102 protein-coding genes, 1 tRNA gene and 4 pseudogenes (1 of these 107 running past the window's edge) are annotated in these 113699 nt (G+C 70.2%); 41 read left to right on the top strand and 66 right to left on the bottom strand.

Annotation, left to right across the window (positions count from 1 at the left end; all coding sequences use genetic code 11):
- From ACWCQS_RS34095 to ACWCQS_RS34085, 3 genes are all read right to left on the bottom strand, one after another.
- A protein-coding gene (locus ACWCQS_RS34095) for a hypothetical protein (protein WP_451008040.1) crosses the window boundary here: on the bottom strand, positions 1-50 show its beginning. Its footprint begins 967 nt before the window's first position; the window shows 50 of its 1017 coding nt (coding positions 1-50); its start codon is at positions 48-50; its stop codon lies off the left edge, out of view.
- An 85-nt stretch (positions 51-135) separates the two neighbouring features.
- Positions 136-855, bottom strand: a complete 720-nt coding sequence (locus ACWCQS_RS34090) for a TIGR03943 family putative permease subunit (RefSeq protein WP_451008039.1) — start codon at positions 853-855, stop codon at positions 136-138.
- The gene (locus ACWCQS_RS34085; RefSeq protein WP_451008038.1) at positions 852-1862 is read right to left on the bottom strand and encodes a permease; all 1011 of its coding nucleotides are present in this window, start codon (positions 1860-1862) and stop codon (positions 852-854) included. The genes ACWCQS_RS34090 and ACWCQS_RS34085 overlap by 4 nt, the downstream gene beginning before the upstream one ends.
- A gap of 162 nt (positions 1863-2024) precedes the next feature.
- On the opposite strand from ACWCQS_RS34085, the gene ACWCQS_RS34080 reads away from it, so the two are divergent.
- Positions 2025-3956: an NAD-binding protein gene (locus tag ACWCQS_RS34080; RefSeq protein ID WP_451008037.1), complete on the top strand. Its 1932-nt coding sequence runs from the start codon at positions 2025-2027 to the stop codon at positions 3954-3956.
- Between the two features lie 7 nt (positions 3957-3963).
- Here the strand turns inward: ACWCQS_RS34080 and ACWCQS_RS34075 are convergent, their stop codons facing one another.
- Positions 3964-5781, bottom strand: a complete 1818-nt coding sequence (locus tag ACWCQS_RS34075; protein ID WP_451008036.1) for a prolyl oligopeptidase family serine peptidase — start codon at positions 5779-5781, stop codon at positions 3964-3966.
- Positions 5782-5864: 83 nt separating this feature from the next.
- On the opposite strand from ACWCQS_RS34075, the gene ACWCQS_RS34070 reads away from it, so the two are divergent.
- Together ACWCQS_RS34070 and ACWCQS_RS34065 are read left to right on the top strand one after the other, a co-directional pair.
- Positions 5865-6704 carry a class I SAM-dependent methyltransferase gene (locus ACWCQS_RS34070; protein WP_451008035.1) on the top strand — a complete coding sequence of 280 codons (840 nt, stop codon included), beginning with the start codon at positions 5865-5867 and terminating at the stop codon, positions 6702-6704.
- A gap of 43 nt (positions 6705-6747) precedes the next feature.
- Positions 6748-7542, top strand: a complete 795-nt coding sequence (locus tag ACWCQS_RS34065; RefSeq protein ID WP_451008034.1) for an SURF1 family protein — start codon at positions 6748-6750, stop codon at positions 7540-7542.
- A gap of 134 nt (positions 7543-7676) precedes the next feature.
- On the opposite strand, the gene ACWCQS_RS34060 is transcribed toward ACWCQS_RS34065, so the two are convergent.
- The 4 genes from ACWCQS_RS34060 to ACWCQS_RS34045 all read right to left on the bottom strand — a co-directional run bounded on the left by ACWCQS_RS34060 (position 7677) and on the right by ACWCQS_RS34045 (position 12309).
- Positions 7677-8819, bottom strand: a complete 1143-nt coding sequence (locus ACWCQS_RS34060) for a hypothetical protein (protein WP_451008033.1) — start codon at positions 8817-8819, stop codon at positions 7677-7679.
- Between the two features lie 128 nt (positions 8820-8947).
- Positions 8948-9631 carry a SigE family RNA polymerase sigma factor gene (locus ACWCQS_RS34055; protein WP_451008032.1) on the bottom strand — a complete coding sequence of 228 codons (684 nt, stop codon included), beginning with the start codon at positions 9629-9631 and terminating at the stop codon, positions 8948-8950.
- A 316-nt stretch (positions 9632-9947) separates the two neighbouring features.
- Positions 9948-11006, bottom strand: a complete 1059-nt coding sequence (locus ACWCQS_RS34050) for an aspartate-semialdehyde dehydrogenase (protein ID WP_388623479.1) — start codon at positions 11004-11006, stop codon at positions 9948-9950.
- 31 nt (positions 11007-11037) lie between these two features.
- Positions 11038-12309: an aspartate kinase gene (locus ACWCQS_RS34045; protein ID WP_451008031.1), complete on the bottom strand. Its 1272-nt coding sequence runs from the start codon at positions 12307-12309 to the stop codon at positions 11038-11040.
- A gap of 203 nt (positions 12310-12512) precedes the next feature.
- Here ACWCQS_RS34045 and ACWCQS_RS34040 point away from each other — a divergent pair.
- Positions 12513-13241, top strand: a pseudogene (locus ACWCQS_RS34040) (sulfite exporter TauE/SafE family protein).
- On the opposite strand, the gene ACWCQS_RS34035 reads toward ACWCQS_RS34040, so the two are convergent.
- The 4 genes from ACWCQS_RS34035 to ACWCQS_RS34020 all read right to left on the bottom strand — a co-directional run bounded on the left by ACWCQS_RS34035 (position 13231) and on the right by ACWCQS_RS34020 (position 16131).
- A complete protein-coding gene (locus ACWCQS_RS34035) occupies positions 13231-13809 on the bottom strand; it encodes a Uma2 family endonuclease (protein ID WP_451008030.1) in 579 nt (192 codons plus the stop codon). The pseudogene ACWCQS_RS34040 and the gene ACWCQS_RS34035 sit on opposite strands and share 11 nt — an antisense overlap.
- A 47-nt stretch (positions 13810-13856) precedes the next feature.
- Positions 13857-14831: a hypothetical protein gene (locus tag ACWCQS_RS34030; RefSeq protein WP_451008029.1), complete on the bottom strand. Its 975-nt coding sequence runs from the start codon at positions 14829-14831 to the stop codon at positions 13857-13859.
- Positions 14832-15106: 275 nt separating this feature from the next.
- A complete protein-coding gene (locus tag ACWCQS_RS34025; RefSeq protein WP_451008028.1) occupies positions 15107-15289 on the bottom strand; it encodes a DUF397 domain-containing protein in 183 nt (60 codons plus the stop codon).
- A complete protein-coding gene (locus ACWCQS_RS34020; RefSeq protein WP_451008027.1) occupies positions 15286-16131 on the bottom strand; it encodes a helix-turn-helix domain-containing protein in 846 nt (281 codons plus the stop codon). Before ACWCQS_RS34020 ends, ACWCQS_RS34025 begins: the two co-directional genes overlap by 4 nt.
- Positions 16132-16161: 30 nt before the next feature.
- Here ACWCQS_RS34020 and ACWCQS_RS34015 point away from each other — a divergent pair, with 30 nt between their 5' ends.
- The gene (locus tag ACWCQS_RS34015; protein ID WP_451008026.1) at positions 16162-16566 is read left to right on the top strand and encodes a hypothetical protein; all 405 of its coding nucleotides are present in this window, start codon (positions 16162-16164) and stop codon (positions 16564-16566) included.
- Between the two features lie 4 nt (positions 16567-16570).
- Here the strand turns inward: ACWCQS_RS34015 and ACWCQS_RS34010 are convergent, their stop codons facing one another.
- From ACWCQS_RS34010 to ACWCQS_RS33990, 5 genes are all read right to left on the bottom strand, one after another.
- On the bottom strand, positions 16571-16903 hold the full coding sequence (locus tag ACWCQS_RS34010; protein WP_451008025.1) for a helix-turn-helix domain-containing protein: 333 nt from the start codon (positions 16901-16903) through the stop codon (positions 16571-16573).
- A complete protein-coding gene (locus tag ACWCQS_RS34005) occupies positions 16900-17286 on the bottom strand; it encodes a type II toxin-antitoxin system RelE/ParE family toxin (protein ID WP_451008024.1) in 387 nt (128 codons plus the stop codon). Before ACWCQS_RS34005 ends, ACWCQS_RS34010 begins: the two co-directional genes overlap by 4 nt.
- Positions 17287-17373: 87 nt before the next feature.
- Positions 17374-18036, bottom strand: a complete 663-nt coding sequence (locus tag ACWCQS_RS34000; RefSeq protein WP_451008023.1) for a DUF5063 domain-containing protein — start codon at positions 18034-18036, stop codon at positions 17374-17376.
- The gene (gene recR, locus ACWCQS_RS33995) at positions 18029-18628 is read right to left on the bottom strand and encodes a recombination mediator RecR (protein WP_199211360.1); all 600 of its coding nucleotides are present in this window, start codon (positions 18626-18628) and stop codon (positions 18029-18031) included. Before recR ends, ACWCQS_RS34000 begins: the two co-directional genes overlap by 8 nt.
- A gap of 51 nt (positions 18629-18679) precedes the next feature.
- Entirely contained in the window at positions 18680-19024 is a 345-nt protein-coding gene (locus ACWCQS_RS33990; RefSeq protein WP_055705749.1) for a YbaB/EbfC family nucleoid-associated protein, read from the bottom strand.
- Between the two features lie 264 nt (positions 19025-19288).
- Between ACWCQS_RS33990 and ACWCQS_RS33985 the strand changes: the two genes are divergently transcribed.
- Positions 19289-20038 (top strand): SLATT domain-containing protein, encoded by a 750-nt coding sequence (locus ACWCQS_RS33985; protein WP_388623457.1) that lies wholly within the window; start codon positions 19289-19291, stop codon positions 20036-20038.
- 7 nt (positions 20039-20045) lie between these two features.
- On the opposite strand, the gene ACWCQS_RS33980 is transcribed toward ACWCQS_RS33985, so the two are convergent.
- Positions 20046-21974: a serine/threonine-protein kinase gene (locus ACWCQS_RS33980; RefSeq protein ID WP_451008022.1), complete on the bottom strand. Its 1929-nt coding sequence runs from the start codon at positions 21972-21974 to the stop codon at positions 20046-20048.
- Positions 21975-22226: 252 nt separating this feature from the next.
- Here ACWCQS_RS33980 and ACWCQS_RS33975 point away from each other — a divergent pair, with 252 nt between their 5' ends.
- The 5 genes from ACWCQS_RS33975 to ACWCQS_RS33955 all read left to right on the top strand — a co-directional run bounded on the left by ACWCQS_RS33975 (position 22227) and on the right by ACWCQS_RS33955 (position 25639).
- Positions 22227-23582: an aminotransferase class III-fold pyridoxal phosphate-dependent enzyme gene (locus ACWCQS_RS33975; protein ID WP_451008021.1), complete on the top strand. Its 1356-nt coding sequence runs from the start codon at positions 22227-22229 to the stop codon at positions 23580-23582.
- Between the two features lie 151 nt (positions 23583-23733).
- Positions 23734-24429 (top strand): GntR family transcriptional regulator, encoded by a 696-nt coding sequence (locus tag ACWCQS_RS33970; RefSeq protein ID WP_451008020.1) that lies wholly within the window; start codon positions 23734-23736, stop codon positions 24427-24429.
- A 62-nt stretch (positions 24430-24491) separates the two neighbouring features.
- Complete coding sequence (locus ACWCQS_RS33965; RefSeq protein ID WP_451008019.1) at positions 24492-25142, top strand: hypothetical protein; 651 nt, start codon at positions 24492-24494, stop codon at positions 25140-25142.
- A 79-nt stretch (positions 25143-25221) separates the two neighbouring features.
- Positions 25222-25461, top strand: coding sequence for a DUF6400 family protein (locus tag ACWCQS_RS33960; protein ID WP_388623443.1), 240 nt, complete (start codon positions 25222-25224; stop codon positions 25459-25461).
- Positions 25448-25639 (top strand): hypothetical protein, encoded by a 192-nt coding sequence (locus ACWCQS_RS33955; protein WP_450983749.1) that lies wholly within the window; start codon positions 25448-25450, stop codon positions 25637-25639. Before ACWCQS_RS33960 ends, ACWCQS_RS33955 begins: the two co-directional genes overlap by 14 nt.
- Before the next feature lie 3 nt (positions 25640-25642).
- Here ACWCQS_RS33955 and ACWCQS_RS33950 read toward each other — a convergent pair whose 3' ends face one another.
- The 3 genes from ACWCQS_RS33950 to ACWCQS_RS33940 all read right to left on the bottom strand — a co-directional run bounded on the left by ACWCQS_RS33950 (position 25643) and on the right by ACWCQS_RS33940 (position 29246).
- Positions 25643-27460 carry a bifunctional metallophosphatase/5'-nucleotidase gene (locus tag ACWCQS_RS33950; protein WP_451008018.1) on the bottom strand — a complete coding sequence of 606 codons (1818 nt, stop codon included), beginning with the start codon at positions 27458-27460 and terminating at the stop codon, positions 25643-25645.
- A gap of 199 nt (positions 27461-27659) precedes the next feature.
- Entirely contained in the window at positions 27660-27872 is a 213-nt protein-coding gene (locus ACWCQS_RS33945) for a hypothetical protein (RefSeq protein ID WP_451008017.1), read from the bottom strand.
- A gap of 90 nt (positions 27873-27962) precedes the next feature.
- A complete protein-coding gene (locus ACWCQS_RS33940) occupies positions 27963-29246 on the bottom strand; it encodes an adenylosuccinate synthase (protein WP_388623436.1) in 1284 nt (427 codons plus the stop codon).
- Positions 29247-29442: 196 nt separating this feature from the next.
- Between ACWCQS_RS33940 and ACWCQS_RS33935 the strand changes: the two genes are divergently transcribed.
- On the top strand, positions 29443-30285 hold the full coding sequence (locus tag ACWCQS_RS33935; RefSeq protein WP_451008016.1) for a diacylglycerol kinase: 843 nt from the start codon (positions 29443-29445) through the stop codon (positions 30283-30285).
- A gap of 1 nt (position 30286) precedes the next feature.
- On the opposite strand, the gene ACWCQS_RS33930 is transcribed toward ACWCQS_RS33935, so the two are convergent.
- Positions 30287-30898, bottom strand: coding sequence for a Uma2 family endonuclease (locus ACWCQS_RS33930; RefSeq protein WP_451008015.1), 612 nt, complete (start codon positions 30896-30898; stop codon positions 30287-30289).
- A 211-nt stretch (positions 30899-31109) separates the two neighbouring features.
- Between ACWCQS_RS33930 and ACWCQS_RS33925 the strand changes: the two genes are divergently transcribed.
- On the top strand, positions 31110-32621 hold the full coding sequence (locus ACWCQS_RS33925; protein ID WP_451008014.1) for an APC family permease: 1512 nt from the start codon (positions 31110-31112) through the stop codon (positions 32619-32621).
- A 6-nt stretch (positions 32622-32627) separates the two neighbouring features.
- On the opposite strand, the gene ACWCQS_RS33920 is transcribed toward ACWCQS_RS33925, so the two are convergent.
- A complete protein-coding gene (locus tag ACWCQS_RS33920) occupies positions 32628-33128 on the bottom strand; it encodes a GbsR/MarR family transcriptional regulator (protein ID WP_451008013.1) in 501 nt (166 codons plus the stop codon).
- Positions 33129-33201: 73 nt separating this feature from the next.
- Here ACWCQS_RS33920 and ACWCQS_RS33915 point away from each other — a divergent pair, with 73 nt between their 5' ends.
- Positions 33202-34104 carry an ABC transporter ATP-binding protein gene (locus tag ACWCQS_RS33915; protein ID WP_451008012.1) on the top strand — a complete coding sequence of 301 codons (903 nt, stop codon included), beginning with the start codon at positions 33202-33204 and terminating at the stop codon, positions 34102-34104.
- Positions 34101-35672: an ABC transporter permease gene (locus tag ACWCQS_RS33910; protein WP_451008011.1), complete on the top strand. Its 1572-nt coding sequence runs from the start codon at positions 34101-34103 to the stop codon at positions 35670-35672. The genes ACWCQS_RS33915 and ACWCQS_RS33910 overlap by 4 nt, the downstream gene beginning before the upstream one ends.
- A 3-nt stretch (positions 35673-35675) precedes the next feature.
- Here ACWCQS_RS33910 and ACWCQS_RS33905 read toward each other — a convergent pair whose 3' ends face one another.
- From ACWCQS_RS33905 to ACWCQS_RS33810, 20 genes are all read right to left on the bottom strand, one after another.
- Positions 35676-36272, bottom strand: coding sequence for a Uma2 family endonuclease (locus ACWCQS_RS33905; RefSeq protein WP_451008010.1), 597 nt, complete (start codon positions 36270-36272; stop codon positions 35676-35678).
- A gap of 87 nt (positions 36273-36359) precedes the next feature.
- Positions 36360-37583, bottom strand: a complete 1224-nt coding sequence (locus ACWCQS_RS33900) for a cytochrome P450 (protein WP_451008009.1) — start codon at positions 37581-37583, stop codon at positions 36360-36362.
- A gap of 106 nt (positions 37584-37689) precedes the next feature.
- Entirely contained in the window at positions 37690-38355 is a 666-nt protein-coding gene (locus ACWCQS_RS33895; protein ID WP_450983740.1) for a response regulator, read from the bottom strand.
- Complete coding sequence (locus ACWCQS_RS33890; RefSeq protein WP_451008008.1) at positions 38352-39692, bottom strand: sensor histidine kinase; 1341 nt, start codon at positions 39690-39692, stop codon at positions 38352-38354. The genes ACWCQS_RS33895 and ACWCQS_RS33890 overlap by 4 nt, the downstream gene beginning before the upstream one ends.
- Positions 39693-39789: 97 nt before the next feature.
- Positions 39790-40470 carry a response regulator gene (locus ACWCQS_RS33885; RefSeq protein ID WP_451008007.1) on the bottom strand — a complete coding sequence of 227 codons (681 nt, stop codon included), beginning with the start codon at positions 40468-40470 and terminating at the stop codon, positions 39790-39792.
- On the bottom strand, positions 40467-41981 hold the full coding sequence (locus ACWCQS_RS33880; protein ID WP_451008006.1) for a sensor histidine kinase: 1515 nt from the start codon (positions 41979-41981) through the stop codon (positions 40467-40469). Before ACWCQS_RS33880 ends, ACWCQS_RS33885 begins: the two co-directional genes overlap by 4 nt.
- Positions 41974-43260 (bottom strand): acyltransferase family protein, encoded by a 1287-nt coding sequence (locus ACWCQS_RS33875; protein ID WP_451008005.1) that lies wholly within the window; start codon positions 43258-43260, stop codon positions 41974-41976. The genes ACWCQS_RS33880 and ACWCQS_RS33875 overlap by 8 nt, the downstream gene beginning before the upstream one ends.
- Positions 43253-44464, bottom strand: coding sequence for an alpha/beta hydrolase (locus tag ACWCQS_RS33870; protein ID WP_451008004.1), 1212 nt, complete (start codon positions 44462-44464; stop codon positions 43253-43255). The genes ACWCQS_RS33875 and ACWCQS_RS33870 overlap by 8 nt, the downstream gene beginning before the upstream one ends.
- 170 nt (positions 44465-44634) lie before the next feature.
- On the bottom strand, positions 44635-45534 hold the full coding sequence (locus tag ACWCQS_RS33865) for an alpha/beta hydrolase (RefSeq protein WP_451008003.1): 900 nt from the start codon (positions 45532-45534) through the stop codon (positions 44635-44637).
- A gap of 223 nt (positions 45535-45757) precedes the next feature.
- A complete protein-coding gene (kynU, locus tag ACWCQS_RS33860; RefSeq protein ID WP_451008002.1) occupies positions 45758-46942 on the bottom strand; it encodes a kynureninase in 1185 nt (394 codons plus the stop codon).
- Positions 46935-47783 carry a tryptophan 2,3-dioxygenase family protein gene (locus ACWCQS_RS33855; protein WP_388623392.1) on the bottom strand — a complete coding sequence of 283 codons (849 nt, stop codon included), beginning with the start codon at positions 47781-47783 and terminating at the stop codon, positions 46935-46937. The genes kynU and ACWCQS_RS33855 overlap by 8 nt, the downstream gene beginning before the upstream one ends.
- 148 nt (positions 47784-47931) lie before the next feature.
- Positions 47932-48345, bottom strand: a complete 414-nt coding sequence (locus tag ACWCQS_RS33850) for a DUF3151 domain-containing protein (RefSeq protein WP_451008001.1) — start codon at positions 48343-48345, stop codon at positions 47932-47934.
- Between the two features lie 70 nt (positions 48346-48415).
- A complete protein-coding gene (locus tag ACWCQS_RS33845; RefSeq protein ID WP_451008000.1) occupies positions 48416-49870 on the bottom strand; it encodes an MFS transporter in 1455 nt (484 codons plus the stop codon).
- 71 nt (positions 49871-49941) lie between these two features.
- Positions 49942-50964, bottom strand: a complete 1023-nt coding sequence (gene fbaA / locus ACWCQS_RS33840; RefSeq protein WP_451007999.1) for a class II fructose-bisphosphate aldolase — start codon at positions 50962-50964, stop codon at positions 49942-49944.
- 144 nt (positions 50965-51108) lie between these two features.
- A complete protein-coding gene (pyrE, locus tag ACWCQS_RS33835) occupies positions 51109-51657 on the bottom strand; it encodes an orotate phosphoribosyltransferase (protein ID WP_451007998.1) in 549 nt (182 codons plus the stop codon).
- 10 nt (positions 51658-51667) lie between these two features.
- Positions 51668-52456 carry an aldose epimerase family protein gene (locus ACWCQS_RS33830; RefSeq protein WP_451007997.1) on the bottom strand — a complete coding sequence of 263 codons (789 nt, stop codon included), beginning with the start codon at positions 52454-52456 and terminating at the stop codon, positions 51668-51670.
- Between the two features lie 39 nt (positions 52457-52495).
- Positions 52496-53269, bottom strand: a complete 774-nt coding sequence (locus ACWCQS_RS33825; RefSeq protein ID WP_451007996.1) for an SRPBCC domain-containing protein — start codon at positions 53267-53269, stop codon at positions 52496-52498.
- Between the two features lie 54 nt (positions 53270-53323).
- Complete coding sequence (locus ACWCQS_RS33820; protein ID WP_451007995.1) at positions 53324-54961, bottom strand: polyamine aminopropyltransferase; 1638 nt, start codon at positions 54959-54961, stop codon at positions 53324-53326.
- A gap of 99 nt (positions 54962-55060) precedes the next feature.
- The gene (locus ACWCQS_RS33815; RefSeq protein WP_451007994.1) at positions 55061-55585 is read right to left on the bottom strand and encodes a DUF2617 family protein; all 525 of its coding nucleotides are present in this window, start codon (positions 55583-55585) and stop codon (positions 55061-55063) included.
- Between the two features lie 913 nt (positions 55586-56498).
- Complete coding sequence (locus ACWCQS_RS33810; RefSeq protein WP_451007993.1) at positions 56499-56831, bottom strand: hypothetical protein; 333 nt, start codon at positions 56829-56831, stop codon at positions 56499-56501.
- Between the two features lie 622 nt (positions 56832-57453).
- On the opposite strand from ACWCQS_RS33810, the gene ACWCQS_RS33805 reads away from it, so the two are divergent.
- Positions 57454-58722 (top strand): S53 family peptidase, encoded by a 1269-nt coding sequence (locus ACWCQS_RS33805; protein WP_451007992.1) that lies wholly within the window; start codon positions 57454-57456, stop codon positions 58720-58722.
- Positions 58723-59297: 575 nt separating this feature from the next.
- On the opposite strand, the gene ACWCQS_RS33800 is transcribed toward ACWCQS_RS33805, so the two are convergent.
- Positions 59298-59516, bottom strand: a complete 219-nt coding sequence (locus ACWCQS_RS33800) for a hypothetical protein (RefSeq protein ID WP_451007991.1) — start codon at positions 59514-59516, stop codon at positions 59298-59300.
- Positions 59517-59787: 271 nt separating this feature from the next.
- Between ACWCQS_RS33800 and ACWCQS_RS33795 the strand changes: the two genes are divergently transcribed.
- Positions 59788-60990, top strand: a complete 1203-nt coding sequence (locus ACWCQS_RS33795) for a pyridoxal phosphate-dependent aminotransferase (RefSeq protein WP_451007990.1) — start codon at positions 59788-59790, stop codon at positions 60988-60990.
- Positions 60991-61708: 718 nt separating this feature from the next.
- The gene (locus tag ACWCQS_RS33790; RefSeq protein WP_451007989.1) at positions 61709-62902 is read left to right on the top strand and encodes a hypothetical protein; all 1194 of its coding nucleotides are present in this window, start codon (positions 61709-61711) and stop codon (positions 62900-62902) included.
- A 15-nt stretch (positions 62903-62917) separates the two neighbouring features.
- On the opposite strand, the gene ACWCQS_RS33785 is transcribed toward ACWCQS_RS33790, so the two are convergent.
- Entirely contained in the window at positions 62918-63457 is a 540-nt protein-coding gene (locus ACWCQS_RS33785; RefSeq protein WP_365723782.1) for a type III secretion system chaperone family protein, read from the bottom strand.
- A 225-nt stretch (positions 63458-63682) separates the two neighbouring features.
- Here ACWCQS_RS33785 and ACWCQS_RS33780 point away from each other — a divergent pair, with 225 nt between their 5' ends.
- Positions 63683-64066, top strand: a complete 384-nt coding sequence (locus ACWCQS_RS33780; protein ID WP_451007988.1) for a hypothetical protein — start codon at positions 63683-63685, stop codon at positions 64064-64066.
- A 3-nt stretch (positions 64067-64069) separates the two neighbouring features.
- Here the strand turns inward: ACWCQS_RS33780 and clpB are convergent, their stop codons facing one another.
- The gene (gene clpB, locus ACWCQS_RS33775) at positions 64070-66667 is read right to left on the bottom strand and encodes an ATP-dependent chaperone ClpB (protein ID WP_451007987.1); all 2598 of its coding nucleotides are present in this window, start codon (positions 66665-66667) and stop codon (positions 64070-64072) included.
- A 117-nt stretch (positions 66668-66784) separates the two neighbouring features.
- Between clpB and ACWCQS_RS33770 the strand changes: the two genes are divergently transcribed.
- Positions 66785-67177, top strand: a complete 393-nt coding sequence (locus ACWCQS_RS33770) for a pyridoxamine 5'-phosphate oxidase family protein (protein WP_451007986.1) — start codon at positions 66785-66787, stop codon at positions 67175-67177.
- A gap of 158 nt (positions 67178-67335) precedes the next feature.
- On the opposite strand, the gene ACWCQS_RS33765 is transcribed toward ACWCQS_RS33770, so the two are convergent.
- Both ACWCQS_RS33765 and ACWCQS_RS33760 read right to left on the bottom strand, forming a co-directional pair.
- Positions 67336-67671: a hypothetical protein gene (locus ACWCQS_RS33765; RefSeq protein WP_450981342.1), complete on the bottom strand. Its 336-nt coding sequence runs from the start codon at positions 67669-67671 to the stop codon at positions 67336-67338.
- Positions 67668-67886: a hypothetical protein gene (locus tag ACWCQS_RS33760; RefSeq protein ID WP_451007985.1), complete on the bottom strand. Its 219-nt coding sequence runs from the start codon at positions 67884-67886 to the stop codon at positions 67668-67670. Before ACWCQS_RS33760 ends, ACWCQS_RS33765 begins: the two co-directional genes overlap by 4 nt.
- A 154-nt stretch (positions 67887-68040) precedes the next feature.
- Here ACWCQS_RS33760 and ACWCQS_RS33755 point away from each other — a divergent pair, with 154 nt between their 5' ends.
- Genes ACWCQS_RS33755 through ACWCQS_RS33745 form a run of 3 tightly spaced genes read left to right on the top strand, consistent with a single transcriptional unit; the run spans position 68041 to position 71038 of the window.
- Positions 68041-69024, top strand: a complete 984-nt coding sequence (locus tag ACWCQS_RS33755; protein WP_388623315.1) for a helix-turn-helix transcriptional regulator — start codon at positions 68041-68043, stop codon at positions 69022-69024.
- Between the two features lie 29 nt (positions 69025-69053).
- Positions 69054-70052 (top strand): helix-turn-helix transcriptional regulator, encoded by a 999-nt coding sequence (locus ACWCQS_RS33750; RefSeq protein WP_451008099.1) that lies wholly within the window; start codon positions 69054-69056, stop codon positions 70050-70052.
- Positions 70049-71038, top strand: a complete 990-nt coding sequence (locus tag ACWCQS_RS33745) for a helix-turn-helix transcriptional regulator (protein WP_451007984.1) — start codon at positions 70049-70051, stop codon at positions 71036-71038. Before ACWCQS_RS33750 ends, ACWCQS_RS33745 begins: the two co-directional genes overlap by 4 nt.
- On the opposite strand, the gene ACWCQS_RS33740 is transcribed toward ACWCQS_RS33745, so the two are convergent.
- Together ACWCQS_RS33740 and ACWCQS_RS33735 are read right to left on the bottom strand one after the other, a co-directional pair.
- Positions 71001-72047 (bottom strand): LuxR C-terminal-related transcriptional regulator, encoded by a 1047-nt coding sequence (locus tag ACWCQS_RS33740; protein ID WP_451007983.1) that lies wholly within the window; start codon positions 72045-72047, stop codon positions 71001-71003. The two genes, ACWCQS_RS33745 and ACWCQS_RS33740, sit on opposite strands and share 38 nt — an antisense overlap.
- Positions 72048-72397: 350 nt before the next feature.
- Positions 72398-73504 (bottom strand): sugar ABC transporter substrate-binding protein, encoded by a 1107-nt coding sequence (locus tag ACWCQS_RS33735; RefSeq protein WP_451007982.1) that lies wholly within the window; start codon positions 73502-73504, stop codon positions 72398-72400.
- A gap of 295 nt (positions 73505-73799) precedes the next feature.
- Between ACWCQS_RS33735 and ACWCQS_RS33730 the strand changes: the two genes are divergently transcribed.
- On the top strand, positions 73800-75830 hold the full coding sequence (locus tag ACWCQS_RS33730) for a fibronectin type III domain-containing protein (RefSeq protein ID WP_451007981.1): 2031 nt from the start codon (positions 73800-73802) through the stop codon (positions 75828-75830).
- A gap of 51 nt (positions 75831-75881) precedes the next feature.
- Here ACWCQS_RS33730 and ACWCQS_RS33725 read toward each other — a convergent pair whose 3' ends face one another.
- The 5 genes from ACWCQS_RS33725 to ACWCQS_RS33705 all read right to left on the bottom strand — a co-directional run bounded on the left by ACWCQS_RS33725 (position 75882) and on the right by ACWCQS_RS33705 (position 81175).
- Positions 75882-76331, bottom strand: coding sequence for a heat shock protein transcriptional repressor HspR (locus tag ACWCQS_RS33725; protein WP_388623301.1), 450 nt, complete (start codon positions 76329-76331; stop codon positions 75882-75884).
- 5 nt (positions 76332-76336) lie between these two features.
- Positions 76337-77506 (bottom strand): molecular chaperone DnaJ, encoded by a 1170-nt coding sequence (gene dnaJ, locus ACWCQS_RS33720; protein ID WP_451007980.1) that lies wholly within the window; start codon positions 77504-77506, stop codon positions 76337-76339.
- A gap of 36 nt (positions 77507-77542) precedes the next feature.
- Positions 77543-78217 carry a nucleotide exchange factor GrpE gene (grpE, locus tag ACWCQS_RS33715; protein WP_451007979.1) on the bottom strand — a complete coding sequence of 225 codons (675 nt, stop codon included), beginning with the start codon at positions 78215-78217 and terminating at the stop codon, positions 77543-77545.
- A complete protein-coding gene (gene dnaK / locus ACWCQS_RS33710) occupies positions 78214-80061 on the bottom strand; it encodes a molecular chaperone DnaK (RefSeq protein ID WP_451007978.1) in 1848 nt (615 codons plus the stop codon). The genes grpE and dnaK overlap by 4 nt, the downstream gene beginning before the upstream one ends.
- A 94-nt stretch (positions 80062-80155) precedes the next feature.
- Positions 80156-81175: an MraY family glycosyltransferase gene (locus ACWCQS_RS33705; protein ID WP_451007977.1), complete on the bottom strand. Its 1020-nt coding sequence runs from the start codon at positions 81173-81175 to the stop codon at positions 80156-80158.
- A 187-nt stretch (positions 81176-81362) separates the two neighbouring features.
- Between ACWCQS_RS33705 and ACWCQS_RS33700 the strand changes: the two genes are divergently transcribed.
- Together ACWCQS_RS33700 and ACWCQS_RS33695 are read left to right on the top strand one after the other, a co-directional pair.
- Positions 81363-83630 (top strand): (Fe-S)-binding protein, encoded by a 2268-nt coding sequence (locus ACWCQS_RS33700; protein ID WP_451007976.1) that lies wholly within the window; start codon positions 81363-81365, stop codon positions 83628-83630.
- 148 nt (positions 83631-83778) lie between these two features.
- Positions 83779-84516, top strand: coding sequence for an SDR family oxidoreductase (locus ACWCQS_RS33695; protein WP_451007975.1), 738 nt, complete (start codon positions 83779-83781; stop codon positions 84514-84516).
- 121 nt (positions 84517-84637) lie between these two features.
- Here the strand turns inward: ACWCQS_RS33695 and ACWCQS_RS33690 are convergent, their stop codons facing one another.
- The gene (locus tag ACWCQS_RS33690; protein ID WP_451007974.1) at positions 84638-84964 is read right to left on the bottom strand and encodes an antibiotic biosynthesis monooxygenase family protein; all 327 of its coding nucleotides are present in this window, start codon (positions 84962-84964) and stop codon (positions 84638-84640) included.
- On the opposite strand from ACWCQS_RS33690, the gene ACWCQS_RS33685 reads away from it, so the two are divergent.
- The 3 genes from ACWCQS_RS33685 (at position 84965) to ACWCQS_RS33675 (ending at position 89811) form a co-directional block, all read left to right on the top strand.
- Positions 84965-86647, top strand: coding sequence for a recombinase family protein (locus ACWCQS_RS33685; protein WP_451007973.1), 1683 nt, complete (start codon positions 84965-84967; stop codon positions 86645-86647). It abuts the gene before it with no gap.
- A gap of 634 nt (positions 86648-87281) precedes the next feature.
- Positions 87282-87860: a recombinase family protein gene (locus ACWCQS_RS33680; protein ID WP_451007972.1), complete on the top strand. Its 579-nt coding sequence runs from the start codon at positions 87282-87284 to the stop codon at positions 87858-87860.
- Positions 87861-88740: 880 nt separating this feature from the next.
- A complete protein-coding gene (locus ACWCQS_RS33675) occupies positions 88741-89811 on the top strand; it encodes a YIP1 family protein (protein ID WP_451007971.1) in 1071 nt (356 codons plus the stop codon).
- On the opposite strand, the pseudogene ACWCQS_RS33670 reads toward ACWCQS_RS33675, so the two are convergent.
- Both ACWCQS_RS33670 and ACWCQS_RS33665 read right to left on the bottom strand, forming a co-directional pair.
- A pseudogene (locus ACWCQS_RS33670) lies at positions 89808-90266 on the bottom strand (IS30 family transposase); the annotation flags it as partial. The gene ACWCQS_RS33675 and the pseudogene ACWCQS_RS33670 sit on opposite strands and share 4 nt — an antisense overlap.
- A 526-nt stretch (positions 90267-90792) precedes the next feature.
- Positions 90793-91332 (bottom strand): hypothetical protein, encoded by a 540-nt coding sequence (locus tag ACWCQS_RS33665; RefSeq protein ID WP_451007970.1) that lies wholly within the window; start codon positions 91330-91332, stop codon positions 90793-90795.
- Positions 91333-91737: 405 nt separating this feature from the next.
- On the opposite strand from ACWCQS_RS33665, the gene ACWCQS_RS33660 reads away from it, so the two are divergent.
- Positions 91738-94329 (top strand): ATP-binding protein, encoded by a 2592-nt coding sequence (locus ACWCQS_RS33660; RefSeq protein WP_451007969.1) that lies wholly within the window; start codon positions 91738-91740, stop codon positions 94327-94329.
- 20 nt (positions 94330-94349) lie between these two features.
- Positions 94350-94682, top strand: coding sequence for a hypothetical protein (locus ACWCQS_RS33655; RefSeq protein WP_451007968.1), 333 nt, complete (start codon positions 94350-94352; stop codon positions 94680-94682).
- 7 nt (positions 94683-94689) lie between these two features.
- Here the strand turns inward: ACWCQS_RS33655 and ACWCQS_RS33650 are convergent, their stop codons facing one another.
- From ACWCQS_RS33650 to ACWCQS_RS33640, 3 genes are all read right to left on the bottom strand, one after another.
- On the bottom strand, positions 94690-95187 hold the full coding sequence (locus ACWCQS_RS33650; RefSeq protein WP_451007967.1) for a phosphoribosyltransferase: 498 nt from the start codon (positions 95185-95187) through the stop codon (positions 94690-94692).
- Positions 95188-95200: 13 nt separating this feature from the next.
- A complete protein-coding gene (gene dcd / locus ACWCQS_RS33645; protein ID WP_055705140.1) occupies positions 95201-95776 on the bottom strand; it encodes a dCTP deaminase in 576 nt (191 codons plus the stop codon).
- Between the two features lie 133 nt (positions 95777-95909).
- A complete protein-coding gene (locus tag ACWCQS_RS33640) occupies positions 95910-96068 on the bottom strand; it encodes a hypothetical protein (protein WP_351812453.1) in 159 nt (52 codons plus the stop codon).
- A 280-nt stretch (positions 96069-96348) separates the two neighbouring features.
- Between ACWCQS_RS33640 and ACWCQS_RS33635 the strand changes: the two genes are divergently transcribed.
- Positions 96349-96422, top strand: a tRNA-Gly gene (locus ACWCQS_RS33635).
- 605 nt (positions 96423-97027) lie between these two features.
- On the opposite strand, the pseudogene ACWCQS_RS33630 reads toward ACWCQS_RS33635, so the two are convergent.
- Positions 97028-97425, bottom strand: a pseudogene (locus ACWCQS_RS33630) (DNA-binding protein).
- 26 nt (positions 97426-97451) lie between these two features.
- On the opposite strand from ACWCQS_RS33630, the pseudogene ACWCQS_RS33625 reads away from it, so the two are divergent.
- Together ACWCQS_RS33625 and ACWCQS_RS33620 are read left to right on the top strand one after the other, a co-directional pair.
- Positions 97452-97769, top strand: a pseudogene (locus ACWCQS_RS33625) (ATP-binding protein); the annotation flags it as partial.
- 366 nt (positions 97770-98135) lie between these two features.
- Positions 98136-99854, top strand: a complete 1719-nt coding sequence (locus ACWCQS_RS33620; RefSeq protein ID WP_451007966.1) for an RICIN domain-containing protein — start codon at positions 98136-98138, stop codon at positions 99852-99854.
- Between the two features lie 349 nt (positions 99855-100203).
- Here the strand turns inward: ACWCQS_RS33620 and ACWCQS_RS33615 are convergent, their stop codons facing one another.
- Positions 100204-100395 (bottom strand): hypothetical protein, encoded by a 192-nt coding sequence (locus ACWCQS_RS33615; RefSeq protein WP_451008101.1) that lies wholly within the window; start codon positions 100393-100395, stop codon positions 100204-100206.
- 349 nt (positions 100396-100744) lie between these two features.
- Between ACWCQS_RS33615 and ACWCQS_RS33610 the strand changes: the two genes are divergently transcribed.
- From ACWCQS_RS33610 to ACWCQS_RS33600, 3 genes are all read left to right on the top strand, one after another.
- Positions 100745-102154, top strand: coding sequence for an alginate lyase family protein (locus ACWCQS_RS33610; RefSeq protein ID WP_451007965.1), 1410 nt, complete (start codon positions 100745-100747; stop codon positions 102152-102154).
- Positions 102155-103032: 878 nt separating this feature from the next.
- Positions 103033-104967, top strand: a complete 1935-nt coding sequence (locus tag ACWCQS_RS33605; protein WP_451007964.1) for an autotransporter — start codon at positions 103033-103035, stop codon at positions 104965-104967.
- A gap of 174 nt (positions 104968-105141) precedes the next feature.
- Positions 105142-106908 carry a sigma-70 family RNA polymerase sigma factor gene (locus ACWCQS_RS33600; protein ID WP_451007963.1) on the top strand — a complete coding sequence of 589 codons (1767 nt, stop codon included), beginning with the start codon at positions 105142-105144 and terminating at the stop codon, positions 106906-106908.
- An 835-nt stretch (positions 106909-107743) separates the two neighbouring features.
- Here ACWCQS_RS33600 and ACWCQS_RS33595 read toward each other — a convergent pair.
- Together ACWCQS_RS33595 and ACWCQS_RS33590 are read right to left on the bottom strand one after the other, a co-directional pair.
- Positions 107744-108187 carry a PIN domain-containing protein gene (locus ACWCQS_RS33595; protein WP_451007962.1) on the bottom strand — a complete coding sequence of 148 codons (444 nt, stop codon included), beginning with the start codon at positions 108185-108187 and terminating at the stop codon, positions 107744-107746.
- Entirely contained in the window at positions 108184-108444 is a 261-nt protein-coding gene (locus tag ACWCQS_RS33590) for a ribbon-helix-helix domain-containing protein (protein WP_451007961.1), read from the bottom strand. The genes ACWCQS_RS33595 and ACWCQS_RS33590 overlap by 4 nt, the downstream gene beginning before the upstream one ends.
- Positions 108445-108496: 52 nt before the next feature.
- Here ACWCQS_RS33590 and ACWCQS_RS33585 point away from each other — a divergent pair, with 52 nt between their 5' ends.
- Positions 108497-108760 carry a hypothetical protein gene (locus ACWCQS_RS33585; protein WP_451007960.1) on the top strand — a complete coding sequence of 88 codons (264 nt, stop codon included), beginning with the start codon at positions 108497-108499 and terminating at the stop codon, positions 108758-108760.
- A gap of 402 nt (positions 108761-109162) precedes the next feature.
- Positions 109163-110410 carry a S53 family peptidase gene (locus ACWCQS_RS33580; RefSeq protein WP_451007959.1) on the top strand — a complete coding sequence of 416 codons (1248 nt, stop codon included), beginning with the start codon at positions 109163-109165 and terminating at the stop codon, positions 110408-110410.
- Positions 110411-110590: 180 nt separating this feature from the next.
- Here ACWCQS_RS33580 and ACWCQS_RS33575 read toward each other — a convergent pair whose 3' ends face one another.
- Entirely contained in the window at positions 110591-111817 is a 1227-nt protein-coding gene (locus tag ACWCQS_RS33575; RefSeq protein WP_451008098.1) for a serine/threonine-protein kinase, read from the bottom strand.
- 678 nt (positions 111818-112495) lie between these two features.
- Here ACWCQS_RS33575 and ACWCQS_RS33570 point away from each other — a divergent pair.
- The gene (locus tag ACWCQS_RS33570) at positions 112496-112849 is read left to right on the top strand and encodes a hypothetical protein (protein WP_451007958.1); all 354 of its coding nucleotides are present in this window, start codon (positions 112496-112498) and stop codon (positions 112847-112849) included.
- A gap of 381 nt (positions 112850-113230) precedes the next feature.
- Positions 113231-113413, top strand: a complete 183-nt coding sequence (locus ACWCQS_RS33565) for an SCO2400 family protein (RefSeq protein ID WP_451007957.1) — start codon at positions 113231-113233, stop codon at positions 113411-113413.
- The last annotated feature ends 286 nt before the right edge of the window (positions 113414-113699 follow it).

Genomic DNA, 113699 nt, shown 5'->3' with positions numbered 1-113699 from the left:
CACACCAGCAGCAGCGCGCAGACCACGAGTTGACCGACCTTGCTGTTCATGTCTCGGATTGTGACCGCGCCGGGCCGAACGGTCTTGTACCGGATCCGGCAACGAGGAGACGGCCGGCACTGCCGTGATCTCGCGTCAGGTGTTCCACGTCTCGTCGTACGGATCGTGCGGCACCGGGACCGGCTTCGCCGAGGTGACCTTCAGGTAGGGGATGGGGCCGTTGTTGACGGGGTCCCGCATGAGCCTGGGCGTGTACGTGCCGGTCGCCTCCAGCCAGGCGTCCGGGCGCAGGACCGGGGGCAGGTTGCCGGTGAGGGCGATCTTGATCGGCTGGGCGTCCGCGGCACAGCAGTTGAGGGCCATGCGGACCAGGTACGGCGCGCCCGAGTGGTCGAGGGCGAGGAATCCGGTGACGCGGACCGTACGGCCCTGCAGGGAACGGCCGTGGCCGTAGGCCGCGCGGGAGGCGTAGTCGATCACGGACAGCGGGGCCGGGTCGGCGGCGGGCAGCCTGCCGTAGGTGAACGGCTTCTGCAGGGCCGTACCGGAGCGCAGGGCGCTGTAGGAGCCGAGGGCGGGCGGGGCGATGAGGATGAGGGCGAGGAGGGGGAGCAACAGGAGCCAGGAGACCCGGGGTTCGGGGTGGTGGTCGTGGGTCTCGGCGGCGGCAGCCCTGGCGCGTCGGCGTTCGTACCAGACCGTTGCCAGCGCCGCCGCGATCAGTACCGCGCCCGAGGCCAGCAGCAGTGGGCGCAGGCCCTCCTTGACGTACCGGAGGTAGAGGTCGGTGCTGCCCGCGTGGAGGAGGGCGGCGCCGAGCAGGAACATGACGGCGGCCTGGGACTGGCGGTTCACAGGAGCACCGTCCCCGTGACGAGCGCGCCCGTGATCGCCAGCGCGAAGGTGGCGGGCGCGAAGCGGAGGGCGAAGGTACGGCCGAAGGTGCCGGCCTGCATCGCGAACAGCTTGAGGTCGATCATCGGGCCCACCACCAGGAACACCAGCTTGGCCGTCAGGGAGAACTGGGTGAGGGAGGCCGCGACGAACGCGTCCGCCTCCGAGCAGATGGACAGGAGTACGGCGAGGACGGCCAGGGCCAGCACGGAAAAGACGGGGTTTCCGGCCGCCGTGCGCAGCCAGTCCGCCGGGGTCGCCGCCTTCAGCGTGGCCGCGGCCATCGCCCCGAGCACCAGGAAGCCGCCCGCGTGCATGGTGTCGTGCCGTACCGAGTTCCAGAACGCCTCCCCCTTGGTCGCGCCCTCGTGCGCGCCGTGGGCCGGCGGGCGCAGCCAGTCGGTGCGGCCCAGCCGCTGCCACAGCCAGCCCATCGCGCACGCCACCAGCAGGCTCGCCAGGAACCGGGCCAGCACCATCTCGGGGTTGCGCGGGAAGGCGACGGCGGTGGCGGTCAGCACGATCGGGTTGATCGCGGGGGCGGAGAGGAGGAAGGCGAGCGCGGCGGCCGGGGTGACTCCCCTGCGGACGAGGGCGCCCGCCACCGGCACCGAGGCGCACTCGCAGCCCGGCAGCACCGCGCCCGCGATCCCGGCGACCGGGACGGCCAGGGCGGGGCGGCGCGGGAGGGCGCGGGCGAAGAAGGACGGCGGCACGAACACCGCGATCGCCGCCGACAGCAGCACGCCGAGGACGAGGAAGGGCAGGGCCTGGACCGTCACCGCGACGAACACCGTCATCCAGCTCTGCATCAGCGGGGTGCCGAGCAGCCCGCGGATCGGGGACTGGGCGAGCACCGCGAGGAGCAGAGTCAGCGTCAGTACGAGGGGGGAGCTGAGCCGGCGGCCCTCCGGACCGGGCGGGGGGCTGACCTCCGCGCTGGGCGGGGCGTCTTCCGTGATGGCCACGTGCGGTTACCTCCGGCTGGCTGTCCTCATTCGCTCCCTCCCCTTCGGTACGCGAGTCGTCCCCGGGGTGTTCACACCGTTGCTGGAACCACTCCTCTCCTTGGGGCAGTCTTTTCCCTCGTGGGGAGCGTTCCGTATCAAGGTGGGCCCAGGGCCCCGCACATGGTGGTGTGCGGCGACGACGGACTCGCGCACCGGCTGGCCGCCGAGTTGCGCGGAGTCTACGGCGAGCAGGTCACCCTTGTGGTACCGCCGAACGAGCGCACCGCCAGACCTCCGGTGGTCGGACGGGCCCGGTCCGCTTCGGCCGCGCTGTTCGACCGCGTGGTCAGCGCCACGGTCGGCCGCGGCGGCACCGGATCAGGGTCCGGGTCCGGATCAGGGTCCGGATCGGGTTCCGGGTCCGGATCGGGTTCCGGGTCCGGATCGGGTTCCGGGTCCAGGTCCGGCTCCGGGTCCAGGTCCGGCTCCGGATCGACCGCTACGGCCGCCGGCACCGGCAGCACCGGTAGCACGGGCAGCACCGCCGGCGGCGGCAACGGCGGTGAGGCCGCACGAGTGCTGGAAGCCGCCGAGATCACCGAGTCCGTGCTGGCCCAGGCCGAAGTGGAACGGGCCGCCGCGCTCGCCCTCGTCTTCGACGACGACGAGACCAACATCCGGGCCGCGCTGACCGCCCGCCGGCTCAACCCCCGGCTGCGGCTCGTCCTCCGGCTCTACAACCGGCGGTTGGGCCAGCACATCGAGGAACTCCTCGACCAGGCCGCCGCGTTGGCCGCCGGCAACGGCGAGGGCGGCTCGGACGCGTCCACCACCGTGCTGTCCGACGCCGACACCGCCGCACCCGCACTGGCCGCCACCGCCGTCGCCGGCACCAGCAAGGTCGTGCAGACCGAGGGGCTGCTGCTGCGGGCCGTCGAACGGCCGTCGGCCGACACCGGACTGTGCACCCTCGCCCTGCTCTCCCCGCCGGGCACGGATCCCCAGGCCGTGGACCAGGAGCCCCGGCTGCTGCCGGACGACGACGAGGTACGGCAGGCCGCGGGGCGGGCGGCCGTGGTGCTGGAGCAGGTGTCCTCGGCGAACGGCGGGGAGCCGGCCGCGCCCGGCCGTGGCGGGGTGCCACCGCTCGCCTCGCTGTTCTCCCGGCGGCTGCGCTGGTCGCTGGCCGGCATGGTGGCCTGCGTGGTCGCGCTCGCCGTCGCGCTGTGGGTGGTCACCGGGATGCATCCGCTCAGCGCCTTCTATCTGACCCTGCTGGACCTCTTCGCGATCGACAACCCGGCCATCGGCGCGCCGTTGGGCCGGCAGATCCTGCAACTCCTTTCCGGACTGGTCGGTCTGCTGCTGCTTCCGGTGCTGCTGGCGGCCGTGCTGGAGGCGCTGGGCACCTTCCGCACGGCCTCCGCCCTGCGCAAACCGCCGCGCGGGCTCGGCGGGCATGTGGTGCTGCTCGGGCTGGGGAAGATCGGCACCCGGGTGCTGACCCGGCTGCGCGAGCTGAACATCCCCGTGGTGTGCGTCGAGTCCGACCCGGACGCGCGGGGCCTCGCGACCGCCCGGCGGCTGCGGGTGCCCGTGGTGCTCGGGGACGTCACCCAGGAAGGGGTGCTGGAGTCCGCCAAGATCCACCGGGCGTACGCGCTGCTCGCGGTCACCAGCGCGGACACCACGAACCTGGAGGCCGTGCTGTACGCGCGGAGCGTGCGGCCCGATCTGCGGGTGGTGCTGCGGCTGTACGACGACGACTTCGCCACCGCGGTGTACCGCACCCTGCGGGCCGCCTACCCGCACGCCCTCACCCGGAGCCGGAGCGTCACGCATCTGGCCGCCCCCGCGTTCGCCGGGGCGATGCTGGGGCGGCAGGTGCTGGGCGCCATCGCGGTGGAGCGGCGGGTGCTGCTGTTCGCCGCAGTGGACGTCGCCGGGCATCCCCAGCTGGAGGGGCGGACCGTACGGGACGCTTTCCGGGCCGGGTCCTGGCGGGTGCTGGCACTGGAGGGGCGGGCGGACACGGCACCGGACCATGTGCTGGTCAAGGGGGACCGGGTGGTGGTCGCCGCCACCCGCCGAGGCCTCGCAGAGCTGCGCTGACCCCTGCTCAGACAGCGCCCAGGTGCCGGGCCGCGAAGTCCGTCTCCAGTCTCACCTGCTTGATCCGCTCGTCCACCACCAGGGAGCCGTGCCCGGCGTCGTAGCGGTACACCTCGTGGATCGCGCCTCTCGTCTCCAGCCGCTTGACGTAGTTGTCGATCTGGCGGATCGGGCAGCGCGGGTCGTTGACGCCCGCCGAGATGTAGACCGGGGCCTTGACCGCGTCGACGTACGTGAGCGGGGACGAGGCCTCGAAGCGCTCGGGGACCTCCTCGGGGGTGCCGCCCAGCAGGGTGCGGTCCATGGCCTTCAGGGCCTCCATCTCGTCGTGGTACGCGGTGACGTAGTCCGCGACGGGCACGACCGCGATGCCCACCGTCCACGCCTCGGGCTGGGTGCCGAGGCCGAGCAGGGTGAGATAGCCGCCCCAGGAGGCGCCGGTGAGGATCAGCCGGGCGGGGTCGGCGAGGCCGGAGGAGACCGCCCAGTCGCGGACCGCGGCCACGTCCTCCAGCTCGATCAGGCCGACCCGGTGCTTCAGGGCGTCGGTCCAGGCGCGGCCGTAGCCGGTGGAGCCGCGGTAGTTGATGCGGATCACCGCATACCCCTGGTCGACCCAGGCGGCCGGGCCCGCGGCGAAGGAGTCGCTGTCGTGCCAGGTCGGGCCGCCGTGCAGGTCGAAGACCGTGGGCAGCGGGCCGGTGGCGCCCGCCGGCTTCTGGACCAGGGCGTGGATACGGCCGCCGGGGCCCTCCACCCACACGTCCTCCACCGGCACCGACGGCGGACAGGCCATGCCGGGCGGGTCCAGGACCACACCGCCGGAGGTGGACCGCACCGCCGGCGGCTCGGCGGCCGACGACCACAGGTACTCGACACTCCCGTCCGGGCGGGCGGTGGCGCCGGAGACCGTGCCGGGCGGAGTGGGGATGCGGGTCAGCTCACGGCTCGCCAGGTCGTAGCGGAACAGCTCGCTGCGGGCCTCGAAGCCATGGACGATCAGCAGGGCCGAGCCGTCCGGGTACCACTCGGCGCTGACGTCGCCCGGCAGGTCCAGGGCGAGGTCCGTCTCCTCGCCCGTCGCCACGTCCCACACCAGCGGCTCCCAGCGGCCCCGGCGCTGATGGCCGATGAGCAGCCGGGTGTCGCCGTCCACCGGTGCGAAGCCCAGCACCTCCAGGCCCAGCTCCTCGGTGCCGCCCTTGGTGTCGTCCAGCTCGGCGACCGGCGTGCCGTCCGGGCGGAGCACGCGCAGCGCCGCGTGCATGGCGTCGCCGTGCTCGGTGTGCTCGACGGCGATCAGCGAGCCGTCGTGCGAGAGGTCGCCGACGCCCGCCGACTCGCGGTGCCGGTAGATCTCGACCGGGTCCTCGCCCTCGCGCGCGAGGTGGATCGTCGTGCCCTCGTCGTCCGTGGAGCGGCCGACGACCGCCGTGCGCCCGTCCCGGGACAGGGCGAGCCCGGCCGGATAGGAGGGATCGAGGCCGGGGACGGCCGGCTCGTCCTCGCCTCCCCCGAAGGGCTGGCGGCGCCAGATGCCGAACTCGTCGCCGTCCTTGTCGTCGAACCACCAGATCCAGGCGCCGTCCGGGGAGAGCGCGCCGTCCGTCGTGCCGTTCGGCCGGTGCGTCGCCTGCCGCTGCCCGCCCGTCGCGCGGTCCCACGCGTACAGCTCGTACGTGCCCGTCGCGTTCGACACGAACAGGGAGCGGTCCGGTGCGTCCTCCGCCCAGTCGGGCAGGGACACCCGCGGCGCCCGGAAGCGCTTCTCCCAGTCCGGCATGCCGGCCGTGTCCCGCACGCCCGGCTCGTTGCTCTCACTCATCGCCCCAGTCATGCGCCCATACTGCCTGGCCGCGCCGACAATTGGGTGGCGGGTGTGCGCAGCCTGTGGATAACTTTCCGATCATGAGCACCCAGGTCGACCATCCCTCCGCCCCCGACGGCTGGCGCGAGGACAACCGGGCCATGTGGGACGAGCGCGTTCCCGTGCACGTCGCCGGTGAGTACTACGACCTCGACGGCTTCCGCGCCCACCCGGACGCCCTGCGCGACTTCGAGACCGCCGAGGTCGGCGACGTCACCGGCAAGACGCTGCTCCACCTCCAGTGCCACATCGGGACCGACACCCTCTCCTGGGCCCACCGGGGCGCCGCCCGCGTCGTCGGCCTGGACTTCTCCGCCCCGGCCGTCGAGGCCGCCCGCTCCCTCGCCGCCGAACTCGGCCACGGCCCGGAGCGCGCCGCCTTCGTCACCAGTGACGTGTACGACGCGGCCGACGCCGTGCCCGAGGCCGCGTACGACATCGTCTACACCGGGCTCGGCGCGCTGTGCTGGCTGCCGGACATCCGCCGCTGGGCGGAGACGGCCGCCTCCCTCGTCGCGCCCGGCGGGTTGCTGTACCTCGCCGAGTTCCACCCGATCACCGAGGCGCTGGACGATGCGACCGGCACGCGGATCGTGCGGGACTACTTCCGCCGCGACGCCCAGGTCTGGGACGAGCCGGGCACCTACGCCGACCCGGACGCCGTCACCGTCCACAACCGCAGTGTGGAGTGGCAGCACACCCTCGGCGACGTGGTCTCCGCGCTCGCCGCGACCGGGCTGCGGATCGAGTTCCTGCACGAGCACGACGTCTCCCTCTTCCCGCGCTTCGAGAACTTCGAGGTCCGCGACGGCTACCACCGCTTCCCGGCGGACCACCCGCGCATCCCGCTGATCTACTCCCTCAAGGCGAGCAAGGGCTGACCCGCGGGCAGGCGCCCGGCGGTGGCGCCGTACCTTGGGAGGCGTGTACCGGTTTCTGCTGACTCCCCGCTGGTGGGGCATCAACGTCTTCGTGCTGCTCGCCATCCCGTTCTGCGTCTTCATGGGGTCCTGGCAGCTGAGCCGGTTCGAGGGGCGGGTGCAGGAGCACCGCAGCGCGACCGAGCAGGCGGCGTCGGACAAGCAGGAGACCGCGCGCCCGCTGGAGTCGATGCTGCCCGTGGACAAGGCCACCTCGGGCCGCCGGGTCACCGCGAGCGGCCACTACGGCACCCAGCTGCTGGTGCCCGGCCGGCAGCTGGACGGCAGGAACGGCTTCTACGTCCTCACCCTGCTGCGCACCGACTCCGGCAAGGCACTGCCGGTCGTACGAGGCTGGCTGCCGGGCAAGGCGGACCCGGCGAAGGCGCCTGCGCCGCCGAGCGGTGAGATCACCGTCACCGGTGCCCTGCAGGCGTCCGAGACACCCGGGGACAACGGGGTCAGCGCGGCCGGCGGACTGCCGGCCGGGCAGACGACGGCGATCAGCTCGGCCTCCCTGGTGAACCTGGTGCCGTACAAGCTGTACGACGCCTGGGTGACCCTCGACAAGGCCGACGCCGGGATGAAGGCCGTGCCCGCGACCGCGCCGGACGGCACCGGGCTGGACCTGAAGGCGTTCCAGAACCTCGGCTACACCGGGGAGTGGTTCGTCTTCGCCGGCTTTGTGGTGTTCATGTGGTTCCGGCTGGTACGCCGAGAGGCCGAGGCCGCGCGGGACGCTGCGCTGGGCTTGGTGCCGGAGCAGACGCCGGAGCCGACGGCAAGTGCAGCTCCCTAGGCCCGGTCGTCAAATTCCCGTCGTCCGCCCGCCGAGCAGGCGGGAATTTGACGACAGGGCCTAGGGGCGCGGGGAACTGCGCGGCCAGCCCCCACCGGCCCGCAGTCGAACGACGGCCCGAAGCCGCCCCATCTCTACGCCCCGGCCAGCACGCCGGTGTAAATCACCGTCCCCGAGCACTCCCCCGCCACCGTAGCCGTGGCCGCAGGCGAGCCACCCTGCGCCGTGTGGGTGATCTGTACGCTGCCGTCCGCAGTACTGTCCTCGGTCATCAGCTGGGTGGTCGTACCGCCTGACCCCGCGCTGTCGGTCGACCCGCCGGAGGCAGTCGGCGTCGGGTCCGGCGTGGCGCCACCGGCGCCCGAGCCGCCGGCGGTGCTGGTGCCGCCGCCGGTGGTGGGACAGGTCTCGGAGGGTACGAAGGCGAACTTCTCCTCGTAGGCCGCACCCGGCTGCAGGACCAGCCCGGAGACCTCCAGTGAGGGGTCGGGCAGATCGGTCGCCGCGTCCCCGGCCACATGCCGCGCGGTGCTGATCTTGGTCTGGTCGGCCGCGCCCATCGCGGTCGGGGTGATGGTGCCCGCGCCCGCGACGGTGCAGGCGGCGGAGGAGATGTTGACGACCCGGAACGTGCCGTAGACCACGCCCGCGGAGTTGGGGGCGCCGGTGGTCCCGGTGGCCGAGCCCAGCTGGGCCGTCGTGCACAGCGGGACGCCGCTGGACGCGACGGTGGAGGACGGGTTGGGGCCCCCGGTGGAGCTGCCGCTGCCGGCGCCGTCCTTGCCCTTCTCCCCGGGCTTGCCGGGCCCCTTGCCGGGACTGACGGTCGTACTGCCCGCGTCCTTGCTGCCGCCCTTGTCACCGCCCTTGTCCTTGCCCTGCCCGGTGCCGCCCTGGGCCTGGGAGGACTGGCCGGCCATGGCGGTGTTGGGGTCGGTGCCGCCGGACTCGGAGACGTGCACGAGGGCGGGGATCGCGGTGCCGATGAACAGGGCCGCGGCGGCCATGCCGACGGCGGCCTGCCGCTTGCGGGCCCGCCGCGCGGGCACGGCCCGGCGCAGATGCTCCAGTGTGCCGGTGCGCGGCTCGATGCCGTCGACGGCGGAGTGCAGCATCCGGCGCAGGGCCAGCTCGTCGGCGCCGAGGCCGTCGAGATCGGTGCCGAGGCCGTCGAGGTCGCTGCCGAGGCCGTCCGCATCGGCGCCGGAACCCTGCTTCAGGCCCTCGGGACCCTGGTCGAGACCCTTGGGGCCCTTCTCGTCGGGGCCGTGGTTCACAGTTTCGTTCCCAGCGTGCGACTGCGTGTGCTCTTGCTCGTCGTGCCCCATCGGCTCGTGCCAGGCGAAGGGCTCGTGACGTTCGTGGGAAAGGCGTTCATCGGAATCGCCCCCTTGGGCGCGCTCGCTCATGCCGATGCCTCCATGGCCACCCGCAGCGCGGCGATGCCCCGCGAGCCGTACGCCTTCACCGAGCCCAGCGAGATCCCGAGGGTCTCGGCGACCTGGGCCTCGGTCATGTCCGCGAAGTAGCGCAGGACCAGGACCTCGCGCTGGCGGCGCTGCAGGCCCTTCATCGCCTTGATGAGGTCGCGGCGCTCCAGTTGGTCGTAGGCCCCCTCCTCCGCGCTCGCCATGTCCGGCATCGGCTTGGAGAGCAGCTTCAGGCCGAGGATGCGGCGGCGCAGGGTCGAGCGGGAGAGGTTGACGACCGTCTGCCTGAGGTAGGCGAGGGTCTTCTCGGGGTCGCGGACGCGTTTGCGGGCCGAGTGCACGCGGATGAAGGCCTCCTGGACCACGTCCTCGCAGGAGGCGGTGTCGTCCAGGAGCAGCGCGGCGAGGCCGAGCAGCGAGCGGTAGTGCGCCCGGTAGGTCTCGGTGAGGTGGTCGACGGTCGTACCGGCGACCTCGGTCGCCGCGGTGGTCGCGGCATCCTCCGCACCGTCACGCTGACTGGGTATGCGGGCGGGCCGCGCTGCGGGCATGGGCGCGATCACCGGCATGCCGCCGGGCGTGCGGGGCCGGAGCACCGCACGGGGCGGCCGGAGAGCCGCCGCGCCGCGGGCCGCGCTGAGTTCGAGTACCTCTGCCACGCCAATTGGACACGTCTGCCCCCGCCAGGGTTGTACGTGCCGGGCGTCACATGTGCGACAACCGGCCGAGCCTCAAGTGCCGTCATGCGTCCCGCTCTTCCCCTATGTCTGATATGGGCGGGTGTCCCCACACCCGGCCCGATCACGGCATCCCCACGCCCGAAGAGTGACCGCAAAGACGCTCCCCGCCCTCCGCACGGTTGCGGGGACGGGGAGAGAAATCATCTGTTGCCTTGAGCAATGGTTCAAGTGGTTTGGACCATGCTCCCGGCCACATCCTCTTACCCAGATCCTATAAACCTCTTGCCGAAGCCGGTCACCGGTCGGCCCACTCCGCCGCGACCAGCTCCGCGATCTGCGCGGTGTTCAGCGCGGCACCCTTGCGGAGATTGTCGCCGCAGACGAAGAGTTCGAGCGCGGTCGGGTCGTCCAGGGCCCGCCGCAGCCGGCCCACCCAGGTCGGGTCGGTGCCCACGACGTCCGCCGGGGTGGGGTACTCGCCGGCGGCCGGGTCGTCGCACAGCACCACTCCGGGCGCGGTCGCGAGGATCTCCCGGGCCCGGTCGACCGTGACCTCGCCCTGGAAGCGGGCGTGCACGGTCAGCGAGTGGGTGGTGATCACCGGGACCCGTACGCAGGTCACGGCGACCGGCAGGCGCGGCAGTCCGAGGATCTTGCGGGACTCGTCGCGGACCTTCATCTCCTCCGAGGACCAGCCGTCCTCTCGGAGCGACCCGGCCCACGGCACGACGTTCAGCGCGACGGGCTCCGGGAACGGCCCGGTGTCCTCCCCGACCGCCCGCCGTACGTCACCTGGCTTGGTGCCCAGCTCGGTCCCGGCCACCAGGGACAGCTGGGCCCGCAGTGCGTCCACCCCGGCCCGCCCGGCCCCGCTCACCGCCTGGTACGACGACACCACCAGCTCGCGCAGCCCGAACTCGGCGTGCAGCGCGCCCAGGGCGACGATCATCGTCAGGGTCGTGCAGTTGGGGTTGGCGACGATCCCGCGCGGCCGGGTCCGTACGGCGTGCGGGTTGACTTCGGGCACCACCAGCGGCACCTCCGGGTCCAGCCGGAAGGCGGCGGAGTTGTCGACGACCACCGCACCGCGCGCGGCGGCGATCGGCGCCCAGTGCGCGGCGACCTCGTCCGGGACGTCGAACATGGCGATGTCGACCCCGTCGAAGGCCTCCTCGCTCAGGGCCGCCACCTCGACCTCCTCCCCGCGCACGGCCAGCTTGCGGCCGGCCGAGCGGGGGGAGGCGAGCAGGCGGATCTCGCCCCAGACGTCCGCGCGCTGGGACAGGATCTGGAGCATGACCGCGCCGACGGCTCCGGTCGCTCCCACGACCGCGAGCGTCGGCTTGCCGGTCATCGTCGTACGCCTCCGTACGTCAGGGAGACGGTCATCGGCCGGTGCCGCCGTAGACGACGGCCTCGTCGGTGTCGGAGTCGAGCCCGAAGGCGGTGTGCACGGCGCGCACGGCCTCCGGAACGTCGTCCTGGCGGGTGACGACCGAGATACGGATCTCGGAGGTCGAGATCAGCTCGATGTTCACACCCGCGTCGCTCAGCGCCTCGAAGAAGGAGGCGGTGACGCCCGGGTTCGTCTTCATGCCCGCGCCGACCAGGGAGATCTTGCCGATCTGGTCGTCGTAGCGCAGCGACTCGAAGCCGATGCCCGACCGGCTCTTCTCCAGCGCGTCGATGGCCTTGCGGCCCTCGGTCTTCGGCAGCGTGAAGGAGATGTCCGTCAGGCCCGTGGAGGCGGCGGACACGTTCTGCACGACCATGTCGATGTTGATCTCGGCATCGGCGATGGCCCGGAAGATCGCGGCCGCCTCACCCGGCTTGTCCGGCACGCCGACGACCGTGATCTTGGCCTCGGAGGTGTCGTGCGCGACACCGGAGATGATGGCCTGCTCCACCTTCTTGTCCCCAATCGGCTCACTGCTGACCCAGGTGCCCTGCAGCCCGCTGAAGCTGGACCGGACATGGATCGGGATGTTGTAGCGGCGGGCGTACTCCACACAACGGTGGAGCAGCACCTTGGAGCCGGAGGCCGCGAGCTCCAGCATGTCCTCGAAGGAGATCCAGTCGATCTTCTTCGCCTTCTTCACCACACGCGGGTCGGCGGTGAACACGCCGTCGACGTCGGTGTAGATCTCGCAGACCTCGGCGTCGAGCGCGGCGGCGAGGGCAACGGCCGTGGTGTCGGACCCGCCACGCCCCAGCGTGGTGATGTCCTTCTTGTCGGCGCTGACACCCTGGAACCCGGCGACGATCGCGATGTTGCCCTTGTCCAGCGAGTCCCGGATCCGGCCCGGGGTGACGTCGATGATCCGGGCTTTGTTGTGGACCGAGTCGGTGATGACGCCTGCCTGGCTGCCGGTGAAGGACTGGGCCTCGTGACCCAGGTTTTTGATCGCCATCGCCAGCAGGGCCATGGAGATCCGCTCTCCGGCGGTCAGCAGCATGTCGAATTCACGCCCGGCAGGCATCGGAGAAACCTGCTCGGCGAGATCGATCAGCTCGTCCGTCGTGTCGCCCATCGCGGAAACGACGACGACAACCTGGTTGCCGTTCTTCTTCGCTTCCACGATCCGCTTGGCGACGCGCTTGATGCCCTCGGCATCGGCTACGGAGGAGCCTCCGTACTTCTGCACGACAAGGCCCACGTGCGCTCCTCGCTCGGTTCGTTTGTGTCGGCTCAGTCTAACGAGCGCCCGAATTCCACCACCGTGCTCCCGCATGGTGAGACATCGGGTCGTCCGTGTCCGGCACCTGCCCAGCCGCTGCCGGACCACGCGGAAAAGTGCCCCGCGTCACAGTCGTCACTGCATTAGTTTTCCACCACAGCGATGTGACATACGGGGGCGACATGACGGAGGCGCCGCTCGCGGCGATCGTCCTGCTGGGCGGATGCGTGCAGTGGCTGACCGGAATGGGCTTCGCCCTGGTCGCCGTACCGGCGCTGGTCCTGCTGCTCGGCCCCGCCGACGGGGTGGTGCTGGCCAACTGCGCCGCCGGCGCGATCAGCGTCGTGGGACTGGCGGGCGGCCGGCGCCGGGTCCGTCCCGCGGCCATGGTGCCCCTGTGCGCCGCGGCGGCCTGCACGGTACCGGCGGGCGCCTGGATGACCCGCCAACTCCCCCGCCCGGTCCTGCTGTTGGTGATGGGCGCCCTGGTGACGGCGGCGGTCCTCGTGGTAGTGCGCGGCGCCCGGATACCGTCCCTGCGGGGCGGCAAGGGAGCGGTGACGGCCGGCGCGCTGGGCGGCTTCATGAACGCGGCGGCGGGCGTGGGCGGCCCACCGGTGTCCCTGTACGCCCTCAACGCGGGCTGGACAGTACGGGAGTTCGTACCGAACGCGCAGTTCTACGGCGTCGCCGTCAACGCGTTCTCGTGAGCGGCGAACGGCACACCCCACCTGACCGGCGCGCAGTGGGCGGCCGTCTGCGCCGCGATGACGACCGGCGCGGTGATCGGCCACACCATCGCCGGCCGCATCCCAGCGCACCGGGCCCGGCACCTGGTCCTGCTGCTGGCCCTGGCGGGCGGGGGGACGGCGATGACGAAGGGGGTGTGGGGAGTGTGGCTCAGTCGCTGAACTCCTTCAGCGGCTCGGTGTCCAGGGTGATGTTCACGGGGTCGGGGAGCTTGACGGAGGCGCCGAAGGGCAGCTTCTCCTCGTGCCGGTAGCGGCCGTCCTCGGGCTGGTTGAACACCACGACCGAGCAGTCGTCACGGTCGATGAGGAGGTAGACGGGGATACCGGCGGCGGCGTAGCCGTCGGGTTTGTCGATACGGTCGCGCTGGTTGGTGTCGGAGTCGTACGACGTGATCTCGACCGCCATCAGGGCGCTCTCCGACTCGGACCACTCCCCATGCCCCTTGAGGCCGCCCACCCGGACGAGCACGCCGTCGGCGCGGGCGCGCCCCTTGCGGTACCTCTCGGTCTTCAGCCCGCTCTCGGCATGCAGCCAAAGGTCAGGACGATGCTGCATGCACACTCGCTGCAGCCACGCGATCATCTCGCGGTGGTTGCCGTCCCCCATGGGCTTGACCACGACCTTTCCGTTGATGAACTCCAGCCACACGGTGTCCGGGGCATGGCGTTCCAGTTCCTCGAACTCCTCGACGGTCATCTGCGGCCGGTCCTCAGTCCTGGGGGTCATGGCGCCTCCTCGACTCCATGGTGCCCTGACCGGCGCGTCTTGCACGCTCATGCGCCGCCCTTCCGCAGCGCCAGGCCACCGGGAGAGCGCAGACCGCCCGCCGCACGGACCCGGGCGGCCCACTCATGCACTTCCTCGGCGCTGGGGAGCGGCCTCCCCAGAAACGTCTCCGGCAGCTGCGGGATGCGTTCGCCCTCTGGCGTCTCCAGACCCAGCTCCACGCGGCACTCCCGGCACAGTCCCTGGATGATCTCCGAGGTCCGCTCGTCCGCGTCACAGGTGCCGCAGACCCGGACCACCCGGTCGATGCGGGCGCGGAGCGGCGCCTTCTTCTGGCGCACCTTCGCCTTCTTCGGCGGCATGCAGTTCTCCAATCGCTTGCGAGCGAATCCGCCCGGGTTGGTCACTTCGGGCGGAAGTCCTTCGGTGAGGGCACGGGTGATGTCCTCCGGCGTCGAGCCACGCGACAGCCACTCCTCGGCAAGCGCTTCGAGAGACCGACAGTCCCGTTCGGACAGCGGCATACGGCGGTCAGCGTCGCGAAGTCCGGCAAGGGTGCGGTAGGCGTCGCTGTGCTGTGGCTCGGCCGGCTCCACCGGCTCCCTCTCGTGGATCTCCTCCTCGGCCTCCTCGGGCCGGGCCAGCCCAGACCGGTAGCCGTCGGTCACGATCCTGCCGTTGCGCGACCGTGCGAACTCTTCCCACCAGGCCGCCGACCTGGGCGTACGCGACCAGTACGTACGCGTCACCCAGCGCATGGCGCCGTCTTCGACAGTGATGTGCTCCCGGATCCGGTGCAGGTGTCCGGCATCGGTCAGCAGCGCCATCGCAGCGCGCGTCGCCTGCTGGCCGTACCGCGGGTGTTCGGCCGCGATCGCCTTGTAACCCATCGCGTGGCCGTCTTGGAGGTGGTCGATGAAGACCGCGAGCTCACGTTCACGGCCGTCCAGATGTGCGAAGTCCGCGTCTGCGTGCGGGTCTTCGTCACCGGCGGAGCGTTTGCCGTAACCCGTTTTGGCCATGGGGTGGGACGGGGACGGCAGGGCAGGGCTAGAGTGGGAGTAAGCCACGATCGAGCTGCTTTCGATCCGTAGGTCCAGGCCCCGGAGCCGGTGTTGGCGCACCGACCGGGGCCGATCTATTTGCCGTGAACCTAGAGCCGCTTTACGTTCCGGCGCAAGCTGATCACGGAACGTCACCCATTCGAGGTAAGCCGCTTTAACTCACGTACAGGCTTGGTTGGTTGGGAGGTTTTCACCCAGCCCAGAAACCCAGAGAAGGGCTCGAAGCCCGAGGCTCAAGCTCCGGGCTGAAGTGCGGAGATGAACGCCGACCAGGCGGGGGCGGGGAGATGGATCTCCGGGCCGGTGGGGTTCTTGGAGTCGCGGATGTGGATGCGGGTGGCGAACGCGACTTCGACGCAGGCGCCACCTTCGTCATCGCTGTAGCTGGACTTGAACCACTGCTGCGGCTCGCTCATCGGTGCTTCACCATCTCCTCTATGAAACCGGCGGACTCAGCGGGGCTGAGTGCCAGCGCGCGGATCATGCTCATCCGCTCGGTCACGTTACTGATGGTCGCCGGGTCGGCGGAGAGTTCACTCGCGAACTGTCCCTCCGTGAAGGCGAAACGCTCGTGGTCCCGGGTCTCCAGTAGCACCATGGGGCCCATCAACGCCGCAGGGAAGGTGGCCCGTTCGAACGGAAGCACCTGGATGTGGACGTTCGGCTGACGGGATTCCGAGAGCAGCCGGTCCAACTGCTCGGCGTTCACGAACGGGCTGCGCAGGACCGCCTCGTAGAAGACAAAACACAGGCCGACCGGCGGTTTGCGTGCCGCCATGGCCGCCTGCCGCTCCATGCGCCCCTCGATCCGCGTCGCGATCGTCTCGTCGTCCAGCGGCGGGTACCGGTTCTCGATCAGCCTGCGCGCGTATTCCTCTGTTTGCAGGAGGCCCGGCACCAAGGTGGTCTCGTACCACCACATGGTGATCGCCTCCCTCTCCCGCTCCATGAACTCCTGCGCCCTGGGCGGGAACTTCTCCCTGCTCAAGTAGTCCTTCGCCGCGCTCAGCATCCCGTCCGCCCGGCACAAGTCGTCCGCCACGTCGAGGACTCGGGGCGTCGGCATGCGCACCCCCTGCTCCATGGCCTTGATGGTGTCCGGGGAGTAGTTCGACGCGGCGGCCAACTCCTCCCGAGAGACATTGGCCTTCGTGCGCCAGCGTTTCAACTGGTTGCCGCTGAAGCGCCACATGGGCGGCGACTGGGACACCGCACGCACCTCCGACCGGTACACCCCGCCGTGTATCACCTGGGTCACTACCGAGGGTAGCCACGTCGACGCCACCGTGTGACCATGACGAACGGAATTCACCGGCCCGCCTGGGTCCCCCTCCGTGGGCACCGGCTGCGCGTGGCCGGCGTGCACTTCGACGCCGTGCGGATCGAGGGGAGATGGGGCGAGGCCGTCGCCGACTGGCTCATCGAGCGCGGGGACGGCGACGCGGGGCCCGTCGTGTGCGCGGGCGGCAGCGGGACGCGGTGGGTGTACTTCCTGCTGGCGCCCGGCGTCGTACACCGCTACGACTGGCCGCTCGGCGTGCAGTACTTCGGGCGGCGCGCCGAGCGGGCCGTCACGTACGTCGGCGTTCCGGCACTGGACGGCGACACCTGGCCCCTGCGCTGGTACAGCGAGCCGACACCGACCGCGCCGTATGTCAATCCGGAGTTGCTCCTGGCTCTGACGAGATCGTAGGAGGTCAGGCCGCCCCGACCGTCCGGTCTCCGTACTCAATGGTCACAGTGATCCTGGCCCCAAGCGCCTCGGCGTACGTACGCATCGTTTCCAGGTTGTGGATCTCCCCCCGTTCGATCTGGGAGACCCGGGCCTGGGAGATGCCCAGTGATGTTGCCACCTGGGCCTGCGTCAGTCCCTGCTCCTCGCGGATCTCCCGCAGGTGGTGACCCAGTACGTGCGCCTCCGTCGCCGTACGCGCCGCCTGCTTGCGGGATGCCCATTCGGCGTCCGACACCGTTGGTTGACTCTCCCGCATCCGGTGCTTGACCTCTGCCCAGTTGCTGTACCGGTTCATCGGTCCATCCCGTCCTTTCCTGCCCCGTCCGTAGCGGCGAGGTATTCCTCGTAGCGGGCCTCGGCAAGGGGAATCGACTCGTGGTACCAGTCCCTCCAGCGACCTGCCTTGTCACCGGCCACCAGCAGAATCGCCTGCCGTCGAGGGTCGAAGACGAACAGGATCCGGACTTCGGTACGCCCCGCGCTCCCCGGCCGCAGTTCCTTGAGGTTCTGGGTGCGGCAACCGTAGAGCCGGTCGACCAAGGGTCGGCCGAGTGCAGGCCCGTGCTCTGCCAGCAGGTCGACCGCCGCTTCGATGAGGTCCGCCGACACCGGGTCCTCCTCTGCGAGCTTGAGCAGCCACGACTCCACCGATGAGTGGAGGTTGATTTCCCAGTTCATGTGATGCATCCCAGCGTAGGACGCGCCACTCCAAAAAAAATCCTTATACCTTCAGCTCAACGAGTGACAGCGGCATCGTGCCCGGAGTCACTTCGCCGACCGCAACCCCAGTTGTCCGCCGATCTCCTCGGCCATGACCCGGCCCGCCTCGAACTCCAGGGTCTCGTCGCCCATCGTGGCCTGGTCGGTGTCGAGGCCGTCCAGTTCCTCCAGGGGCTGGTTGAGGCGGACGTGGATGAGGACCGACTGCAGGGCGCGCAGGACGGCGGAGGACGTGGGGCCCCAGTTGGAGAAGTAGGAGAACTGCCACCACCACAGGGCCTCCGTGGTACGGCCCGCGCGGTAGTGGGCCATGCCGTGGCGGAGGTCGGTGATGACGTCGGCGAGGTCGTCGGAGATCCGGGCGGGCACCGGGGCCTTGCGGGGCTCGTACGGGTCGAAGACCTCGGAGTAGACGTCGACCGGCTCCAGGAGGCGGGCCAGGTTCTCGCGGAGTTCGTCCACGTCCGGCTCCGGCCCCAGATCGGGCTCGTAGCGCTCGTCGGGGACCATGTCCTCGTGGGCGCCCAGGCGGCCGCCGGCCAGCAGCAGCTGGGAGACCTCCAGGAGGAGGAAGGGCACGGTCGAGCCGGGCTCGTCGCCCCTCGCCACCTCCGTGACGGCCACCAGGAAGCTCTCGATCTGGTCCGCGATCTGGACCGCGAAGTCGTCCGGGTCCCGACCGGTCGCGTGCAGTGTGGCGTCAGACATCTAGGAGTCGTCTCCCCTCGAAGGCGCGGCCGAGCGTGACCTCGTCCGCGTATTCCAGGTCGCCACCCACCGGGAGGCCGCTGGCCAGGCGGGTGACCTTCAGGCCCATGGGTTTGATCATGCGGGCGAGGTAGGTGGCCGTGGCCTCGCCCTCCAGGTTGGGGTCCGTCGCAAGGATCAGCTCCGTGACCGTCCCGTCGGCCAACCGCGCGAGAAGTTCTCGTATACGCAGGTCGTCGGGGCCGACGCCCTCGATCGGGCTGATGGCGCCGCCGAGCACGTGGTAGCGGCCGCGGAACTCGCGGGTGCGCTCGATGGCGACGACGTCCTTCGGCTCCTCCACCACACAGATGACGGAGGGATCCCGACGCGGGTCGCGGCAGATGTTGCACAGCTCCTCCTGTGCCACATTGCCGCAGGTCGCGCAGAAGCGGACCTTCGCCTTGACCTCCAGGAGCGCCTGCGCGAGCCGCTTCACGTCCGCGGGCTCGGCCTGCAGGATGTGGAAGGCGATCCGCTGCGCGCTCTTGGGACCGACGCCGGGCAGCCGCCCCAGCTCGTCGATGAGGTCCTGGACCACGCCTTCGTACACCGGACTGCCCTTCCTTAAGACCTTTCGGTACGTACCGTAGTTGGCCCGGCCTCAGAAAGGCAGACCGGGGATGCCCGTGCCGCCGCCGAGGCCCTGGGCCAGTGGGCCGAGCTTCTGCTGCTGCAGCGTCTGCGCGTTCTCGTTGGCCGCCTGTACGGCCGCCACGATCAGGTCGGCGAGGGTCTCGGTGTCCTCCGGGTCGACCGCCTTCGGGTCGATCTTCAGCGCGCGCAGCTCTCCGGCACCGGTCACGGTGGCCCTCACCAGACCGCCGCCCGCCTGGCCGTCGACCTCCGTGTTCGCCAGTTCCTCCTGCGCCCGCTGGAGATCCTGCTGCATCTTCTGGGCCTGCTGGAGCAACTGCTGCATGTTGGGCTGGCCACCACCGGGGATCACGATCAGCTCCTCTACGTTCTTCTCCTTGAGCATGAGCCTACGTGGTCCACGCCCGCGTCGCCCCGCCACTCTTTCGAGTGAGAAGCGCGACGGCCCTATACCTGATCAAGACCCCCTTCCGGGCGGAAAAGCCGGGAAAGCTGCTTCTTCGCCACCCATTGGGCGGTAGGAAGGGTGCCGCGCGTCGGCATGGAATGCGGCATGGGACGTCACGCGATGTGACGGGGCCGCGACAGGTGATCGAAGATCAGTAGGGAGTGCCGGGTGGGTCAGCCGGAGATGCAGCCCGAGGGTCCGCCTCAGGACGGGCGGGGCGAGGGCGCGGCCGGGCTGCGGCCGGGCGATCTGACCGGGCGGGCCTTCCCGCTCGGGGACTGGGGCGAGCCCGCCGAGCGGCTCGACGAGCTCTACCAGTGGGTGGAGCGCGGGGCACTGCAGACGGTGTCCTGGTATCTGCGGGACCGGGTCTGGAAGCGGCGCGGCGCCCGGATCCTGCGCTCGGGTGCGGCGGCGGGCGCGGTGGCCGGGGCGGCACTCCCCCTGCTGGACCTGACCGGGACGGCCCACGGGGTCGCGCCCTGGGGCTGCCTGGCGCTCCTGCTCGGGGTCGCCTGCGTCGGCATCGACCGGTTCTTCGGCGTGACGTCCGGCTGGATAAGGGACGTGGCCACCGCGCAGGCCGTGCAGCGGCGGCTGCAGGCGTTGCAGTTCGACTGGGCCTCCGAGAGCATCCGGGAGGTGCTGGGCCCGGCGGAGGGCACGGCGAGCGAGGCGGCCGAGCGCTGTCTGGGGGTCCTGCGGCGGTTCGCGGAGGACGTCACGGAGCTGGTCCGCACGGAGACGACCGACTGGATGGTCGAGTTCCGCACCGGTTCCGCACCGCTGGGCATGCAGGCGGCGGTCGCGTATGTGCCACGGCAGGAGGCCGGCGGGCCGCTGGGCCGCCTCCCGATGCCGCCCGCGAACGGAACCCGCCCGAACATGCCACGCCAGCGCCCACCGGAGCCGCGCTGAGCGCTCCTCACTGCTTGGTGTACGTCAGGCTCTCCCCGCCGCCCACCTGGGACCGCTTCAGCCTGCCGTCCGACAGCAGGGTGACCTCGGTGGCATCGCCCGGAGTGCAGGAGGAGGCGGGCTCACCACTGGTGACGGTGGACGGCCCGATCTCCAACGGCCCGTTCGCACCGGGCTGTTGGACGAGCTTGGCGTCGAAGACGCAGTGGTACGTGCCACCGCCGGCCGTCGGCCCGTCCGCGACCAGCGTCAGCACGCTGTCGCCCACCGCACCCTGCCGGATGGTCAGTTGGCGGGTGCTGGTCCCGTTGGCGTTGTCGATGGTCGTCTCCCAGGTGCCCAGATAGCCGGCCGGAACCGCCCCGTCCGAGGAGGCGGAGGCAGAGGCGGAGTCCGACGGCGTGGGCCCGGCCGTGCTCGGCGCCCCCGTGGTGCCGGAACTGCTGACCGTGGGCGTCGGACTCACGACCCCTCCCCCCTTGTCGTCCCCACCGCTCTTCCTCATCAGCGCGTACACGGAGCCACCCGCGCCCAGCGCCACCACCAGCGCGACCACGACGAGCAGCGCGGTCGACCGCCCACCGTGCCGCTCCCGCTCCGGCGACCCACCGACGGGCGGCCCATACGGCGGCGTCCCGCCCCACGAGCCATACGGCTGAGACTGAGGCTGCGGATGCTGTTGGGGATACCCGTACGCCCCCGGTGCGGCCCCGAACCCCGGTGCCGCCCCAAACCCCGGCGCGCCCCCCGGCGGCGGCGTCTGCCCCACCACAACGGTGGGCAGATGACTCACACCACCCCCACCCCCAGGCTCCCCGACCGCCTCCGCGCCGCTCCCGTCGTCGGCAGCGGCAGCATGCTCGGGCGAACCACCCCCACCGGCACCACCCGCGCCCGCCGACGGCAAGTCCGCCCCACCAGGGCCACCCGCACCCGACAGCGCCCCCGACGCCGACCCCGCTGCCGCCCCAGGCGCGTCCCCCTCCGGATCCTCGACCTCCAGCAACTGCACGGCATGTCGGCCGAGTTGTGCGACCAGCGCCCCCGGCAGCCAGGGATCCCGGGACCGCCCCCCGGTCACGGTGTCCTCCGCCCCCGTCCGCTCCAGAACCGCGTCCAGCGAAGGCCGAGCCGCCGGATCCTTGCGCAAGCAGTCCCGCACCAGGTCCGCGATCCCCTCCGGCACCCCCGCCAGATCCGGCTCCTCCTGAGCGATCCGGAACATCAGCGCGTGCACCCCGCTGTTGGCGGTCCCGAACGGCAGCGCCCCGGTCGCCGCGTACGCCAGCACCGACCCCAGGCAGAAGACGTCGCAGGCCGGTGTGATCCGGTCCCCGCGCACCTGCTCGGGCGCCATGAACCCTGGCGACCCGACCAGCGACCCGGTCCGGGTCAGCCCCTCGCCGCCCAGCGAGGTCGTCTCCAGCGCCCGCGCGATCCCGAAGTCGATGACACGCGGGCCGTCGATGGTGACGAGCACGTTCGAGGGCTTCAGATCGCGGTGCACGATCCCTGCCGCGTGGATGTCCTTCAGCGCGTGTGCGAGCCCCGCCGCGAGGATCCGTACCGACCGCTCGGGCAGCGCCCCGTGATCGTGCCCGACCACCTGTTGCAGGCTCGGCCCGGCCACGTACCCGGTGGCCACCCACGGCACCGCCGCCTCGGTGTCCGCGTCCAGCACGGGCGCGGTCCAGTACCCGCCGACCCGCCGCGCGGCCTGCACCTCCTGCCGGAACCGCGCCCGGAACTCCTCCTGCGCGGCAAGCTCCTCGCGGACCAGCTTCACCGCGACGGTACGGCCCCGGTCCGACCGGGCCAGATACACATGCCCCATGCCGCCCGCACCCAGCCGCGCCAGCAGCCGATAGCCCCCGATGCTCCCCCAGCCTTCGGCCGGGGGCACCCCCAGCGGATCCCCCGCCCCCAGCTTCTCCATGGCCGCCCGCCTTCCCCCGATCCGCCCCGTACACCCCATACACGCAACGCATACGACTACGACGCATACGTGTGCGACGGACCGAGAATAGTGCGGCCCTACCGGTGAGTCGCGCGGCCCGCTGTCTACGGTTCCGTAACGGGCCCGGCGCCCCGGACCCCCGTCCCTTTGACAATCTGTCGCGGAAAGCCCCCGTCCACGGAACAAGACGCCGATAGGCCTTCCGCATCGCGGACATTTACGCTCGCGGGCATGACCCCTCAGCCCAACCCCGATGCCGGCGCCGCAGTGAAGGCCGCGGACCGCGCGCACGTCTTCCACTCCTGGTCAGCCCAGGACCTCATCGACCCACTCGCCGTCGCCGGCGCCGAGGGGTCGTACTTCTGGGACTACGACGGCAAGCGGTACCTGGACTTCACCAGCGGGCTCGTCTACACGAACATCGGCTACCAGCACCCGAAGGTCGTCGCGGCCATCCAGGAGCAGGCGGCGAAGCTGACGACCTTCGCACCCGCCTTCGCGATCGAGGCGCGCTCGGAGGCGGCCCGGCTGATCGCCGAGCGGACCCCCGGCGACCTGGACAAGATCTTCTTCACCAACGGCGGCGCCGACGCCGTCGAGCACGCGGTGCGCATGGCCCGGCTGCACACGGGCCGCCCCAAGGTGCTCTCGGCGTACCGCTCGTACCACGGTGGCACCCAGCAGGCCATCAACCTCACCGGCGACCCGCGCCGCTGGGCCAGCGACAGCGCCGCGAACGGCGTCGTCCACTTCTGGGCGCCGTTCCTCTACCGCTCCCGCTTCTACGCCGAGAACGAGGAGCAGGAGACCGCGCGCGCCCTGGAGCACCTGGAGACCACGATCGCCTTCGAGGGGCCGGGCACGGTCGCGGCGATCATCCTGGAGACCATCCCCGGCACGGCCGGAATCATGGTTCCGCCGCCCGGCTACCTGGCCGGGGTCCGCGAGATCTGCGACCGCCACGGCATCGTCTTCATCCTGGACGAGGTCATGGCCGGCTTCGGACGCACGGGTGAGTGGTTCGCCGCCGATCTCTTCGGTGTCGTGCCCGACCTGATGACCTTCGCCAAGGGCGTGAACTCCGGCTATGTCCCGCTGGGCGGTGTCGCCATCTCGGGCGCGATCGCCGAGACCTTCGGCAAGCGGCCGTACCCCGGCGGTCTCACCTACTCCGGGCACCCGCTGGCCTGCGCCGCCGCGGTCGCCACGATCAACGTGATGGCGGAAGAGGGCGTCGTCGAGAACGCGCGGCGCCTCGGCGAGACCGTCCTCGCCCCGGCCCTCGCCGAGCTGGCCGAGCGCCACCCGAGCGTCGGCGAGGTGCGCGGCGTCGGCATGTTCTGGGCGCTGGACCTCGTGAAGAACCGCGAGACCCGCGAGCCGCTGGTGCCGTACAACGCCGCAGGCGAGGCGAACGCCCCGATGGCCGCGTTCACGGCCGCCGCCAAGCAGCACGGCGTGTGGCCCTTCGTGAACATGAACCGCACCCATGTGGTCCCGCCGTGCAATGTCACGGAGGCCGAGCTGAAGGAGGGCCTCGCCGCCCTGGACGCCGCGCTGAGCGTGGCCGACACCTATACGGCGTAGCCGTACGACGGCTGCCACCGGGGCGATCCGAACGCGTAAGGTGGCGTGCTCGTACACGTGGATACTCGCGTAGACGCGGACAGCGAGAGCGACTGCGACGGCGGGAGTACGTACGAGTACGTCACCGGATACGCAAGGAGAGGCCCCGCCCATGCCCGGTAACGGCGCCGTGACACGCAGCACCCTGCGCCAGCAGATCGCGGACGCGCTCCGTGACGAGGTGCTGGCGGGGCGGCTGCGACCGGGCCGGGCGTTCACGGTCAAGGAGATCGCCGAGCAGTACGGCGTCTCCGCCACCCCCGTCCGCGAGGCGCTGGTCGACCTGTCCGCGCAGGGCATCCTGGAGGCCGACCAGCACCGCGGCTTCCGGGTGCCGGAGTACTCCGTCACCGACTACCGGAACATGATCGAGGCCCGGAGCCTGGTCACCGACGGCATGTTCCAGGCCCTCACCGTCGACCACCCCGCCTTCCGCACCCCGGCCGAGGACCCCCGCACGAAGGCCGCGCTGACCACGGTGCGCCGCCGCGGCGAGGAGGCCGCGCGGGCCGCCGCGGCCGGCGACCTGACGATTCTCATCGGCTACGACCTCCGTTTCTGGCGTGAGCTCAGCGCCCTCTTCGGCAATCCCTACCTCGGCGACTTCCTGCACCGCCTGCGCGTGCAGTCCTGGGTCTGCGCGGTGCAGCACCTGCTCCGGCTCCCCGACCTGCGTGGCCGCCTGTGGTCCGGGCACACGGATCTGGTCGACGCGCTGGCCCGGCGCGAGACCGACATCGCCCGCTCGATCATCGCCGAGTCCAACGCCCACTCACTGGCGCTGCTGGAACACCTGACCAACGGGTAAATGACCAGTACCCTTCCCGAACCACCTCCTTGGTGACCCCTTCTGTGTGCGAGGAGCCCTCTTTGGCCTGTGACCTGTGGCTGGTACCGCTCGTGGACGTGTTGTGCCACACGCCCGACAACCCCTTCGCCGAGGAACTCTCGCAGTACAACAACGCCCTGACGGCGGCCGGCCTCCCGCCGGTGCCGGTGTACCAGTACATGCCGGGCCTGTCCGGCGAGGTCGCACCCGTGGCCGGCTTCGACTACGACGCCCTGCACTTCCTGCGCCGGGCGTACTTGTTGCAGGTCTGCGGCCTGCCGGTGACTCCGGTCGGCGAACTCGGCGGCGACTACGAGCAGTTGCTGGAGATGTTCGAGTCCACGGCCCAGCAGTCCCATCTGGTCTGGCACTACGACCACGCGGGCGCGTACGTCCCGGTGGACTTCCCGCACCCGCTGTCGAACGACGAACTCCTCGCGGGCGGCGGCCCGTTGGGTTCCTCGCAGACCTTGCTGCGCGAGCTGGAGTACGTCGCCGGGTCCATCGGCATCGACCCGGCCAACCCGCCGGCCGCCCCGGCCCCGCCCACGGCCCCCACCGAACTGGAGGAACCGGCCGTCCCGGCGCCGTACGACCCGAGCCCCTTCGCCCGCGAACGGCATGTGTGGCTGGGCCTGCACGCGGCGGCGACGCGCTCGCTGGCCCAGGGCTCGATGATCGTCTTCAGCTGAGGGGTCCGCCTGGCGGAGCTGGTGTGATTTCACCCACCTCTTCTTGCCGTGGGGGAAATGCCTGCCTACGTTCGGTGGCATGTCCCCCCACGGCCCCACCTTCGACTTCAGCGTCGACCTGAGCTCGCACGAGATGCTCCGGCGTACCCATGTCATGGCCGCCCTCGGCCCCGGCTGGGACCCCGCGGCGGCGCTCCGTGGCGAGGAGGAGGCGCGTGCGCTGCTGTACTCCGGGCTGGACGCCGAGCAGCAGCGCATCTACGACGAGCTGGTGGCGGCCGGTGTTCTCCCGGCGGGGCCCAGTGATGCTGCCGCTTGATCCGCAGGCCGACACAGGCCGGCGCGCCTGGGGGGTGGACTGCCCGAACTGCGACGACCGGGGCGGGTGGCGCTACCTGCTGTCCAACACCGGCAGCCTGCTGCACCTGCAGTGTCCGTCGTGCCACCACATCTGGTCGCACGAGACATACTTCGGCGCCACCCGCTCCACGCGCTGACGGTCAGAAGACCGGTGTCCCCGCCTGCGTCAGCTTCCAGTTGGTGACGGCGAAGTCGGCCGGGTCGAGGGTCTTCTTCGCGGTCACGTAGTCGATCATCAGCTGGCGGATCTCGTTGGTCGAGCTGTAGGCGATGGGCGCCGAGGCGATGTGCGGGTAGCCCGAGCCGCCGTTGGCGCGGTAGTTGTTCACCGCCACGACGAACATCTGGTCGTCGGCGATCGCCGCACCGTTGTAGGTGAGGTTCTTGATCCTCGACCCCTCCGGCTGGGCGATGTCGATCTCGTAGTCGACGCCCGCCGCCGTGTCGTACATGTAGTCCCAGAACTTGTTGGCGTTGGTCAGCGTCGCCGTGTCGACCTTCGTGCCCGCCGGGACCTGGTGGTAGTACTTCGCCGCGTACTCCAGGTAGTCCTTGAGCTGGGCGCCGGTCAGCTTCTTGCCGTAGAGGGTGTTGTCGTAGATGTAGAGGCCGGCGATGTCCTTGATGGTGACGTTGCCCTGGGGGATGTCGGCCGTGCGGGAGAAGGGGGCCGCGACCGAGATCAGCGGAAGCGCGGCGTCCGACGCCGACAGGCCCGCCTTCACGCTCTCCATCTGCACCTTGTGGATGAAGTCCATGATCGGCACGTCCTTCCAGCAGGACTCCGCCGCCGAGAGGTCCGCCGTACACGTGCCGACCGCCGTGTTGACGTACTTCACCACCAGCTCGTGGTCGGCCTCCAGGAGCTTCTTGATCTCCGGGTCCTCGTCCACCGTGTTGGGGTTGAGGGTCTGCGCCGTCTTGCTCGTCACCTTCCACTGCCCGTGGTGGAGTTCGAGCTCGAAGTCGAAGACGCTCAGGCGGTAGCCCCAGCAGTAGGGCTCCGACAGGAGCACCTCCTCGCCGGTCTCCGCGTTCTTGACCGTGTAGGACGGGACCTCCACGTGCGTGTGGCCCACCAGGATCGCGTCGATGCCCGGCACCTGCTCGGCCACCAGGTTCGACGCGTTCTCCACGTACGGGAGTTCGTCGCCGTAGGACGAGGAGCCGTCCAGGCCCGAGTGGTCCGTCAGGAAGACGACGTCACAGCCCAGCGCGCGCAGCCTCGGCACATACTTCTTCGCCTGCTCCACCAGGCCCGGGAACACCATCTTCCCGCTGACGTTGTCCTTGTCCCACAGCGCGATACCGGGGTTGGTGAGGCCGAGGATGCCGACCTTGATGTCCGGGGCGCCCGGAACGCAGATGCGCTTCACGGTGTACGGATGGAAGGCCGGGCGCAGCGTCTTCGCATCGAGGGCGTTGGCGCCGAGCAGCGGGAAGTGGCACTGGCTCTCGAACTTGCGCAGCACCTCGATGCCGTAGTTGAACTCGTGGTTGCCGAGGGCGGCGGCGTCGTAGCGCATGTGGTTCATGGCCACGGCCATCGGGTGCCTGGGGCCCTTCTTGCCGTCGGTGCCCGTGATCGGGTCGACGCGCGCGAAGTAGTAGGCCAGGGAGGTGCCCTGGATGATGTCGCCGGCGTCGACGAGGAGGACATGGTCCTCGCCCTTGGCCTCGCGCTGCTGCTTGATGAGGGTGGCCACGCGCGCCACGCCGACGGAGTTGCCCGCCTTGTCGGTGTAGGCGGCGTCCTTGTAGTAGTCCCAGTCGAAGACGTGGCTGTGCAGGTCGGTCGTGCCGAGGATGGAGAACGACCAGGTGCGTGGCTTGCATTCAGGCTTCTGCTCGGCCGCCTGGGCGGGGGCCGCCGCGACGGTACCGGCAGCGGCGACGGCCGCACCGGTGACGGCCGTCTTCTTCACGAACTCCCGGCGGTTCATGGGACTGAGGGGCATTCAGGGCTCCTGGTTTGGCTGGAGTTGGCGACAAGCAGCGGCGGTGCAGTGCGGAGGCTACCCGCGTAGATGCTGCTCGCGCCCGCGATTGCCGGAAAACCAGGGGAAGGTCATGTCCGGGTCAAGAATGGGTCGGTGCGCGCCTTGTGCGAACCCTGGGGGAACAGCGGGTGTCGGACAGGGCCGACGAGCCCGATGTTCAGATACGGCCGATGAGCCTGATCTCCGGCGGCCACAGCACCCCGCTCGCCATCAGCAGGGACGGGCCGAGATGCACCGGGCACACCCACAGCGGCGGCCTGTGGTACCGGGCGACCTCGAAAACCGCCGGGTCGGAGCAGTCCGTGCCCTCGGCCTGGTCACCTTCACCGCCGTACGGCCCCCGGCACCGCCTGTCCCGGTGAACTCCCATACTCCGATTGCACCGCGCGGTACAAGCGAGCGCCCGCCGATCACGCCCGGAGGCGGACCGGCGGGCGCTCCGCCCGGTGCACGAAGTCGCCTACAGGAACGAGTTGATCTCGATCGTCTCGTCCCGGCCCGGGCCCACGCCGATCGCGGAGATCGGGGCGCCGGACATCTCCTCCAGCGCCTTGACGTAGTTCTGGGCGTTCTTCGGCAGGTCGGAGAAGGACTTCGCCTTGGTGATGTCCTCGGACCAGCCGGGCAGGGTCTCGTAGACCGGCTTCGCGTGGTGGAAGTCGGTCTGGGAGTACGGCAGTTCCTCGACACGCTTGCCGTCGATCTCGTACGCCACGCAGACCGGGATCTGCTCCCAGCCGGTGAGCACGTCCAGCTTGGTGAGGAAGAAGTCCGTGAGCCCGTTCACACGGGTCGCGTAACGGGCGATGACGGCGTCGAACCAGCCACAGCGCCGGTCACGGCCCGTCGTCACACCCCGCTCGCCGCCGATGCGGCGCAGCGCCTCGCCGTCCTCGTCGAACAGCTCGGTCGGGAAGGGGCCGGCGCCGACGCGGGTCGTGTAGGCCTTGAGGATGCCGATGACCCGGCTGATCTTCGTCGGGCCCACACCGGCGCCGGTGCAGGCACCGCCGGCGGTCGGGTTGCTGGACGTCACGAAGGGGTACGTGCCGTGGTCGATGTCCAGCAGCGTGCCCTGGCCGCCCTCGAAGAGCACGACCTTGTCCTGCTCCAGCGCCTGGTTGAGGACCAGGACCGTGTCGGCGACGTACGGCTTGATCTGCTCGGCGTAGCCCAGCAGCTCCTCGACCACCTGGTCGGCGGTGATGGCGCGCCGGTTGTACAGCTTGGTGAGGATCTGGTTCTTGACGTCGAGGGCCGCCTCCACCTTCTGGTGCAGGATCGACTCGTCGTAGAGGTCCTGGACCCGGATGCCCACGCGGTTGATCTTGTCCGCGTAGGTCGGCCCGATGCCGCGACCGGTGGTCCCGATCTTGCGCTTTCCGAGGAAGCGCTCCGTGACCTTGTCGACGGTCACGTTGTACGGCGTGATGATGTGCGCGTTACCGCTGATCAGGAGCTTGGACGTGTCGACGCCTCGCTCGTTCAGACCGCTCAGCTCGGAGAGCAGGACCGACGGGTCGACGACGACGCCGTTGCCGATGACCGGCGTACAACCGGGAGACAGGATTCCGGAAGGGAGGAGGTGGAGAGCGTACTTCTGGTCGCCGACGACGACCGTGTGGCCGGCGTTGTTGCCGCCCTGGTACCGCACTACATAGTCCACCGAGCCACCGAGCAGGTCGGTCGCCTTTCCCTTGCCTTCGTCACCCCACTGAGCACCGAGCAGCACAAGTGCGGGCACGCGCGTACACCCCTTCCGGGTGGGGCATGTCCAAGGTCGGGGGCTTGGGCGTAAGGTTCACCGCCGCGTACCACAGCGACCGTCATTGGTCGCCGACCGTCGGACCGGATGCCCCGGAATAGACGAAGCCCCTGGCGCAATAGCGCAAGGGGCTCTTGCACAAAGATGCTACCCGAGGAAGCGAGGCAGGACCGAGGTGGCGACTTTCGCGACGTCCGAACAGCTGCTGGTGATCATCGATCCGGCGGCACGGCAGACGGACGGGGAGTCCGTGAGGATCGCGAAAGACGTGCTCAGCGCGGGTGCGGCGGCCAAGGTGTGTCTGCCGGACGGGCCGGAGGAATTCGCCAGGGCGCTGGGTCGGCGGGGTTCGAGGCGGCCGGTCGTGGTGGGTGACGGTCACGCTCTGGTACGGGCCGTGACCCTGCTGCACCGGGCGCGGGAGCTGGCCGGATGTGCACTGTCGGTGGTCCCGGTCGGTGACAGCGGGCTCGCGGAGGCGCTCGGGGTGCCGGGCGGGGCGGTGGCGGCGGCGCGGGCCGTGCTGGACGGGGCCGAGCGGCGGCTGGATCTGCTGGTCGACGACAGCGACGGGGTCGTGCTGAGCGGGCTGGGCATTCCGCCGGAGCCGGTGCGGCCGGCTGCCGCCGAGCCGGTCCCGGTCGGCTCCGGCCGCCCCTGGTACCGCTCCCTGGTCCGCACCCTCGCCCCGCGCCCGCCCCGGCTCCCCGCCGTGCCTTCCCCCGGCCCCTCCCGGCTCCGGATCGAGGTCGACGGCGAGACGGTGGTCGACCTGGGCCAGCCCGTGGAGGCGGTGTCGGTGACACCGGGCACGGGCGGGCTCGCGCGGGTGGAGGTCCGCCCGCTGTCGGTCGGCGCGGAGGCGACCCCGCTGCGGACGTCCGGGCGGACCGTGACGGTCGTCGGCGCGGATTTCCGCTACCGGGCGGACTCGGGGGTGACGGGTCCGGTACGGCGGCGGACGTGGCGGGTGGCGGAGGGGGCTTGGGGGTTGGTGCTGCCTGGGTCGGCGGGGTGAGTCAGTCCTCGTCGTCGTCCTGCGGCGCCTGGAAACCGTCGGTGTCGAGCGTGCAGCCGATGGGGTCCGGGATGTAGAGCTTCTCACCGAACGACTTGGTGAGGCGCCCCTGGTAACCGTTGGGCGTCGGCTCCCAGAAGACGGTGGCCTGATCTTCCTGCATGTCGAGGAGAAGGTAGATGGGCACGCCGACCTTGCCGTACATGTCGAGTTTGTCCGTGCGGTCCTCGTCTCGTGTGGCGGGGGAGGTCAACTCGGCCACGAACGAGAGGGCCTGCCCGTCAAGACGGTTACTGGTTGTGCGACGGGCACGTCGGTGAGCCGCGTGGATGTCGGGGCCGTAGGCACGCTCGACACTCGGGAACACGTACAGCAAGGGACTGGAACTGATGCGGTGTTCCTCGGGCAGATGAGGGCGCAGCTGATCGCAGACCATGTCCATCACGTCCGCGTAGTACGCCTTCGACCACGGCGACACGACGATGCTCCCCCTGATGATCTCGGCCTTGTAGCCCTCGGGCACGTGCAACTCGTCGAGGAGGTCCAAGAGCTCCTCGAAGCTGCCGCGGGGTTCAGCGTCGTTTATCACCGGTCGCTCTGCCATCAACGTCATGATGCCCCCTCCTTCCGATGCGAACCAGCAGCCACTCAGCGTAGTCGATCAGCTACACATCCGGAGGTTGATCCTCAAAGTCCACCCCTCCAATGGTCTGGTGACAAATATTTAACCGTGCCGACCCCTTCCCGCGCCCCTCCCCCGTGCACCATCCTGCTCCATCAGGACACACCAGGACCCAGGGACCCGACACGGAAGGGGCTACCCGATGGCAGTGGACGAGGGCGTTGTTCCGGCGGCGGGCGTGGCGGACGGGGAGCCGGTTCATCGGCTGAAACCCAACGCCGTTGGGCTGCTGGGGGTGGTGTTCATGGCCGTCGCCACCGCCGCGCCGATCACCGCGATGACCGGCAACGTGCCCTTCATGGTGTCGTCCGGCAACGGCATCGGGGCACCCGCGAGCTATCTCGTGGCAATGGTCGTCCTGGCAATCTTTTCCGTGGGTTTCACGTCGATGGCGAAGCACATCACGTCGACCGGCGCCTTCTACGGCTTCATCTCCTACGGCCTCGGACGGACCGCAGGTCTCGCCTCCGGACTGCTCGCGACCTTCGCGTACGTCGTCTTCGAACCGGCGCTGATCGGGATCTTCTCCACCTTCGCGACCACGACGTTGAAGGACCAGACGGGCGTGCACCTGCCCTGGTGGGCCTTCGCGATCCTGATGCTCGCGATCAACGCGACCGGCACCTGGTTCGGGGTCAGCGTCGCCGAGAAGCTCCTGGTGGTGCTGCTGGCGACCGAGGTGACCGTGCTGGCGGCGATGGCGGTGTCCGTGGCCTTCCACGGGGGTGGACCGCACGGCTTCAGCCTCGCGCCGGTCGACCCGGTCAACGCCTTCAAGGGCACGTCCGCCGGGCTCGGGCTGTTCTTCGCCTTCTGGTCCTGGGTCGGCTTCGAGTCCACCGCGATGTACGGGGAGGAGTCCCGCGACCCGAAGAAGATCATCCCGAAGGCCACGATGATCAGCGTCCTGGGCGTCGGCGTCTTCTACATCTTCGTCTCCTGGATGGCCATCACGGGCAACGGCGAGGCCGAGGCCGTGAAGGCCGCCTCCTCCGCCAACCCGCTCGCCCTGTTCTTCAACCCCACCGAGCGCTACGTCGGCCACTGGGCCGTCGACGTGATGCAGTGGCTGATGATCACCGGCTCGCTGGCCTGCGGCATGGCCTTCCACAACTGCGCCGCCCGCTATCTGTACGCCCTCGGGCGGGAGGGCATCCTGCCCTCACTGAAGAACACCGTCGGCCGCACTCATGCCCGGCACGGCTCCCCGCACATCGCGGGCCTGGTGCAGACGGTGGTGAGCACCGTACTGATCGCCGCGTTCTGGATCGCCGGCAAGGACCCGTACAACGCGCTCTACGTCCTGCTGGCCATCCTCGGCACGATGGCCATCCTGGTCGTCCAGGCCGTGTGCTCCTTCGCGGTGCTCGTCTACTTCCGCAAGCACCACCCCGAGAGCCGCCACTGGTTCCGGACCTTCACCGCCCCGCTCATCGGCGGCATCGCGATGCTCGGCGTGGTCGTCCTGCTGGTGTCCAACATGGGGGTCGCGGCGGGCGCGGAGTCCGGCTCCCTGCTGCTGAAGGCGACGCCGTGGCTGGTGGCACTGGTCGCGGCGACGGGGGTGGGCTACGCCCAGTACCTCAAGCGGCGGGCGCCCGAGCGGTATGCGCTGCTGGGGCGGACGGTGCTGGAGGAGACCAAGGAGCGCTGAGAAGGCTCAGCGGCCGTACTTCCGCTCCCGGTACACCCGCCAGCGCTCCATCATCTCCGCCACGTCCCGCTCCACGAACTCGAAGAAGTCCAGCGTCTCGGCCAGCCGGCGTCCCGCGGGGGTGTCGGCTCCGAGGCTCGAAACCCCTTCCCGCAGGGCGTCCTCCCAGCGCTTGATGATCGCCTCGCGGTTGGTGAGCGCCTGGTACCACTGGTCGCTGTGCACCCGGTACCGCTCCCGGCGCGAGCCCGGCTCGCGTTCGCGGGAGACCAGGTGGACCTGGGCGAGGTAGCGGACCGCGCCGGAGACGGCCGCCGGGCTGATCCGGAGCTGCTCGCCCAGCTCGGCAGCGGTCAGGGTGCCGTCGTCGGAGGCGAGCAGCGCGCCGAACACCCGCGAGGGCATGCGCGGCATGCCCGCCTCGACCAGCTGCGCCGCGAAGTGCTCCACGAACCGCGAGACCGACTCCGGGTCCCGCTCCGGCGTTCCTGTCCTCGACTCCGTCATGCCCTCACCCTAACCGGTATTCACGGGCTTCCTTAACTTCACAAATTTCTGAAAGAAGCGTACGTTCGGAGCCATGACGAAGGCAATCACGGTCTCCGGGCTCCACAAGTCCTTCGGCCGTACGCATGCGCTGGACGGCCTCGACCTGGACGTCGAGGCCGGTGAGGTGCACGGTTTCCTCGGCCCCAACGGCGCCGGCAAGTCGACCACGATCCGGGTGCTGCTCGGGCTGCTGCGGGCCGACGCGGGCGCCGCACAGGTGCTGGGCCGCGACCCGTGGCGGGACGCGGTGGAGGTGCACCGCAGGATCGCCTACGTGCCCGGTGACGTGACACTGTGGCGCAATCTCTCCGGCGGCGAGGTCATCGACCTCTACGGCCGCCTGCGCGGAGGGCTGGACCAGCGGCGGCGCGCCGAGCTGATCGACCGCTTCGAGCTGGACCCGACCAAGAAGGGCCGCACCTACTCCAAGGGCAACCGGCAGAAGGTCGCCCTGGTCGCCGCCTTCGCCTCGGACGTGGACCTGCTGATCCTGGACGAGCCGACCTCGGGCCTGGACCCGCTGATGGAGGAGGTCTTCCAGCGCTGTGTGGAGGAGGAGCGGGAGCGCGGCCGTACGGTCCTGCTGTCCTCGCACATCCTCAGCGAAGTCGAGGAGCTCTGCGACCGGGTCAGCATCATCCGCAAGGGGCGGACGGTGGAGAGCGGGTCGCTGGCCGACCTGCGGCATCTGACCCGGACGAGTGTGAGCGCCGAACTCGCCGGGCCGCCCAACGGGCTGGCCCACCTGCCCGGCGTGCACGACCTCGACGTCCAGGGCCACCGGGTCCGGCTCCAGGTCGACACCGACCGACTGGACGCCGTACTGCGCTCGTTGACCGCCTCCGGCGTGCGCTCGCTGACCTCGACGCCGCCGACCCTGGAAGAGCTTTTCCTGCGGCACTACCAGGACGAGCCGGACGGGGTGACGGCATGACGCGCCAACTGGCGGGGACGGGAACCCTGCTGAGGTTCGCCCTGCGCCGCGACCGCGTGCTGATCCCGGTCTGGGTCGCGGTGAACGCGCTGATGGTCCTGTCCATGCCGAACACCCTGAAGACCCTGTACGGCACCCCGGCCGCCCGCGCCGACCTGATGCACCAGATGGCGACCAACACCTCCCTGCGCGCCATGGTCGGACCCGTCTTCGACGACTCGCTCGGTGCGCTGACGGCCTGGCGGGTCGGGGTGTACGCGGGCGCCCTCGCCGCCGTGACGAGCCTGCTCGTCGTCGTACGGCACACCCGGGACGAGGAGGAGAGCGGGCGGCAGGAGCTGGTGTCCTCCGGGATGGTGGGGCACCGGGCCCCGCTCACGTCGGCCCTGCTGACGGCGGCCGTCGCGAACGCGGCCCTGTGCGTCCTGCTCGTGGCGGGGCTGGCCGGGCAGGGCGCGGCGGGTGCCCTGGCGTTCGGGCTCGGGGTGGCGGGCGTGGGCATGGTCTTCGCCACGATGGCGGCGATCGTCGCCCAGCTGACGGAGAGCGCCCGGCTGGCCCGGGGGCTGACGGCGGCCGTGCTGGGCGCGGCGTTCGTGCTGCGCGCGGCGGGCGACTCGGCGTCGGATGGGGGCTCGTCGGTGCTCACCTGGCTGTCCCCGCTGGGCTGGCTGGAGGACCTGCGCGCCTTCGCGGGCGAACGCTGGTGGGTGCTGCTGCTGTTCGCGGCGGCCATCACCCTTCAGGGTTTGGCGGCCTACGAGTTGGCCGGGCGCCGGGACATCGGCATGAGCTTCCTGCCGACCCGGCCGGGACCGGCGACCGGCCGCCTCGGCACGGCGGGCGCGCTGGCCTGGCGCCTGCAGCGCGGCAGTGTGCTCGGCTGGTCGACCGGCTTCTTCCTCGCAGGGGTCGTCTACGGCGGGATGACGGACGGTGCGGCGGGGCTCGTCGGCGACAACGCCAAGGCACGGGAGATCTTCCAGCGGATGGGCGGCCAGTCGGGGCTGACGGACGCGTTCCTCGCCGCGATGGTCGGCATGCTCGGCCTGGTCGCCGCGCTCTACGTCGTCTCCTCCGTGCTGCGGCTGAGCGGCGAGGAGACCTCCGGCCGGGCCGAACCGGTGCTGGCCGCGGCTGTGGGCCGGCTGCGCTGGGCCGCCGGCCATCTGATCATCGCCTTCGGTGGCTCGGCACTGCTGATGCTCCTGGCCGGCCTGGGCTTCGCCGTCGGCTACGGCAAGCAGATCGGCCCGGTACTGGGGGCGTGCCTGCTCCAGGTGGCCGCGGTCTGGGTGATCGGCGGGGTCGCGGTCCTGCTGTTCGGCGTGCTGCCAAGGGGCGCGGTCGCGGCGTGGGGTGTCGCCGGTGCGGTACTGCTGATCGGCTGGATCGGCCCCGCGCTGAACGCGCCGCGGGCGGTGCTGGACCTGTCCCCGTTCGGGCATCTGCCGAAGCTGCCGGGCGGGGGGATGGAGTGGGGGCCGGTGGGGGTACTGCTGGGGGTGGCCGTGGTGCTGGTGGGTGTGGGGCTCGCGGGCGTGCGGCGCCGTGATCTGGCGGGCTGAGACTCAGTCGACGTACTGCTTCAGCTCGTCGGTGTCGAGTTCGATGCCGACAGGGTCGGGGAGGGTGACCTTGCCGCCGAACGCGACCAAATGGATGTCCCGGTATCCGACCTCCGGGTCCGGGACAGTGTGCACAAGGATCGAGTGGTTGTCACGGTCGATCAGCAAGTACACCGGGATGCCCGCCTCACCGTACGCCCGGGGTTTGTCCACCCGATCCCGGTGGTGGGTGTCCGAGTCGTACGACGTGATCTCGACCGCCATCAGCACACCGTCGGGGTTGGCCCACTCACCTTGCCCGTTGAAGTAACCCACTGGTGCAAGGACGCCGTCAGGCCGGGCGCGGCCCTTCCGGTACGCCTCGACCTTCAGCCCCTGGCCTGTCGTGTTGAGGGTGAGGTCGGGCCGTGCTTCCTTGCACCGGAAAGCCAACCACATGGCGATCTCACCGTGGCTGCCGTTCGTCACCTTCTTGACCCCGATCCGTCCGTCGATGAACTCGAACCTGACGGTCTCGTCCTCGCGTTCGGCGAATTCCGCGATCCGCTCGAACACGTCCACCGACATCTGAGACGAGGTGCGCTCTGCCATAACCGTCATGGTGCCCTCCTTCGCAGGCAGGCACCAGCGTGACAAGCCACCGGCGGTCTTCGAGCGGAATCGCTCGGCGATCAGCCGAACGGGTGATCACCCCACCTCGACGCTCAGGCCCTCCAGCCCCCGGATGACCAAGTTCGGCTTCCTCTTCGGCTCCGCTGCCAGAGTCAGCGTGGGGGCCTGCTGGAGGAGGGCCGTCATCGAGGCGGCCAGTTCGATGCGGGCCAGTGGGGCGCCGATGCAGTAGTGGATGCCGGCGCTGAAGGAGATGTGCGGGTTGTCGGTGCGGGTCAGGTCCAGGCGGTCGGGGTCAGTGAAGACGGCCGGGTCGTGGTTGGCGGAGCCGAAGAGCATGGCGATCTCCGCGCCCCTCGGGATCACCGTGCCGTCGATCTCGATGTCGTCCAGCACCCAGCGTTCGAAGAGCTGGAGCGGGGTGTCGTAGCGCATCAGCTCCTCGATCGCGGACGGGATCAGGGTGTGGTCGGCGCGCAGGGCGGCCAGCTGGCCGGGGTTGCGGAACAGCGCCCACCAGCCGTTCACGGTGGCGTTGACCGTGGCCTCATGACCGGCGTTGAGCAGCAGGACCGCCGTGGAGATCATCTCCTGCTCGGTCAGCCGGTCGTCGTCCTCGTCATGGGCCGCGATCAGGCCGGAGACCAGATCCTCGCCCGGCTCCTTGCGGCGGGCCGCGATCAGCAACCGCAGATACTCCGAGAACTCCACCGAGGCCCGGACCGCCTTCGCCGCGGTCTCCTCCGACGGGTTCAGCTCGTACATCCCGCAGATGGCCGCCGACCAGGGGCGCAGCTGGGCACGGTCCGCCTCCGGGATGCCCAGCATCTCCGCGATCACCGCCACCGGCAGCGGCTCGGCCACGTCGGTCAGCAGATCACCGCCGCCGTTGTGGACCAGCGCCGCCACCAGGTCGTTCGCCAGGCCGTGCACATACGGCTTCAGCCGCTCCACCGTGCGCGGTGTGAACGCCTTCGACACCAGGCGCCGGATCCGGGTGTGGTCCGGCGGCTCCAGGTCGAGCATTCCGTGGTCGTTGAGGGTGTGGAACGGCTCGTGCTCCGGCGCGGGCGGGGTCCGCCCGAACTCCTCGTGCGAGAACCGGTGCTGATACGTCCGCCCCAGCCGACGGTCCCGCAGCAGTGCCGAGACATCCGCGTGGTGCGGGACCAGCCACTGATCGGTCGGCTCGTACCGGATCACCCGGCCGCGTGCGCGCAGCTCGGCGTAGGCCGGATACGGGTCGGCGAGAAACGCCGGGTCCCAGGGATCGAAACCGAGGTCGTCAGGGCCTGCCATGCGGGGACGCTAACGCGCCGGGCCGAGGTCTGACCAGGGGTCTCCCTTCACGGCCCCTCACCGGACCGTCACGTCCGCTCGCCGCGTACGCCCCGGCGCCTCTCCGTCAGCCCGGTGTCACCAGTCGCGCCTCGTACGCGAACACCGCGGCCTGGGTGCGGTCTCTGAGGCCGAGTTTGACCAGGATGCGGCTCACATGGGTCTTGATCGTCGACTCTGCGACCACCAGGCGTTCGGCGATCTCCGCGTTGGACAGGCCCTGGGCGATCAGGATCAGGACCTCCGTCTCGCGTTCGGTGAGGTCGCCGTAGGCCGCGTGGGCCGACGGGGCCAGGCGCGGGGGGTCCGAGAGGCGGGAGAACTCCGTGAGCAGTCGCTTGGTGACCGAGGGAGCCAGGAGGGCCTCGCCCGCGGCCACCACCCGCACGCCGTCGGCCAGTTGGCGGGCGGAGGCATCCTTCAGGAGGAAGCCGGAGGCTCCCGCGCGCAGGGCCTGGTACACATACTCGTCCAGGTCGAAGGTCGTCAGGACCAGCACCTTCGCCGCCGCGTCCGCCGCCACGATCTCCCGGGTGGCCTCGATGCCGTTCAGCTCCGGCATGCGGATGTCCATCAGGACGACGTCCGGGGCGAGTTCGCGGACCCGGTCCACCGCCTCCCTTCCGTTGACGGCCTCGCCGACGACCTCGATGTCCGGCATCGCGTTCAGCAGGACGGAGAAGCCCTCGCGGACCATCATCTGGTCGTCCGCGATCAGTACGCGGATGGTCATGCGTCCCCTTCGCTCACGACGGCCGCCGGCACCGGCAGGAACACCGTCACCTCATAGCCCCCGTCCGGCGACGGGCCCGTCGTCATCTCGCCGTTCAGCATCGACACACGCTCCCGCATGCCCGTGATGCCGTGCCCCGCGCCCGGAGAGGGTTTCACGAGGTGTGGCGCGGGCGGCGGGGTGTTGACTATGCGCAGGCCCAGGCCGCCGAGCACATAGCCGATCTCCACGCGAGCGCTCGCTCCCGGTGCGTGCCGCAGGGTGTTGCTGAGGGCCTCCTGGACGATCCGGTACGCCGACAGCTCCACGCCCTGCGGCAGTTCCCGCACCGCTCCGGTCACCGCCTTCTCCACCGTCAGGCCGGCCTTCCGCACATTGGCGAGCAGCCCGTCGAGGTCGGCCAGGGTGGGCTGGGGGGCGTCCGGCGCCTCGTAGTCCTCCGCCCGCACGACCCCGAGGACCCGGCGCAGCTCGGTCAGGGCCGCCACCGCGTTCTCCCGGATGGTGGCGAACGCCTTCTCCAGCTCCTCCGGCGGGTTCTCCACCCGGTACGGCGCGGCCTCCGCCTGGATGGCGACCACCGACATGTGGTGGGCGACCACGTCGTGCAGCTCACGGGCGATCGTCGTGCGCTCCTCCAGCAGGGTGCGGCGGGAGCGCTCGTGCTCGGTCACCGTCTGCTGGGCGGTCACCTCCTGCTGGGCCTGGCGGCGGATGTGCCGGACCGAGACGGCCAGCAGGAGCAGGGCCGACACGAGCAGCATCGGGGTGACATTGGTGTCGTAGCGGTGCCAGCCGAAGAGGCCTCCCATGACGAAGCCGTAGGCCGCGGTCATCACCCACATCGAGGCCGCGGTGCGCGGGCGGGTGCGCAGCGCGACGACCGTGAGCACCACCAGGTGGGACAGGAAACTGCCCGGCAGCCACGGCCAGTCGCTGAAGTCGGTCCGGCCGATCACGGCGGCGACCATGCTCGCGCCCAGCGAGAACCAGAACGCCCCCACCGGACGCGCCAGCGTCAGCAGCACCGGTCCCAGCGCCAGCAGCCCGCACAGCAGGGCGGCCGGCCCGGACTCGAAGGAGCCCGCAATGCTCAGGGTCATCGCCACCACGCCCAGCACGGCCACCACCACATGCGGCAGCCAGCCCGCGCCGGACACACGGCGGGCGAGCGCGCCGTCGGCGCTCCGGCGGGGCAGCGGGTCGTAGGCGAAGGCGTCCTGGAACAGGTCCTGCCGCAGCCCTCGCAAAGCGTCCGCGGCCAGCCGGAACTCCGGGCTGCGCGGCTGGCCGGCCGGGCCCGGCGGTGTCGTCTGCGTGTGCGTCGTCTGGGTCACGTACGAAACGGTAGGCGGGCGGCGGGGCACGGTCGTCACCTTGGAGACTGGTTCTCGGGCGTCCGTCTCAGGTACTACGGGTCGCCCCTTGCGGGTGTCAGCGGCCGCCGGGGCGGACCACGCCGGACTCATAGGCGAAGACCGCCGCCTGGGTGCGGTCGCGCAGACCCAGCTTCACCAGGATCCGGCTCACGTGCGTCTTCACGGTCTGCTCGGCGACGACCAGCCGCTCGGCGATCTCCGCGTTCGACAGGCCCTGCGCGATCAGGGCCAGCACCTCCGTCTCCCGCTCGGTGAGATCCCCGACGCGCTGCTTGAGCGGGGCCCGGGGGCTGCCGTCCAGACGGGAGAACTCGGCGATGAGACGGCGGGTGACAGCGGGCGCGAGGAGCGCGTCGCCCGCGGCCACCACCCGAACCGCCTCGGCCAGCTTGTCCGCGGAGGCGTCCTTGAGCAGAAAACCGGAGGCCCCGGCCCGCAGCGCCTCGTACACGTACTCGTCCAGGTCGAAGGTGGTCAGCACCAGCACCTTGATGGCGGGATGCTCCGCGGTGATCCGGCGCGTCGCCTCGATGCCGCCGAGCTCGGGCATCCGGATGTCCATCAGCACCACGTCCGGGGCCAGTTCGGCGGTCCGCACGATCGCGTCCAGACCGTCCACCGCCTGCCCGACCACCTCGATGCCGGGCTGGGCGCCGAGCAGCACGCTGAAACCCTGCCGGACCATCTCCTGGTCGTCGGCGATGAGTACACGGATGGGACCGGCGCCGCTCGTCATGGGTGCTGTTCTCCTGTCGGGGGCTCGTGCGGGTACGGGTCAGGTGTGGAGCCGGGTGGCAGCCGGCGCCGGAACGCGGCGGGCAGGGCGAGGTCGGTCGGCACCGGGGTGCCGTCACGCGGCAGGAACGCGGTCACCCGGAAGCCGCCTCCCCGCTCCCCCGTGGCGACGACATGCCCGCCCAGCATGGCCGCCCGCTCCCGCATGCCGAGCAGACCGTGCCCGCTGCCCGGGGACGGCAGGGCCGGACGGCTGGGCCGGGAGTTGGTGATGTCCAGGCAGATCCCGTGGGCGTGGTGGACGACCACCACGTCGACCTTCGCGCCCGGGGCGTGCCGCAGGACGTTGCTCAGGGCCTCCTGGACGATCCGGTACGCCGACAGCTCCACGCCCGGCGGATAGCCGCGGGGCTCGCCCTCCACCGTCTTGACCACGTCCAGGCCGGCCGCCCTGGTGTTCTCCATCAGGGCGTCCAGGCGGGCGAGGTTCGGCTGCGGGGCGTCGGGGGCCGGGCCGGTGCCGGGGGCGGACAGCCGGTGGGTCTCCTCGACGGCCTCCGGGTCGTCCGGGCCCTCCGACCGCAGCACCCCGAGGACCCGGCGCAGCTCGGTCAGGGCCTCCAGGGCGTTGTTGCGGATGCCGGCGAGGTTCTCCTTGAGCTCCTCGGAGGGGTTCTCCACCAGGTGGGGGGCCACCTGGGCCTGGATCGAGATCACCGACATGTGGTGGGCGACCACGTCGTGCAGTTCGCGGGCTATACGGCTGCGCTCCTCCAGGAGTGTGCGCCGGGCCCGTTCCTCGGCGGTGATCGTCGTCTGCTGGACCAGTTCTTTACGGGCCTCGCTACGGCTGCGCAGGGCCGCGCCGATGACGGCGGCGATCGCGAACAGGCCGACGGCGACGGTGCCTGTCGGGGAGTAGCGCTGCGCCCCCAGGCCGCCCTCCACGACGGCGGTCACCAGGGCGGTCGTCACGAGCGCGGCAACCGTCCCGCGGAACCGGACGCGCAGAGCGAGGAGCACCAGGACGGCCATGTGGGCCAGCAGGACGGGCGTGGCCCAGGGCCAGCCGGGGCTGGGCAGCCGAAGCAGCGGTGCCATCAGCTGTTGGCGGGCCAGCAGCGCGGTGGCGAGGGCGGCGGCCAGGGACAGGGCCCAGGCGGGCACCGGCCGCCAGAGGGCCAGGACGACGGCGGCGGCCTGGAGGAACGTGCCGAGGAACGCCACGGCCGTGGTGAAGCCGTAGCTGTTGGTCAGGTCCTCGCCGCCGCCGAGGGCGATGCCGAGGGCGAGGTAGCCGACGAGCAGGTAGGTGAGCAGGCGGATCCAGCGGTGCCGGGAGAAGGGGGGTGAGTTCGGCGACGGGTTCTCGCCGAGCCAGCTCCGAAGGCGGCGCAGGGTGGTCCTGGGGGTGGACGGGCTGTCGGTGGCGGGTGCGTTCTCGGGTGCGGGTGTCCCCTGGGGGTTCTCACCGTCGGCGGCCGCGGGCTTCACGAGGTCAACACTAGGCATTGCGGGGTTTCTTCGCTGGGGGCAGATGGCCGCGGACCACATGGGACCTGCGGTTTCGCGGGCGGCGAGGGCCCTGTTCGTGGTGGCGGAAGGCCGTCCAGCACAGGGCGAGGGCCAGGGCGAAGACCGGAAGCCAGGCGAGGCGGTACGGCACCCAGAGCACGGAGTCCGGTGAGGTGTGCAGGCCGGGCAGCCGGCCGGCCAGGAGGCCCGTGGCCGTCGTGGCCATCATGGCCGTCTGATGCCACAGGTAGATCGTCATCGCGGAGAGGTTGACCAGGGCCACCGCCGCCCAGAGCAGCGGGCGGGTCATCGCGCGGCGCAGCCGGTCGCGCAGGAGGAGCGCGAGACCGCACTGGGCCAGGCCGAAGGTGACGGCCGCCAGGGTCGGGGGGTCGAGGTTGGAGATCCTCGCGCCGGGGACGCCGACCATGGACGCCGGGTAGCCCGCGCAGCCGACGAGGACGGCCGTGGCCGCCGTACCGCCGAGGAGCAGGATCCGGGCCGCACGGCGGCTGTCCAGCTCACCCCGGGTCCAGGCCGCGCCCAGGGTGTAGGGGACCAGCCAGCCCGCCGGGAGGTTCAGCCAGCCGAGCCAGGACGGGCCGGTGTGCAGGCCGAAGCGGATCAGGTCCACGTGCAGGACGACAGCGAGGGGCCAGAGCGGGTTGAGGCGGGTGAGGAGCGGGGTGGCGGCCGTCAGGGCGGCGAAGACCAGCAGGAACCACAGCGGTGACAGGGCGAGCTTGAGCAGGGCCTCGATCGTGGCGAGCGGGGTGCCGGTGAGGGGGAGAGCCGTGGCGGCCACCGCCCACAGGCACAGGAGTGCGGCAACCGGGCGCAGGAGGCGGGTCAGGCGGGCGCGCAGCCAGGAGCCGTAGGTCCCGCCTCTGTCCTGGGCGGTGGCGAGGCTTCGGGTCGCCACGTGGCCGCCGACCAGGAAGAACACGGCCAGGGTCTGGAACAGCCAGGAGATCGGGGCCAGCCAGGGCATGTGCTGCAGCGGGCTCGTGGTGTGCAGGCCGCCGTCGCCGGCCACGAGTGCGGTCACCAGCCAGTGGCCGAGGACGACGCCGAGGATCGCGATGGCTCGCAGGGCGTCCACTGCACGGTCGCGGGAGGCGGGGGTGAGGGCTTCGAGGTTGCGGGCGGATCGGCGGAGGGTGCGGGTCGGCTGCGGCGGGATCGTGCGGGAGGCCGCAGTGAGCCGCGACGCAGGGGAAGCCGTGCCGGAGGCCGTCGTGGGGTGGGGGATGCGGGATGTGTTTGCGTCAGGCATGGGGCGCCTCCGGGGGATCGCCGAGGGTGATCCGGGCCAGGTTGGCGAGGGAGGCCGAGCCCGGGGTGAAGTAACCGCTGTGGTCGGCGCCGCCCGCGTCGAAGACCCGGGCGCCGAAGGCGTGGGAGACCGGGTCGGTGCCGAAGCCGACGGTGGTGCCGAAGAAGGTGGTCCTGGCGTGCGGCACATCCGCGATCCAGTCCTCGCTGCCGCGGGCCGCCCAGACCCTTGCGCGGGTGTGCAGGGCCGCGACGGAGTCGGCGCCGGTGCCGGGGCTGCCGACCAGGACGATGTCGTCGGCGTCCAGGCCTCGGGCGGCAAGGCCGCAGACGACCGTGCCGTAGGAGTGGCACAGCAGGGACAGGTGCGCCTGCGGTTTCGTCGCGGCGCTCAGCCGGCGTACGAAGGTGCGCAGGTGAGGGGCGGCCTCCTTGGCGCGGGTCGTCGTGGTCACCGTGGTGCTGACGGTGGCCGGTGTCTCGTAGCCGAGCCAGGCGACGACCGCGGTGCGGGTGCCTCGGGGCGCGCGGTGGGTGAGGTCGGCGTACAGGGCCGCGGCCGCCTTGTGGAAGCGGGCGTAGGTGTCCAGGGAGGTGTCCGAGCCGGGCACCAGAACGGCGATGTCGTCGGCGTGGGCGAGGTCGCCGAGCACCTCCGTGGCTTGGCCGGCGCCTCGGCCGTCGAAGCTGAGGAGATGGCGGGACGGGGCGGCCAGGGTGCGGTCGGCGGCGGCGCGGTGGGTGTCGCCGTGCGCGGCGGCCATGTCGGCGGCGCGGGTGGCGTCGGCTCGGTTGGCGGCGTAGGTCGTCTGGAGGGTCGTCGCCGTGAGCGGGGGCAGGGTGGCGGGTGCCGGTGCGGGGATCTGGGGGCGTGCGGCGCCGGAGAGGGGTGCGGCTATGGCTGCGGCGAGGAGGGCGGCGAGGAGGGTGCGGCACCACTTTCGGGTGCGGGCGCGGGGCGCCTTCGGCGGGATTCGGGTTCGCGCCCGCACCACCCGTGACAGTTTCGTCGTCGGGTGCGGGAGGCCCTCGTGGGGCGGAAACGCCGTCGGCGGCTGCGGGGTCGTGGGCAGGGAGTCCGACCCCGTGGGCAGCTGCCGGTCCGCGGAGAGGGAGGCACCGTACGTCGGTTCCTGCGGGCGGCCCTCGTGGGGCGGAAACGCCGTCGGTGGCTGTGGGTGGGTGGTCTCGTGGGTGTGCCCCATGGGCGGGCTTCCTTTCAGATTGCCCGGCCATCGGGCTTGTCTGACAAGGAAGTTATGGATCGGGGGGAGTCGTCGGCGTCCCGCCAGGGAGCTGTTCTGCGGGGTAGCTCTCAGGTACTACGGGTATGACCGGGGCCGACCCGCAGGGGTGGGGCGGCGTACCGCCCCTGCTACCACGCCAGTTGCGCGATCTCCTCCGCCACCACCGCGCACGCGTCCGCCGCCGGGTCGATGAGCGGGAAGTGGCCGACGTCCTCCAGCAGGGTCAGGCCCACCACCTCGCCGGCCTTCGCCGCCGCGTCCGCGTACGACTCGGCCACCGCCTGCGGCACCACCAGGTCCCTACGGCCCTGGACGAGCGTCGTCGCGATGCCCGTCGGGAGGAGCAGGACGGGGTCGGCGTAGGGGCGGCGCTCGGCGAAGGTGTCGTATCCGCCCAGGAGTTGCAGGCTCGCGTTGCCGCAGACGTCCAGCTTCTCCGCCACCTCGAAGTCCGCGATCGGGGCCAGAGCCACGACACCCCGCAGGGAAGCCGGGCTGTCGGTGCGCCAGCCGCTGTCCGGGGGCAGGAGGTGGCGGGCCGCCGCCCACAGGGCGAGGTGGCCGCCGGCCGAGTGGCCCGTCACCACCGTGCGGCGGAGGTCGGCCTGCGGGAGCGCCTCCCGGGCCAGGGCGGGCAGCGCGTCCAGGGCGGCCGCGATGTCGTCGAAGGTGTCGGGCCAGCGGCCGGCCGGAGGAGCGGCGTCGCCGCCGTCACCCCTGTTCTGCGCGGGGATCAGCAGGTCACCGCCGCGCCGGTACTCGACGTTGGCCACGGCGAAGCCACGGCGGGCCAGATAGTCCGCGAAGGGAGTGATGTGGCGGCGGTCGTAGCGGGCGCGCCAGGCGCCGCCGTGCAGGACCACGACCAGCGGGGCCAGGGAGTCCGCAGCGGTCCGGGGCGCGTAGAAGTCGATCACCTGGTCGGGATGGCTGCCGTACGCGGAGGTGACGTCGGGGTCGACCGGCGGGTGCGAGAAGGCCGACTCCTCTTCGGCGGCGGCGCGGGCTGCTGCGGCGTCGTCCGGCATGCTCCAACCTCTCAGCGATGGAACCTTTTTGGCGCCTGGTGGACCAGGTGGGGAATTTTCGTTCGCCGTTGGCGGGACCGTATCAGGCCGGTGACATGCGGGGACATGGGGATGTCACGCAGGGTGAGGAATAAACGGTTCTGTAGGCAAAGGCCCGGGAGGCCTGGGAGGCCTGGGGAGAGGGCGCCCCTCCCCTTACGGCCCCCCAGGCCCCGCCCCTCCCCTACGCCAGTTCCTCGCCCAGGATCCGCGCCGCCCGCTCCGCCTCGCCGAAGCCGACGTACAGCGGGGTGAAGCCGAAGCGGAGGACGTCGGGGTGGCGGAAGTCGCCCACGACACCCCGGGCGATCAGGCGTTTCATCACCTCGCCCGCGTCACCGCAGCGCAGGGCGACCTGGCTGCCGCGTTCCTCGGGCCGTTCCGGGGTCACGGACTCCACCCGCCCCGGCTCGGTGTACGCGCGCACGCACCGCAGGAAGAAGTCCGTCAGCGCGAGGGACTTGGCGCGGACGGCGGAGACGGACACGTCGTCCCAGACGTCCAAGGCCGCCTCCAGGGCCAGCATGGACAGGATGTCCGGGGTGCCCACACGGCCGCGCAGGGCGCCCGGCGCCGCGGTGTACGACGGGCTCATGCCGAAGGGGTCGGTGTGCGAGTTCCAGCCGGGCAGCGGGGAGTCGAAGCGGGGCTGGAGATCCCGACGGACGTACAGGTACGCCGGTGAACCCGGGCCGCCGTTCAGGTACTTGTAGGTGCAGCCGACCGCCAGGTCGACCCCGTGCTCGTCCAGGCCCACCTCCAACGCGCCCGCGCTGTGGCACAGGTCCCAGACCGCGAGGGCGCCGGCAGCGTGGATCGCGGACGTGAGGGACGGCAGGTCGTGCAGGCGGCCCGTGCGGTAGTCGACGTGGTTGAGGAGGACCGCCGCCGTACGGCCGCTCAACTCCCCCGGCACCTCGTCCGGCGTCACCGCCCGCAGGGTACGCCCGGTCAGGCGGGCCGCCGACTCGGCGATGTAACCGTCGGTGGGGAAGGTGGTGGCGTCCACCAGGATCTCGGTGCGGTCCTCGTCCGCCATCCGTACGGCGGCCACAAGTGCCTTGAACACATTGACACTTGTGGAGTCGCCCACGACGATCTGCCCGGCCGCCGCGCCGACCAGCGGGGCGATCCGGTCGCCGATCCGCTCCGGCGCGGTCCACCAGCCACTCTCCTCCCAGGAGCGGATGCGCAGTTCGCCCCACTGGCGGCGGACCACGTCGGCCACCCGGTCCGGGACGTTCGCGGGGAGCGCGCCGAGCGAGTTGCCGTCCAGGTAGATCACATCGTCCAGGACGAAACGGGAACGCAGCGGGGCGAGCTCGTCCGCCGCGTCCAGCTTCTCTGCCTCCAGAGCCAGTTCAGACATGGGACCTCGCCGTCCACAGCTCCGGGAACACGTTCTTGCGGGCCCGCTTCTCCAGCCAGGCCACGCCGGCCGAGCCGCCCGTGCCGGGCTTGGCGCCCATCGCGCGGCGGGTGGCCACCAGGTGGTCGTTGCGCCAGCGCCAGACCAGTTCGGCCACGTCGGTCAACGCCTCGCCCAGCCGGGCCAGTTCGGCGTCCTCGTCGCCGGAGTAGATCGCCGTCCAGGCCTGCTCGACCGCGTCGGAGGGCTCGTAGCGCTGCGAGACGTCCCGGTGCAGGACGGACCCGGGGACCGGGTGCCCGCGCCGGGCCAGCAGCCGCAGCACCTCGTCGTACAGGCTCGGCTCGTGCAGCGCCTTCTCCAGCTCCGCGTGCGCGCGGGGGGCGCCGCGGTGCGGTACGAGCATGGACGCGGACTTCTCGCCGAGCAGGAACTCCAGGCGCCGGTACATCGCCGACTGGAAGCCGGAGCCCTCGCCGAGGGCGGAGCGGTACGAGTTGAACTGCGCCGGGGTGAGCTGGCCGAGGGGCTTCCAGGAGGCGTTGAGGGCCTCCAGTTCCCGTACGGAACGCTTCAGCGCGGCGATCGCGGTCGGTACGTCGTCGCCGCGCAGGGCGGCCGCGGCCGTCTCCCACTCATGAACGATGACGGTGAACCACAGCTCCATGACCTGGGTCGTGACCAGGAAGACCATCTCTCCGGGATCGTCGGAGAGGGTGTGCTGGAGGTGGGTGAGCACGTCCGCCCTGACGTAGTCCTCGTACGGCGTCGTGCCCGCGAAATCGAGATGCGGAGTCTCGGGCTCCTGAGTCTCCAAGGACTGCTGAGCCGGTTGGGACATCGCTGTCTCCTGTTATAGCTCCGGGTAGCGGTCCGCCCCTGCCGATGCCGGCACGGGGGCCCCGGTCCCCACCCGGCATCCTCCGCAATGGGCCCCCGATACGGCAAGGCCCGTCCGTTGCCAGACGGGCCACACCGGTGCCGCGCGGCTAGCCGAGGGTCTGGGCCGCCGTCGGGGAGGAGTCCTTCAGGAACTGCGAGCAGCGCTCGTACTCCCCCTGCTCGCCGATCGCCTGCGCGGCGCGGGCGAGGGCGTGCAGGGCGCGCAGGAAGCCGCGGTTCGGCTCGTGCTCCCAGGGGACCGGGCCGTGGCCCTTCCAGCCGTTGCGGCGCAGGGCGTCCAGGCCGCGGTGGTAGCCGGTACGGGCATAGGCGTACGACTCCACGACCGCGCCGCGCTCGAACGCCTCGTCGGCCAGCTGGGCCCAGGCGAGGGAGGAGGTGGGGTACTTGGCGGCGACGGCCGCGGGCGCGGTGCCGGCCGCGAGCTGCTCGCGGGGCTCGGGGTCGTCGGGCAGATGGGTGGGGGGCGGACCGCCGAGAAGGTTTTCGTGAATCGTCATGGGGTCCAGTCTGGCCCACCTCACGGATTCCTGTGCTGGTGGCATGTGCCCCGCGCTGCCGGACCGCCGTCTAGGTACGCCGCTCCCCCTCCAACGGCGGGGCCGTGACGCACCCGTGTACATGGCACTCGGGGTGTCGGCACTCCGGAGCCGGGCGGCGGACCAGGGCGAAGGCCAGGAGCGAGCCGGCCACCAGCACCCCAGCGCAGATCGGCATCGCGCGATCGAACGCCGCGTCGAACGCCGTGGGCGACCGGTACGCCTCCGGGCCCATCCCCGCGAGCAGCGGCAGCGCGGCGACCGCGATCAGGCCCGCCGCCCTGGCCGCCGCGTTGTTGATGCCGCTGGCCAGGCCGGCCCGGGCGGTGTCCACGGAGGCTAGGACGGTCGCCGTCAAGGGGGCTACGAGGGTCACCATGCCCGCGCCCATGACCAGCAGGGCCGGCAGCACGTCCGTCAGATAGTCGGCGCCCTTCCCCACCCGCAGCATCAGCAGCATGGCCGCCGCGCAGAGCAGCGGGCCGACCGTCAGCGGCAGGCGCGGGCCCGTGCGGTCCGCCAGGGCGCCCGAGTGGGCGGAGAACAGAAGCATCAGGGCCGTGGTCGGCAGCAGGGCCGTACCGGCTTGCAGGGGTGAGTAGCCCGAGACCACCTGCAGTTGGAGCGCGGTGAGGAAGAAGAAGCCGCCGAAGGCCGCGTACACGCACAGGGTGACCAGATTGACCGCCGTGAACTGGCGTGAGGCGAAGATGTCCGGCGGGAGCATCGGGTCCGGGCGGTGCCGCTCCACCTGTACGAAGGCCACCGCCGCGACCACACCGGCCACCCCGGTCAGCGTCACCACCAGGGAGCCCGCCTTCGCCTCGATCAGCGCGTACGTCAGCAGGGCCAGGGCCAGGGCGCCCAGTGCCGCGCCGAGGACGTCGAAGCGGGCGTGCTTGCCGGCGTCCCTCGACTCGGGGACGTGCCGCAGGGCCACCGGTACGCACAGCAGGGCCAGCGGGACGTTCAGCAGGAACACCCAGCGCCAGCCGGGGCCGGCCACCAGCCAGCCGCCGAGGAACGGTCCGACCGCCGCGCCGATCCCGCCGAAACCGGACCAGAGGCCGACAGCCCGGCTGCGGTCGTCGCGGTGAAAGGACGACTGGATGATCGCCAGGGAGCCGGGGGTCAGGAGCGCGCCGCCGATGCCCTGCAGGGCCCGCGCGGCGATCAGCATGACCGGGTTCGGCGCCAGGCCGCACAGCAGCGACGCCACCGCGAACCACACCACGCCCAGCACGAAGATCTTCCGCCGGCCGTAGTGGTCGCCCAGCGAGCCGCCCAGCAGGATCAGCCCGGCCAGCGTGACCATGTACGCGTTGACCGTCCATTGCAGGGCGGCCAGGCTCGCGCCCAGGTCCTGGCCGATGCGCGGAAGCGCCACGTTGACGACGGTCGAGTCCAGCAGCGCCATGCTGGAGCCGAGGACCGTGGTGAGCAGGATCCACTTGCCCTGGGGCGAGGCCAGCCGGACGTCGGGCATGCCCCAGGTATACAGCGGCCCGGCGGCCGAGAACAGCCGCCGGGCGCGCCGCGGGAGAGCGGACGTACCGCTTACTTGATCTTGTTGCCCGCCGAGCGCAGGTTCTGCGTGGCCTCGACGACACGCGCGGCCATGCTCGCCTCGGCCAGCTTGCCCCAGGTGCGCGGGTCGTAGGCCTTCTTGTTGCCGACCTCGCCGTCGACCTTCAGGACGCCGTCGTAGTTCTGGAACATGTGCGCGGCGACCGGACGGGTGAAGGCGTACTGGGTGTCCGTGTCGAGGTTCATCTTCACGACGCCGTTGTCCAGCGCGGTCAGGATCTCCTGCTCGGTGGAGCCGGAGCCGCCGTGGAACACGAAGTCGAAGGGGGACGCCTTGCCGAACTTGGCGGCGACGCCGTCGTTCAGCTCCTTCAGCAGGTCGGGGCGGAGCACGACGTTGCCCGGCTTGTACACGCCGTGGACGTTGCCGAAGGAGGCGGCGAGCAGGTAGCGGCCCTTCTCGCCCAGGCCGAGGGCCTCGGCGGTGCGGATCGCGTCCTCGACCGTGGTGTACAGGGAGTCGTTGATCTCGTGGGAGACGCCGTCCTCCTCGCCGCCGGTCGGGGTGATCTCGACCTCAAGGATGATCTTGGCGGCGCGGGTGCGCTCCAGCAGCTCCTGGGCGATCTCCAGGTTGTCGGCCAGGGTCTCGGCGGAGCCGTCCCACATGTGGGACTGGAACAGCGGGTTCCGGCCGGCCTTCACGCGCTCCTCGGAGATCGCGATCAGCGGACGTACGTACCCGTCGAGCTTGTCCTTCGGGCAGTGGTCGGTGTGCAGCGCGATGTTGACCGGGTACTTCTCGGCGAGGATGTGCGCGTACTCGGCGAGCGCGACCGCGCCGGTGACCATGTCCTTGCTGTACTGGCCGCCGAGGAACTCGGCACCACCGGTCGAGATCTGGACGATGCCGTCGCTCTCCGCCTCCGCGAAGCCGCGCAGCGCCGCGTTCAGGGTCTGGCTCGAGGTGACGTTGATGGCCGGGTAGGCGAACTTGCCTGCCTTCGCCCGGTCGAGCATCTCGTTGTAGACCTCGGGGGTTGCGATGGGCATCTGTCCGCTCCTTGTGTTGCGGGTTGGGGTTGTGCGTTACGGCCCTGACCTAGACCTGAGGGTTTCGACGCCGTCGTCGTCCCCATCTTTCCAGACATGGACCGATGGTCCATGCGCCGGTCAAGTCCAGGTCAATCCGCGTCGTCAGTCCAGACCCAGTTCATCCTTCGAGAAGGCGAACCGGTACGGAACGCCCGCGCCGGCCTCGATCTTCTCGGCGGCGCCGGTCGCGCGGTCCACGATGGTCGCTACGGCGACGACCTCGGCACCAGCCTCGCGCACGGCCTCGACGGCGGTGAGCGGGGAGCCGCCGGTGGTGGAGGTGTCCTCCACGACCAGCACCCGGCGGCCCTTGATGTCCGGGCCCTCGACGCGCCGCTGCATCCCGTGCGCCTTCGCCGCCTTCCGTACGACGAACGCGTCCAGCCGCTGCCCGCGCGCGGCGGCGGCGTGCAGCATGGCGGCCGCCACCGGGTCGGCACCCATGGTCAGGCCGCCCACCGCGTCGAACTCCAGGTCGGCCGTCAGGTCCAGGAGCACCTGGCCGACCAGCGGGGCGGCCTCGCCGTCGAGGGTGATGCGGCGCAGGTCGACGTAGTAGTCGGCCTCAAGACCCGAGGAGAGGGTCACCTTGCCGTGCACCACGGCCTTGTCCTTGATCTGCTGCAGCAGCGCGCCACGTACGTCCGTCATGCCGACCAGCTTAAAGGCGCCGCCAGCTCCAGGTCGTCGTCGCCTCCAGCGGCTCCAGCGGGGTGACCAGGCGCGGGAGGGTGTTCAGGCCGTTGGGCGGGCCGGTCTGCGGCTCCACGCACACGGCCTCGGCCTGCTCGTCGTAGAGGACCACCCACTCCTCGCGGCTGGTCACCTTCAGCTCCAGCTGCCCCGGCCAGGTGAGGGTGACGTCGACGCCGCCGGGCATGCCGAAGCAGTCGTCCCAGGGGCCGGGCCTGGGGTCGATCCGGTTGCCGGTGGGCAGATGGTCGTCCCCGCGCTCCTCCTGCCAGGCGGGCTTGAAGTCGACCGTCACGTCTTCGCGCCCGAGGTTCCGGTTGAACCAGGGGTGCCAGCCGATCTGCGCCGGGAAGGAGTCGTCCCGCGCCTCCACCGACATCGTCAGCGTCAGGCCGTCCTCGGCGAGCGTGACGACATGGGTGACGCGGCCGGGGTGCGGCCAGGGGTCGACCAGGTCGTACGTGATCACCGCCTCGTTCTCCGCGACGCGCGCGGTGCGCCAGGCGCCGTCGCGGGTGGTGCCGTGGATGGCGTGGGGCGGGGAGTTGAGCGGCATCTGGCGGACGGTGCCGCCGTCCAGGAAGCGGCCGTCGCGGGTACGGCCGCACCAGGGCACCATGGGGAAGCAGCCGTAGCGGGGCCCTTGCCTCAGCAGTTCCAGGGCGTTGACCTTGAGGCTGCTGATACGGCCGCCGTTGCTGGGGCTGAGGCGTACTTCCGCGTTGCCTGCGGTCAGCGTGATGTCTTCGTTACTCACGGGAAGACAGTACTTGGGGAAGATCGGGGTTCATCGCGCTCAGCGGCGTTTGCGCAGTGCCCTGCTCACGACGATCGCCGACGCCACCACCAGGGCCGCCGCCGGCGCCGCCCAGCGCAGTGCCGATGTCGCCGTGACCGTCTGGGGTGCCGGAACCGGTGCATAACGGCCCCGGGGCGGCGCGTGGTCGACCTCCTCCGCGCTGCGGCCGATCATCGTGCGGCGGGCGTGAGCGGCCTCGGCGGGGGGCTCGCCGGTGTCGGCGAAGTCCTCGGCGAGGCGGTCGGCCGCCGGGTCCAGGGACGGTGGCGGGACCTCGGTCTCGAAGACCGAGGTGTGCTCGGCCTCGGGCTCCGGCGCCTGTTCCTCCCCCTCCTCCGAGGCCACCGGGGGCTCCACCGTCGCCAGGTTCTCCACGAAACGGTTCAGCAGGCGGGTCGCCGCCGCGTGCACCGCGTCCGGTGGCAGCTCCGCGATACGGCCGTCCGCGTTCGCCGTACCCTCGACCGTGACCGTCGTACCGCCCTCGGCCTCCGCGAGGCGCAGGGTGAGGGCGAGTTTCACGGCGCCGGTGCCGCGGGCCTCGGTGGCGTCGGCCTCGACGGCGTACGTGCCGTCGTCGTGGGCGACCACCCGGGCCGTACCCCGGTAGGTGACGGAGTGTCCCTGGACGCGGAGCTTCAGGCGTCCGGTGACGGGTTCGGCACCGGCGTCCTGTTGCAGGCCGGGGATCGCGCGGGCGATGCGCGCGGGGTCGGCGAGGGCGGCTCTGAGCGGTTCGAGCCCGACCGGGACGAAGACCTGGTGCTCCATGTCCGGTGAGCCTACCCAGCTGTGACCGGAATTCACCCTCACCTGACCGGCTCGTCAGTACCGCGGATGCACCAGCGTCGACGCGGGCAGCCCGCCGATCCGGGTCCGTTCCACCGCCCGCGCGTCCGCCGTCAGGTCCGTCTGCGTCAGGGTGTGCGGCGGCCCGCTGGTCAGTCGCAGCGGTGGTGGAGTGGATGCCGGTCTCGCCAGCAGGAACCCCCAGTCGTGCGGGGCGCCGGACGCGCCCGCCGAGCGGTCGGGGCCGGCCGGGAAGCCGGTGTCGTGGCCGAGGACGCGGTAGGAGGAGACGGCGAAGCCGGCGGCGCGCAGGGTCGCGGCGACCGTCCAGAAGACACGGGGGCGGGTGGTGACGGACCCGGCGTGGACGACGAGCCGGCCGCCGGGGGCGAGGACGCGGCGGGCCAGACCGTAGAACTCCTGGGAGTACAGCTTGGTGCTGGCGGTGATGCAGGGGTCGGGGAGGTCGGCGATCACCACGTCGTACCGGGAGGGGGGCGCGCCGCGCAGCCAGCCGAGGGCGTCGGCGGTGGTGGTGTGGACGCGGGGGTCGGCGTAGACGTGCTGGTTGGCGGCGGCGAGGCCGGGGTCGTGGCGGGCCAGGCGGAGCAGACCCGCGTCGAGTTCTACGACGTCGACGCGGCGCACTCCGCCGTGCCGCAGCGCCTCGCGGGCGGCCAGGCCGTCGCCGCCGCCGAGGATCAGCACGCGCGCGTGCGGGCCGCCGGACAGGGCCGGGTGGACGAGGGCCTCGTGGTAGCGGCGTTCGTCCCGGCCGCCGACGCGGAGCCGGCCGTCCAGGAAGAGGTCGAGGGGCTTGCCGTCGGTGCCGCCGGCGAGGACGACCTCCTGGACGTCGGTCTGTTCGGCGACCCGGACGTCCGTGCCGTAGACGGCGTGCCGGGCGGCGCGTTCGAACTCGTCGGCGAGGGCCGCCGCGGAGGCGAGAACGCCGAGAACGGCGAGGCCGACGAGGAGCAGGGTCCAGCGGGCCCGGCGGGTCAGATCGCGGCGGAAGAGGCCGAGGACCAGGGCGCCGCCGGCCACGACGTTGACCGTGCCGGTGAGCAGCGCGCCCGTCAACTGACCCAGGACGGGCAGGAGAAGGAAGGGGAAGGCGAGGCCGCCGACCAGCGCGCCGACGTAGTCCGCCGCGAACAGGTCGGCCACCGCGCCGCCCGCGTCCTGGTGGCGGATGCGCTGGATCAGCTCCATCAGCAGCGGGACCTCGGCGCCGATGAGCAGGCCGATGGCGAGGGAGAAGGCGACCAGCAGGCAGCGCGGTCCCTCGGCCCACATCCCGCCCCAGCCGCCGGTCCAGGCGAAGACGGCGTACAGCGCCATCGCGCTGCACCCGCCGACCAGCGCGAGGACGGTCTCGATCGCGCCGAACCCGGCTGCCGCGTGCCAGCGCAGCCGCTTGGCGGCGAGGGAGCCGACGCCCATCGCGAACACCATCACGGACAGCACGACGGAGGCCTGGGTGACCGAGTCGCCCATCAAGTACGAGGCGAACGCGACGAGTTCCAGCTCGTACACGAGTCCGCAGGCGGCGCAGACGAAGACGCACACGAGGACCAGGAACCGCCCGGTGCCGGGCCGGACGGGCAGCCGGGCGGGGGCTGTCCAGGGCGGCGGGCAGCCCGGGGGCGCGGGGGCGTGCGGTTCGATCACTCTGCGACGTTACGTCACACGCGCGGCACGCTTCGTCACCCACACGTGTGGATCTGGGGGCAGTTGAGGTCTGGTGGGTTTATCTGCGCGCGGGCGTATTCAGCTCAGCTGTGCGGTCGGCACCCGCACGCCGACCCGGGTCCGGGTGGCCACGAGCTGCCCGTCCTGCGGGTAGGCGTGCCAGGTGCGCCAGTGCACCTGGCCCTCGTGGCGCTGGGCCAGCATCGCGGTGAAGGCGTGCGGGCTGCCCGGGAAGACGCCGGCGAGGCCCTGCGGATGGTCGGAGACCAGGGCCAGCAACTCCTGCGCGCGGCCGGCGAACGAGCCGGGGGTGAGCACCTCGACGCGCGCGGCGAACTCGTACTCCCAGTCGCCGACGCGCTTGGCGACGCCGAGCGGCAGCGGGGTGCTGGAGCCCGGGATGCAGGCGACGGTCTCCGAACAGCGGCCGCGCTCCTCGTCCAGCAGCACCTGGTGGGACGCGCCGAGCAGTCTCAACTGGAGCTTGGCTCCGGTGAGTTCGAGGTCGAGGGTGGCCAGGGCCGGCAGCGGCTCGCGTCCCAGGGCCCAGGCTAGGTCGGCAGCGCGCGTATCGGTGTAGGAGGTGTTCAGGGTCGTGAGCATGGATCGGCTCCGCTAGCACGCGATGAGGGCGAGATCGGCCATGTCAGCCCAGCCGGCTCGGCCGGGTTGGGGAGTCTCAGGGACGTCCGAGGGGCTGCGTTGGCGATTTAGAGGGAATCATGAACAGAGGCGCCCCCACAGTGTTTTTACCCAACTTCGCCGGGTTTCCATCCATCAGAGGGCTCCTTTGCTCAACTGTTCAACCATGGCGCACGCCTGGCGCGGCAACCGAACGGCGAGCGCGGGGCGCGGAGACGTCAACGACGGACGCGGGGCGCGGGACACGTGCACGGCTGGCGTGGAGACGTCAACGACGGACGCCGGGCGCGGGACACGTGCACGGCTGGCGTGGAGACGGGAACGGCGGACGCCGGGCGCGGGACACATGAACAGCAAGCGCGGAGACGTCAACGACGGACGCCGGGCGCGGGACACGTGCACGGCTGGCGTGGAGACCTCAACGACGGACGCCGGGCGCGGGACACGTGCACGGCTGGCGTGGAGACCTCAACGGCGAGCACCGGAGCGCGGGACACGTGCACCACGGGCGTCGGGCAGCTGGTCTCGCCCGGCGGGCGCCTGGCCGCGGGAGACGTCAACTGCGGGCGCCGGGTGCAGGACACGTGTGTGCCACGGGCGCCGAGCAACTGGTTTCGCCCGGCGGGCGCCTGGCTGCGGGAGACGTCAACTGGGGCGCCCATCGGCTGTTTCAGTCGGCGGACACCGGACGCACGACACGTCAAAGGCGGATGCCGGGCGCCGAGACGGGCGCCGCGGGCGCCGGGCGGCTGGTTTCGCCCGGCGGGCGACCGGCACTGGAGACGTCAACGGCGGGCGCCCGTCGGCCGTTTCGGTCGGCGGGTGCTCGAGGGCGGGCCGGATGCGGTTCCCCCGGGAGCTCGGCTGCCCCGTGTCAGCTGCCTCCACCGCATCCGCCGCCGCACGACGAACCCCCGCCGCAGGACGAGCCGCCGCAGGAGGAGTGGCCCCCGCAGGAGTGACCGCCGTGGTGGCCCCCGTGGTGCCCGCCAGACGATCCGGAGTCGGCACTGCCCGCCCACCAGCTACGGCTGTCGTCGTACCCCGAGGACGAGGAAGAGGACGATGAGCGGTACGACCGCGACCTGCAGCGGCCGCCCTTGCCGAGCGACACCTTGCGCTGCCGGTTCCCGGTCCGCGCGCCCGCCAGCGCCGTGACGGTCACGAACGCGGCCACGACCAGGATGAAGATGATGCCCACGACCATGGCGTCACCCTCCTTTCGTTCCCCCGATGCGGCCCCCCGTGGGCCGCGGTGCCCGGCAGATGCCCGGCCGTCCCGGGGCGCAAAGCAGAGTTGAGGAACTTCTGAGAGTCAACACACGGAAAACACCCCTGACCTGCACAGACGGGCAGGTCAGGGGCCTTCGAGGTCTCACTGGGCCGTCTGTGGGCCGTGATCTTCCTCTCGGGCACGCTGCAAGGCGGCGACGTTCATCGACCGCCGCGGGTCTCGATATGGACCCTCGACAGCGCGAACAGGTGCGCAGCCCCGGTTACAGGTTTCTCTACCTCATCGAGCAAGACCAGGGGGCCACTCGTGCACATTGCGGGCAGGTCCAAAGCCTGCCCGAGTTGCCAACCAGCGTACGGCCCCCTGGTCATACTCGACCCCAGACCGGGCAGGCCACCGGCCAAACCCGCTCCGCCGCCCTACGCCTACTCGTGCACGAGCGCTGTCGCCTCACGCGCGGACGATCAAGGGAGCGCAATGGAGCGGAAATGCTAGGCCATCCGTCGTGCGTTTGCGTGTCGATCATCCCGAGTCAGGCATGTCCGAGACCACTGTGGCGCCGGAAAAGATCTGCTTGCTTCCCTGAAGGAGGGTCATGCGCTTGCGCGTCTTCAGATTTACGGCCGCTGCCGTTTTGGGCCTGGCGACTATGCTCGCCGGTACCGTGACAGCCCAGGCAAGCACCTCGCCCACCACTGACGGACATCCGCTGACGCGGATGGCGGCCGATGCGGGAGAAGTCCGAAGTGAGACGTCCGTGCGTCTCTGCCCGGACACGCACAATCCCAACCGGGCGTTCTGCCTTTCCAAGCGGCGTACTGATCTACCCGCGATTCGGGTCCTCAAACGGGGCCAGCAACCGCCAGGCTACGGGCCGAAGGATATTCGCAGCGCTTATGAACTAACTGGCAGACCGGACGAACACCGCGGCGGCGAAAGGCGGAGGACGGTCGCCATCACCATCGCCTTTCACGACCCGAAGCTGGAGAGTGATCTGGCCGTCTACCGCCGTCAGTTCCACCTGCCACTGTGCACCAAAGCAAACGGATGCCTGCGTGTGATCAACCAGCTCGGTGGGACCACGCCTCCTTCGGCCACCGACCCCGGCTGGGCTGGGGAAGAGTCCCTGGACGTGGACGCGGTCAGCGCGGCCTGCTCAGAGTGCAGGATCCTGGTGGTCGAAGCCGACAACAGCCAGACCGCCAACTTGCTCGCCGCGGTCGACCAGGCCGTTGCCCAAGGCGCGGAGTACATCTCCAACAGCTGGGGGGCTCCGGAGTCACCGGGCGAGGTGGCGTTGGACTATCACTTCCGCCATCCCGGCGTCGCCTTCTCCGTCAGCTCGGGCGACACAGGTGGCGTGACCCTCTGGCCTTCCGCCTCTCCCTACGTCACCTCGGTGGGCGGTACCAATCTGACACGCGCGGCCAATCGGCGGGGCTGGACCGAAAGCGCCTGGAGTGACGCCGGAAACGGTTGCTCTGCCTTCGAAGCCAAGCCGCCCTTCCAGCAGGACTCCTTCTGTCCCAACAACCGCACCACTGCCGATGTCTCCGCAGTCGCGGATCCTGCCACCGGCCTGGCCGTGTACTGCACCGGCGTCCCCGGGCCCGAGTGCAATGGCTGGGCGGTCTTCGGTGGCACCAGCCTCGCCGCTCCGCTGATCACGGCAATGTATGCCTTGGCCGGTCCACCCACCCCGGGTACCTTCCCCAACTCCTTCCCTTATGCGCGACCCAAGCACTTCCATGACATCGTCACCGGCTGCGCTGGCGTCTTCTGCGCGGTCCGGGGATACGACCCGCCCACCGGCATCGGCACTCCCAACGGCGTCCGTGGACTGCGAGCCCCTAGGTGGAACTAGCCAGGGCATCGCAGGCCGTGCGCCCGTTCACATCGCGGCTTGCGCTCCGACGCGCACATCGGCTCGCCTCATGGTGGCTCGAGTATGGTCCGATCAACGGATCCTGGAGCCATCGCAGTACTGCAGCGAAGTACAGCAACCACAGCGGCCGTCCATGTTCCGTCTCGCCTCACGTAGGCTCTCACGGGACCGCTACGACCGTCACTGACCGATCCGCATAGAGCTACGGATCAGAAGTTCCCCGTGCCACACCCGTGCCAGCTCCAGCGGGGAGCCACGGGGAACGGCGGTGACCGGCGGCTAGCTGACCCTCGGTCCACCCAAGTGGCTGAACTGAGTGCGCTCGGTACGACACCGGAGCACTGCCCGACGGCAGTGACGGCAACCGTGACGGCAACGACGACGGACGCCAGCGGCACCAGGCAGCCGTGGACGGCACCGGCAACATCGCATCAGGATCGCCCACCAAAGCGTGCCCGCATCTTCTAAGCGCTTGGCCGCAGGTTCGAGTCCTGCCGGGGGCGCAAGTCTCCGCCCTCCCGCTTGGGAGGGCTTTTTGCTGGTCAGGGTAGGTGTCACTGATCACGACGAAGCCCCGGACGTCCCCCCTCCGCCTCTGGGAGGTCGCCCGCGGCTTCCAGTCGCCGTTTGAGATCCGGCAGCTGTCCGTCGATGCACCGGGCGTAGGTCGCCAAGAGCACGGCAACGCTGTTCCCGGCCCACTCGGCCACTTGGGCGGGCGGGATGCCGTCGTTGAGCCACTTGGTCAGGCGCGTGTTGCGGTTGTCGTACACGCGCCGCCCGGTGGGCGACTCGAAGACGTGCGGGGGCAGTACGGCCTTACGGGCACTGCGCCACGCCGATCGAGGGGGCCCGGCAACGGGAACCACTAGCGGCCCCGGGGGTATCCCTGGGGCCGTCTGTGGGCCGTCCGGGGGCGACCGACGACGACAGATGCCGACAGCCGAGGACAGCCCTTCCCCTGGTGAGCGATGGTGGGCTGGGTATGGGCGCAGGCCCCCATCAGCGAAGCAGTGTTGAGGAACTCCAGAGCTTGGGCGCAGGATGGCCGCCATGACCTCCAGCGCACGCCCCCACCTCAATCGTCGGCTCGCCGAGTTCGGGACGACGATCTTCGCCGAGATGTCCGCGCTCGCCGTGGCGACCGGGTCGATCAACCTGGGCCAGGGTTTTCCCGACACCGACGGCCCGGAGGAGGTCAGGGAGGCGGCCGTACGGGCGCTGCGCGACGGCCGGGGCAACCAGTACCCGCCGGGGCCGGGCATCCCGGAGCTGCGCACCGCGATCGCCGCGCACCAGCTGCGCCGCTACGGGCTGAGCTACGACCCGGACACCGAGGTGCTGGTCACGGCGGGCGCGACGGAGGCGATCGCGGCCGCGCTGCTGGCGCTGGTGGAGCCCGGTGACGAGGTCGTGGCCCTGGAGCCGTACTACGACTCCTACGCGGCGAGCATCGCCATGGCGGGCGGCACGCGCGTACCGGTGACACTGCGGCCACACTTCGAGCAGGGGGCGTCCTTCCGCCTGGACCTGGACGAACTGCGCGCCGCCGTCACCGACCGCACCCGGCTGCTGCTCATCAACACCCCGCACAATCCGACCGGTACGGTCCTCACCCGCGCGGAGCTGGCCGCCATCGCCGAGCTGGCGGTCGAGCGGGACCTGCTGGTGGTCACGGACGAGGTGTACGAGCACCTGGTCTTCGGCGACACCGGGCATCTGCCGCTGGCGTCCTTCCCCGGGATGCGCGAGCGCACGGTCACGATCGGCTCGGCCGGCAAGACGTTCTCCTTCACCGGCTGGAAGGTCGGCTGGGTGACGGCCGCGCCGGAGCTGGTGACCGCGGTCCGCGCGGTGAAGCAGTTCCTGACGTACGTCTCCTCGGGCCCCTTCCAGTACGCGGTCGCCGAGGCGCTCACCCTGCCCGACTCCTACTTCGCGGAGTTCCGCCGGTCCATGCTCGCCCGCCGCGACATCCTCGCGCAGGGCCTGACGGAGGCGGGCTTCGAGGTCTTCGTCCCGGCCGGCACGTACTTCATCACCACCGACATCCGCCCCCTCGGCGAGAAGGACGGCTTCGCCTTCTGCCGCGCCCTGCCGGAGCGGGCCGGTGTCGTGGCCATCCCCAACGCCGTCTTCTACGACGACCGGGAGGCGGGGGCGCCGTTCGTGCGGTTCGCGTTCTGCAAGCGGGAGGAGGTGTTGCGGGAGGCGGCGCAGCGGCTGACCACGATGCGGCGAGCCTGAGGCGCGTCAGGGCCGCCGTGACGGCTGCCGGCCCACCGGCTGCGGACGGACGTGCTGTTCCGCGCGAGCATACGGCTGCGGCAGACCTTCAGCCGGAACTGGTGCGCGCCCAGGGCACCGGAGAACACGGGCATCGCGACCGCAGAGGCCGTCCGACAAAGGGCAGGCCGTGCCGGCACCCGCCGCGCGGGGGTGAGCCGGCGCCGGCAACGCGCTCGGCCTGGGGCTCGTGTCGGTGGTGTTCTTCGGCGGGATCGGCGACCGGCCGGCCCCGGCCCAGGCCGGCCCGCCTTCGTGCACTCCAGCACGCGCTGTGGCGGGTCGCCGGTATCACGGCCGGGGTCTTCCTGCTGATGTCCGCCCTGCCGCAGCGGCCGACCCGGCAGGTGGCGGGAGCCGACCCGGGAGCCGGCGCACTGAGCCGCGCCTGAACAGGGGCCGGCACCTGCGGGCTGGGGGCCGACGCCCGGCTGAGGGTGTCGTGGCCGGGCGCGAGGTGGATCGTGGCCGGGCGCGTGCGCGCGGCGCTGGGCGCGTGCCCGGCCGGTCGGCTGTCCGCCAGAGGCCGCCCCGTCGGTGTGCTGCCGTATCCGCCCGATCTGTGTGCTGCCGTATCCGCCCCATCGGTGTGCCGGCGTACTCGACACAGGTGAACCCACCCCGCACTCGGCGGCCACCTGCTCGCTTCGGCGGCCGAGCCCTTGCAGGGTGCTCAGATGTGACTCACGCCAGCACAACCCTCGCCCCGCCCGTAGCCGCGCGGAAGCCTGCGCAGCGCGACCGCACCCGGCCGTCCCTTGTGCGAGCGGGCGGGATCGCCGTGGGGCTCTTCATCGGCGTCCGACTCACCGGGGTGGCCGTGCTCGCCCTCGTCGCGCACATCGCCGGGCGGCATCCCCTGGCCGTGCTCGGGCGGTCCTGGGACTCCGTCTGGTACCTGGGCATCGCCGCCCACGGCTACGGTCACGACCTGCCCTCCCACGACCCGGGCCCGCACAGCGACCTCGCGTTCTTCCCGCTGTACCCGGCGCTGCTGCGGGCGGTGACCGCGCTGGCCCCGGTCGGTGGCGGCACCGCCGGGCTGCTGATCTCGTGGACCGCGGCCGCCGTTGCCGCCGCCGGGATGCACGCGGTCGGCTGCCGGCTGCACGGGCCGGCCACCGGTGTGGCGCTGGTGCTGCTGTGGGGGCTGCTGCCGCACGCGGTGGTGCTGTCGATGGCGTACACCGAGCCGGTGCTGACCGCGTTCGCGGCCTGGTCGCTGTACGCCCTGCTGGCCGGGAACTGGGTGTGGGCGGGCGCACTGGCCGCGGGCGCGGGGCTGGCCCGGCCGAACGGGTTCGCGGTGGCCGCCGCGGTGCTGGCCACGGCCGGTGCCGAGGTGTGGCGGCGCCGCGGCAAGGTTTCCCACAGGCTGTGGACGGGCGCGGGGCTCGCCCCGCTGGGCTGGACCGCGTATGTGCTGTGGGTCGGGCAGCGCAAGGGTGATCTGCTCGGCGGCTACTTCGAGGTGCAGCGGCGCTGGGGGTCGACGTTCGACTTCGGACACGGCGCGCTGCGGTTCCTGCGCGCGATGCTGCTGCATGGCAGCCAGTTCGTGTTCCCGATGGCGCTGGTCCTGGTCGCGGCGGCCACGGTGCTGTACGCGCTGCTGCTCCTCGACCGCGCTCCGCTGCCGCTGCTGGTGTTCAGCGGGCTGCTGCTGCTGATCGCGCTCGGCGGGTCGGGGTTCTTCGAGTCCAAGCCGCGGTTCCTGCTGCCGGCGTTCCCGCTGCTGCTGCCGCTGGCCCAGCCGCTGGCGCGGACGGCGAAAGCCCGGCCCTGGCACGCGACCGTACTGATCGCGACCCTGGCCGGGCTCAGCTATGTCTACGGCGCGTACCTCGTGGTGTACGCGCAGGCACCGCTGTAGGCGCCGGGACGGGGCCTACTCGCCGTCGTCCTCGGGGTTCTCGGGCTCGTCCGCCTCGTTGACCTCCTGTTCCAGACCGAGCTGCTCGACGAGCCACCGGTCGAACTCGATCGCGGCCCGCACCCAGCTCACGGTCGAGGAGACGAAGTGGTTGATGTCGACGCCCGTGCCGATCAGCATCTGGGCTTCGCCGATCAGCCGGACGGTGCCGTCGTCGTGGGTGTGGGTGTACACCTTGGGCCACAGGGTGCGGCGGTTCCAGTCGTCGACGGACTCCAGCAGCTGCGGCTTCTCGTCGATCTTGTGGGGGCGGTCGTAGAACGTCCGCACCGAGAAGACGGCCTGCTCGGCCTCCCCGCGGAACATGAAGTAGGTGCGGAACTGCTCCCACGGCGCCGCGAGGTCACCCTCCTCGTCGACGACGTACTTCAGCTCCATCTGGTCGAGGAGCTGCTTCACAAGATCCTGATCCGGGACGACGGGGCCCGCCGGTCCTTGGGGCTGCGGTTCGGGCTGGCCCCCGAAGTTCGGAATCGAGGACGGGTCGATGCTCACCGTGTATTTCCCTTCGTGCGGATTCCGCCATCCTCCCCCATGCGGGGAGGGGGGAGGCAAGCCCCGCCGCCCGCCTGTCCGCCTTTGGCTGACATGATTCCGGCTGCTGGGTCGGCAGGCCGTGAGCGGACGGGGGCACAGGTGGCGGGCCGGGGACGGACCAGATGGGGGATCGTCGCGGCGATCCTGGCGCTGCCTGCATTGATCATGGGCGGGCTGGCCGTGATGCTGGTGAGATCCGAGTCCTCGGACTACCCGCTGGGCGGGGGCCCGGAGAAGGTGCCGTGCGCGGAGGCGCTGGACTTCGGGGGGGCGCGGCTCCCGGACGGGGCGTTCGAGGACAGGTGCACGGTGCAGACCTGGCTCGACACCGACTACAGTGCCGAGTTCCACCTGCCCCGGGCACGGCTGTGGACGTGGTTGAGGCACACCTACCCGGCGGCTCCCGAGCCGGACACCGACCTCTGTTCGGACGGCGCGGACTTCTGCGTGAACATGGACAGCGAGAGCACCGTACCGCCCGGCATCGACGCGAACGCGGTGGAGATCGACGTGACGTACGAGGGCCCTCAGCAGGCCCTCGTACGGTTCACCGCGTTCACCGCGTGAGCGTCACAGCGTCTTCCCGGTCGCCGGCCCCACCAGCAGGCCCTCGCCGAACCGGTCGACGCGGACCGTGTCGCCGTCCTTGATCTCGCCGGCGAGGATCTCCTTGGCGAGGCGGTCGCCGATGGCGGTCTGCACGAGGCGGCGCAGCGGGCGGGCGCCGTAGGCCGGGTCAAGGCCCTCCTCCGCGAGCCAGGCCAGCGCCTGCGGGGTGACCTCCAGGGCGAGCCGGCGTTCGGCCAGGCGCCTGCCCAGGCGGTCGATCTGCAGCCGTGCGATCCGCTCCAGCTCGGGCTTGGTCAGCGCCGAGAAGACCACCAGGTCGTCCAGCCGGTTGAGGAACTCCGGCTTGAAGGAGGCCCGGACGGCCTCCAGGACCTGCTGCTTCTTCTCCTCCTCGCCGGTGACCGGGTCGACCAGGAACTGGCTGCCCAGGTTGGAGGTGAGCACCAGGATGGTGTTGCGGAAGTCGACCGTACGGCCCTGACCGTCCGTCAGGCGGCCGTCGTCCAGCACCTGGAGCAGGATGTCGAAGACCTCAGGGTGGGCCTTCTCCACCTCGTCCAGGAGCACGACGGAGTACGGGCGGCGGCGGACGGCCTCGGTGAGCTGGCCGCCCTCCTCGTAGCCGACGTACCCGGGAGGCGCGCCGACCAGGCGGGCCACGCTGTGCTTCTCGCCGTACTCCGACATGTCGATGCGGACCATGGCCCGCTCGTCGTCGAAGAGGAAGTCCGCGAGCGCCTTGGCGAGTTCGGTCTTGCCGACGCCGGTCGGGCCGAGGAAGAGGAAGGAGCCGGTGGGGCGGTCGGGGTCGGCGATGCCCGCGCGCGAGCGCCGTACGGCGTCGCTGACCGCGCGTACGGCCTCGGTCTGGCCGATGAGCCGCTTGCCCAGCTCGTCCTCCATGCGCAGCAGCTTCTGCGTCTCGCCCTCCAGCAGGCGGCCGGCCGGGATGCCGGTCCAGGCGGCGACGACGTCGGCGATGTCGTCGGAGCCGACCTCCTCCTTGACCATCGTGTCCCTGGCGGCCTCCTCCTCGGCCTCGGAGGCGGCCTCCAGCTCCTTCTCCAGCTGCGGGATCTCGCCGTACAGCAGCTTGGCGGCGGTGTCGAAGTCGCCGTCGCGCTGGGCGCGTTCGGCCTGGCCGCGCAGATCGTCCAGGCGCTCCTTCAGCTCACCGACCCGGTTGAGGGACTGCTTCTCCTTCTCCCAGCGGGCGGTCAGGCCGCGCAGCTCCTCCTCCTTGTCGGCGAGGTCGCGGCGCAGCTTCTCCAGGCGGGCGACGGAGGCCGGGTCGGTCTCCTTGGCGATCGCCAGCTCCTCCATCTTCAACCGGTCCACGGCGCGCTGGAGTTCGTCGATCTCGACGGGGGACGAGTCGATCTCCATGCGCAGGCGCGAGGCGGCCTCGTCGACGAGGTCGATGGCCTTGTCGGGGAGGAAGCGGGAGGTGATGTAGCGGTCGGAGAGGGTGGCGGCGGCCACCAGCGCGCTGTCGGCGATCTGCACCTTGTGGTGGGCCTCGTACCGGCCCTTGAGACCGCGCAGGATCGCGATGGTGTCCTCGACGGTCGGCTCGGCGACCAGCACCTGCTGGAAGCGCCGCTCCAGCGCCGGGTCCTTCTCGATCCGCTCCCGGTACTCGTCCAGGGTGGTGGCGCCGACCATGCGCAGCTCGCCGCGGGCCAGCATGGGCTTGAGCATGTTGCCCGCGTCCATGGCGGAGTCGCCGCCGGCACCGGCGCCGACGACGGTGTGCAGCTCGTCGATGAAGGTGATGATCTGCCCGTCGGAGTCCTTGATCTCGGCGAGGACGGCCTTCAGCCGCTCCTCGAACTCGCCGCGGTACTTGGCGCCGGCCACCATCGCCCCGAGGTCGAGCGCGACGAGCCGCTTGTCCTTCAGCGACGAGGGCACGTCACCCTTGACGATCCGCTGGGCGAGCCCCTCGACCACGGCGGTCTTGCCGACGCCCGGCTCACCGATGAGCACGGGGTTGTTCTTCGTACGGCGGCTCAGCACCTGCACGACCCGCCGGATCTCCTGGTCCCGCCCGATGACCGGGTCGAGCCGGCCCTCGCGGGCGGCGGCGGTGAAGTCGGTGCCGAACTTCTCCAGGGCCTTGTACTGGCCCTCGGGGTCGGCGGTGGTCACGCGGCGTCCTCCCCTGGCCTTCTTGAAGGCCTCCAGCAGCTTCTTCGCGTCCGCACCCTGCTGCTCCAGCAGTTCGCCGGCCCGGCCGCCCTTGGCGGCGATCCCGATCAGCAGATGCTCGGTCGAGAGGTACTCGTCGCCGAGCTCCTTGGCGCGCTCACCGGCGTCGGCGAGCACGGCCAGCAGCTCGCGGTTGGGCTGCGGCGGCGCGACGGTGGACCCGGTCACGCTGGGCAGCGCGGCCAGCAGCTTCTCCGCACCGGCGCGTACGGCGGCCTGGTCCGCCTCGACGGCCGCGAGCAGGTCGGTGATGTTCTCGTTGTCCTGCCCGGCGAGCAGCGCCAGCAGCAGGTGGGCAGGCGTGAGGTCCGGGTGCCCCTCGGTCACGGCCCGGTTGCTGGCCGTGTTGATCGCGTCCCGGCTCCTGTTGGTCAGCTCGGCGTCCACGTCGTCCGTTCTCCTCTTCGGCCACACTTTCCAGTGCTGACTTGACCAGCGTACACAAAGTTGAGTCTATTCCGCTCAAGTAGCGCCGGAAAGCCCTGCGCGGGCTAGGTTGCGGGCATGGCGAAGCACTCTGAGCAGTACCTGGAGTTCTGGCGGGAACGTCATCTGTGCACGTTGACGACACTCCGCCCCGACGGCAGTCCGCACGTGGTGCCGGTGGGGGTGACGTTCGACGCGGAGGCCGGCCTGGCCAGGGTGATCACCAACGGGACCAGCGCGAAGGTACGGCATGTGCGCGCGGCCGGAGCCGAGGGCGCCCGGGTCGCGGTGTGCCAGGTGGACGGCCGGCGCTGGGCCACGCTGGAGGGGCGGGCGAGGGTACGGACGGAGCCGGAACGGGTCGCGGAGGCGGTACGGCGCTATGCCGAGCGCTACGAGCGGACACCGGGGCCGAATCCGGCGCGCGTGGTGATCGAGATAGAGGTGGAGCGGGCCCTGGGGAACGCCTGAGGCGACCGAAAACTTTCAGCCACCCTGAGCGCGCGCACATACCGCGAAATTCCACAGAATATCCCCAGAAAACTGCAGCGGCGTCACCGTGTTCAGGTCACGGTGACGCCGCTGCGGGGGGAAGCACCTGAGCGATCTTTTACGACGGGGGAATCGCGTCAGGCACTGCGGGGGGTGGCAGAGATGGTCCTCAGGTCACGGTCCGTCGGCTCCGCGAGCCGGTGGTCCCGCTGGTCAAGATTCACAAAGATCATTCCGTACCGGATGGCACACCGGACCGGCTGGGGCGCGCCACGCGGCTTGCGCAGGCACCGGTACGCCCGCACGTCCTCGTCCTCGTCCCGCGTCACGACGACCGGCTCACCGAACACGGTCACCATCAGCGAGTCACCGCTGTGGGGGATGGCGGTGACCAGGTCGATGAAGTGCCAGCCGGAGCGGTAGGCGGTGGCCATTTCGCGACGGAAGGACCGGTCGTCGGGTGGAGTGGTCATGCCGTCGCGTCCGCCGGAGTCGACCAGCCGACGTCCGTCGGGCTGCCGCCGGGCGCCACGCCCCAGCCGACATCCGTGGGGCCGGCGTCGGCCACGATGCCCCAGCCGACGTCCTGGGCCGTGGTCTGTCGGGTCTTGGTCGGGCTACCCCAGCCGACGTCAAGAGGACCAGCCGCACCGCTGGCCAGCGCGACTACGAAGGCAGTGGCAAGCACCGAGCGAAGCATTCTCTTTTTCATGGTCGGCTTCGTCCTCACTTGATGGCTTCCTCTCCCCCGTGTGACAAGACGATGGCTCATTCAGGCACGTCAATGCCACACAGGAGATGCATCATGTTCCTGCACGTTCAGGACCCTGGGGGGTGGAGATTTGCCAACTAAGCGCACAAAACCGACACATCCTCACGGCATCACAGACCTCTGTGCCGACGGTTCGCGTCTCTACGCCAGTGCCCTCAGTTCCGGACGTATCTCCCGGGACGAGGCCGAGAACGCGCCCTGTCTGCTGGAGTTCGCCCTGCTCCACCCCGATCCGGACGACCCGGGCTGGCTGCGCCCGGTTCCTCCGTCCGTCGTGCTCGCCCAGCAACTGCAGCCCCTGGAACGCGAGATCCAGGACCGCCGGCGGGCCACCCTGGAACTGGCGGACACCTTCCAGCCGTTCCTGGACATCAGTGCCCAGAAACCGGCGACCACGCACGCGATCACCGTGCTGGAGGGCATCGACCGCATCCACCAGGCGCTCGACGTGGCGATCGCCGAGGCCCGCACCGAGGTCCTGACCGTGCAGCCCGGAGGCAGTCGGCCGGAGCACATCCTCAGCCAGGCGCTCAAGCGCAGCAAGCCCCTGATCGAGCGGGGCATCTCCATGCGCACGCTCTACCAGCACACCGTGCGGCACAGTCAGAGCACCTATGCGTACATGGACCAGATGGCCGGCGCCAAGGTCGAGATCCGCACGCTGGAGGAGCTGATCGAGCGGCTGATCATCTGTGACACGTCGGTCGCCTTCATCCCCGCCCAGGACGACCGGCAGATCGCCCTGGAGCTGCGCCACCCCGGTCTTGTGCAGTACCTCATCAGGGTCTTCGAGCAGCTCTGGCAGCGGGCCACCCCGCTGATGGACGAGGTGCCCTACGAGTCCACCCCCGAGGGCATCACCGGCGTCCAGCGGTCCATAGCGAAGCTGCTCATCGAGGGCCATGTCGACGAGGCGATCGCCCGCCGGCTCGGCATGAACGTCCGCACCTGCCGGGCGCACATCGCCAAGCTGGCGGCCGCCCTGGGCAGCGGCAGCCGGGCCCAACTCGGCTTCCTCATAGCCCAGTCCGGCATCCTCGACCGCGAGAGCTGACCGTGGTGCAGGAAGAGGGCGGTGCCGCGGTGAGCGGACCGCCGCACCCCGAGCACGGTGTGGAGGACCTGTGCGCGGCCGGGGCGTCGCTGTACGAGCGGGCGGTGCGGGAGGGCCGGGTGCGCGCCGAGGACGCCGTACCGGCTCCTTGTCTGGTGGATTTCGGGCTGCTGCATCCCACGGTCGACGACCTCGCCTGGCTGGAGCCCGTCGCGCCCGCCGTCGCGCTGCGCCGGCTGCTGCGGGCGTCCGAGGACCGCATCGCGGAGGAACGGCGGCGCGGTGAGCGGCTGGCCGAGTCGTTCGAGTCGCTGCTGCGGATCGACGACCCCCGGGGCCCGGCCGCGGACACCCCGACGCTCCGGGTCCTCAGCGGGCTGGAGCGCATCAACGGCGCCCTGGACCAGGCCCTGGCCGGCACCTCCGGCGAGCTCCTCGCCATCCAGCCGTACACCGGCCACTTCCGCATCTCCCCCGAGCGCCGCGCGATGGCCCTGGCCCGCGACCAGGCGCTGCTGGACCGCGGGGGCCGGATCCGTACCCTCTACCAGCACACGCTGCGCCACGCCCCCTCGGTCCTCGCCCGCTACGAGGCCCTGGACGGCGATGTCGAGGCGCGCACCCTGGACGAGGTGACGGAGCGGCTGATCGTCGTCGACCGGGCCGTCGCCTTCGTACCCGCGAGCGCGGACCAGTCGCTCGCCCTGGAGGTCCGCCACCCCGCTCTGGTCTCCTTCTTCGTCACGACCTTCGACCGTCTGTGGCGCCTGGCCACCCCCATGTACCCCGAAGCCGCCCAGCCCCCCACCCTGAACGGCATCACCCCCCGCCAGCGCGCCATCGCCGCCCTTCTGATCGAGGGGCACACCGACGCCGCGATCGCCGCGCGGCTCGGCATGAACGTGCGGACCGCCCGGCTGCACATCGCCAAGCTCGCCGCCACCCTCGGCAGCGAGAACAGGGCTCAACTCGGCTATCTGATCGGGCAGTCCGGGATTCTCGACCAGCAGGGAGAGGTGGACCGGTGACGCATCGGGAGCACGGGGTCGAGGAGTTGTGCGCCGCCGGGGAGAAGGTGTACGAGCGGGCCCTGCGGGAGGGGCGGATACCGGTCGGCGACGCCGCCGACGTGCCCTGCCTGACCGACTTCGGGCTGCTGCACCCGGTCCTGGACGACGTCGGACAGCTCGAACCGGTCGCGCCCGCCGCGGCCCTGCACCGGCTGCTGCGGGCCTCCGCGGCACGGGTCGCCGAGGAACGGCGGCGCGAGGACCGGCTGGTGGAGCGGTTCGAGTCGCTGCTGCGCGTGGAGGTGCGCAGGACGCCCGGCACCGGAGCCGAGCCGGCGATGCTGCGGCTGCTCAGCGGCACCGAGCAGATCAACCGGGCGATCTCCGACGCCATGGTGGACGCCACCGAGGAGTCCCTGACCATCCAGCCGCACGCCGGCCTCACCGGCCCGCGCGGCGAGGCGGCCCGGGACACCGCCTTCGGGCGCGATCAGGCGCTGCTGGACCGCGGCGGCCGGATCCGCACCCTCTACCAGCACACCCTGCGCCATGTGCCCGAGGTGTACGGGCCGTTGGAGCACTTCCGGCGCGGCGACACGGAGGCGCGCAGCCTCGACGAGGTGCCGGACCGGCTCATCGTCATCGACCGCAAGGTCGCCTTCCTCCCCGCCGACGACGACGGCACCCTCGCCCTGGAGGTCCGCCACCCGGCGCTCATCAAGTACTTCGTGACGACCTTCCACCGGCTCTGGCGGCTCGCCACGCCGATGTTCCCGAAGGCGGTGCAGCCGCCGTCGGTGAACGGCGTGACACCGCGCCAGCGGGCCATCGCCGCCCTCCTCGTCGAGGGCCACACCGACGCCGTGATCGCCGACCGCCTGGGCATGAACATCCGCACCGCCCGGCTGCACATCGCCAAGCTCGCCGCCACCCTCGGCAGCGAGAGCCGGGCCCAGCTGGGCTATCTCATCGCACGCTCGGGGATTCTTGATCAGGAGCCGTGAGCGCCGCGGCCGGCAGCCCGGAGCCCCGGTGACCGTCCAGGCCCACCTGGGCGATCCGGACGCCCAGCTGGGTGCGGCTGGCCGCGCCCAGCGTCTCCGACAGCCGGGCGATATGGGCGCGGCAGGTGCGCACGCTGATGCCGAGCCGCTCGGCGATCACCGCGTCCTGATGGCCCTCGGCGAGCAGCGCGGCGATGGACTGCTCGCGGTGCGAGATGCCCTCGATGCCGGTGTCGGGCAGTGGGGCGGTGAGCGGGATGGCCAGGCGCCACAGGCGTTCGAAGACCGTCACCAGGTACTCCACCAGGGCCGGGTGGCGCAGCTCCAGGGCCATCGTGCGGTCGGCGTTCGCCGGGATGAAGGCCACCGTGCGGTCGAAGAGGATCAGGCGGTCGATGACCTCGTCCAGCGTCCGGGCCTCCACCGTGTCGCCCATCAGCTCCAGGTAGTTCAGCAGGCCCTGGCCGTGGCGGGCCACATGGGTGTAGAGGTCGCGCATGCGCACGCCCCGGCCACGCAGGGCCAGCGCCCGGTGCAGGCCCTCCGTCAGTTCCGCCTCCCGGCGGATGCCGCCCGGCTGCACGGTGAGCACCTCGGTCGTGCAGGCCTCGGTCGCCTCGTCCATCGCGGCCTGGATCCGGGAGAGCCCGTCCAGCACCCGGATCGCGCTGCCCTCGGCCGGTGCGGCCAGCGCGCCCAGCTGACGGCCGAGCCCGGCGTACCACTCGAAGGCGGCCACCGCCGAGCCCACGCGTTGCTGGCTCTCGCTGACCTCGTCGTAGACCCCGCGCAGCAGCCTGGTCATGACCTCCTGCGGGGAGGTCGGCACCAGCCAGTCCATGTCGTCGGGATCCGGGTGCAGCAGGCCCAGTTCCAGCAGACAGGGCACCGCCTCGGAGTCAGTGCGCGGCACGCGCCCCCGGCGTACGGCCCGGGAATAGACCCGGTCGCCGGCCGCGCACAGTCGGTCGGCGCCGTGTGGATGCTGCTCCGCCCCGCGCCCGGCCATCGCCCATTTCACCCCCGGTGTGCTGTCACTTCCGCAGCGCAACTATGCGCGGGCGCCGACCGGGTCCGCAACACGGCTCTCCGCAACAGGGCGGCCTTAAAGCGCAGTTATGTCCGGGTATGGGGCAGGCTCCGCCCCTCGCATTGCAACAAGCTGATGGTGGTGGGGCGGACTGCGTCACGGCATCGTTGGTCCCGCTTCCTCCGGGTGTCACCTGAGCACCGGACACCCGGAGCGGCCCTGGCCCGGCACCCCCCCGCCCCGCCGGGGCCGCGCCCCGCGCCCACGGGGGTGGCGCGAGGCGCTCCGCGCCCCTAGGGACTGCCCTCAGGGGCGCGGAGGAACGCCCCCTACTTCAGACCGAGCGTCGCACAGGCCGTCTTGTACTGGGCCGTGCAGATGTCGCCCACCGTGTAGATGCCGTCCGCGATGACCGTGGACTTGATGTTGCTCTTGGTCAGGGCGGTCGGCTGGATCAGCTTCGACGGGATGTTCTTGTCGGTGGGGCTGTCGACCTTGTCCTGGGTGAGCGCGTCGAACTGGATGTCCTTGCCCTGGACCTTGGCGACGGCCATCTGCGCGGCGGCCTCGGCCTCGTCCGGGTAGGGCTTGTAGACGCTCATGAACTGCTCGCCGGCCACGATCCGCTGGACCGCGTCGAGTTCGGCGTCCTGGCCCGTGATCGGGGGCATGTTCGTGACGCCGGCCGCCTTCAGGGCCTTGATGACGCCGCCGGCCATGCCGTCGTTGGCGGCGTAGACGCCGGCGATGTTGTTCTTGCCGATCACGGCGATCGCCTTGGCCATCTCGGTCGCGGCGAGCTCCGGCTTCCAGTCCGTGGTGTCGTACGACGCCGCGACCGTCACCTTGCCGGTCAGCTCGGAGAGGGCGCCCTGCTTGAACTGCTTGGCGTTGGGGTCGGTGGGCGAGCCGTTCACCATGACGATCTTGCTGGAGGTGTCGGCGCTCGACCCGATGCCCTCCAGCAGGGTGCGGCCCTGCACCTCGCCGACGAGCTCGTTGTCGAAAGAGACGTAGGCGTCGATCGGGCCCTCGGCCAGACGGTCGTAGGCGATGACCGGGATGCCTGCATCCTTGGCCTTCTTCACCTCGGGTGCGATGGCGTGCGAGTCGACCGCGTCGAGCATGATGATGTCGACCTTCTCGTCGATCATCTTCTGCATCTGCGAGGCCTGCCGGGATGCGTCCGCGTCGGCGTTGTCGTACTCGACCTTGCCGTGCTTGCCGGTGAGTTCGGCCACCTTGTTCTGGATGATGGGGTAGTCGAACTTGTCGTAACGGGTGTTCGCCTTCTCCGGCAGCAACAGGCCCACGGTGATGTCGTTGCCCTTGCTCGGGCTCGCGCTCGCGCCGTCCCCCGTCGCTCCCAGCACGCCGCATCCGGCGAGCGAAAGGGTCATCGTGGATGCGGCCACGGATATGGCGATACGACGCATTCGAGGGCTCACTTCATGTGCGTTCCGGACGTAGGGCTGCTATACGACCCAGGTGTCTGAAAAGACAACGCGGAGGCCACACCCGGCGTCAAGCGTAACCACTTAACGAGTCCGCAACACCACGCTCGGCTGACCCTGTGAAGGGGCAGCGGAATCACCTCCAAATGCTCTTTACGGACCCTCCATTCAAACGGAGTTCATGGGTCGGCAAAGATCGGTACAACCAACCGGGTTCTCCGCGAGTCGTGATCTTCGGCGGCCGCGCGCCGCTTTCCCGACTCGACCAGAGGACCGAATGAACCCAGCCAGACGCGGGGCCGCCACGGCCGTCGCACTCGCCACCGCCGGTACTTTGCTCAACGCGGCCACCTTGCCCGCCTCCGCCGCCACGACATGCGCATCGCCGGTCTACAAGCGGACGTTCTACGCGAACACCACGTTCTCCGGCACTGCGAAGAAGTCCGACTGCGACACCGTCGTCGACCAGAACTGGACCGGTGCGCCCGTCACCGGGTTGCCGAAGGACAACTTCGGCGTCCGCTGGACCGTCACGCGCGACTTCGGCTCCGGCGGACCCTTCACGTTCGCCGTGTCCGGAACCGACGGCATCCGGGTCTATCTGGACGGTGTCCGCAAGGTGGACCTGTGGTCCAACACCTCGGCCGCGCGGGCCAGGAGCGTCAACGTGGCCGTCCCGCGGGGCACGCACACCCTGCGGCTCGACTACGTCAACTGGACAGGCGCGGCGAGCGTGAAGTTCGCCTACACCCCGCGCACCTCCGCCACCGTCGACACAACCGGGCCGCTCGCCCCGACCGGGCTCACCTGGGACTACTACACGGGCGACCCGGACGGCATCCACGCCGTCCTAGGCTGGGCGCGGAACAGGGAGATGGACCTCGCCGGGTACCGCGTCTACCGCCGGGTGGCGGGCACCAGCACCTACACACGGATCGGTACGACCACGGCGACCGGCTTCAGCGAACGGCCGCCGCAGACAGGGCAGTCGTACTACTACGAGGTCCGCGCCTACGACAAGGCCGGAAACGAGTCACCCGGCAGCTCCGACCAGGGCCCGGTCCCCTCACGGGACCTGACCCCGCCCGCCGCCCCGAAGCTCACCGCCACCGGCGCGGAGGACGCCAACCTGGTGTCCTGGACGTCCGTCAAGGACGCCACCCGCTACCGGGTGTACCGCAAGGCCGCGGACGGCACCTCCTTCACCGTGCTCGCCGAGACCACGTCCACCGGCTACACGGACACCACGGCGGCCTACCGCACGGCCTACGACTACAAGGTCGCCGCGCTCGACGCGCACGGCAACGCCGCCGAGTCCGCCGTCGTGAGCAGCACCCGGACCATCACACCGCCGCAAGCCCTCACGGCGAGCACGAGCAGCGGCGAGGTGGTGCTCGGCTGGACCGAGCCCGCCGGCACCGCCGACTACACGGTCCGCCGCTCGGCGGCCTCCGCCGACGGCTCCCGCAACTGGCAGACCATCACCTGCGATTCGCCCACGAGCGGCACGGACGCCGACGGCGACACCGTGCGGGGCTGCACGGACCACTCCGGCCGCCGCGGCACCACGTACCACTACACGGTGCTGCGCAAGGACTCCTCCGGCCGCTGGTCCGTGCCCTCCGCCGAGGTCACCGTGACCCGGCCCGGCGACGAGACGCCACCGCCGGTCGTCACCGGCGTCGCCGCCGAGCCGCTGGAGTACGGCATCCGCCTGTCCTGGCAGCCCAGCACGGCGCCGGACCTGGCGTCCTACCGCCTCTACCAGCAACAGGACGAGTCCTACGACCCCGAGTACCTCGGGGAGGTGAACGCGTCGACGACGCAGACCCTGCTGTCCTGGCCGGCCGACGGCAAGTCGTACCGCCTGTTCGTCGTGGCCGTGGACGTCTACGGCAACTCCCTGACCTACCAGGACGATCCGGACGTCAAGGACTGGAGCGTGCCCGTCGCCTCGGTCCCGGTGACCGCGCTCGACCTGCGGCCCACCTCGGTCCCGGACGCCACGGCGGGCTGCCAGACGACGACCTGGAGGACGGCGAGCGGGATCAGGGTGGAGCCGTGGTGTCCGTACGAGGACACCTCCTCGGTGACCGGCTTCCACGTCTACCGCTGGGACCGCGCCGAAGCCCGGTTCGTCCGGCTGACCGAGCCCCCGGTGGCCAAGAGCCGGGACGGCTGGTTCTGGACCGACACGAACGCCCCGGTCGGCACGACGGTCTACTACATGATCTCCCTCGTCCGGGCGGACGGCACCGAGGCCTTCGCCGAGACCGACTACGCCATCACCCCGCCGAGCGGTTCCTGACACGCCGAAGGGGCCCGCGGAAAGACCGCGGGCCCCTTCACCGTGTTCCACTCAGTCCTGCTGCCGCCCCTTCGGCCGCCACACGACCAGCGCGCTGGTCTGCTGGACCTCCTGGTACGGGACCAGGTCGCGACGGTAGGAGGCGTGGACGGCCGCCTCACGCTGCTGCATCGCGGCCGCCGCGCCGTCCAGGGCCGCCTCCAGCTCCACGACCCGGGACTGCAGGGCGGCGACCTGGTTCTCCAGTTCGATGATGCGCTTGATACCGGCCAGGTTGATGCCCTCGTCCTGCGACAACTGCTGCACCTGGCGGAGCAGTTCGATGTCGCGGGCCGAGTAGCGGCGGCCCCGGCCGGCGGTGCGGTCGGGGGAGACCAGGCCCAGGCGGTCGTACTGGCGCAGCGTCTGCGGGTGGAGTCCGGAGAGCTGGGCCGCCACCGAGATGACGTAGACCGGGGTCTCCTCGGTCAGTTCGTACGGATTACGCCGACGGCCGTCCATCACTCTCAGTCTCCCTTCGCGGCCTCGAACAGCTCCGCCCGCGGGTCCTCGCCCGCGGTCGCCTCGCGATACGCCTCCAGTGCGTCACGAGCCTTCCCCGACAGGTCCTTGGGAACACGCACCTCGACGGTGACCAGCAGGTCCCCGCGAGTGCCGTCCTTGCGGACCGCGCCCTTGCCCCGGGCGCGCATGGTGCGGCCGTTGGGCGTGCCGGGCGGCAGTTTCAGGGTGACCGCGGGGCCGCCGAGGGTCGGTACCCGGACCTCGCCGCCGAGGGCCGCCTCGGCGAACGTCACCGGCACGGTGACGGTGAGGTTGTCGTCCTTGCGTCCGAACACCGGGTGCGCGCCGACGTGCACCACCACGTACAGGTCGCCCGCCGGTCCGCCGCGCTCGCCGGGCGCGCCCTTGCCGCGCAGCCGGATGCGCTGCCCGTCGGTGACGCCGGCCGGGATGCGGACCTGCATCGTGCGCGAGGACTTGGCGCGGCCGCTGCCCTTGCACTCCAGGCAGGGGTGCTCGGCGATCAGGCCACGGCCCTTGCAGTCGGGGCAGGGGTCGGTGAGCGAGAAGCCGCCGCCGGAGCCCCGGGCGACCTGCCCGGTGCCGACACAGGTCGGGCACACGCGCGGTGTGCCGTTCTTGTCGCCGGTGCCCGAACAGGCCTTGCAGGGTGCCTGGGAGGACATGCGCAGGGGCACCGTGGCGCCCTCGATGGCCTCCGTGAAGCTCAGCGTGACCTCGGTGTCGATGTCCTGGCCGCGCCGCGGCTGGGTACGGGTCGTGCCCGCGCCGCCGCGGTTGAACAGGCCCCCGAAGACGTCACCGAGTCCGCCGCCGAAGCCGCCGCCCTGGGTGGTCGTGCCGCCTCCGAAGAGGTCGCCCAGGTCGAAGTTGAAGGAGCCGCCGGCGCCCGGCCCGGGGCGGAAGCCGCCGTTGCCGAACAGGGCGCGGGCCTCGTCGTACTCCTTGCGCTTCTTGGGGTCGCCGAGTATGTCGTTCGCCTCGGAGATCTCCTTGAAGCGCTCCTCGGCCTTGGCGTTGCCCTTGTTGGCGTCCGGGTGGAACTCGCGGGCGAGCTTCCGGTACGCCTTCTTGATCTCGGCCTCGGTGGCGTCCTTGGGGACGCCGAGGACCTTGTAGTAGTCCTTCTCGATGAAGTCCTTGGTGCTCATCCCCGACGTCCCTCCTTCCCCTTGAGTGTCCTCACGTCAGCCCTCGTCCGGGCCACCGTTCTCCTTGCCATCAGCGGCGCCGGCCTGCTTCGCCTCGGACGCCTTGTCCTCGGCACCCTCGGCCTTGACGGTCTGCGCGCCGGGCTGCGGCTCGGCGACGGCCACCCGCGCGGGGCGGATGGTGCGCTCGCCGATGCGATACCCGGGCTGCAGGATCGCCACGCAGGTCGTCTCGGTGACGTCCGGCGCGTAGCTGTGCATCAGGGCCTCGTGGATGGTCGGGTCGAAGGGCTCGCCCTCCTTGCCGAACTGCTGCAGGCCCATCTTGGCCGCGACGGTCTCCAGCGACTCGGCCACCGACTTGAAGCCGCCGACCAGTTCGCCGTGTTCCCGCGCGCGGCCGATGTCGTCGAGCACGGGCAGGAGCTCGGTCAGGAGGTTCGCGATCGCGATCTCCTTGACCGTGATCCGGTCCCGCTCGACCCGGCGGCGGTAGTTCTGGTACTCGGCCTGGAGGCGCTGGAGGTCCACCGTGCGCTCCTGCAGCGCCGTGCGCACCTGGTCCAGCTGGGCCACCAGACCCGCAGTCTCGTTTCCGTCCCCGGCCGGGGCCGCCCCCTCCTCGGGAGCGGCCTTCGACTCGGCGTCGTCGGGGGTCGCGCCGGAGGGGACGTCGGGCTTCTCCTCGAAGCCCGGGGTCTCCTCCGTCACGCGGCACCGTCCTTGCGCTCGTCGTCCACGATCTCGGCGTCCACCACGTCGTCGTCAGCGGCCTTGCCGCCCTGAGCGGCGCCCTCGGGGCCGCCCGCGGCCTGCGCGGCCTGGGCGTCGGCGTACATGGCCTGGCCCAGCTTCTGCGAGACGGCGGCGACCTTCTCGGTGGCCGTGCGGATCTCGGCGGTGTCCTCGCCCTTGAGCTTCTCCTTCAGCTCGGCGACGGCGGACTCCACCTCGGTCTTGATCTCGCCCGGGACCTTGTCCTCGTTGTCCTTGAGGAACTTCTCGGTCTGGTAGACGAGCTGCTCGCCCTGGTTGCGGGTCTCGGCGGCCTCGCGGCGGCGGTGGTCCTCCTCCGCGTACTGCTCGGCCTCCTGGCGCATCCGGTCGACCTCGTCCTTCGGCAGCGAGGAGCCGCCGGTGACGGTCATCTTCTGCTCCTTGCCGGTGCCGAGGTCCTTCGCCGTGACGTGCATGATGCCGTTGGCGTCGATGTCGAAGGAGACCTCGATCTGCGGGACGCCACGCGGCGCCGGCGGCAGACCGGTCAGCTCGAACATGCCGAGCTTCTTGTTGTACGCCGCGATCTCGCGCTCGCCCTGGTAGACCTGGATCTGCACGGACGGCTGGTTGTCCTCGGCCGTGGTGAAGATCTCGGAGCGCTTGGTCGGGATCGTGGTGTTGCGCTCGATCAGCTTGGTCATGATGCCGCCCTTGGTCTCGATACCGAGGGACAGCGGGGTGACGTCGAGCAGCAGGACGTCCTTGACCTCGCCCTTGAGGACACCGGCCTGGAGCGAGGCGCCGATGGCGACGACCTCGTCCGGGTTAACACCCTTGTTGGCCTCCTTGCCGCCGGTCAGCTCCTTGACGAGCTCGGCGACGGCGGGCATACGGGTGGAGCCACCGACGAGGACGACGTGGTCGATCTCGTTGATGGAGATGCCGGCGTCCTTGATGACGTTGTGGAACGGCGTCTTGCAGCGCTCCAGCAGGTCGGCCGTCAGCTGCTGGAACTGGGCCCGGGTGAGCTTCTCGTCCAGGTGCAGCGGGCCCTCGGCGGACGCGGTGATGTACGGCAGGTTGATCGAGGTCTCGGTGGACGAGGACAGCTCGATCTTGGCCTTCTCGGCGGCCTCACGGAGGCGCTGCAGGGCCATCTTGTCCTTGGACAGGTCCACGCCGTGACCGGACTGGAACTGCTTGACCAGGTAGTCGACGACGCGCTGGTCCCAGTCGTCACCACCGAGGTGGTTGTCACCGTTGGTGGCCTTCACCTCGACGACGCCGTCGCCGATCTCCAGCAGGGACACGTCGAAGGTGCCGCCACCGAGGTCGAAGACGAGGATCGTCTGGTCGTCCTTGTCGAGGCCGTAGGCCAGCGCGGCGGCGGTCGGCTCGTTGACGATGCGCAGGACGTTCAGACCGGCGATCTCACCGGCCTCCTTGGTCGCCTGACGCTCGGAGTCGTTGAAGTACGCCGGGACGGTGATGACCGCGTCGGTCACCTTCTCGCCCAGGTAGGCCTCGGCGTCCCGCTTCAGCTTCTGCAGGATGAAGGCGGAGATCTGCTGCGGGTTGAAGTCCTTGCCGTCGAGCTGGATCTTCCAGTCGGTGCCCATGTGGCGCTTCACCGAGCGGATGGTCCGGTCCACGTTCGTGACCGCCTGGCGCTTGGCGACCTCGCCGACGAGCACCTCGCCGTTCTTGGCGAAGGCGACGACGGACGGCGTGGTCCTGGCGCCCTCGGCGTTGGTGATGACGGTGGGCTCGCCGCCCTCCAGAACGCTGACGACGGAGTTAGTCGTGCCCAGGTCGATGCCGACCGCACGTGCCATGGTTGATTCCTCCAGCTGACTTGAGTGGAACGGACTCAAGTGTGCACGACGGCTCCCGCCCGGTCAACAGACCTGAGTCGAGAGGGCTCAAGTCTTATCCGTTCCTTACACGCAACCGGGCGCTGACCTGCGTCGATGGCATCCGCCGGGGCTGCTGGACAGGGACACGAAGGAGGACGCCGATGATCAGCACCACCCCTCCGGCCACCCACGCCACGGCGCCGTCCCCCGTCCATCCGGTGTGCACGAGCACCCCCACGAGCACCGAGGAGAAGGAGCCCGCCCCCAGCAGAACGACCGAGCCCTGCGGGGTGAGCCCGAGCGGCCGCAGCCGGTGTACGAGATGGTCGGGGCCGCGCCTGACCAGCGGACGCCCGGCCAGCCGCCGGGAGATCACCACGTGGACGGCGTCGGCGAGGGCGGGCGCGCCGAGGCAGAACATCACCGCCGCGCTCGGCTCGAACCCGTAGCCCGCGCGCGTGAAGACGAGGGACGACGACAGCAGGAACCCGGTGAACAGCGAACCGCAGGCGCCGAGCCCGATCCGCGCGGGATGCCAGTTGTGCATCAGGAAGCCGGTGAGCGCGGCGGCGAGGACGCTCAGCAGGGCGGCGAGCCCGTCCATCAGTTCGGCGGCCGCGCAGGCCCCCGCCCCGAACGCGGTGACGACCCCGACGGTCCCCGCGAGACCGTCCGCGTGATCGAGCCCCTTGAAGGCGAAGGAGGCGAGGACGATCCAGCCCACGGCGAGCAGCCCGCCCGGCACACCCGTCTGCTGGTACGGCACCACGTAGGCCGCCGCCACGGCCGTACCGGCGACGAGCACGCGCGCGCGGATCCGCCAGACGTCACTGGCCAGGCCCAGCGCGGCGACCGCGGCGGCGGCGATCAGCAGCCGGTCGACCCCCTCCCCGAGCGGCGCGATCGCGGTCCGCTGCCCCACCCAGGCGACGAGACAGGTGACGGCCACCACGGCGAGCCCGCCGAGCAGCGGCAGCCGCCGCTGCCGGCGCCGGTCGAGGATGCCGGCCCGCAGCGCAGGCACCCTGAGCAGCGCCGAGAGCACGGCGGCGAGAAGCAGGGCGGCGGTTGCGGCAGCGATCCCGTAGAGCACGGCTCTAAGGTAGGGGCGAATGTAGCAAATCGGTATGAATAACACGATCTGATGACCCTGGGATGACGCTCGTCACCCCGCACGCTGCTGCATCCCGAAGGAAGATGGGGGTAGTCTCAGACGGACTACATAAGTTACCGCTTAGTAATGTCAGCTCGGTTAATTCGAGGCCGCCCCAGGAGCCCCAATGCAACTCGCCGCGATCATCGTGTCGCTGGTCCTGATCGTGGTCGGCGTGGCACTGTTCGGCCGCGCCCTCCTGCAGATCTACAACTTCATGCGGCTGGGCCAGTCGGTTCCTGCCGGAACGCGGACCAACGACCCCGCACAGCGCACCATGACCGTGGTCAGGGAGTTCCTCGGCCACACCCGGATGAACCGCTGGGGCGTCGTCGGGGTGGCGCACTGGTTCGTGGCGGTGGGCTTCTTCACCCTGCTGCTGACGATCGTCAACGCGATCGGGCAGCTGTTCAAGGCGGACTGGATCCTGCCGGTCATCGGCGAGTGGGCGCCGTACAACGTCTATGTCGAGTTCATCGGCACCATGACGGTCGTCGGAATCCTCGTCCTGATCGCGATCCGCCAGCTGAGCCACCCGCGCACGCCGGGGCGCAAGTCCCGCTTCGCGGGCTCCAACTTCGGCCAGGCGTACTTCGTCGAGGCCGTCATCCTGATCGTCGGCGTCTGCATCTTCATGCTGCACGCCCTCGAAGGCGCCCAGCACCACGTCGACGGCTACGAGGCCTCCTTCTTCATCTCGTACCCGGTGGTGTCGTGGCTGAAGGGCATGGACGTCTCCACGCTCCAGAACCTCACCTACTTCTTCGCCGGCCTGAAGATCGCCACCTCCTTCATCTGGATGATCGTGGTCGCCCTGAAGACCGACATGGGTGTGGCCTGGCACCGCTTCCTGGCGTTCCCGAACATCTTCTTCAAGCGCAACGCCACCGGTGAGACCTCCCTCGGCGCCCTGCTGCCGATGACCTCCGGCGGCAAGCCGATCGACTTCACCGACCCCGGCGAGGACGACGTCTTCGGCGTCTCCCAGGTCGAGCAGTTCTCCTGGAAGGGCCTGCTGGACTTCTCCACCTGCACCGAGTGCGGCCGCTGCCAGTCGCAGTGCCCCGCCTGGAACACCGGCAAGCCGCTCTCCCCGAAGCTGCTGATCATGTCCCTGCGGGACCACGCGCACGCCAAGGCGCCGTACCTGCTGGCCGGCGGCGGCAAGACGATGGAGGGCGAGGAGAAGGCCTCCGAGGAGCAGCTGAAGAACGTCCCCGCCGCCGCGCTCGCCGAGGCCGAGCGCCCGCTGATCGGCACCGCCGAGGAGAACGGCGTCATCGACCCGGACGTCCTGTGGTCCTGCACCACCTGCGGCGCCTGCGTCGAGCAGTGCCCCGTGGACATCGAGCACGTCGACCACATCGTCGACATGCGCCGCTACCAGGTCATGATCGAGAGCGCCTTCCCCTCCGAGGCGGGCACGATGCTCAAGAACCTGGAGAAGAAGGGCAACCCCTGGGGCCTGGCCAAGAAGCAGCGCCTGGAGTGGACCAAGGAGGTCGACTTCGAGGTCCCGGTCGTCGGCAAGGACATCGAGGACCTCACCGAGGTCGAGTACCTGTACTGGGTCGGCTGCGCCGGCGCCCTGGAGGACCGCGCCAAGAAGACCACCAAGGCCTTCGCCGAGCTGCTGCACATCGCGGGCGTCAAGTTCGCGATCATGGGCGGCGACGAGAAGTGCACCGGTGACTCCGCCCGCCGCCTCGGCAACGAGCCCCTGTTCCAGGAGCTCGGCATGGAGAACGTGGCCGCGCTGAACATGGCCTTCGGCGAGGACGACGAGGACGAGTCGACCAAGAAGCCGAAGTCCGCGAAGAAGATCGTCGCAACCTGCCCGCACTGCCTCAACACGATCGGCAACGAGTACCCGCAGCTCGGCGGCGACTACGAGGTCATCCACCACACCCAGCTGCTCCAGCACCTGGTGGACGAGGGCAAGCTGGTCCCGGTCACCCCGGTCGAGGGCATCATCACCTACCACGACCCGTGCTACCTGGGCCGCCACAACAAGATCTACACGCCCCCGCGCGAGATCATCGGCAAGGTCCCGGGCCTGCGCAACGAGGAGATGCACCGCCACAAGGAGCGCGGCTTCTGCTGCGGCGCCGGCGGCGCCCGGATGTGGATGGAAGAGCGCATCGGCAAGCGCATCAACAACGAGCGCGTCGACGAGGCGCTGTCGTTGAACCCCGACATCGTGTCGACGGCCTGCCCGTTCTGCCTGGTCATGCTCACGGACTCGGTCAACGGCAAGAAGAACGAGGGCAAGGCCAAGGAGTCCATCCAGGTCGTGGACGTGGCCCAGCTGCTCCTCGACTCGGTGAAGACCCCGGTCGACCCGGCCGGCGAGCCGGAGAGCGAGAACGAGCCGGAGCCCGAGCCGGTGAAGTGACACCGGCCGTCCCGGTCCTACGGCGCCCCCTGCCCCGCACAGGCAGGGGGCGCCGTCGTTCCACCCCGACGCTGAGCCCGGCTGTCACAAACCCGGCCACTGCGCTGTCCTGCTGCTGTACGGAAGCAACCAGCGAACGGAGACGGTGATGAGGATCGTGGTTGTCGGCGGTACCGGGCTCATCGGCTCGCAGGTGGTCGCGCTGCTGCGCAAGAGCGGTCACGAGACCGTACCCGCCACGCCCTCCACCGGTGTCAACGCCTACACCGGCGAGGGCCTGGCGGATGCGCTCAAGGGCACCGACGTGGTCGTGGACGTGTCGAACTCCCCCTCCTTCGACACCGAGCCGGCGCTGGACTTCTTCACCCGCTCGGCGCAGCACCTGTTCGCTGCCGAGAAGGCGGCGGGGGTCCGCCACCACGTCACGCTCTCCATCGTGGGCGTCGACCAGGTACCCGACTACGGCTACTACCGGGCCAAGGCCGCCCAGGAGCAGGCCGTGCGCGACAGCGGAGTGCCCTACAGCCTCGCGCGCGCCACCCAGTTCTTCGAGTTCATCGCCCCGGTGATGGACATGTGCACGGAGGGCAGACAGGTCCACCTGCCGTCCAACCGGCTGCGCCCGATGGCCTCCGCCGACGTCGCCGCCGCCGTCGCCGACGCGGCACAGGGCGAACCGTCGTGCGGCATCCGGAACATCGCGGGCCCCGAGGTGCACCGGCTCGACCGGCTCGGCGAGCTGACCCTGGCGGCCAAGCCGGACGGCCGTTCAGTGGTCACCGACGAGTCCGCGAGCCCGTTCGCGGGCATGCCCGACGTCCTCACCGGCGACGACACCGCGCACCTCGCGACCACCCGCTACGAGGACTGGCTCAAGCGAAGCTGACCGACACGCCCCCATCCATCCGTACAGGACGGGACTGGCAGATCCGTTCCGCCAGCCCGACCCGAACGCGCAGGTCACGGACCCGGGGTTCGACTCCACCCAGAACAGATCCGCCAACCGTCTACGCCCCCTTGGGTCCCGCCTGCTGCACCACCTCGAAGGACCACAGGGTGGAGCCGGAAGCCGCGGGCTTCGGGCGCTCGGCGCCCTCTCCGCCCTGGTGCGCGGCCTTCATCGGTCCCTCCAGCCACGCCTGGAAGGACTCCTCGTCACGCCAGCGCGTGTAGACGAGGTAGGTGTCGGTGCCCTCGACGGGACGCAGCAGCTCGAACCACTCGAAGCCGTCGGAGCTCTCCACCGCGTGGGCCCGGGAGGCGAACCTCTTCTCCAGCACCTCCCGCTGCTCGGCGGGCACGGTCAGCACGTTGATTTTTACTACGCTAGGCACATGACACCTCTCGTCAAACGGGGCCCCGACTGGACCCCTAATCTGGACCATGTGCGCGCAGTGTCCTACATCCGACAGTCAAGGAAGCGTGAGGACGACTCCGCGTCGTCCCCCGAAGCACAGCGGACCAAGTGCGAGGCGCTGATCACAGCCAAGGGTTGGGACAACGCCGGTCACTTCGCTGACGTGGGCAAATCCGGCTGGGACCCCAAAGTGGTCCGCCCCGCGTTCGAAGAGATGATGTCCGCCGTTCGCGCCGGACACGTAGACGCAGTGGTTGTCTTCTCGCTGTCCCGGCTCACCCGGCAGGGCGCCCTCGAAGCGATGCTGATCAACGAGGAACTTGCCAAATACGGCGTACTGCTCGTCAGCGTCGAAGAGCCCTACTTGGACACGTCTACTCCCATGGGCGTTGCGATCTTCGGCCTCATCGCTGCGCTGGCTCAGCAAGAGTCAGACCTGAAGTCGGCGTACATCACGGCGACTAAAGAGACCCTACGCGCTGCTGGCTCCCACGTGTCCGGCATGGCCCCGTACGGCTTCCAGTCGAGCCGTGAGCCGCGCGGGGACCTGGTGGTGGTCAAGCTGGTCCCGGACCCGGCAGAGGCACCGCACGTGCGCCAGATGGTCGAGTGGGCGTTGTCCGGCGTAGCCGCATCTGCCGTTGCCCGCAGGCTGAACACAGACGGCGTGCCGACCAAAGCGGCGGACATGACAGCGCGCGTGGCCGCCCGGCGGGGCAGGGGCATAAGTGAGCCGCTGGAGCGCACTGCGTGGGTGTCCTCGACCGTGCTGCGCATCCTGCGTGATCCTCGCCTTGCTGGCTATGCCGCTGAACGCCAGGGCGCCAAGCGAGTCATTCTGCGCGACGATTCCGGCGCTCCCCTGATAGCACATGAGGGCATCGTTCCCGCAGACGACTGGTGGCGCCTTCAGGATGTTCTAGACGGCCGTACGCCGCAGGTTGTGAGGCAGGGTGGCCGGTCTGTGCCGTCACTGCTCGGCGGGGCAGGGATGCTGTTCTGTGGGGTGTGCGGATCGTCCATGGTGACCGATCGGCGCAACGGCAAGCAGCTCTACCGGTGCAACCGGGCCCAGTCCGGCGCTGTGCCGGGACATGGGGGCCTGGCCATCAACATGGAGGCCGCCGACGATGTGGTCGCCCGCACCGTGTGGTCGCGCCTGACTGCGCTGGACCCCGAGGACCGTGAAGACCTGGAATGGCTTGAGGAGGCAGCGCGCCGATTTGCCGCCCAGGCAGACACGGGCGAACGGCAGGCCGAACTAGCCGCCGCGCGGGCCGAGTTGGAGCACGTACGGGAAGCCCTCCGCACGCTGTACGCCGACCGGCAGGCAGGGCTGTACGCCGGGGCGACCGGCACGGCCATGTTCGCTGAATCCGTCGAGCGGCTGACTGCCCATGAGGCTCGCGTGAGTGAGCGCGTAGCTGAGCTGGGGCGGGATGAGAGCGGCACCGTGGCCATCCCCTCGGAGTGGACGGCCCCGGAGGGCGACCCCATCGGGCCGGAGTCGACGTGGGGCAGTTGGGACCTGGAGCAGCGACGTAGCTTCCTGGCTTTCTTCCTCGACCGCATCACCATCGCTAAGTCCGTGGGCCGTGGCCGGAACGCGAACACGGAGGATCGGGTGACTGTGCACTGGGCAGAGACGCCAGCCAAGTAGGCGCCTGAGCACCCCCTGAGCCCCGTTTGGTCGATCCCTGGCGGGATTTGGTCGAGCGGGGTTCTTTCATGCCTCAGACGGCCGTACAGCGTGTAGGTGTTCAACTCGCTCCTGCCCCATGTAGTCACTCAGAGCTTCCCCGGTTCCGCCCCAAATTTTGGGCACTCAATGGACGCCCCACAGCGGGGTGCGCGTTGATCGCTACGTGTGATCACGTCACGGCAAGCCACCCCTTCGTTACCTTTCCGTCGCTTTCGCGGCGTCAGCGGCGACCCTTGGAGCCAGCGAGCGTGACGAAGCGGTTTTCCGGGGCAAGATCCACATACCCTCTGACCTGCTCAAAGTGACGAAGTGACGATTGGACCCCCATCCCGCAAATCCCTAAGGAGTTCTATAGGGATTCCGGAAGTGGCATCCGAACCGTCACTTCGTCACTCCTCCGGCGGCCAGTCTCTTCGGCGCACGGGGGTGGAGACCTCACGCAGCGTGATCAGATCCGGCGCGTCTCTCAAACGATGGTTATTGAGACGCCGTGGCCCGGTAGGGCAAATGGGACATCGACGCGTTCAAAACCCGTCTCAAAACATGCTTGAAACCCCTGGCGTTGTGAGACGACTTTTGAGACGATCGGGTCATGACGGCGAACACGGGCACGCTGATCGGCTACCAGCGAGTGAGCACCAACGCGCAGGATGCGCAGCTTCAGGCGGACGCTCTGGCTGAGGCAGGGTGTGCCCGCATCTTCGAGGACAAGGCGTCCGGCAAGAACGCCGACCGTGCCGGGCTGCTCGCTGCTCTCGACTACATGCGGGAGGGCGACACCCTCACCGTGTGGAAGCTGGACCGGTTGGGCCGTTCCACAAAGGACGTGCTCACAATCGCCGAGGACCTGCACGCCCGGGGGATCGCGCTGCGGATTCTGACGGGCACGCTGGCCGGTAGCTACTCCCCGAAGGGTGAGGGCAAGTTCTTCTTCACCATGATGGTTGCCTTTGCTGAGCTTGAACGAGACATGATCGTTGAGCGCACCCGGGCAGGTCTGGACGCTGCTAAGGCTCAGGGTCGGACTGGCGGACGGCCCACTGTCATGGATGCTGACAAGCTCGCTGCGGCCAGGGCGCGGAAGGCCAAGGGGGAAAGCGTCACAACCATCGCCAAGGCGCTCAAGGTGTCCCGCGCGACGCTGTACCGGGCGCTCGCCGACACGGAGTGACCCAGCCCAACTTGAGAGACCGTCTGCCCACTGTGGCGGACGGTCTTTCTCATGTCTGGACGCAGGGCCCCATGCCAAGGAGAGTGGCATGATCCGCTTGTGCGGCATGGAGCCGCGCTGACGATCTTCCGGGGAGAGGCATTCGTCATGGATGCTTATGGGTGGGCCGCTCTCGGAGCTGTCTTGACGATCACGCTGGTGCCGGGCGGAGCGGCAGTCCTCCACAGCTGGCTGTTCCCTCGACTCAGGGGCCGTATCGAGTCACCCCGGATCTGGGGGCTCGGCGTCATCCTGGTGGGGCTTGGGTTGTCGATCGAGCTTCTCGCCGCGCATCGGCACTATGACATGTTCCGCAACATCGCAGGATTGATAGGCCTCTGCATCCTGATATGCGGCTTTTGCCTTCAAAGTGGGTTGATCCCTGGCCGAGTCAGCCGTTCCCGGGCAGGCCGAGGCAGTGCCCCAAAAGAAGGGTCACCCGACTACCGCTGACGGCAATCGGACGGCAACGACGACGGACGCCACAGTACGCAGCGGGGGGTGGGTCAATCTCTGAGCGAAGACGCCCCAGTGACCCGGCCCCCATGGTTACGCGCATTTCCGCGAAATGGACACCCGGGGGGTCTGGGTCAAAGCGGGTCTCGTGGCTTGCATCGCGCCAGGTCAGAGTCATGTGCTTACCTGGACAGATTTATTGATCTTCACTACGCTCATGCCACATCCTGACCCACCACCCTCGCGCTCCGCCGCCGCCCCGGGGTGTCGCCGCCAGTCGAACACACCCCGGCTCAGCCGACCGAAGCGCCGTTGCTCTGCGAGCCGGTGGGGGACTGGAAACCCTGGAAATCCCCTGGACCGTCCCCTGACGGTCCCTTAGGGGATGTCACAGGTCGGCCGCAAAGCCGGGCCCGGACGCCCGGGCCCGGCACGTCACTCTTTGGGACCAGGTACGTTCGATGACGTGGCTGGATTCAGGATCGGACGCGGGGGCCGGGACAACCGCACCCCCCAAGGACAGCAGGCGCCGCAGGGACCGTCGTACGGCCGGCCCGGACCGCAGCACGGTCAGCCGGGGCCGTCGTACGGACAGCCCGCGGAGCCCGCGTACGGCTACCCGCAGGCGCCGCAGCGGCCGTACCCGCAACCGGGACAGCGGTCGTACCCGCAGCAGGGGCAGCAGTCGTACGGTCGGCAGGGCCAGTCGTACGGATACCCGGGCCCGGCCGGTGACGGACCGGAGTACTTCGGGGACGACGGCGGCCACCCGGGCGGCGGAGCACCCGGCCGGGACCCGTACGCGGCCGACAGCCCGGGCCACACCCAGGCGTTCTCGATCGACGAGGCCGCCGGTTACACGCAGGGTGCGACCTACCAGGCCGGCTCGGCCGCGGCGCCCGCCGCCCCGCTGGGCCCGCCGCTGCACTGGAAGGAACTGCTGAAGGGGATCGTCCTCTCCCCCGACCAGACCTTCCTGCGCATGCGGGACTACACGATGTGGGCCCCGGCGCTCATCACCACGTTCCTCTACGGCCTGCTGGCCGTCTTCGGCTTCGACGGCGCCCGCAAGGACGCGATCGGCGCCACGCTCTCCAACGCGGTGCCGATCGTGCTGATCACGGCGGTCGTGATGGTGCTCGGCCTGTTCGTCCTGGGCGTGGTCACCCACACCCTGGCCCGTCAGCTCGGCGGCGACGGTGCCTGGCAGCCGACGGTCGGCCTGTCCATGCTGATCACGGCCCTCACGGACGCGCCGCGGCTGCTGGTCGCGATGTTCGCCGGCGGTGACGCGACCTTCGTCCAGCTGCTCGGCTGGGCCACCTGGATCGGCGCGGGCGCCCTGCTGACCCTGATGGTCTCCCGCTCCCACGACCTGCCGTGGCCGAGGGCGCTGGGGGCGTCGGCGATCCAGCTGATCGCGCTGTTGTCGATCGTGAAGCTGGGCACGTTCTAGTCCCGCGTCCCGAGCAGTTTGGACAGACGCTCGGCTGGGGTTTCCCAGCCGAGCGTTTTGCGTGGGCGGCTGTCGAGTTCGTACTGCCGCAGCAGGCTGTTGGTGTTCTCGTTCGAGCCGCGCTCCCAGGCACTGCCGGGGTCGCAGAAGCAGACCGGGACGTCCGTGGCGATGCTGAAGGCGTGGTGGGCGGCCATCTCGGCACCCTGGTCCCAGGTGAGGGACCGTTTCAGGTGCGGTGGGAGCATCTTGATCGTGTCGATCAGAGCGTTGCGCACGGCCGGGGCGCTGTGGTCGGTGGGCAGGTGGACGAGCAGCAGATAGCGAGTGCTGCGTTCGACCAGGGTGGCGATGGCGGAGCGGGAGTTGCGGCCGACGATGAGGTCGCCTTCCCAGTGGCCGGGGAAGGCCCGGTCGGATGCTTCGGCGGGCCGTTCGCTGATCATCACCATGGGGGGATCTGCTCGGTGCTCCAGCGCAGGGACAGATGCTCCTGGATGAAGTTGCGCAGTTTCCGGTTCTGGCCGATCTTCCCGGGCTTGGGACGCGGCCGACGGGCCATCGGGCGAGCCTGGGCGGCGTGAGGCCGGTACTGGCCGTTCGTGGGGTGCCGGTTGCGGCGTATCTCCCGGCTGATCGTCGACGGACTGCGGGGTAGCGCGAGATGGCCGGCGTCGCCTCAACGGGCGGCGGCACCACCGCGCTGGATTTTTGCGGCGTGCGTTCTGGGGGCGTGAATTCTGGGGGCTGTACGGGAAAAGGCGGGGTCCGCAGCGTACCTAGCAATCGTTGAATGCCTGCCCTCGTCATCCTGCCCCTTAAGGCCCGAGATTCGCCACCAGGGACGACGAAAGGTCGATCGAGTGAAGGCGCCTTTCAACTTCCGGGTCTTTTGACCGACGCCACCACGCGCCGGGGCACGCACGTAAAACAGTCCGGCGACCGGGTGCCTGTGCACCAGCGGCCGCCGGACCGTGAAGTTCAGCCGTTGTTGTTGTTATTGTTGTTGTTCGCGCCCCCGCCGTTGTTGTTGTTATTGTTGTTGTTGTTCGCGCCCCCGCCGTTGTTGTTGTTATTGTTGTTGTTGTTCGCGCCCCCGCCGTTGTTGTTGTTATTGTTGTTGTTGTTCGCACCTCCGCCGTTGTTGTTGTTATTGTTGTTGTTGTTCGCACCTCCGCCGTTGTTGTTGTTATTGTTGTTGTTGTTGCGGTGACGGCCGTTGTTGTTGTTGTTATTGTTGTTGTTGTTGTGGTGGTGGCCCTTCTTTCCGTTGTTGTTGTTATTGTTGTTGTTGTTATTCCCGCCTCCGCCGTTGTTATTGTTGTTATTGTTGTTGTTCCCGCCTCCGCCGTTGTTATTGTTGTTATTGTTGTTGTTCCCGCCGTTGTCACTCGGCACCATCGCGTGAGCGGCCGTAGGCGCCGGGGCGGCGAAGGCGGCGGTGGGTACCAGGGCGCCTCCCGCGGCCAGCGCGGCCGACGCGGTCAGCACCGCAGTACGCTTTGCGATCTTCTTCAGCATGGTGATCCCTTTTCGATGAGTGCGGATTGGGCGCCGAATCAGAGCCCAATTCAATTGCGGAGGATGTTCTCCGAGGGAGCCATCCGTCCGACCTGATGACTCAATTACGCCCCGGCACTCCGCCCGCGTCATTCCCCGAAATCTCGGGACTTGACAGACGACGGCGACCTGCTGTTTCCTTCGCTCTCTCAGGCCGGTTTGAGCCGCGAGAACCGGGAAACCGGGCCTCTTTCGTCAGCATGCTCTGCCGCAGCCGGGGGACACATCGGGTGGACACCCCAAGTTCCACCCCGGCACACCCCGCATCGCACCCCAGATTTCCGCGACAACACCCCACCTGCCGACCTGCCTTGATCGGTCTGGATCTTTTGCGCTGCTCCCGCCACAGAGGGAAACTGACCGGTGATGGACCTGCTAGAGCGAGAGGCCGTGCTCCAGGACCTCACCGGTCACCTGCGGGATGCCGTGAGCGGCCCTGGGCGTGTGGCCCTTGTGCGCGGCGAAGCCGGCATCGGCAAGACCAGCGTCGTCAACCGTCTTGCCCAGCTGGCCGATCCCCATATCCGGGTCCTGGCCGGCGCCTGTGACCCGCTGGCCACCCCCCGCCCCCTGGGCCCGCTGATGGACCTGGCCCCGTACTTGGGCCGGGCGGCGCGCACCGCCTTGACCGGCGCGTTTGCCGGCACCTGCCGTCCCGACGAGGTCTTCGACTGCCTCCTCGCCGACCTGAGCTCCTACCCCAGCCTGCTGATCGTGGAGGACGTCCACTGGGCCGACGAGGCCACGATGGACCTGCTGCGTTACCTGGCCCGGCGGCTGCCGAGCGTTCCGGCGCTGGTGGTGGTCACCTACCGCGACGACGAGATAGGCCGCACCCACCACGTGACCGCTCTCCTCGGCACCCTGGCCGGCTATCCCTGGGTGCACCGCCACGACCTGGCCCCGTTGAGCCGTCGGGCCGTGGCCCGGCTGGCCACCGGACACGCCGTCGACGCCGAGCAGCTGTATCACGTCTCCGCCGGCAACCCCTTCATCGTCACCGAGATCCTGGCCGCCCCCGCCGAGCCCATCCCCGCCACGGTGCGCGAGGCCGTCGCCGGCCGCCTGGCCGGCCTGTCGGCCGCGGCACGCGGGGTCGTCGACGTGCTGGCCGTCCTGGGGCGCCGGGTCTCGCTGCCGCTGCTGGCCGGCATGCTGCCGGCCCCGGAGGAGGCGCTCGACGAGGCCGTGGCCTGTGGAATCGTGCGGACCGACGGGCAGGTGACCGAGTTCCGCCATGAGCTGACCCGGCAGGCGGTACTGGAGTCCGTCCCCGCCCCCAACCGTCTGCGGGTGCACCGGCAGGTGCTGGCGGCGATGCGGTCCCGCCCGGTCGCCGCGGACGATCTGGCCCTGCTGGCCGATCACGCCGAAGGTGCCGGGGATGCGACCGCCGTACTGGAGTACGCGCCCGCCGCGGCCGCCCATGCCGCCGCGCTCGGCGCGCACCGGGAGGCGGCCGCCCAGTACGCCCGCGCCCTGCGGTATGCCGACCACCTGACGCCCAACCAGCACACCTTCCTGCTGGAGGGCCATTCGCAGGCCTGCCTGCTGTCCAGCCGGCTGGACGAAGGGGTCGCCTCCCGCCGCAGGGCGGTGAAGCTGCGCCGTGCCCAGGGCGACCGGCTGCGCGAGGGCGACGATCTGCGCTGGCTGTCGTGCTGGCTGTGGCCTGCCGGGCGGACCGCCGAGGCCAGACGGACCGGCCTGGACGCGGTCCGGGTGCTGGAAGGGCTCGCGCCGAGCCGCGAGTTGGGCCGGGCCTACCTGAACCTCTGCCAGCTGGCCTGCTACGAGCACAAGGGGGTGGCGGTGGCCGCCGCCTACGCCGACAAGGCGATCGATCTGGGTGAGCGCTTCGGCGATGCCGGCGTGGTCGTCCAGGCCCGCTTCCATGCCGCGGCGGCACGCATGCTGAGCGAGGGGTCCGGCTGGGAGGACTGCGAACGGGCGGTGTCCAGCGCGATGGCGCAGGATCTGCCGGAGGACGCGGGTTTCCTGGCGTTCAACATGTGCTGGTTCACCGCGCTGCAGCGGGACACCGCCCAGACCACCGCGGCCGTGAAACGGGCGGAGGCCTATTGCCTCGATCGCGACCTGTTGTCGTACCTGCTGTGCACGAGGGTCTGGGGCAGCTGGGGGCTGCTAAACCGGGGCCTGTGGCCCCAGGCCGCCGATGCAGCCCAGAACGTCCTGTCCCATCCCAGCTCACCACCGGTCGTCCGGGCCCTCGCCCTGACCGTCCTGGGCCTGGTCCGCGCCCACCAGGGCAAGGCCCAGGTGTGGCCGCTGCTGGAGCAGGCGGCGAGCCTCGTCGACTCGAACTGCCTGCTGGACACGGGCCTGGGGTGGGAGGCCCGGGTCGAGGCGGCCTGGCTGGCCGGTGACCACGAGCTGGTGCGGACCGAGGCACAACGCGGTCTGGACGCGTTGGCGGAGCGCACCCACCCCTGGCTGTCCGGTCCCCTGGCCTGCTGGATCCGCCGCGTCGGAGGGACACCCCCGCAGGTGGCCGCGGTCGGACCCCACGCGCTGGAGCTGGCCGGCGACTGGGCCGGCGCCGCCGCCGAGTGGGACAGGCTCGGCTGCCCGCACCACGCCGCACTGGTCCGCCTGTCCGGCGACGCGCCCGCGCTGCACCAGGCTTTGACCGCCTTCGAGGCCCTCGGCGCCCGGCCGGCCGTGGCGCGCACCCGCGCGGTGATGCGCGCCCTCGGCGTCCGCCCGATCCGGCGTGGCCCGCGGGCGGCCACCCGGGCCAATCCGTACGAGCTGACCATCCGGGAAATGGATGTCCTCAAGCTGCTGCACGAGGGCCTGTCGGATGCCGAGATCGCCGCTCGCCTCTACATCACCCCGAAGACCGCCGGGCATCACGTGGGCGCGGTACTGAGCAAACTCGGCGTCCACACCCGTCAGGAAGCCGCCCGCAAACTCCACCATTCCGAGCGCGGGTGACGAGAGCGCGGGTGATGGGAATGCGGAAAGCAGCCTTGCGAAGCGTCGGCCTCGTCGCCGCGGCCGCCTCCTGCTGTACGGCGCTCGGCGCATGGGGCGCGGCAACGGCTGAAGCAGGTGCCCTGCAACCGCAGAAACCACAGGCCGCACCGATGAAGTCGGAACTTCAGTGTTACGCGACACAGCGCAACCCCGATGCGACGGTCTGCTACCGGTATTCGTGGAAGGCCGAGTACCGGCACGGCGACGTGGTCTATGTCCCGATCCTCATCGAGGTACCCACGCCTTCGCCTCCGCCGTCCGTGACGATCGTCGACAGTCTGAACGACATCCGCCCGACCGACACGGGTTGATCGCACCTCAGGCGTCAAGAACCTGCCCGGCCCGCTGCACGACGGGCGGCGCGACACTCCAGGGGAAGTTAATCCAGTCGTCCGTGCGCTTCCAGACGTACTCGCACTTCACCAGGGAGTGGGACTTCTCATAGATCACCGCGGAGCGCACCTCGGCGACGGTGTCGAGGCAGAAGTCGCGCACGAGCTTCAGCGTCTTGCCGGTGTCGGCGACGTCGTCGGTGATCAGCACCTTCTTGTCCGAGAAGTCGATGACGTTCGGGACGGGCGCGAGCATGACCGGCATTTCCAGGGTGGTCCCCACCCCGGTGTAGAACTCCACGTTCACGAGGTGGATGTTCTTGCAGTCGAGGGCGTAGGCGAGGCCACCGGCGACGAACACGCCACCCCGGGCGATGCTGAGCACGATGTCGGGCTCATAGCCGTCGTCGGCGATGGTCTGGGCGAGCTCACGGATGGCGCCGCCGAACGCCTCGTAGGTCAGGTTCTCCCGCACGTCACTCATGTTGCTGTGGCCCTCACACCTGGGTCCGATGGAAATTGACATAGGACCGCGAGGCGGTCGGCCCGCGCTGCCCCTGGTACCGGGAGCCGTAGCGCTCGCTGCCGTACGGGAACTCGGCGGGCGAGCTCAGCCGGAACATGCACAGCTGGCCGATCTTCATCCCTGGCCAGAGCTTGATCGGCAGGGTGGCGAGATTGGACAGCTCAAGGGTGACGTGGCCGCTGAACCCGGGGTCGATGAACCCGGCGGTGGAGTGCGTGACCAGCCCGAGCCGTCCGAGCGAGGACTTCCCCTCGAGCCGGGAGGCAAGGTCGTCGGGCAGGCTGATGACCTCGTAGGTGGAGGCGAGCACGAACTCCCCGGGGTGCAGGATGAACGGCTCGTCGCCCTCCGGCTCGACCAGCCGGGTCAGATCGGGCTGCTCGACCGAGGGGTCGATGTGCGGGTACCGGTGGTTCTCGAACACCCGGAAGTAACGGTCCAGCCGAACATCGACGCTCGACGGCTGCACCATGGATTCGTCGTAGGGATCGATCCGTACCCGCCCGGCGTCGATCTCGGCCCGGATGTCCTTGTCTGAGAGAAGCACGTAGCGAGGATACGCAAGGCGCGCGGAGCCGCGACAATCGTGACGACTCCGCGCGCCTGTGTTACGGCTGCGATCTGTGGTACGGCCGCTTGTCCGTGTTACCGCTGCTGTCCGTGCCGAGCTTGTGCCTCTGTCAGCGCTTCTCCAGGGCGACCGGCACCACACTGCGGAGCCGAGCGCACCGGGGACACCGCATGAGCCGGCCGGGGCCGAGCCGCTCGGCCTGCTGCATCGGGAACGAAGCGGTGCTGAAGACGTGCCCGTCCGCGCAGCGGACGACGGTGCGTTCCATCAAGTCCCTTAAGTCCCTTCCCCAAGAGCCTCGTCGGGCGCAACGCCCTGACGACAAAAGCCACATTACGGGATCAAAGACATGACTCTCCAGGCGGCACTCCGGCCTCCCCCGACCCCTCCGCGAGGCCTCCACGGTACGCCCCAACTCGCCCCGTCCGCAGCCGGATCCACCCCCTGAAGCAGACACAGACCCCCGGGCCTCGGCACCAGGGGTCTGCGATGATGTACAGTGAGCAAGGTCCGGACACCGGATCCGCAGGGATCATGTCCGTACTTACGCGGGTGTAGTTTAATGGTAGAACATCAGCTTCCCAAGCTGAGAGCGCGAGTTCGATTCTCGTCACCCGCTCCAATGAGAAACCCCAGGTCAGTGGCCTGGGGTTTATTGCTTGTCTAGACCATTTTCGGGGTACCGCGCCCTCTGCGTGCCCCAAGTCGCGCGCGCCACTTACCGGCGCCGAAGTGGTGAAGTCGCATACGCAAAGCGCCAGTTCGCGCCGGCGTCAGCTGCGGATGAGGGTGACTACCCGGCTTGGTCCTTGAAGCGCGCCAGGGCCAGCCGGCCCAGCAGCCCGCCGACGGCCATCGCCGCGAGAGTGAACACTGCTTGCGTTTCCCGAGTGAACAGCTGGGCCGCAGTGGCCCCGGTGGTCGCAGCGCCACCCCGGTGTCCGCTCCTGCGTCAGCGGTCTTCTCGGCAGGCGGCAGGGCATCGGTCATGGCCGGGAGTCTGCCGCCTGCCCTACCCATGGGCGGGTGGACGACCCCATCGAGGCACCGGAAAGGATCTCGGGAAAGGATCTCGGCGGAATCGGTGGTAGAGCCCGCGCTCACCGGACCACGGAGTCACGGCGTTCGATCATGGCGTCGCGGCGGCAGCCGTAATACCGGACGACACGCGCACAGTCCGCGACGGCGGATCGCCGCCCGCGCCGGCTGGTGACGCGGCTCTGTTCCTCATGCCTTCTCGGCCAGCGCGCGTGGATGCCCGGCGGTGAGCAGACCGATGTCCTCGGCATCGGACGTCAGGATCGTCACCCGGCCGGGATGCTGCAGGGCGGTCGCGCACAGCATGGCGTCGATGGCGTACTTGTGACCGTGCTGCCCCGCTGCCCGCAGCAGGGCAGCGGCGGACTGCGCAAGGTCTGGGTCACCGGCTCTACGCGCAGCCGGGACAAGGTCCACTTCAGCGCGGCGTCGTTGATCTTCGGGTGGATGACCTCGACGAGGACCGCGGCCTATGTGATGACCGGTAGATCAGCGCCACGGGCAGCTGTCAGCCACTCGTGCACCTCCCGGTCCAGCTGCACCGCCTTCACCAGGCCCTCGCTGCCCAGGACCAGGGCACCGCTCATGCGGCCGCCCCGGCATCCGAGGTCCCGCCGGTGAGCGTCTGGCCGCCTGGCACCAGCAGGAAGCCGCCTTCACCGCGGAACTCGTGGTGAGCGAACTGGTCACCAATGCCATCCGCTACGGCTCCCCACCGATCCACCTGCGGCTCATCCGTGACGCGGCGTTGATCTGCGAGGTCAGCGACGCCAGCAGCACAGCCCCGCATCTGCGACGCGCCCGCCTCTTCGACGAAGGCGGCCGGGGCCTCCTCATCGTCGCTCAGCTCGCCCAGCGGTGGGGCAGCCGTCACACCCGCGCCGGCAAGACGATCTGGGCCGAACTACCCCTCACCCCTGCGGAGCATTGATCTTCATCCGCGGGGAGGTCCAGTAGCGGGCGTGGTACGTGGTAAGCGGCAGGGCCGGGAGCAGCCATCAGGCGTTCGCCACCGCCGGCTCAGCCGTGCCGCGCTCAGCCGCGGACGGGAAGCGGTCAAGACGAAAAAAATCTGTGACTCTTCGCGGCAACCTTTTCGGCCTCTCGGACCACTCAGCGTTGTCCGGCCAAGTGGTCCGGTCAGATGCAACGGCTGAAAGAGAGCACAGGCATGTCCCTGGAACGAGAGCACAGACATGTCCCCGGCCCACCCACGTCATCGGTGGCGTCCCGCGTCGGCGGCCACCGTGCCGACGGCGGCGCCCGCGGTGGTCGCCCGAAGCATCGTGGCCGTCGGTTGCTCGCGCGTCGGGGTTTCTGGGCGGGCCTCGTCATGGTGGTCGTGGCCGGCTCGGCTGTCGTGGTCAGCCAGGCTTCGGCGCAGCAAACCCTGGATCTGAAGAAGTGGTACGTGCTGGTCAACCGCAACAGCGGCAAGGTGCTGGACGACCGCGCTTTCGCCACGAACGACGGCGCGGCGGTGGTGCAGTGGGCGCGCCACGGCGGGGCCAACCAGCAGTGGCGGTTCATCGACGCGGGTGACGGCTACTACCGGCTGCAGAACCGGAACTCCGGCAAGGTGCTGGACGACCTCGGCTGGTCGAAGACCGCCGGCTCCGCCATCGTGCAGTGGAAAGACCTGAACGGCACCAACCAGCAGTTCAAACTGGCCAAGTCGCCGGACGGCTACGTGCGTTTGGTCAATCGCTTCAGTGGCATGGCTGTCGATGTCCGCCACGCCGCCAAGGCCGACGGGGGCGACGTCGTCCAGAACCGCGACCGGGGCGGCGCCGATCAGCAGTGGCAACTCGTCCCGGCCGGGAGTACGGGCAGCGCCGGTACGCCCACCGCGCCGGGCGGCAGCGTTCCCACCAGCCAGGCTCCGAGCGGCTCGCACCCGTCGTCGCCGTCGTCTCCCGAGGCTGGTGGCGGCAGCTCGACGACACGTTTCATGGGCAGTAGCACGGTGCTCATCGGCGGCTCGATGTCTGACGCCTCGGCGGCCGCCGCGCCGTTCGACGTGCGGTACGCCTATGTGCACAGCCAGCCCGCGCCCTCGTCGGCCTACTACTCGGCATCGCTCTGCCAGGCCGCGTGGTCGAGCTGGTGGGGCTGCTGGAACGGCAGCACCACGGCGCCCGGCACTTACGTGACCTGGCGGGACACCGTGGCGGCCCACGCGACGTACAAGGGCAGCCCGCGCCCGCAGAAGATGCTCTGGACCTGGTACTCGTTGCGCGACCTCGGGGATGCGGCAGGCCAGGGCGACGGTCCGGGCGAGGTCGTGGCCATCAACCGGCTTGACCTGCTCACCCGGTACATGAACGACTACCGTTTCTTCCTCCAGAAGATCGGTACCTCGCACGACATGATCGACCTCGAACCCGACTTCTGGGGCTACGTCCGGTCGCTCGGCGATCCGCACAAGGTTGCCGCGCAGGTCTCGGCCGCGAATCCGACGGATTGCGGATCCCAGGAGAACAGCGCCGCCGGACTCTCCCGCTGCCTGATCTCGATGGCGGACAAGTACGCGCCGAACACCGCCGTGGGCCTCCACCTCACCTGCTGGGACTGGCAGACCAACACACCGGCATGCGTCAAGGACTACGCGACCCTCGGGGCACAGAACGCCGACTTCCTGGTCACCGATGTGTCGGACCGCGACGCAGGCTGGTACGCACAGCCGGCCCACGGCGGCAGTGACCACTTCTGGACCGACCAGAAGGCCGCCGCCGCACTGCAGTTCTACAAGACGATGGCCGAGTCCGTGGGCAAGCCGGTGGTCCTGTGGCAGATCCCCGTGGGCAACATGGCGCAGAACAACACTCTCAACCATTACAAGGACGACAAGGTGGACTGGTTCTTCGCGCACATGGACCAGGTGGCGAACGCGCATGTCGCCGGGCTGCTGTTCGGTCCAGGGCAGCAGGAACAGACAACGGCCGAGACCGACGGCGGAAACCTGATCAGCAAGACCATCGCCTACCACAACTCAGGTGGCACAGCGCTCAAGTAGGCGAAGGCACAAATGCGCCCCCATCTCCCCGATGGGGGCGCGTTTGTCATCTTCGTCGGGCTGAGGACTTCTCGGCCGGCGCCGGCCATGTCGCCGTCGGTGCGGGCGCCGATCGAGGCGGCCTTGGCGAAGGCGGTGATCGTGCTGACAGGTGACGGCAGAACGCCGATCCGGGACGCCGACGCCCACGCCGCGCAGGATCAGGAGCACACCCATCTGCCGGACAAGCCCCGCCGGGCCTCTGCCTGGTCCCCAAACGACTGGAACCCCAGCCGACGCACGGCTGGGGTTCCTCGAGGCGGTGGGTATCGGTCAGCGGGTGGAGGTGCCCACGCCGTAGACCGCTCGTCTACGCGCCGGTGGACCGCACCTGATCGCGATCACCGTGGATCAGGCGGGTCAGCGCTGCAGGGTAAGCACACCAGGCCGCGGGCTCGTCGAGAACGCGTCCGGCGGCCACGTCGGAGAGCGTGTAGACGGTGCCGGAGGTGATGCCCCCGCCCGGCGTGCCGCCACTGCTGCCGCCCAGGGCGGTGAGCACCGCGCTGTAGGCGGCTCCTTGTTGCCGCCCACGTCGAACGCAGCGGGTTCTCACCGGTGCGCCAGGAGTCGCTGTCGCGGATGCCCCACACCGTGAGCACGTAGGCGCCGCCGAACGCGCGCGAGGAGACGAACTCCAGGTCGGACGCGGCTGTCGCGGCCAGCGCGTCGTCCGGCTCCAACAGGCGGGATAGAGACGCCACCAGGCGCTTGACCGCGTCGCGGTCGAGGTCGTCCTCGCGGCCGAAGGTGAACAGAACGGGGTGCCGGGCCCCATGGCCCGGTGGCCCTCTGCGCCACGGACCGTCCAGTTTTCGTGATCGGCGTCCGCCCTCACCCGTCTCATAGGCATGCATGTGACACGACAGATCAGCCGCCGCGCCATACTCAAGGCCACGGGCGTCGCGGCCGGAGCCGCCTCAATCGCCACCGCCGCCACCCCCTCGGTCGCGGCGGGCGGGGCCTTCGCGCACCCCGGCCTCCTCCACACCGGCGCCGACCTCGCCCGTATGGCCGCCAAGGTGAAGGCCGGCGCCTCCCCCTATACCGCCGGGTACGCGAAGCTGACCGCCAACCGGCATTCGCAGAGCGGCTGGACGCCCAATCCGCAAGCCATCGTGTACAGGGGCACCGTGTACAGGGGCACGGGCAACCCGCAGAACTACGGGGTCCTCTACCACGACATCCACGCCGCGTACCAGAACGCCCTGCGCTACCACGTCAGTGGCGACAGCTCCCACGCCGACACTGCCGTCGCGATCCTCAACGCCTGGTCGGCAAAGCTGACGAAAGTCGACGGCAGCGCCGACCGGTTCCTGGCGGCCGGGATATACGGGTACCAGGCCGCCAACGCAGCCGAACTCGTCCGCGACCACAGCGACTTCGCACTCGAGAGATTCCAGAGGATGCTGCTCGACGTCTTCTACTCGGTGAGTGAGGATTTTCTCGCCAACCACAACAACGGCACCCCGGCCCCCCACTACTGGCCCAACTGGGACCTGTGCAACATGGCCTGCGTGCTGGCCACGGGCATCTTCTGCGACGACCAGGCCAAGGTCGAGCGGGCCGTCGAGTACTTCAAGCACGGCGACGGCATGGGCTCGATCAAGCACGCCATCCCGGTCGTGCACGACGACGGGCTCGCCGAGTGGATGGAGGCCGGGCGCGACCAGGGGCACTCGCTGATGGGCGTCGGCCTGATGAGCACCATCTGCGAGATGGCCTGGAACCAGGGCATCGACCTGTACGGCTACGACGACAACCGCTTCCTCAAGGGCGCTCAGTACGTGGCCAAGTGGAGCCTGGGCGGAAATGTGCCGTACACGCCCTACGCCCTCGTGGACCATCGGCCGGGGATCCAGCACCCCACCAACGTCGCCACCGCCAGCCCGGCGCAGATGCGGCCGGTCTGGGCCATGGCCGCCAACCACTACACCAAGCGGCGCGGACTGTCCGCCACGTACCTCACGCAGATCGCCGCCAAGGCCGCGCCCGAGGGCGGCGGCGGGGACTACGGGCCCAACAGCGGCGGGTTCGACCAGCTCGGCTTCGGGACGCTGGCGTTCACGCGGGACAAGGCAACGGACACCAAGGCCGCCCCGAAGCCCGCCGTTTCCGCCTCCCCCGCCGTTGGGGGCGGCCTCGCCGCGACCGGTTCCGGGGAGATCGTCGGGTGGACGGCCGCTGTGGGCGTCACCGCCGTCGCCGGCGGCCTGCTCTTCCTGCGCCGCCGCGACCGGGGGCGCCACGGGACGTCGTAGCAAGATGTAGCACATTCCCGGGATCTGTTACATCCCGACCATGTGCCACATCCCCAGGGGCTCCTCCAGGGTCTGGTCCGCGAAACCGGGTGTATCCGGCCCTGGCCCCCGGTTCCCTGTCGGCTGTCCTGTTCGCCGAAACGGTCGATCCGGCAGAGGTTGCTCGGCCCAGTTCGTCTTGCCGCGGCGGACGATCAGCCGCATGCCCTTGGGCCGGCCGTCGCGGGCGTTCAGGCAGGTCAACTCCCGGCCTGGTAGGCCGCTTGGACGTCGCCGTCCTGTGTCAGCGAGGTCTCCCACGCCTGCTCGGGGAGCCTACGCGATCGCCGCCTCGTTCTCCGGTCCGCTCGCAGTTCCATCGCGAGGCTCTCGCCGGGGTTCGCCGGCCAGCTGCCCAGCGGGTGGAAGCTGAGCGTCCCTTGAACGTGGCCGCGGTCCCTTGTTTCCTGGACGCGCTCGTGATGACGGTGGCGTCCAGGCCGACGACGATCCAGCCCGTCAGCCTCCGTTCGGCGACCGTGAGCCACGGGAAGCCGCCAGGCCGCCGGTGGAGCAGCATCCACACATGCCGGCGCACCCGCCGCCGTACCTTCACGATCCGTATCAGGGTCTTGCCGTCCGGTTCGGCCAGCAGGCGGCGCATCGTCGAATCCGAGGCCGCAGGGTCGAACACGGCCCTGACGGTGGAGCTGAAGCTGCTCGGCCTCCAACAGGCTCCACCGCCCGGGCAAGTCCTCAATGCCCCTGGCGCCTCGTCCTCCCCGACGGGCGACGTAGGTGGAATGGAGAACTTCTCCGTGTTTTTGAGATCCCGGTGGCCGGCCACGGGTCTTCACGTCCGTAAGGATCACCAGCACTTCAGGAAGCACCCTGACTCGATGAAGCGATCTTGGCACCTTGTCCTGGCGTCGGCTCTCGTCGCGGGAGCCGTCACACCGGTGGTTGCGGTGGGCAGCGCGGTCGCCGCAGACGGCGACATCACCTCGGCCGTCCTGGCGAACCGTGATGTCGTCCTGACCGGCGACGCGGTCGTGCGCGTCCCGCAGGGAACCCACACATACACCGGCGTGATCAGCGGTGAAGGAGCCCTTCGCGTGTCCGGCACCGGCACGCTGGTCCTCGCCAAGGACAGCACCTTCACCCTGCCGCACTCCCGGCAGCACCAGAGGGTCCAGATCCCGGGCGACAACCACCCGTACGTCGTGGTCGGCAGTCCCGACGAGCCCGCGGTCACCGTGGACGCGGGGGCGACCCTCCAGTACGGCACCGGCGGTACGACCGGCCTGATCGGGTCCTTCCCGTACAACACGCCCGGTTACCAGCAGAACCAGGACAACATCCGGGTGGACGGCACACTGCGTCTGTCGCTGACCCGGCTGTTCAACCTGGGCATCATCAGCGGCTCCGGCCTGGTCACCCAGCCCCGGAACATGTGGGGAACGCTCCAGATCTGTGGCACCAACCCGTTCTCCGGCATCTTCGACAACGGCACGGGCGTCAACTTCGCGAGCACCACCTGTGCCGCCGACCTGCCCAACGCCCGCTCCGTCGTCAACCGCGGTTCATGGATCATCGACACCCCGCTCAACCACACTGTCGTACAGCGGCAGAACTTCTACAGCCACGAGTACGGCAACGACGTCAACGTGCACTCCCGTCCGGGCAGCAAGGTGATCCTCACCGGCGTCTACAGCTGGAGTGACAGCGGCGGCAGGGCGGCGCCCTCACTGAGCGACCCCGCACTGAACTGGCGGCCCGTGGCCCACAAACTCAACAAACGCGGCACCAACATCGAGGGCGCCGACGTCCAGTGGGGCGACGGGACCACGCACCAGATCTTCATGCCCGGCACGGCGCAGACGGTCTACATCAACCTGCACGCCAGACGGCAGCGCTCCCGGCTCACCTTCGACTACAACGGACCGGTAACCCTGGGCGCGCCCATCGGCGGCGGCATGTACCACGACACCCTCGGCGCTCCCGGCGCCGGGGACGTCGTCATCGCCGGCACCAGCGGCAACGACGTGACCTTCGCAGCAGCGCAGTACTACGACGGATCCACCACCATCGACAGGAATGCGACCCTCCGTCTCGGCTCCGGGACCGCGGGCGGCGACGGGAGCCTCCATACCGGCGGAGCCCTCGACAAAGTGATCGACAACGGTTCACTCGTGCTCCGCAACACCGGGACACCCACCACCCTCCCGGCGGTGACCGGTGCCGGATCGGTGACGCAGAGCGGAGCCGCGGCCACCACCGTCACCAGCGCCGCCTACACCGGCGCCACCACCGTGGCCAAAGGCAGCCTGATCGTCTCCGGGACCTCCATGCGGACATCCAGCACGGTCGCTCTGACCGGGTCCTCGGCCGTCCTGGATCTCAGCAAGGCACGCGACACGACCCTGCGCAGGCTGCAGGTCGTCACAGGCGCGAAGATCCTTCTTTCCCGGAACTCCCCTGAGCTGACCGTTGGTTCGACGACCGCAACAGTCTCCGGTACCGGTCTCGCCATCGGCCGGGCACGCTTCTCCGTCAGCCGGGCCGGCGCCGACACCGTACTCACCGCTCTCGCCTCCTCCGCCGCGACAGGACCGGCGCCCTCCCCGGCCCGGACCGGCCGAGCGGCCACCCCCCTGGGCGCCTCCACCGGCACCATGGCCTCCACCGGCACCATGGCGGACACCGGCAGCAACGTCGGTGCTCTGTGGGCCGTCACAGGACTGGCGGGCGTCGTTCTCGCCGGCGTCGCCGCGGTCTTCGTCTTCGTGCGCGGCCGCTCGCGTCTGCGTACGTCCCCGCGTCACTCCCGCTGATCCCCGGCCGCCACGGATTCCACCGGCCCGCCCATGGCTGTCAGCGCTCACCCCTTACGATGACATCGCTGCCACGGTGTGTGACACCGAAGGCGATTGCCCGAGGACCCCCGCAACCCGGCTCGGTCGGCGCGAGCGGGGCTTCGTACCCGCGTCAGGTCGAAGGGAGACCCGATGCCAAGGCATGCCGCGCCCGCGGCCGACGTGATAGCCGCGGCTCGGGCCGGCGATCGCGGCGCCCTGGAAGAGCTCAGCTCCCGGACGCTTCCGCTGGTCTACAGCGTCGCGGCGCGTGCGCACCCGTACCGCGACGACGTCGACGACATCGTCCAGGAGACGATGATGCGCATCCTGCGCGGCATCGGGGGACTGGAGCGCCCGGAGGCGTTCCGGTCCTGGGTGATCACCATCACCGTGAACGAGGTCCGCGACCACATCCGCAGGCGCGGCAGGAGGGAGACGACGGGAGCGGCGTTCGACGCGGCTGAGCACCGGCCCGACCCGGCCGCCGACTTCGCCGAGGGGGTCATCCTCAACCTGCGGCTGTCCGGGCAACGCGAGGAGTCCGTGCGCGCGACCCGTTGGCTCGACGAGGACGACCGGGAGCTGCTGTCACTGTGGTGGCTGGAGACGGCCGGCCGGCTCGCCCGGGCCGAGCTCGCCTCCGCTCTGGACATGACCGGCCATCAAGCGGCTGTACGGGTGCAACGCATGAAGGAGCGCCTGCACACCTCCCGCGTCATCGTCCGGGCCCTCGCGGCCAGGCCCGCATGCGGGGAACTGACCCGGCTGACCCTGGACTGGAACGGGGCCCCCAGCGGCCTGTGGCGCAAACGCCTCGGCCGCCATGTGCGGCAGTGCCCGCGGTGCGTGCGCCACGAGGAAGGCATGCTGGCCCCGGAAGGACTGCTGGCGCCCCTGGCCCTCCTGCCCGTGCCGGCGGCACTGCTGGCCTGGCGCCCGTGGCTGTCCGCGGGAACGCACGCCGCGGCGGCCGGCCATGCCGGCACCACGGCCACTTCAGGCAGCGGGGGTTCCACGACGGCGGGGACGGCAGGGACCGCAGGGACGAGCCTCACCGCGAAGGCCGTGGTGGCGGCGAGTGCGCTGCTCGCCGTGGGCGGTGGCGTGCTCGTGTACGCGGCCCCATGGTCCAGCCCGTCGGCGCGTCCGGCCACCGCCCCGACGGCTTCCGTCCCGGCACCCGCGCCCTCGCGCACCGCATCCGCATCACCGTCACGGCCGGCACCGGTACTGGGCTCGGCCGTCTCGCATCCCTCGCCCCGGCCGCGGTACGGGTCCGTGGTCGACACCGTGGACAGCGCGCCACCGCCGGTCCGGCCGCCCGCCGCATTGCCCCACCGCCCGCAGACCAGGGTGACGATGACGGGGCTCAAGAGACACCTGGACGGCTATCAGCTCGTCCACCGCGGGGACACGGTGGTACTGCGCGGGAAGGGCTACTTCACCGTCCACTGGGACGTGATGTACGGGCTGCGCCCCGGGCTGCTGACCATGCCCTCGTGGACCGGACTGCGAGGAAGGCTGTTCCACGTGGCCTCGGGCGGCGGCCACCGCATGGACGACCGTCAGCCGGGCGCGACCGCCGGCGGCACCTGGATGGGCAACCGGCAGCAAGGACTGATCATCCTGCCGCCGGGAGCCCAGCAGATGTGGCAGAACGAGTACTACTACCTCGACGGCAGCGTCACACTCCACCTCAACGAAACCCAGGCCGACTACAACCTCGACGTCCTGCCCTCCTCCTGGCAGGAGACAGCCGACGACATCGCCAGTCCCCCGGCCCCGCACTCCGCCGACCGCGAACGGTACGGACTCGTGCGCGACACCGGCCGCGACGACGCCCCCGTACCGCAGTACACCACCCGCTCCACGCCGACCGACGCGGGCACCGTGCCCCAGCGCTCCGTCGTGTCCTGACCATGGGCGGTTGCCCAGGCGGGGCGGTGCCCTTGCCGAAAACTTATCCGCCCTGGTGGGAGCCGGTGTGCGGTTCGGCGACCGCGGCCGCTTGCGCCTATTCACGGTCCGGGACCGCCGACTCGGCAAGAAGAGGGTGCGGTTCCACCCGGGTGATCGGGCATTCATGGCGGCGCCGCTGCACCAGCTCCCGAAGGACGTGCTGCCCAGGCTGCTGATGCGTCCGGACACGGTGCTTCGGTGGCTCCGCGACCTGCTCGCGCCCCGCCACGCCGCCGCATCCCAGCAGCCTAATGGGACTTGTCGGGTCGTGAGTGAGACTCGATGAGTGGCCGCCGGCTACTCCTCTGCCCTCCAGGACGCTGGCTTCGTGCGCGCGATGCGTGAGCGGACTGTCCGGCACGGAGCGTCATGCGCGGGATTGAGCGCTGTTACAGGAGTGTGCATCTGCAATGCCAACACGTCAGGCACATCACGCACCCGCAGGTGCAGTACCGCAACGGAGCAGTCGAGCCCCCGCACCCCGTCCCCTTGTGGGTCCGTGCCCTAAGCGTGCCCATAAGACCGGGCAACAACGGTAAACAGCGGCACGAAGCCAGCCCTCCGAAGCCGCTTTGCGGCAACATGACTGCAGGTCAGAAGCAGTACCGCCATCCAAGCGCCGTCGCTTCCCAAGCTGAGAGCGCGAGTTCGGTTCTCGTCACCCGCTCTTCGTCAGGCGAGCCCTCAGCCCGCTGTTCCTGGGCGGTGGCGGACACCCGTCCTGGCGTGCTTCGTCGTGGGTGGTGCACAAGCCCCTTGTGAGAGCGGGCACTTGACCGCTGAGGGCCCTGCGTCAGAGCGGGAGGTCGTCGGGGAGTACCCGGAAGGCCTTATAGCGGCCCAACGGGCGTACGGCCCGGAAGTCTCGTCGGTCGAGGGCGAGGATCGCGTCCGTGTCGTAGTCGGCGGCAAGTGCCACGTTCACCGCGTCGGCGAGGTCGAGGTCCAGCGCGCGGTAGCGGACACGGACAGACTGGGCGGCGCCCAGGTGGCCCTCCGTGATCTCCGGCATGACGACACGACCCCGGCTCATCCAGCGACGCAGGTCGTCGACCGCGCTGAGGGCAGCCTCCCTGCCGAGCTCACGCGTCGCCACGTGATCCAGCTCGGCCAGCAGGAGCGGGGACATGACCAGCAGGCCCGCCGCCATGATCGCCTCGCTCGCCGCCCGGTGTTCCGGATGAGCCGAGTCCAGGGCAGCCAGAAGGCCGGACGTATCGGCGACGACAATGATCACGCGGCGGATCCGGAACCCGAGCCGGTCTCACGCCGGACGGCCTCGGCGACCGTGTCGCGGACCTCCGACTTGGACAGCGTGCGCCCCGGCCCCACGAAGGTGCGTGAGAACAGCGGCTCGTCCCAGACCCGGTTCGCCATGGCTGCAAGGTGGATGCCCTGGCGGATGATCTCGGCCTCGCTTATACCTCGGCGCTTGGCGGCCTCTTTGATGATGGCCAGGTCCTCGGGGTCGGCGTAGACGTTGGTGCGCTTCATGGACGTGTACCAAGAGAGTCCATGTACCAGATCCGCACACTTACCCCATGAAGTGCCCGGCAGCGACCTGGACAGCGGGCTCGGCCGGCTGCGCCGCCATGCCCTCACTCTCGCCCACGACCCGCTGGACAGCCTATGCGACCGGCTGTCCGCCCGGATGCCCCCCGGCAGCACCGACGACATCGCCCTCTTCGCCCTGCACCTGCCCGAGGCCGAAGCCGAGGCCGAAGCGACGAGTACGGGGCTCACGTCCCCGGAACCAGCACCAGAACCCGGAACAGGCCCCCACGCCCGGCCGGCGGACAAGCCGGCCTGACAGGCGCACAAAAGTCGACCGGGTCACAGGATCGCCGCGCCCAGCCCCTGTACGGCGTCATCCCTCAGGTGGCGCAGGAGCCTTCGTGGCCACGACGTGAGCGTGACCGCGGACACACCAGCGCCACCGGCGGTTCACTCGCTCACCGCGGCAGCCCCACAACACCTGCATTGACATGGCCTTGACCGGCGGAAGACGGCGACCGCATGGTGAAACCATCCGGCCCGCAGCTGCCCTGACATGCCTTCTGTCAAGGCTGGTTTTCGTCATGTGGCCCTTCCGAACCGCCTGAAACCGCACGGAGGCTTGATGCACCGACGCGAGATACCCTCCGGATCCCTGGTGATCCACCGGCACCGACCCAGACGGCGGGTGCGGCGGTTGGCAGCTGCCCTCACCGCGATGCTCACATTCACCGTCACTGCCCTCACCATCGGCCTGGCCACCGATGCCCAGGCCGCCACTCCCTCGTCCGCCCCGCGCGCGTCCGCCTCCGCGGGTACGACGGGCTTCGGCTGCTTCCATCCCCTGCAAGCAGGACAGGCCCGCTGTTTCGGCGTCATGAAGGCCCACCGCACCGCATCGGGCCGCATGTCACCGTTCACCACCGGCTCCCCGACCACGGCGGGGTACGTGCCGTCCGAGCTGCGTTCCGCCTACAAACTGGGCGCTACCTCGGGATCCGGTCGAACGGTGGCGATCGTCGACGCCATGGACGACCCGAACGCCGAGGCCGACCTGGCCGCTTACCGCTCCGCCTACGGTCTGCCTTCGTGCACCCACGCCAACGGCTGCTTCCGCAAGGTGAATCAGAGCGGCCAGGCATCGCCGCTGCCCTCCGGCGACTACGGATGGGCCGAGGAGATCAGCCTCGACCTCGACATGGTCTCAGCCGCCTGCCCCGGCTGCCACATCCTCCTGGTCGAGGCAAAGTCGGCGAACGTCTCGGATCTCATGAGGGCCGAGGACACCGCCGCCACCACATCGGGCGTCGTCTCGGTCTCCAACAGCTGGGGTGGATCCGAGGACAACACCATCACCTCCTTCGACTCGCACTTCAACCACCCCGGCGTCGCGATCACAGCGAGCTCTGGCGACTCCGGTTACGGCGTCTCCTGGCCGGCCTCCTCCCGGTACGTCACCGCCGTGGGCGGCACCTCGCTGAGCAAGGCGTCCAACTCCCGCGGCTGGACCGAGACGGCCTGGAGCGGCGCGGGCTCCGGCTGCTCGGCGTACGAGGCCAAGCCGTCCTGGCAGCACGACTCCGGATGCGCCAAGCGCACCGTGGCCGATGTGGCGGCGGTCGCCGACCCCAACACCGGGGTGGCGGTCTACGACACGTACAACAGCTGCCGGGGCGGGTTGTTGTGCGACACCGAGCTTCAACTCGGTGTCGCACAAGGTGCCGACGGATGGGTCGAAGTCGGAGGCACCAGCGTCTCGTCGCCGATCATCGCAAGCGTCTACGCACTGGCCGGAAACACCTCCCAGGTCGTCAACGGCTCGTATCCGTACAGCCACACCTCGGCGCTCAACGACGTCACCTCGGGCAGCAACGGCTCCTGCGGCGGCAGTTACCTGTGCACCGCGCGTCCGGGATACGACGGGCCCACCGGGCTCGGCACGCCCAACGGCACCGGCGCCTTTTGACGGCGACGCTCTTTGACCGACAAAGGCCGGGCTCGCGCCGCACCACTGCGGCGCGAGCCCGGCCCTTGCCTCGTCTCAGGACGCCGGCCTTGAAGCCGGTGTCCGTCGGCTCCGCCGACGGGTAGCTGTCGAGCCGTTCACCGCACCGAGCGGCGGCTGTACGCGGCATCTCCCAGCGGCTCAGTCGCCGGAGTGCCGTTGCCGTCCTTTCCCCCCTTTCCCGGCGTCGTGCTTGCCTGACCACTCGCCGCCCTTGTCGCTCCCATGTGCGGACCCAGGTGACGTTCGGGCGGCCGGAGGGGCAGGCGATGGCGTCGTGGCCGAGGTCCGACCGGCGGGCGTTGATGCGATGCGAGTGGGTGAGGGAGAGGCCGGAGGCGTAGGCGCCGTGGCGCCGGAATTCAGCGAGGCTCCGAGAGCCGTGGCACCGGCGAACAGCGCGAGGGCGGCGCCGGCGAGAACGGCTTTGGAGGCCAGTTTGCGGCGACCGGTGGGGCGGGAGTGTGTGCCGGCGCGGGATTCGCCGGCGTGCGGGGTCGGAGGCGGTGGGACTGCCGCGGTGGGCATGCGGGTGGTGTCGTCGTGCTCGGCCGGTCGTGGTGCCCCGTTCTGCGCGGCGAGCCAGACGGCTGCCTGCTCGGCAGTGGGCCGCTGGGCCGGGTCCTTCGCCAGCATGTGCAGCACGTAGTCGGAGAGCGGCTGCGGTATGCCGGGGCGCAGGCGGTCGGGCGGTGCTGGTGTGACACTGACGTGCTGCTGGACCACGGCCAGTGACGTGGCTCCGCTGAACGGAGGCCGCCCGGTGAGCAGTTCGTACAGGACACAACCGAGGGAGTAGACGTCGGACGCGGGCTGCGCGGGACGGCCCAGCGCGCGTTCCGGAGCCAGGTAGTCGGCGGTGCCGATGATCTTGCCTGTGGCGGTCAGGTCACTGGCGGCCGCCTCGGCGAAGCGTGCGATGCCGAAGTCGGTGATCTTCACCGTGCGGTCGGTGGTCAGCATGACGTTGGCGGGTTTGACGTCCCGGTGGACCACTCCCTGCTGGTGTGCCGCGGAGAGGCCGGCGGCCGCCTGGGCCGTGATGGCCGCCGCCTCGGCCGGGGGCAGGGCACCGCGTAGGGAGCGTTCCTGGGCCAGGTTCCAGCCGTCGACGAGTTCCATGACCAGGTGGGGCTGGTCATGGTGCGCGCCGAAGTCGTACATGCCCACGACGTTGGGGTGGTTGAGCCGGGCCGCGATCTGCGCCTCCAGGCGGAATCGCTCGGCGTCCGCCGCCTCCTCGGCATGCAGCAGCTTGACGGCCACGGGCCGCCCGAGGAGTTGGTCGCAGGCTCGCCAGACCTCGCCCATCGCGCCGCGTCCCAGCAGCTCCTGCAACTCATAGCGGTCCGCCAGCAGACCTTGCACACCCAACCCCGATCATCGCGTTGCTCGTAGTTCCCCCGGTCCGATGGTTCGGTTTGCGGGCGTTCGGTCCCGGTTGCCCGGGCCGATGCGCACTCCCTCTCGGACCCGGCCCCTCGGTCCCTGGGCCCACTCCTACAGCGCACCGGAGTGACGGGCCGTCACACATCTGGGGCACCCAAGGCCACGCGGCTCTCCGAACCGGGAGAGGCAGGGGCAGGCCCGGCACGGGGGAACCGAACCTGCCCCAGCACATCGGCGCCTGCAAACCTCCCCCCGGAGGATGGGCGCCATGACCCCGTCCGGGGTCACTTCCAACAGCGCGCCACATGTCAGGAGTGTCACGGGGGGACGCGAATGGTTGCGAGACCGACAACTCTGTGAAGGAATGCCCTGGACTCCTTCATGATCCGGTCACGGAATTACGCCAACACCGGCGACCGGGGACTTTGGCGGCACCCGAATCACACTCCTCCATTTCGTCCAGAAAATTGGCCTGACGTGTGAACATGCCGGTAAGTGCCTGCATAGGCAGCAATATTCGGGACATCACAGACGCCGGTGTAACGCTGCAGTGCATACGGAACGCAGGAGTAGGGAGAAGCGGGGTACCGACCGACTGAATCCGGGTGCCCTGGCGCAAGCACGCACACACGGCACTACGTCAGATCGGATATCCCCGTGAGAAACATCGACCCAGTTCCCGGATACCAGGCATACAACGAGCCGCCGGGCCCGGACCGCTCGCCGCACCGTCGGGCCACCACACGGCGTACGGCCATCACCATCTGCACGATCGTCGACATTGCGGCGGGCCTGCTGGGCCTGTGGATCCTGCTGTTCCTGCTCGACGCGAACCGCGCGAATGTGTTCGTCGAATTCGTGCGGGGCGCAGCGGGCTGGCTGTCCTGGTGGGCACAGGACATTTTCACGATGGACACAGAGGGACTACGCGTTGTCCTCAATTACGGTCTCCCTGCCGTCATCTATTTGCTGATCGGTCACGGGATCGCTGCCCGGCTCAACCGAGCCTGACCGTGGACCGGCCTCCTTATTGATCGCGACGAAAGCCGGCCGACCATGACACACGACTCCACTGGAAACGATCGCCTGCCGATCTATGAGGACCTGATACGTGAGCGGGGTGACGTCGTCGCCGAAGCTCAACTCGCCGCGGAACACACGCAGCACCAGGCAGCGCAATTGCTGACCGGACGGGACGCGGGTCAGCAAGCCCGTCGTTGGGACGACGGCGTCGGAGCCGCTGCGGCCGGTCAGCAGGAGCGGCGTGGGGCGCCGCCGTAGGGGGCGGGCCTCGACGCGGGTACGTCCGCGTGTCCCCTCTTCACCCAAGGACCAAGCCGTGGGCCAGGCGGGCCGACGGCACATCGAACCAGGAAGACCGGAAGACCGCAGATGGATTACTGCTCCACATGCCGTCGGCACCTCAACGGCGCACTGGTGTGCCCCGGGTGCGGCGCCTACGCCCCGGACATCGCCCCGCCCGCCGCCCATGGCCGCAGCGGCTCGCCCCCGGCGACGACGAGCGCCGCACCGGCCACAACGGCCCACCCGGACCCCACGGCCTCCGTCACGTGACACGACAGCTTCCCGGACGGCGGGACGGAGTCCACCGCTGCCATGGACGTGGACCCGCACGTCGCCGCCGGCGCCGACCAAGACGAACAAGGCCAAGAAGACCGGCAGGACGAAGAACGCGAACAAGACGGGCACAGGTCAGGGCAAGCCGAGCACCGAGACCAAGCCGTCGAAGGGGCCGTCCGACCGGCCCTAGAAGACTCATGAAGATCTTGGTGAGGGGCTGTCCGGGCATAGGCCGGGCAGCCCCTGTTCGCTATGCGGTGGCCGGGGCGAGTTGCCAGCT

Source organism: Streptomyces sp. NPDC002076 (assembly GCF_053593835.1).
This window is presented reverse-complemented; position numbering and strand designations above follow the sequence as displayed.

Bases quoted from the DNA above. Each gene is read 5' to 3' on its own strand.
- ACWCQS_RS34080 (WP_451008037.1), top strand. From the start codon at position 2,025: ATGGTGGTGTGCGGCGACGACGGACTCGCGCACCGGCTGGCCGCCGAG.
- ACWCQS_RS34075 (WP_451008036.1), bottom strand. From the start codon at position 5,781: ATGAGTGAGAGCAACGAGCCGGGCGTGCGGGACACGGCCGGCATGCCG.
- ACWCQS_RS34070 (WP_451008035.1), top strand. From the start codon at position 5,865: ATGAGCACCCAGGTCGACCATCCCTCCGCCCCCGACGGCTGGCGCGAG.
- ACWCQS_RS34050 (WP_388623479.1), bottom strand. From the start codon at position 11,006: ATGACCGGCAAGCCGACGCTCGCGGTCGTGGGAGCGACCGGAGCCGTC.
- ACWCQS_RS34035 (WP_451008030.1), bottom strand. From the start codon at position 13,809: ATGACCCCCAGGACTGAGGACCGGCCGCAGATGACCGTCGAGGAGTTC.
- ACWCQS_RS34030 (WP_451008029.1), bottom strand. From the start codon at position 14,831: ATGGCCAAAACGGGTTACGGCAAACGCTCCGCCGGTGACGAAGACCCG.
- ACWCQS_RS34025 (WP_451008028.1), bottom strand. From the start codon at position 15,289: ATGAGCGAGCCGCAGCAGTGGTTCAAGTCCAGCTACAGCGATGACGAA.
- ACWCQS_RS34010 (WP_451008025.1), bottom strand. From the start codon at position 16,903: ATGAACCGGTACAGCAACTGGGCAGAGGTCAAGCACCGGATGCGGGAG.
- ACWCQS_RS34005 (WP_451008024.1), bottom strand. From the start codon at position 17,286: ATGAACTGGGAAATCAACCTCCACTCATCGGTGGAGTCGTGGCTGCTC.
- ACWCQS_RS34000 (WP_451008023.1), bottom strand. From the start codon at position 18,036: ATGTCTGACGCCACACTGCACGCGACCGGTCGGGACCCGGACGACTTC.
- ACWCQS_RS33980 (WP_451008022.1), bottom strand. From the start codon at position 21,974: ATGGAGAAGCTGGGGGCGGGGGATCCGCTGGGGGTGCCCCCGGCCGAA.
- ACWCQS_RS33975 (WP_451008021.1), top strand. From the start codon at position 22,227: ATGACCCCTCAGCCCAACCCCGATGCCGGCGCCGCAGTGAAGGCCGCG.
- ACWCQS_RS33970 (WP_451008020.1), top strand. From the start codon at position 23,734: ATGCCCGGTAACGGCGCCGTGACACGCAGCACCCTGCGCCAGCAGATC.
- ACWCQS_RS33960 (WP_388623443.1), top strand. From the start codon at position 25,222: ATGTCCCCCCACGGCCCCACCTTCGACTTCAGCGTCGACCTGAGCTCG.
- ACWCQS_RS33955 (WP_450983749.1), top strand. From the start codon at position 25,448: ATGCTGCCGCTTGATCCGCAGGCCGACACAGGCCGGCGCGCCTGGGGG.
- ACWCQS_RS33950 (WP_451008018.1), bottom strand. From the start codon at position 27,460: ATGCCCCTCAGTCCCATGAACCGCCGGGAGTTCGTGAAGAAGACGGCC.
- ACWCQS_RS33945 (WP_451008017.1), bottom strand. From the start codon at position 27,872: ATGGGAGTTCACCGGGACAGGCGGTGCCGGGGGCCGTACGGCGGTGAA.
- ACWCQS_RS33930 (WP_451008015.1), bottom strand. From the start codon at position 30,898: ATGACGTTGATGGCAGAGCGACCGGTGATAAACGACGCTGAACCCCGC.
- ACWCQS_RS33925 (WP_451008014.1), top strand. From the start codon at position 31,110: ATGGCAGTGGACGAGGGCGTTGTTCCGGCGGCGGGCGTGGCGGACGGG.
- ACWCQS_RS33920 (WP_451008013.1), bottom strand. From the start codon at position 33,128: ATGACGGAGTCGAGGACAGGAACGCCGGAGCGGGACCCGGAGTCGGTC.
- ACWCQS_RS33915 (WP_451008012.1), top strand. From the start codon at position 33,202: ATGACGAAGGCAATCACGGTCTCCGGGCTCCACAAGTCCTTCGGCCGT.
- ACWCQS_RS33910 (WP_451008011.1), top strand. From the start codon at position 34,101: ATGACGCGCCAACTGGCGGGGACGGGAACCCTGCTGAGGTTCGCCCTG.
- ACWCQS_RS33905 (WP_451008010.1), bottom strand. From the start codon at position 36,272: ATGACGGTTATGGCAGAGCGCACCTCGTCTCAGATGTCGGTGGACGTG.
- ACWCQS_RS33900 (WP_451008009.1), bottom strand. From the start codon at position 37,583: ATGGCAGGCCCTGACGACCTCGGTTTCGATCCCTGGGACCCGGCGTTT.
- ACWCQS_RS33895 (WP_450983740.1), bottom strand. From the start codon at position 38,355: ATGACCATCCGCGTACTGATCGCGGACGACCAGATGATGGTCCGCGAG.
- ACWCQS_RS33885 (WP_451008007.1), bottom strand. From the start codon at position 40,470: ATGACGAGCGGCGCCGGTCCCATCCGTGTACTCATCGCCGACGACCAG.
- ACWCQS_RS33880 (WP_451008006.1), bottom strand. From the start codon at position 41,981: ATGCCTAGTGTTGACCTCGTGAAGCCCGCGGCCGCCGACGGTGAGAAC.
- ACWCQS_RS33875 (WP_451008005.1), bottom strand. From the start codon at position 43,260: ATGCCTGACGCAAACACATCCCGCATCCCCCACCCCACGACGGCCTCC.
- ACWCQS_RS33870 (WP_451008004.1), bottom strand. From the start codon at position 44,464: ATGGGGCACACCCACGAGACCACCCACCCACAGCCACCGACGGCGTTT.
- ACWCQS_RS33865 (WP_451008003.1), bottom strand. From the start codon at position 45,534: ATGCCGGACGACGCCGCAGCAGCCCGCGCCGCCGCCGAAGAGGAGTCG.
- kynU (WP_451008002.1), bottom strand. From the start codon at position 46,942: ATGTCTGAACTGGCTCTGGAGGCAGAGAAGCTGGACGCGGCGGACGAG.
- ACWCQS_RS33855 (WP_388623392.1), bottom strand. From the start codon at position 47,783: ATGTCCCAACCGGCTCAGCAGTCCTTGGAGACTCAGGAGCCCGAGACT.
- ACWCQS_RS33850 (WP_451008001.1), bottom strand. From the start codon at position 48,345: ATGACGATTCACGAAAACCTTCTCGGCGGTCCGCCCCCCACCCATCTG.
- ACWCQS_RS33845 (WP_451008000.1), bottom strand. From the start codon at position 49,870: ATGCCCGACGTCCGGCTGGCCTCGCCCCAGGGCAAGTGGATCCTGCTC.
- fbaA (WP_451007999.1), bottom strand. From the start codon at position 50,964: ATGCCCATCGCAACCCCCGAGGTCTACAACGAGATGCTCGACCGGGCG.
- pyrE (WP_451007998.1), bottom strand. From the start codon at position 51,657: ATGACGGACGTACGTGGCGCGCTGCTGCAGCAGATCAAGGACAAGGCC.
- ACWCQS_RS33825 (WP_451007996.1), bottom strand. From the start codon at position 53,269: ATGGAGCACCAGGTCTTCGTCCCGGTCGGGCTCGAACCGCTCAGAGCC.
- ACWCQS_RS33815 (WP_451007994.1), bottom strand. From the start codon at position 55,585: ATGCTCACGACCCTGAACACCTCCTACACCGATACGCGCGCTGCCGAC.
- ACWCQS_RS33810 (WP_451007993.1), bottom strand. From the start codon at position 56,831: ATGGTCGTGGGCATCATCTTCATCCTGGTCGTGGCCGCGTTCGTGACC.
- ACWCQS_RS33805 (WP_451007992.1), top strand. From the start codon at position 57,454: ATGCGCTTGCGCGTCTTCAGATTTACGGCCGCTGCCGTTTTGGGCCTG.
- ACWCQS_RS33795 (WP_451007990.1), top strand. From the start codon at position 59,788: ATGGCCGCCATGACCTCCAGCGCACGCCCCCACCTCAATCGTCGGCTC.
- ACWCQS_RS33780 (WP_451007988.1), top strand. From the start codon at position 63,683: ATGCTGGTGAGATCCGAGTCCTCGGACTACCCGCTGGGCGGGGGCCCG.
- ACWCQS_RS33770 (WP_451007986.1), top strand. From the start codon at position 66,785: ATGGCGAAGCACTCTGAGCAGTACCTGGAGTTCTGGCGGGAACGTCAT.
- ACWCQS_RS33765 (WP_450981342.1), bottom strand. From the start codon at position 67,671: ATGACCACTCCACCCGACGACCGGTCCTTCCGTCGCGAAATGGCCACC.
- ACWCQS_RS33740 (WP_451007983.1), bottom strand. From the start codon at position 72,047: ATGGCCGGGCGCGGGGCGGAGCAGCATCCACACGGCGCCGACCGACTG.
- ACWCQS_RS33735 (WP_451007982.1), bottom strand. From the start codon at position 73,504: ATGCGTCGTATCGCCATATCCGTGGCCGCATCCACGATGACCCTTTCG.
- ACWCQS_RS33730 (WP_451007981.1), top strand. From the start codon at position 73,800: ATGAACCCAGCCAGACGCGGGGCCGCCACGGCCGTCGCACTCGCCACC.
- ACWCQS_RS33725 (WP_388623301.1), bottom strand. From the start codon at position 76,331: ATGGACGGCCGTCGGCGTAATCCGTACGAACTGACCGAGGAGACCCCG.
- dnaJ (WP_451007980.1), bottom strand. From the start codon at position 77,506: ATGAGCACCAAGGACTTCATCGAGAAGGACTACTACAAGGTCCTCGGC.
- dnaK (WP_451007978.1), bottom strand. From the start codon at position 80,061: ATGGCACGTGCGGTCGGCATCGACCTGGGCACGACTAACTCCGTCGTC.
- ACWCQS_RS33700 (WP_451007976.1), top strand. From the start codon at position 81,363: ATGCAACTCGCCGCGATCATCGTGTCGCTGGTCCTGATCGTGGTCGGC.
- ACWCQS_RS33695 (WP_451007975.1), top strand. From the start codon at position 83,779: ATGAGGATCGTGGTTGTCGGCGGTACCGGGCTCATCGGCTCGCAGGTG.
- ACWCQS_RS33685 (WP_451007973.1), top strand. From the start codon at position 84,965: ATGACACCTCTCGTCAAACGGGGCCCCGACTGGACCCCTAATCTGGAC.
- ACWCQS_RS33680 (WP_451007972.1), top strand. From the start codon at position 87,282: ATGACGGCGAACACGGGCACGCTGATCGGCTACCAGCGAGTGAGCACC.
- ACWCQS_RS33675 (WP_451007971.1), top strand. From the start codon at position 88,741: ATGTCACAGGTCGGCCGCAAAGCCGGGCCCGGACGCCCGGGCCCGGCA.
- ACWCQS_RS33665 (WP_451007970.1), bottom strand. From the start codon at position 91,332: ATGCTGAAGAAGATCGCAAAGCGTACTGCGGTGCTGACCGCGTCGGCC.
- ACWCQS_RS33660 (WP_451007969.1), top strand. From the start codon at position 91,738: ATGGACCTGCTAGAGCGAGAGGCCGTGCTCCAGGACCTCACCGGTCAC.
- ACWCQS_RS33655 (WP_451007968.1), top strand. From the start codon at position 94,350: ATGCGGAAAGCAGCCTTGCGAAGCGTCGGCCTCGTCGCCGCGGCCGCC.
- ACWCQS_RS33650 (WP_451007967.1), bottom strand. From the start codon at position 95,187: ATGAGTGACGTGCGGGAGAACCTGACCTACGAGGCGTTCGGCGGCGCC.
- ACWCQS_RS33640 (WP_351812453.1), bottom strand. From the start codon at position 96,068: ATGGAACGCACCGTCGTCCGCTGCGCGGACGGGCACGTCTTCAGCACC.
- ACWCQS_RS33610 (WP_451007965.1), top strand. From the start codon at position 100,745: ATGCATGTGACACGACAGATCAGCCGCCGCGCCATACTCAAGGCCACG.
- ACWCQS_RS33605 (WP_451007964.1), top strand. From the start codon at position 103,033: ATGAAGCGATCTTGGCACCTTGTCCTGGCGTCGGCTCTCGTCGCGGGA.
- ACWCQS_RS33600 (WP_451007963.1), top strand. From the start codon at position 105,142: ATGCCAAGGCATGCCGCGCCCGCGGCCGACGTGATAGCCGCGGCTCGG.
- ACWCQS_RS33590 (WP_451007961.1), bottom strand. From the start codon at position 108,444: ATGAAGCGCACCAACGTCTACGCCGACCCCGAGGACCTGGCCATCATC.
- ACWCQS_RS33580 (WP_451007959.1), top strand. From the start codon at position 109,163: ATGCTCACATTCACCGTCACTGCCCTCACCATCGGCCTGGCCACCGAT.
- ACWCQS_RS33565 (WP_451007957.1), top strand. From the start codon at position 113,231: ATGGATTACTGCTCCACATGCCGTCGGCACCTCAACGGCGCACTGGTG.